Annotated in this window: 98 protein-coding genes (2 of these 98 cut by a window edge); 47 read left to right on the top strand and 51 right to left on the bottom strand. The window is 42.5% G+C overall.

Features of this window, described 5'->3' with window-relative positions:
• The 3 genes from LEP1GSC058_RS04925 to LEP1GSC058_RS04915 all read right to left on the bottom strand — a co-directional run.
• Nucleotides 1-536, bottom strand: partial view of a BTAD domain-containing putative transcriptional regulator gene (locus LEP1GSC058_RS04925; RefSeq protein ID WP_016548412.1) — the beginning only. 1,066 nt of this gene lie to the left of the window's left edge; 536 of the gene's 1,602 nt are visible here — the first part of the coding sequence; the start codon lies at nucleotides 534-536; its stop codon lies off the left edge, out of view.
• A gap of 312 nt (nucleotides 537-848) precedes the next feature.
• Nucleotides 849-4,598, bottom strand: coding sequence for an Ig-like domain-containing protein (locus tag LEP1GSC058_RS04920; RefSeq protein WP_016548437.1), 3,750 nt, complete (start codon nucleotides 4,596-4,598; stop codon nucleotides 849-851).
• Between the two features lie 9 nt (nucleotides 4,599-4,607).
• Complete coding sequence (locus LEP1GSC058_RS04915) at nucleotides 4,608-8,177, bottom strand: hypothetical protein (protein ID WP_016548542.1); 3,570 nt, start codon at nucleotides 8,175-8,177, stop codon at nucleotides 4,608-4,610.
• 580 nt (nucleotides 8,178-8,757) lie between these two features.
• Here LEP1GSC058_RS04915 and LEP1GSC058_RS04905 point away from each other — a divergent pair.
• The 5 genes from LEP1GSC058_RS04905 (at nucleotide 8,758) to LEP1GSC058_RS04885 (ending at nucleotide 14,398) form a co-directional block, all read left to right on the top strand.
• Nucleotides 8,758-9,912: a helix-turn-helix domain-containing protein gene (locus LEP1GSC058_RS04905; protein WP_016548365.1), complete on the top strand. Its 1,155-nt coding sequence runs from the start codon at nucleotides 8,758-8,760 to the stop codon at nucleotides 9,910-9,912.
• A 98-nt stretch (nucleotides 9,913-10,010) separates the two neighbouring features.
• The gene (locus LEP1GSC058_RS04900; protein ID WP_016548504.1) at nucleotides 10,011-11,081 is read left to right on the top strand and encodes a fatty acid desaturase; all 1,071 of its coding nucleotides are present in this window, start codon (nucleotides 10,011-10,013) and stop codon (nucleotides 11,079-11,081) included.
• 102 nt (nucleotides 11,082-11,183) lie between these two features.
• On the top strand, nucleotides 11,184-12,050 hold the full coding sequence (locus tag LEP1GSC058_RS04895) for a DMT family transporter (RefSeq protein WP_016548445.1): 867 nt from the start codon (nucleotides 11,184-11,186) through the stop codon (nucleotides 12,048-12,050).
• 4 nt (nucleotides 12,051-12,054) lie between these two features.
• The gene (locus LEP1GSC058_RS04890; protein ID WP_016548695.1) at nucleotides 12,055-13,773 is read left to right on the top strand and encodes a hypothetical protein; all 1,719 of its coding nucleotides are present in this window, start codon (nucleotides 12,055-12,057) and stop codon (nucleotides 13,771-13,773) included.
• A 43-nt stretch (nucleotides 13,774-13,816) separates the two neighbouring features.
• Complete coding sequence (locus LEP1GSC058_RS04885; RefSeq protein ID WP_016548367.1) at nucleotides 13,817-14,398, top strand: MORN repeat-containing protein; 582 nt, start codon at nucleotides 13,817-13,819, stop codon at nucleotides 14,396-14,398.
• A 52-nt stretch (nucleotides 14,399-14,450) separates the two neighbouring features.
• Here LEP1GSC058_RS04885 and lsa20 read toward each other — a convergent pair whose 3' ends face one another.
• Nucleotides 14,451-15,029 carry an LIC11469 family lipoprotein adhesin Lsa20 gene (gene lsa20 / locus LEP1GSC058_RS04880; protein WP_016548518.1) on the bottom strand — a complete coding sequence of 193 codons (579 nt, stop codon included), beginning with the start codon at nucleotides 15,027-15,029 and terminating at the stop codon, nucleotides 14,451-14,453.
• A gap of 9 nt (nucleotides 15,030-15,038) precedes the next feature.
• Nucleotides 15,039-16,511 (bottom strand): discoidin domain-containing protein, encoded by a 1,473-nt coding sequence (locus LEP1GSC058_RS04875; protein ID WP_016548682.1) that lies wholly within the window; start codon nucleotides 16,509-16,511, stop codon nucleotides 15,039-15,041.
• 198 nt (nucleotides 16,512-16,709) lie between these two features.
• Here LEP1GSC058_RS04875 and LEP1GSC058_RS04870 point away from each other — a divergent pair, with 198 nt between their 5' ends.
• The 4 genes from LEP1GSC058_RS04870 (at nucleotide 16,710) to LEP1GSC058_RS04855 (ending at nucleotide 19,667) form a co-directional block, all read left to right on the top strand.
• Complete coding sequence (locus tag LEP1GSC058_RS04870; protein WP_016548420.1) at nucleotides 16,710-17,141, top strand: Rrf2 family transcriptional regulator; 432 nt, start codon at nucleotides 16,710-16,712, stop codon at nucleotides 17,139-17,141.
• A gap of 286 nt (nucleotides 17,142-17,427) precedes the next feature.
• A complete protein-coding gene (locus tag LEP1GSC058_RS04865; RefSeq protein WP_016548316.1) occupies nucleotides 17,428-18,066 on the top strand; it encodes an NAD(P)-dependent oxidoreductase in 639 nt (212 codons plus the stop codon).
• Between the two features lie 124 nt (nucleotides 18,067-18,190).
• Nucleotides 18,191-18,577, top strand: a complete 387-nt coding sequence (gene crcB / locus LEP1GSC058_RS04860) for a fluoride efflux transporter CrcB (RefSeq protein WP_016548582.1) — start codon at nucleotides 18,191-18,193, stop codon at nucleotides 18,575-18,577.
• Between the two features lie 91 nt (nucleotides 18,578-18,668).
• Nucleotides 18,669-19,667 (top strand): alpha/beta hydrolase, encoded by a 999-nt coding sequence (locus LEP1GSC058_RS04855; protein WP_016548449.1) that lies wholly within the window; start codon nucleotides 18,669-18,671, stop codon nucleotides 19,665-19,667.
• Nucleotides 19,668-19,714: 47 nt separating this feature from the next.
• Here the strand turns inward: LEP1GSC058_RS04855 and LEP1GSC058_RS04850 are convergent, their stop codons facing one another.
• Entirely contained in the window at nucleotides 19,715-20,599 is an 885-nt protein-coding gene (locus LEP1GSC058_RS04850) for a LysR family transcriptional regulator (protein ID WP_016548510.1), read from the bottom strand.
• Between the two features lie 106 nt (nucleotides 20,600-20,705).
• On the opposite strand from LEP1GSC058_RS04850, the gene leuC reads away from it, so the two are divergent.
• The 3 genes from leuC to LEP1GSC058_RS04835 all read left to right on the top strand — a co-directional run bounded on the left by leuC (nucleotide 20,706) and on the right by LEP1GSC058_RS04835 (nucleotide 23,846).
• Nucleotides 20,706-22,118 carry a 3-isopropylmalate dehydratase large subunit gene (gene leuC, locus LEP1GSC058_RS04845; protein ID WP_016548414.1) on the top strand — a complete coding sequence of 471 codons (1,413 nt, stop codon included), beginning with the start codon at nucleotides 20,706-20,708 and terminating at the stop codon, nucleotides 22,116-22,118.
• A complete protein-coding gene (leuD, locus tag LEP1GSC058_RS04840; protein ID WP_016548350.1) occupies nucleotides 22,115-22,735 on the top strand; it encodes a 3-isopropylmalate dehydratase small subunit in 621 nt (206 codons plus the stop codon). Before leuC ends, leuD begins: the two co-directional genes overlap by 4 nt.
• Before the next feature lie 187 nt (nucleotides 22,736-22,922).
• Nucleotides 22,923-23,846, top strand: a complete 924-nt coding sequence (locus tag LEP1GSC058_RS04835; protein ID WP_016548686.1) for a lysophospholipid acyltransferase family protein — start codon at nucleotides 22,923-22,925, stop codon at nucleotides 23,844-23,846.
• Nucleotides 23,847-23,853: 7 nt separating this feature from the next.
• Here LEP1GSC058_RS04835 and LEP1GSC058_RS04830 read toward each other — a convergent pair whose 3' ends face one another.
• Nucleotides 23,854-24,120 carry a hypothetical protein gene (locus LEP1GSC058_RS04830; RefSeq protein ID WP_039948029.1) on the bottom strand — a complete coding sequence of 89 codons (267 nt, stop codon included), beginning with the start codon at nucleotides 24,118-24,120 and terminating at the stop codon, nucleotides 23,854-23,856.
• A 266-nt stretch (nucleotides 24,121-24,386) separates the two neighbouring features.
• Here LEP1GSC058_RS04830 and LEP1GSC058_RS04825 point away from each other — a divergent pair, with 266 nt between their 5' ends.
• From LEP1GSC058_RS04825 to LEP1GSC058_RS04810, 4 genes are all read left to right on the top strand, one after another.
• Nucleotides 24,387-24,647 carry a helix-turn-helix transcriptional regulator gene (locus tag LEP1GSC058_RS04825; protein WP_016548352.1) on the top strand — a complete coding sequence of 87 codons (261 nt, stop codon included), beginning with the start codon at nucleotides 24,387-24,389 and terminating at the stop codon, nucleotides 24,645-24,647.
• Between the two features lie 191 nt (nucleotides 24,648-24,838).
• Nucleotides 24,839-27,091, top strand: a complete 2,253-nt coding sequence (locus LEP1GSC058_RS04820; RefSeq protein ID WP_232224619.1) for a hybrid sensor histidine kinase/response regulator — start codon at nucleotides 24,839-24,841, stop codon at nucleotides 27,089-27,091.
• Between the two features lie 122 nt (nucleotides 27,092-27,213).
• The gene (locus LEP1GSC058_RS04815; RefSeq protein ID WP_016548438.1) at nucleotides 27,214-27,615 is read left to right on the top strand and encodes a hypothetical protein; all 402 of its coding nucleotides are present in this window, start codon (nucleotides 27,214-27,216) and stop codon (nucleotides 27,613-27,615) included.
• Nucleotides 27,616-27,706: 91 nt separating this feature from the next.
• Nucleotides 27,707-28,015, top strand: coding sequence for a hypothetical protein (locus LEP1GSC058_RS04810; RefSeq protein WP_016548373.1), 309 nt, complete (start codon nucleotides 27,707-27,709; stop codon nucleotides 28,013-28,015).
• 85 nt (nucleotides 28,016-28,100) lie between these two features.
• Here LEP1GSC058_RS04810 and LEP1GSC058_RS04805 read toward each other — a convergent pair whose 3' ends face one another.
• The 4 genes from LEP1GSC058_RS04805 to LEP1GSC058_RS04790 are packed head-to-tail and all read right to left on the bottom strand — an operon-like array spanning nucleotide 28,101 to nucleotide 31,791.
• Nucleotides 28,101-28,952, bottom strand: coding sequence for a hypothetical protein (locus LEP1GSC058_RS04805; RefSeq protein WP_016548464.1), 852 nt, complete (start codon nucleotides 28,950-28,952; stop codon nucleotides 28,101-28,103).
• 46 nt (nucleotides 28,953-28,998) lie between these two features.
• Nucleotides 28,999-29,700 carry an ABC transporter ATP-binding protein gene (locus LEP1GSC058_RS04800; RefSeq protein ID WP_016548480.1) on the bottom strand — a complete coding sequence of 234 codons (702 nt, stop codon included), beginning with the start codon at nucleotides 29,698-29,700 and terminating at the stop codon, nucleotides 28,999-29,001.
• A gap of 8 nt (nucleotides 29,701-29,708) precedes the next feature.
• Nucleotides 29,709-30,968, bottom strand: a complete 1,260-nt coding sequence (locus tag LEP1GSC058_RS04795; RefSeq protein ID WP_016548563.1) for an ABC transporter permease — start codon at nucleotides 30,966-30,968, stop codon at nucleotides 29,709-29,711.
• Between the two features lie 7 nt (nucleotides 30,969-30,975).
• Nucleotides 30,976-31,791 carry an efflux RND transporter periplasmic adaptor subunit gene (locus tag LEP1GSC058_RS04790; protein ID WP_016548488.1) on the bottom strand — a complete coding sequence of 272 codons (816 nt, stop codon included), beginning with the start codon at nucleotides 31,789-31,791 and terminating at the stop codon, nucleotides 30,976-30,978.
• Nucleotides 31,792-32,283: 492 nt separating this feature from the next.
• Between LEP1GSC058_RS04790 and LEP1GSC058_RS04785 the strand changes: the two genes are divergently transcribed.
• The 4 genes from LEP1GSC058_RS04785 to LEP1GSC058_RS19780 all read left to right on the top strand — a co-directional run bounded on the left by LEP1GSC058_RS04785 (nucleotide 32,284) and on the right by LEP1GSC058_RS19780 (nucleotide 35,948).
• Nucleotides 32,284-33,663: a PAS domain S-box protein gene (locus tag LEP1GSC058_RS04785; protein WP_016548600.1), complete on the top strand. Its 1,380-nt coding sequence runs from the start codon at nucleotides 32,284-32,286 to the stop codon at nucleotides 33,661-33,663.
• A gap of 20 nt (nucleotides 33,664-33,683) precedes the next feature.
• A complete protein-coding gene (locus tag LEP1GSC058_RS04780) occupies nucleotides 33,684-34,415 on the top strand; it encodes a LytR/AlgR family response regulator transcription factor (RefSeq protein ID WP_016548651.1) in 732 nt (243 codons plus the stop codon).
• Between the two features lie 121 nt (nucleotides 34,416-34,536).
• Nucleotides 34,537-35,244, top strand: a complete 708-nt coding sequence (locus tag LEP1GSC058_RS04775; protein ID WP_016548338.1) for a Crp/Fnr family transcriptional regulator — start codon at nucleotides 34,537-34,539, stop codon at nucleotides 35,242-35,244.
• The gene (locus LEP1GSC058_RS19780) at nucleotides 35,241-35,948 is read left to right on the top strand and encodes a dienelactone hydrolase family protein (RefSeq protein ID WP_232224618.1); all 708 of its coding nucleotides are present in this window, start codon (nucleotides 35,241-35,243) and stop codon (nucleotides 35,946-35,948) included. Before LEP1GSC058_RS04775 ends, LEP1GSC058_RS19780 begins: the two co-directional genes overlap by 4 nt.
• A gap of 49 nt (nucleotides 35,949-35,997) precedes the next feature.
• On the opposite strand, the gene LEP1GSC058_RS04765 is transcribed toward LEP1GSC058_RS19780, so the two are convergent.
• Complete coding sequence (locus LEP1GSC058_RS04765) at nucleotides 35,998-37,125, bottom strand: helix-turn-helix domain-containing protein (RefSeq protein WP_016548554.1); 1,128 nt, start codon at nucleotides 37,123-37,125, stop codon at nucleotides 35,998-36,000.
• A gap of 208 nt (nucleotides 37,126-37,333) precedes the next feature.
• On the opposite strand from LEP1GSC058_RS04765, the gene LEP1GSC058_RS04760 reads away from it, so the two are divergent.
• Nucleotides 37,334-38,296 carry an NAD-dependent epimerase/dehydratase family protein gene (locus LEP1GSC058_RS04760; protein WP_039948081.1) on the top strand — a complete coding sequence of 321 codons (963 nt, stop codon included), beginning with the start codon at nucleotides 37,334-37,336 and terminating at the stop codon, nucleotides 38,294-38,296.
• Between the two features lie 36 nt (nucleotides 38,297-38,332).
• On the opposite strand, the gene LEP1GSC058_RS04755 is transcribed toward LEP1GSC058_RS04760, so the two are convergent.
• The gene (locus LEP1GSC058_RS04755) at nucleotides 38,333-39,271 is read right to left on the bottom strand and encodes an MBL fold metallo-hydrolase (protein WP_016548506.1); all 939 of its coding nucleotides are present in this window, start codon (nucleotides 39,269-39,271) and stop codon (nucleotides 38,333-38,335) included.
• Between the two features lie 504 nt (nucleotides 39,272-39,775).
• Between LEP1GSC058_RS04755 and LEP1GSC058_RS04750 the strand changes: the two genes are divergently transcribed.
• Nucleotides 39,776-41,617 (top strand): PP2C family protein-serine/threonine phosphatase, encoded by a 1,842-nt coding sequence (locus LEP1GSC058_RS04750; RefSeq protein ID WP_016548400.1) that lies wholly within the window; start codon nucleotides 39,776-39,778, stop codon nucleotides 41,615-41,617.
• Nucleotides 41,598-43,061: a PilZ domain-containing protein gene (locus LEP1GSC058_RS04745; protein ID WP_016548389.1), complete on the top strand. Its 1,464-nt coding sequence runs from the start codon at nucleotides 41,598-41,600 to the stop codon at nucleotides 43,059-43,061. The genes LEP1GSC058_RS04750 and LEP1GSC058_RS04745 overlap by 20 nt, the downstream gene beginning before the upstream one ends.
• A 72-nt stretch (nucleotides 43,062-43,133) precedes the next feature.
• On the opposite strand, the gene LEP1GSC058_RS04740 is transcribed toward LEP1GSC058_RS04745, so the two are convergent.
• Both LEP1GSC058_RS04740 and LEP1GSC058_RS04735 read right to left on the bottom strand, forming a co-directional pair.
• Nucleotides 43,134-43,685, bottom strand: a complete 552-nt coding sequence (locus LEP1GSC058_RS04740) for a YbhB/YbcL family Raf kinase inhibitor-like protein (RefSeq protein WP_016548709.1) — start codon at nucleotides 43,683-43,685, stop codon at nucleotides 43,134-43,136.
• A gap of 91 nt (nucleotides 43,686-43,776) precedes the next feature.
• On the bottom strand, nucleotides 43,777-44,613 hold the full coding sequence (locus tag LEP1GSC058_RS04735; RefSeq protein WP_016548536.1) for a helix-turn-helix transcriptional regulator: 837 nt from the start codon (nucleotides 44,611-44,613) through the stop codon (nucleotides 43,777-43,779).
• A gap of 383 nt (nucleotides 44,614-44,996) precedes the next feature.
• Here LEP1GSC058_RS04735 and LEP1GSC058_RS04730 point away from each other — a divergent pair, with 383 nt between their 5' ends.
• Nucleotides 44,997-45,803, top strand: a complete 807-nt coding sequence (locus LEP1GSC058_RS04730) for an enoyl-CoA hydratase-related protein (RefSeq protein WP_016548630.1) — start codon at nucleotides 44,997-44,999, stop codon at nucleotides 45,801-45,803.
• A 99-nt stretch (nucleotides 45,804-45,902) separates the two neighbouring features.
• The gene (locus LEP1GSC058_RS04725) at nucleotides 45,903-46,559 is read left to right on the top strand and encodes a DUF2461 domain-containing protein (RefSeq protein WP_016548692.1); all 657 of its coding nucleotides are present in this window, start codon (nucleotides 45,903-45,905) and stop codon (nucleotides 46,557-46,559) included.
• A gap of 164 nt (nucleotides 46,560-46,723) precedes the next feature.
• Here the strand turns inward: LEP1GSC058_RS04725 and LEP1GSC058_RS04720 are convergent, their stop codons facing one another.
• Nucleotides 46,724-47,101 (bottom strand): eRF1 domain 2, encoded by a 378-nt coding sequence (locus LEP1GSC058_RS04720; RefSeq protein ID WP_016548314.1) that lies wholly within the window; start codon nucleotides 47,099-47,101, stop codon nucleotides 46,724-46,726.
• 284 nt (nucleotides 47,102-47,385) lie between these two features.
• Here LEP1GSC058_RS04720 and LEP1GSC058_RS04715 point away from each other — a divergent pair, with 284 nt between their 5' ends.
• Entirely contained in the window at nucleotides 47,386-48,741 is a 1,356-nt protein-coding gene (locus tag LEP1GSC058_RS04715; protein ID WP_016548391.1) for a glycosyltransferase, read from the top strand.
• Nucleotides 48,738-49,964: a glycoside hydrolase family 57 protein gene (locus tag LEP1GSC058_RS04710; RefSeq protein ID WP_016548574.1), complete on the top strand. Its 1,227-nt coding sequence runs from the start codon at nucleotides 48,738-48,740 to the stop codon at nucleotides 49,962-49,964. Before LEP1GSC058_RS04715 ends, LEP1GSC058_RS04710 begins: the two co-directional genes overlap by 4 nt.
• A 46-nt stretch (nucleotides 49,965-50,010) precedes the next feature.
• On the opposite strand, the gene LEP1GSC058_RS04705 is transcribed toward LEP1GSC058_RS04710, so the two are convergent.
• From LEP1GSC058_RS04705 to amt, 3 genes are all read right to left on the bottom strand, one after another.
• On the bottom strand, nucleotides 50,011-50,445 hold the full coding sequence (locus LEP1GSC058_RS04705; protein ID WP_016548317.1) for an adenylate/guanylate cyclase domain-containing protein: 435 nt from the start codon (nucleotides 50,443-50,445) through the stop codon (nucleotides 50,011-50,013).
• A 133-nt stretch (nucleotides 50,446-50,578) separates the two neighbouring features.
• Nucleotides 50,579-50,926 carry a carboxymuconolactone decarboxylase family protein gene (locus LEP1GSC058_RS04700; RefSeq protein WP_198014379.1) on the bottom strand — a complete coding sequence of 116 codons (348 nt, stop codon included), beginning with the start codon at nucleotides 50,924-50,926 and terminating at the stop codon, nucleotides 50,579-50,581.
• A 229-nt stretch (nucleotides 50,927-51,155) separates the two neighbouring features.
• On the bottom strand, nucleotides 51,156-53,288 hold the full coding sequence (gene amt / locus LEP1GSC058_RS04695) for an ammonium transporter (RefSeq protein WP_016548634.1): 2,133 nt from the start codon (nucleotides 53,286-53,288) through the stop codon (nucleotides 51,156-51,158).
• Nucleotides 53,289-53,754: 466 nt separating this feature from the next.
• On the opposite strand from amt, the gene lsa26 reads away from it, so the two are divergent.
• The 3 genes from lsa26 (at nucleotide 53,755) to LEP1GSC058_RS04675 (ending at nucleotide 56,020) form a co-directional block, all read left to right on the top strand.
• Nucleotides 53,755-54,552: a surface adhesion protein Lsa26 gene (gene lsa26, locus LEP1GSC058_RS04685; protein ID WP_016548455.1), complete on the top strand. Its 798-nt coding sequence runs from the start codon at nucleotides 53,755-53,757 to the stop codon at nucleotides 54,550-54,552.
• Between the two features lie 195 nt (nucleotides 54,553-54,747).
• Nucleotides 54,748-55,107: a hypothetical protein gene (locus LEP1GSC058_RS04680; protein WP_232224617.1), complete on the top strand. Its 360-nt coding sequence runs from the start codon at nucleotides 54,748-54,750 to the stop codon at nucleotides 55,105-55,107.
• 250 nt (nucleotides 55,108-55,357) lie between these two features.
• On the top strand, nucleotides 55,358-56,020 hold the full coding sequence (locus tag LEP1GSC058_RS04675) for a hypothetical protein (protein WP_016548540.1): 663 nt from the start codon (nucleotides 55,358-55,360) through the stop codon (nucleotides 56,018-56,020).
• A gap of 834 nt (nucleotides 56,021-56,854) precedes the next feature.
• On the opposite strand, the gene LEP1GSC058_RS04670 is transcribed toward LEP1GSC058_RS04675, so the two are convergent.
• The 8 genes from LEP1GSC058_RS04670 to LEP1GSC058_RS04635 all read right to left on the bottom strand — a co-directional run bounded on the left by LEP1GSC058_RS04670 (nucleotide 56,855) and on the right by LEP1GSC058_RS04635 (nucleotide 66,345).
• Entirely contained in the window at nucleotides 56,855-57,229 is a 375-nt protein-coding gene (locus tag LEP1GSC058_RS04670; RefSeq protein WP_016548583.1) for a response regulator, read from the bottom strand.
• A 12-nt stretch (nucleotides 57,230-57,241) separates the two neighbouring features.
• Complete coding sequence (locus LEP1GSC058_RS04665) at nucleotides 57,242-58,087, bottom strand: CheR family methyltransferase (protein WP_016548636.1); 846 nt, start codon at nucleotides 58,085-58,087, stop codon at nucleotides 57,242-57,244.
• A 5-nt stretch (nucleotides 58,088-58,092) separates the two neighbouring features.
• Nucleotides 58,093-59,178 carry a chemotaxis-specific protein-glutamate methyltransferase CheB gene (gene cheB, locus LEP1GSC058_RS04660; RefSeq protein ID WP_016548668.1) on the bottom strand — a complete coding sequence of 362 codons (1,086 nt, stop codon included), beginning with the start codon at nucleotides 59,176-59,178 and terminating at the stop codon, nucleotides 58,093-58,095.
• 27 nt (nucleotides 59,179-59,205) lie between these two features.
• Nucleotides 59,206-60,801: a methyl-accepting chemotaxis protein gene (locus LEP1GSC058_RS04655; RefSeq protein ID WP_016548402.1), complete on the bottom strand. Its 1,596-nt coding sequence runs from the start codon at nucleotides 60,799-60,801 to the stop codon at nucleotides 59,206-59,208.
• Between the two features lie 10 nt (nucleotides 60,802-60,811).
• Nucleotides 60,812-61,255 carry a chemotaxis protein CheW gene (locus tag LEP1GSC058_RS04650; RefSeq protein ID WP_016548427.1) on the bottom strand — a complete coding sequence of 148 codons (444 nt, stop codon included), beginning with the start codon at nucleotides 61,253-61,255 and terminating at the stop codon, nucleotides 60,812-60,814.
• Nucleotides 61,248-63,758 carry a chemotaxis protein CheW gene (locus LEP1GSC058_RS04645; protein ID WP_039948027.1) on the bottom strand — a complete coding sequence of 837 codons (2,511 nt, stop codon included), beginning with the start codon at nucleotides 63,756-63,758 and terminating at the stop codon, nucleotides 61,248-61,250. Before LEP1GSC058_RS04645 ends, LEP1GSC058_RS04650 begins: the two co-directional genes overlap by 8 nt.
• A 296-nt stretch (nucleotides 63,759-64,054) precedes the next feature.
• Nucleotides 64,055-65,284, bottom strand: a complete 1,230-nt coding sequence (locus LEP1GSC058_RS04640; protein WP_232224614.1) for a sensor histidine kinase — start codon at nucleotides 65,282-65,284, stop codon at nucleotides 64,055-64,057.
• Between the two features lie 815 nt (nucleotides 65,285-66,099).
• Nucleotides 66,100-66,345: a hypothetical protein gene (locus LEP1GSC058_RS04635; RefSeq protein WP_016548530.1), complete on the bottom strand. Its 246-nt coding sequence runs from the start codon at nucleotides 66,343-66,345 to the stop codon at nucleotides 66,100-66,102.
• A gap of 348 nt (nucleotides 66,346-66,693) precedes the next feature.
• Here LEP1GSC058_RS04635 and LEP1GSC058_RS04630 point away from each other — a divergent pair, with 348 nt between their 5' ends.
• A complete protein-coding gene (locus LEP1GSC058_RS04630) occupies nucleotides 66,694-69,861 on the top strand; it encodes a SpoIIE family protein phosphatase (protein WP_016548300.1) in 3,168 nt (1,055 codons plus the stop codon).
• 43 nt (nucleotides 69,862-69,904) lie between these two features.
• Here LEP1GSC058_RS04630 and LEP1GSC058_RS04625 read toward each other — a convergent pair whose 3' ends face one another.
• The 6 genes from LEP1GSC058_RS04625 to LEP1GSC058_RS04600 form a co-directional block, all read right to left on the bottom strand.
• Nucleotides 69,905-70,753: a sterol desaturase family protein gene (locus tag LEP1GSC058_RS04625; RefSeq protein WP_016548411.1), complete on the bottom strand. Its 849-nt coding sequence runs from the start codon at nucleotides 70,751-70,753 to the stop codon at nucleotides 69,905-69,907.
• A gap of 109 nt (nucleotides 70,754-70,862) precedes the next feature.
• The gene (locus tag LEP1GSC058_RS04620) at nucleotides 70,863-71,966 is read right to left on the bottom strand and encodes a helix-turn-helix domain-containing protein (protein ID WP_016548719.1); all 1,104 of its coding nucleotides are present in this window, start codon (nucleotides 71,964-71,966) and stop codon (nucleotides 70,863-70,865) included.
• Nucleotides 71,967-72,413: 447 nt separating this feature from the next.
• Nucleotides 72,414-72,821 carry a response regulator gene (locus LEP1GSC058_RS04615; RefSeq protein ID WP_016548707.1) on the bottom strand — a complete coding sequence of 136 codons (408 nt, stop codon included), beginning with the start codon at nucleotides 72,819-72,821 and terminating at the stop codon, nucleotides 72,414-72,416.
• Between the two features lie 14 nt (nucleotides 72,822-72,835).
• Nucleotides 72,836-76,348 carry a PAS domain-containing protein gene (locus LEP1GSC058_RS04610; RefSeq protein ID WP_016548379.1) on the bottom strand — a complete coding sequence of 1,171 codons (3,513 nt, stop codon included), beginning with the start codon at nucleotides 76,346-76,348 and terminating at the stop codon, nucleotides 72,836-72,838.
• Between the two features lie 353 nt (nucleotides 76,349-76,701).
• Nucleotides 76,702-77,727, bottom strand: a complete 1,026-nt coding sequence (locus tag LEP1GSC058_RS04605; RefSeq protein ID WP_016548612.1) for a DUF3089 domain-containing protein — start codon at nucleotides 77,725-77,727, stop codon at nucleotides 76,702-76,704.
• A gap of 120 nt (nucleotides 77,728-77,847) precedes the next feature.
• Complete coding sequence (locus LEP1GSC058_RS04600; RefSeq protein ID WP_039948026.1) at nucleotides 77,848-78,228, bottom strand: hypothetical protein; 381 nt, start codon at nucleotides 78,226-78,228, stop codon at nucleotides 77,848-77,850.
• 266 nt (nucleotides 78,229-78,494) lie between these two features.
• Here LEP1GSC058_RS04600 and LEP1GSC058_RS04595 point away from each other — a divergent pair, with 266 nt between their 5' ends.
• Nucleotides 78,495-78,854 carry a hypothetical protein gene (locus LEP1GSC058_RS04595; protein WP_232224613.1) on the top strand — a complete coding sequence of 120 codons (360 nt, stop codon included), beginning with the start codon at nucleotides 78,495-78,497 and terminating at the stop codon, nucleotides 78,852-78,854.
• A gap of 4 nt (nucleotides 78,855-78,858) precedes the next feature.
• Here the strand turns inward: LEP1GSC058_RS04595 and LEP1GSC058_RS04590 are convergent, their stop codons facing one another.
• The 4 genes from LEP1GSC058_RS04590 to LEP1GSC058_RS04575 all read right to left on the bottom strand — a co-directional run bounded on the left by LEP1GSC058_RS04590 (nucleotide 78,859) and on the right by LEP1GSC058_RS04575 (nucleotide 84,622).
• A complete protein-coding gene (locus tag LEP1GSC058_RS04590) occupies nucleotides 78,859-79,785 on the bottom strand; it encodes an LIC10906 family membrane protein (protein ID WP_016548564.1) in 927 nt (308 codons plus the stop codon).
• On the bottom strand, nucleotides 79,749-80,450 hold the full coding sequence (locus LEP1GSC058_RS04585) for an LBL_2463 family protein (RefSeq protein ID WP_016548529.1): 702 nt from the start codon (nucleotides 80,448-80,450) through the stop codon (nucleotides 79,749-79,751). Before LEP1GSC058_RS04585 ends, LEP1GSC058_RS04590 begins: the two co-directional genes overlap by 37 nt.
• 434 nt (nucleotides 80,451-80,884) lie before the next feature.
• Nucleotides 80,885-81,550, bottom strand: a complete 666-nt coding sequence (locus LEP1GSC058_RS04580; RefSeq protein ID WP_016548669.1) for a response regulator transcription factor — start codon at nucleotides 81,548-81,550, stop codon at nucleotides 80,885-80,887.
• Between the two features lie 15 nt (nucleotides 81,551-81,565).
• Nucleotides 81,566-84,622 (bottom strand): ATP-binding response regulator, encoded by a 3,057-nt coding sequence (locus LEP1GSC058_RS04575; RefSeq protein WP_016548382.1) that lies wholly within the window; start codon nucleotides 84,620-84,622, stop codon nucleotides 81,566-81,568.
• A gap of 583 nt (nucleotides 84,623-85,205) precedes the next feature.
• Here LEP1GSC058_RS04575 and LEP1GSC058_RS04565 point away from each other — a divergent pair.
• Nucleotides 85,206-87,209, top strand: coding sequence for a hybrid sensor histidine kinase/response regulator (locus LEP1GSC058_RS04565; RefSeq protein WP_016548688.1), 2,004 nt, complete (start codon nucleotides 85,206-85,208; stop codon nucleotides 87,207-87,209).
• A 57-nt stretch (nucleotides 87,210-87,266) separates the two neighbouring features.
• Here LEP1GSC058_RS04565 and LEP1GSC058_RS04560 read toward each other — a convergent pair whose 3' ends face one another.
• Nucleotides 87,267-87,857 (bottom strand): Crp/Fnr family transcriptional regulator, encoded by a 591-nt coding sequence (locus tag LEP1GSC058_RS04560; protein WP_016548585.1) that lies wholly within the window; start codon nucleotides 87,855-87,857, stop codon nucleotides 87,267-87,269.
• Between the two features lie 155 nt (nucleotides 87,858-88,012).
• Complete coding sequence (locus tag LEP1GSC058_RS04555) at nucleotides 88,013-90,022, bottom strand: methyl-accepting chemotaxis protein (protein ID WP_016548550.1); 2,010 nt, start codon at nucleotides 90,020-90,022, stop codon at nucleotides 88,013-88,015.
• A 187-nt stretch (nucleotides 90,023-90,209) separates the two neighbouring features.
• Between LEP1GSC058_RS04555 and LEP1GSC058_RS04550 the strand changes: the two genes are divergently transcribed.
• From LEP1GSC058_RS04550 to LEP1GSC058_RS04515, 8 genes are all read left to right on the top strand, one after another.
• Nucleotides 90,210-90,575, top strand: coding sequence for an ArsR/SmtB family transcription factor (locus tag LEP1GSC058_RS04550; protein WP_232224612.1), 366 nt, complete (start codon nucleotides 90,210-90,212; stop codon nucleotides 90,573-90,575).
• Entirely contained in the window at nucleotides 90,572-91,012 is a 441-nt protein-coding gene (locus LEP1GSC058_RS04545; protein WP_016548579.1) for an SRPBCC family protein, read from the top strand. The genes LEP1GSC058_RS04550 and LEP1GSC058_RS04545 overlap by 4 nt, the downstream gene beginning before the upstream one ends.
• Nucleotides 91,013-91,462: 450 nt before the next feature.
• Nucleotides 91,463-92,194 (top strand): ABC transporter ATP-binding protein, encoded by a 732-nt coding sequence (locus LEP1GSC058_RS04540; protein WP_016548482.1) that lies wholly within the window; start codon nucleotides 91,463-91,465, stop codon nucleotides 92,192-92,194.
• A complete protein-coding gene (locus LEP1GSC058_RS04535) occupies nucleotides 92,188-94,530 on the top strand; it encodes an ABC transporter permease (RefSeq protein WP_039948024.1) in 2,343 nt (780 codons plus the stop codon). Before LEP1GSC058_RS04540 ends, LEP1GSC058_RS04535 begins: the two co-directional genes overlap by 7 nt.
• A 3-nt stretch (nucleotides 94,531-94,533) precedes the next feature.
• Nucleotides 94,534-95,406 (top strand): efflux RND transporter periplasmic adaptor subunit, encoded by an 873-nt coding sequence (locus tag LEP1GSC058_RS04530; RefSeq protein ID WP_016548724.1) that lies wholly within the window; start codon nucleotides 94,534-94,536, stop codon nucleotides 95,404-95,406.
• Between the two features lie 353 nt (nucleotides 95,407-95,759).
• Nucleotides 95,760-96,350 (top strand): TetR/AcrR family transcriptional regulator, encoded by a 591-nt coding sequence (locus tag LEP1GSC058_RS04525; RefSeq protein ID WP_016548725.1) that lies wholly within the window; start codon nucleotides 95,760-95,762, stop codon nucleotides 96,348-96,350.
• 29 nt (nucleotides 96,351-96,379) lie between these two features.
• Entirely contained in the window at nucleotides 96,380-96,637 is a 258-nt protein-coding gene (locus LEP1GSC058_RS04520; protein ID WP_016548605.1) for a zinc ribbon domain-containing protein, read from the top strand.
• A 19-nt stretch (nucleotides 96,638-96,656) separates the two neighbouring features.
• Nucleotides 96,657-97,154, top strand: coding sequence for a DUF3237 domain-containing protein (locus LEP1GSC058_RS04515; protein WP_016548532.1), 498 nt, complete (start codon nucleotides 96,657-96,659; stop codon nucleotides 97,152-97,154).
• A 184-nt stretch (nucleotides 97,155-97,338) separates the two neighbouring features.
• Here LEP1GSC058_RS04515 and LEP1GSC058_RS04510 read toward each other — a convergent pair whose 3' ends face one another.
• From LEP1GSC058_RS04510 to LEP1GSC058_RS20270, 3 genes are all read right to left on the bottom strand, one after another.
• Nucleotides 97,339-97,554 (bottom strand): (4Fe-4S)-binding protein, encoded by a 216-nt coding sequence (locus LEP1GSC058_RS04510; RefSeq protein ID WP_016548418.1) that lies wholly within the window; start codon nucleotides 97,552-97,554, stop codon nucleotides 97,339-97,341.
• 12 nt (nucleotides 97,555-97,566) lie between these two features.
• Nucleotides 97,567-97,959, bottom strand: a complete 393-nt coding sequence (locus tag LEP1GSC058_RS04505) for an OsmC family protein (RefSeq protein ID WP_016548430.1) — start codon at nucleotides 97,957-97,959, stop codon at nucleotides 97,567-97,569.
• A gap of 256 nt (nucleotides 97,960-98,215) precedes the next feature.
• Complete coding sequence (locus tag LEP1GSC058_RS20270) at nucleotides 98,216-98,422, bottom strand: hypothetical protein (RefSeq protein WP_039948023.1); 207 nt, start codon at nucleotides 98,420-98,422, stop codon at nucleotides 98,216-98,218.
• A gap of 294 nt (nucleotides 98,423-98,716) precedes the next feature.
• On the opposite strand from LEP1GSC058_RS20270, the gene LEP1GSC058_RS04495 reads away from it, so the two are divergent.
• On the top strand, nucleotides 98,717-99,616 hold the full coding sequence (locus tag LEP1GSC058_RS04495; RefSeq protein WP_016548560.1) for a bifunctional helix-turn-helix transcriptional regulator/GNAT family N-acetyltransferase: 900 nt from the start codon (nucleotides 98,717-98,719) through the stop codon (nucleotides 99,614-99,616).
• A gap of 29 nt (nucleotides 99,617-99,645) precedes the next feature.
• Here LEP1GSC058_RS04495 and LEP1GSC058_RS04490 read toward each other — a convergent pair whose 3' ends face one another.
• Entirely contained in the window at nucleotides 99,646-101,619 is a 1,974-nt protein-coding gene (locus tag LEP1GSC058_RS04490; RefSeq protein ID WP_016548375.1) for a hypothetical protein, read from the bottom strand.
• 215 nt (nucleotides 101,620-101,834) lie between these two features.
• Here LEP1GSC058_RS04490 and LEP1GSC058_RS04485 point away from each other — a divergent pair, with 215 nt between their 5' ends.
• The 4 genes from LEP1GSC058_RS04485 (at nucleotide 101,835) to LEP1GSC058_RS04470 (ending at nucleotide 104,781) form a co-directional block, all read left to right on the top strand.
• Nucleotides 101,835-102,404, top strand: coding sequence for a Crp/Fnr family transcriptional regulator (locus LEP1GSC058_RS04485; protein ID WP_016548577.1), 570 nt, complete (start codon nucleotides 101,835-101,837; stop codon nucleotides 102,402-102,404).
• Between the two features lie 188 nt (nucleotides 102,405-102,592).
• Nucleotides 102,593-103,270 (top strand): hypothetical protein, encoded by a 678-nt coding sequence (locus LEP1GSC058_RS04480; protein WP_016548632.1) that lies wholly within the window; start codon nucleotides 102,593-102,595, stop codon nucleotides 103,268-103,270.
• Between the two features lies 1 nt (nucleotide 103,271).
• Nucleotides 103,272-103,805, top strand: a complete 534-nt coding sequence (locus LEP1GSC058_RS04475) for a hypothetical protein (RefSeq protein WP_016548326.1) — start codon at nucleotides 103,272-103,274, stop codon at nucleotides 103,803-103,805.
• On the top strand, nucleotides 103,780-104,781 hold the full coding sequence (locus LEP1GSC058_RS04470) for an alpha/beta hydrolase family esterase (protein ID WP_016548393.1): 1,002 nt from the start codon (nucleotides 103,780-103,782) through the stop codon (nucleotides 104,779-104,781). Before LEP1GSC058_RS04475 ends, LEP1GSC058_RS04470 begins: the two co-directional genes overlap by 26 nt.
• Nucleotides 104,782-104,862: 81 nt before the next feature.
• Here LEP1GSC058_RS04470 and LEP1GSC058_RS04465 read toward each other — a convergent pair whose 3' ends face one another.
• Complete coding sequence (locus LEP1GSC058_RS04465) at nucleotides 104,863-106,044, bottom strand: alpha/beta fold hydrolase (protein ID WP_016548685.1); 1,182 nt, start codon at nucleotides 106,042-106,044, stop codon at nucleotides 104,863-104,865.
• Between the two features lie 274 nt (nucleotides 106,045-106,318).
• Here LEP1GSC058_RS04465 and LEP1GSC058_RS04455 point away from each other — a divergent pair, with 274 nt between their 5' ends.
• Entirely contained in the window at nucleotides 106,319-107,101 is a 783-nt protein-coding gene (locus LEP1GSC058_RS04455; protein ID WP_016548368.1) for an enoyl-CoA hydratase/isomerase family protein, read from the top strand.
• Between the two features lie 102 nt (nucleotides 107,102-107,203).
• On the opposite strand, the gene LEP1GSC058_RS04450 is transcribed toward LEP1GSC058_RS04455, so the two are convergent.
• The 7 genes from LEP1GSC058_RS04450 to LEP1GSC058_RS04420 form a co-directional block, all read right to left on the bottom strand.
• The gene (locus tag LEP1GSC058_RS04450; protein ID WP_039948022.1) at nucleotides 107,204-107,932 is read right to left on the bottom strand and encodes a FecR family protein; all 729 of its coding nucleotides are present in this window, start codon (nucleotides 107,930-107,932) and stop codon (nucleotides 107,204-107,206) included.
• 281 nt (nucleotides 107,933-108,213) lie between these two features.
• The gene (locus tag LEP1GSC058_RS04445) at nucleotides 108,214-109,119 is read right to left on the bottom strand and encodes an ATP cone domain-containing protein (RefSeq protein ID WP_016548462.1); all 906 of its coding nucleotides are present in this window, start codon (nucleotides 109,117-109,119) and stop codon (nucleotides 108,214-108,216) included.
• 84 nt (nucleotides 109,120-109,203) lie between these two features.
• Nucleotides 109,204-109,659, bottom strand: coding sequence for a hypothetical protein (locus tag LEP1GSC058_RS04440; RefSeq protein ID WP_039948021.1), 456 nt, complete (start codon nucleotides 109,657-109,659; stop codon nucleotides 109,204-109,206).
• A 45-nt stretch (nucleotides 109,660-109,704) separates the two neighbouring features.
• Nucleotides 109,705-110,709: an alpha/beta fold hydrolase gene (locus LEP1GSC058_RS04435; RefSeq protein WP_016548319.1), complete on the bottom strand. Its 1,005-nt coding sequence runs from the start codon at nucleotides 110,707-110,709 to the stop codon at nucleotides 109,705-109,707.
• Between the two features lie 227 nt (nucleotides 110,710-110,936).
• Nucleotides 110,937-111,473, bottom strand: a complete 537-nt coding sequence (locus LEP1GSC058_RS19875; protein ID WP_084680370.1) for a hypothetical protein — start codon at nucleotides 111,471-111,473, stop codon at nucleotides 110,937-110,939.
• A 253-nt stretch (nucleotides 111,474-111,726) separates the two neighbouring features.
• The gene (locus tag LEP1GSC058_RS04425) at nucleotides 111,727-112,875 is read right to left on the bottom strand and encodes a serine hydrolase domain-containing protein (protein WP_016548500.1); all 1,149 of its coding nucleotides are present in this window, start codon (nucleotides 112,873-112,875) and stop codon (nucleotides 111,727-111,729) included.
• 107 nt (nucleotides 112,876-112,982) lie between these two features.
• A protein-coding gene (locus LEP1GSC058_RS04420) for a copper-transporting P-type ATPase (RefSeq protein WP_016548698.1) crosses the window boundary here: on the bottom strand, nucleotides 112,983-115,343 show its 3' portion. Its footprint extends 3 nt past the window's final position; 2,361 of the gene's 2,364 nt are visible here — the last part of the coding sequence; the start codon falls outside the window, past its right edge; it ends in the stop codon at nucleotides 112,983-112,985.

The following is a 115,343-nucleotide window of genomic DNA, read 5'->3' as shown; positions in this document are numbered from 1 at the left end:
AATAATAGGAACGGATTTCGAAAATGATTTCTCAGGAATTGATTCATAACTTTGAACAAAGTCCAAAAGATCATCAACATTCCCGATAAATACAGATACTGAACAATGATCGGTTGCTTCGTTTCGTAGATTATGATACCCAAATATGGAAAACTTCTGGGGTGGGAAAGTTCGATCGTATACGCGTTCGGATCCGTAACCAAAATTCCCGAGAGAAGAAGATTCAGGAAAATATAGAGATAAGTAAAATCCCGACTGAATATTCTACGATAGCTGTTTACAAAAAGTACGAGGAAGGTTCCGAAAAAGGGAACTGCCGTGTTTTCCAACCGCTCCCAAAACAAAGCCCTCTCGATGCTTTCGGCATTAATTGTCTGGATAAAGAAGAATAAATAAGTTCCGTACGAAATCTGCAAAAAAGCAAAATGAAGCAAATATACCTGCTTTCGGTTCCGAAAGAAAAGAACCAAATTATGGACAGTTCGGTAAACTAGTACCGTAACCACCAGATAGCAGGAGAGTTGATAGTACGTCATGATCGACTTTCCTTTCCTATCTCGTAAGGATTACTGCAACCCATTTCTTAGAATGCGACAAATTTTGTGAATAAATGCTCACAATCTTAAAATTCGCACGAACCTACTTGGATACACCGGGACTCCCCCGGGCAATTTCTGAGCACGTTCGAAAGTTTGCAGGCAACGAGAATAGAGGAAGATAGAATTCTAATCCAGCACAAAGAATACGAAAATATTCTTCCGAGAAAAAAACCGGAATCATTTTCCTCCGGTTTTTCCACTCGGGGAACAAGGCCTAGACCTGTTGGAATCGAGCCTTATCGAATCTTTTTACGGACAAACGATCAACGATCCGGGATCGGTGACTGCTTGCCCTACAAAACGCATACCTCCTAAAAGATACGGGTCGCTCGTTTGCGGCGTACTCAAGGTAAAGAATTGCACTTTATCGCTCGTTGCACTAATTGCACAGGCGGTAGAAAGATTCAAGGGCGAAGAAGTCGCCGCAGGATTCCTAAGTTTCGGGAATGTGATCGTGGATGGCATCGGTATCTCTTTCATGATGCTGTTTACCATCGGAACGATCAAAGTCGTAACCAAGGGGGAAATTACCGCCTTCACGCCTTCCGGATCCAATCCAAAAGGATTATTTGTGGAGCCTTCCAACACTTCTACTGCGTAATCCAAATTATTCGCAGGATCCAAAATTACCTGTAACGCGTTTAGATTCGCTAAATTCGGATTCCCGGTCGGGTTCGAGAAGGTTTTAAAACGAAAATCAGCATCGGCCGCAAAACTAATTCGAACCGTTCCCAAGGTTTGTTGAGACCCGGCTGGACGAGTATCGGCAGAGCAATCGGCGAGATCGTCGCTTGATAATCCCGCGCAGGAACTCGGTTTTATTGCGATAATCTGTAATTGCATTTCTGTAAAATAGAGACGCATTTTCGGCACTCCTCCGGAAGTCATCGGCTTAAATTTTACGTTCGGCGCAAGTATGGGAGACATGACCATATTAATATCGTCGTAAGATTTTACCGGCGGCGCTAACTGGTTGGAAGAATTCAAACCTTGTAATGTAGTTCTTCCGGGAACCAATATCGTTACCAAAGGCGACGCCTTCAAGAAAGAGGTGGTCAGCGCAAACAAAGGATCCGATCCGGCAAATGAATTCATTCCGTTAATGAACTGCTGATTGAGTACTATATCGAGTCCCCTTCTTTTCCACAGATGGAAAGCCGCCTGTGAAATCGTATCAGTGTGCATCGAAATTAAAAACCCTGGATTGCTGGCGGACTGGGTAAATTGATAACCCGACGGAGGCGGACTGGCGGCGTTCCAAGTCCTCGTGGATACCATCCCGGATTTTCCGGACTGACTGCGAAGTCCTCCAGCCGGACTGTAACCGCTTGTAAACGCAAAATCAAGCGAAGTGACTAGACCTTTGTTCGTTCCGTCGTGTTTTATAATCGCATCCGTATTTAATTTAAACCTCACGTTTAAGGGAAAATTACCCAGCGGTGCAGGTAAATAGTCGGGAAGGGTAATCGTTACCCCAGTATCTCGTAAGTCGGCAACAACCGAATTGAGAACATTCGGCGCAATCCTAGTTACGATGTCTTTTAACATATATTGAGTTATAATTTGCTTCACGAGAGGTACGGTAGTTCCCGCCATATCTTGAATGGATTGACTTCCCACAATGGCGGCGATAACCGTTCCGAATTGCTCGCTACCGCCTAAATACGTCATAGGAGATGTCCACATAAAGTCGGACGTATCCTCACCCGGATACAAACCGGACATCGATAAATGATTCGGGTTGGACCAAGGCAGAACGAAGAAATTATTAAGATTCGATACGATATCTGCCGGACTTGGGTTATCCGGGAAGTATGAATCGTTAACGGTAAACGGGGTACGAACGTTCATCGTAATCAATCCGTCAGTTCCGACACTAAGAGTATTTCTCGCTCTCGCCGTAGCCAATCTTGGTTTGGAAAGTTGAACGTTTTGCCAATCGTAACCGGACCCGTTAAGCACACCCTCGACAGCAGGATCCCAATTCAATTTTGCGGTTGTGGTAAAAATCAATTGAGCTCCCGGTCCCATAAAGGTTCCGAACCAGTCCTCAAAGCGGGATACCACCAGCAAATCGACCTCGACGTATCTGGATTTTAGATCGAGTCCCAATCCTGGAGCGACGGCACCGGCGCCAGGATTTACTTTTAAGTCGGCAACAACGTTACCTAGTTGAGTTCCGACACCGGCGCTACATCCGTAAGTGGCATTATTGGAACCGCAACGAACCGCTTGAGGCAGACGCATGTCTGTGACATATACGTCCATGTTCACTGCTGCGCTACCGTTTGCGATACCTTGGTTGGTAATATTTAAAGTCGCACTGTACTTGGAAAAGGGCCCCGGTGAAACAGCGCTAACGTCCCCGAAGGTTTTAAAACAAGATACCCAACTGACGGCATTATCGATATCCACCGTATCATCGCACATCGTCGAGATTTTACCCTTAGGTCTTCCGAAAGGAGAAAAAGCGGTCGCAGTATAGCCGTCATACTGCTTTACGTCGGTAGGATAATGACAGTAACTCCATGCAGGTTCGTTCCAATGGGTGATCGCCTGGCATTTAGCGGTGTTACCCGATTGGCAGGCATTATAATCGCTCCAATTCCAACTGCTATTGGGGTGGAACGGAGGACCATAGTCGTTAGGTCCTCCGTTATCCGAAGGACCGCAGGAAGCTGGTCGAACCCAACAATATCCTTTACCTTCTGCTCCCGGCTTGGATCCAAAAACGGATATATAGGAATAATTTTGGAAAGCGGAAAGATTCGCATTTCCGGACATGAGTCCGTCCGGCTTCATACACGCCTCTCCGATGGTCCATTGTCCGTTCTCGTAAAATTTACGCTTTGGATAATTCGGTAATCCTAAGAGAAAGTCCTGGAAGGTTCTCGGAACGCCCGTCGAATCCAAAACCTTGAACGCACCCGTGGTGAATTTTTGAATCGCTTTCCCTAGAAACGGAAGCATCTGAGCCTCGTCCATAATACCGTCAGCAACGTAGGAAAGAAGATTATCAGGATTTTCTAATCTTCCATAGTTAAAGCTGAAATATTTTCGAAACGTTTTTCCGTTTGTTGCCTTGATTTCATAGTAATAAGTGTTTCCACCCACTGTCGGAGGAATCTGAGAAGTATCGAGAGTCAACGCAATCGGAGAACTCATTGAACAGGGGGGAGAATTACAGATAGTTTGAGAATTCGGGGAACCGACTTTATTAAGCGTAATACCCTGAATATAATTATTTGCCACAACCGGATTTTGAAAGGTGGACGCCAATTGCAGTGCGGCGGATTGATCGAACGTAATATCGTTATTACCGTTCAAAGTATACTGGCTTCCTTGGGTGATCTTATTCGTTAAGCTATAATCTACTGCCGTTCTAAATTGCACCGTATAATCTTGGAGAGCTGTTCCTGAGATCGTTAATGCCGCAGACGTAATCGTTAGCGTATAATTCTCAGCCGGTTTAAATTCGCGATATGACTTGAATCGGAGTTTTTGGCTGCTCATCCAGTAAAATTGTCCGCCAGGATTCGGTCCTAAAAGCGGTCCGCTCGATCCCGCAATGGAGAAATTAGCCTGAGTGATCGTCTTATTCATCGGGTGAGAGAAACGGATCTCCAATTCCTTATAACGATCCACACTATCCAACGAATTGATAAATAGAACCGCTTGAGGACTCGTTGCCCCGAAATCGACGGGCAGCTGTGCGACGCTATTATCTACGCTATTATAAGGCTGCAAATTCGGATCGGAGCCTGAACCCTTTCCGAAAGAAAAGAAACCGATATCAAAAATATCCGAAAAATCCAGACTACTCCCGTTCTTGGGTTTACAGAAGCCGAACGAGGCAGCAATTACGAGCGCGCAAATAAAACGGACGAAAAATCGATCGGCGCTTTCTCTTAAATTAAATATCTTCGTATTCTTCATTTTCTTTATCGATCCTTGTTCGATTCTTGCGGGAGTATTACGTTTGTTTCGATTCGTATTCATGTTTATGCCTCATCGAGTGAAGATCGTGGTAAACCGGTTCCAATAAGTATCAGAACTTTCGTCCTGATTGAATCTGTCGTAGAAGGTAAAACCGCCGGGCATTTCCTTACGACCGCCGGCGGCCATATCCGCGAAAATTCCCGTTAAAACTCCCATCGTATATAATAAGGAGCTAGGGTCCTGTTGCGGCGTCTGAACCATATCGGATACGATCAGACGTTTCGTATCCGTAAAGATTGCCTTTAGCGGAAATGGAGTGCTCATATCCGCTTCAAGGTAGGAATAAAATTCTCCCGTCCTGACAAGACCCATCATGACTCCAACGATGCTCCGTCCGTTAGGCGAAGCGATATCGATTAGATCGGGAGTGTCTCCGCTTAATAAATTCGATATTAGGTAATCCTGATTTCCGTCCGAATTGCGAAATAGAGAACCTATAAGATTTAAGATACCTTGGATCTCCGCAGTACTTGGAACGTTATCGATGACCATATCGAGAGAGAAGTCGAGAGTCGGAATCAAACTGTAGACGGATCCGGCGGAGAAATAATCCCGGAGACGAACTGCCCAGGCCCCCACTTTATCCCAATCCGGATCATATACGTTAGATGATCTTGTTCCCGGATATGCCGCCAACATATCGCGAACCGATTCGAGATAAGTTTGTAAATTGTACTGGATTGCGGTGGGAGATTCGTTCGTAAGCTTTACTTCTCCTAAGAGATTCGCTAAGGATTGAAACGTGAGAGCGGCGCCCGAAGCCCGTTCCGGTCTTCCCATCTCGGCCATCATTTGCACAAACGTAGACAAAAGTTCCGTGCGAGACATTAAATTCAATAACCCGTCTTGGTAACGTCTGTCATTCTCCGAAAGGATAGAAATGGGAGATCGAATCGGCTTTTGAGTAACCGGATCTAGATACCGAAATAAATATTCATCGGGACCAGCCGAATTACTTCGTACGCTCGAATCGGAGTTTACGATTTTTACGACATCAATCTGTCTTCCCCCGGAACCGGGTTCCGTATCCGTAATTCTTCCCAGAAGCGGGCGAGTCAAACTTCCGCTAAGACCGGTCAGAATTTGAAACGGATTTTTACCGTTAACCGAATCCGCCTGGTCGTCCAAGGTTTGCGCGAGAGCCACGATCAAAGGGAGCAGACGGTTTCGTTGACCCCAAGCGGCATCGACCGACGTTCCTAGAGTGGGATCGGCAGGCGACGAAGCCAATACCCGGCTAGAAGTCAGGAAGGAAAGTCTTTCCATAACGGAGAAATTTGCGGCGATGACTTGCGGGATTACTCCGTAAGAGGAGGTGGGAGGATAAAAAATACTATAAACGCTCGTATCGCCTAAGCTATTAAACGTCAACGAACTGGAACCGGTCGTGCCGTAATCCCAAGCTTCCAGATAGAACATACTGTCTCCCGGTAGATCGGAAAAATTCGTCTGAAGGACAGGAATGCCTGGTTGCCTAAAATTAGGTTGGGTAGACGATGCGCAACCGGGTTTTAAAAACGTCTGCTTTACTCTCCAAATACCGTTAATTTTATCCGTGCAGTTAGTTCCGTCCTGCAAGATCGGAGTCGCACCCATTAGACCGTTTAATCCGTTCGCAATAAGAGTAACATAGGCTGCCATTTTATAGGGAACACCCGCACCTAAGGAGGCGCGAAGTGGAATTACCGCGACCATCCGTTTTTCATGCAGAAGCCATTGGAAATTCTTATAGAGAGCTTCTTCGTCGGAACTGACTGCCCTTTCAGCTTGATCGTCTTTTGCAATTTCCCAAATCGGGATGCTCCACCCTTTCGCGCCGGAAGCGTTAGTTCCGGAGGAAACGGGAGTGAAGGAATTATTGGCGTAATTAGCGGTCGTTTCCATTCCCCCCGGCCCTACCCAACGGCAAAGACTTGTACTATTGCAAGCGCCGCTCGCAGTGTTAGAGACTTTGATTCTATATTCGGACGTGTTCCAACTAGACTTGTAAATCAGGTCGTTTCCGTTCGAATCTTTATACATCTTTCCGTCGATCGTATAAATTGCGCCGGACGCATCAGTTCTATTCCGGTTATAGTAGGGACCTCCTCCCGAGAGAAGTACGTTCCTAATCAATTTCATAATGAAAGGAATCGTTTTCGTATAAACAGTGTCGTTAGCAGACGGAAGTATGCTTGCGTCCGGCGCTTCAAGCAGAGTTAACGTTGGCGTATTAATGGAAATCGTAAACGGTGTCGGAGAATTTGCATCCCCGTTCCTAAAAACGGCACCGTCTACGGAACTCTGATTCATAAAGGATTTAATCCCAATGCTACCTTTCATAGTCGATCCAAGGGAATATATGCTATCTCCAACGGTCAGAACACCGCCGGTCATCGGCCCTCCGTTTGCCGATCCGTTCGGTTCCAAACGCATCATCGAAGTATCCGCGGGATTCTCCCAACGAAAGCCGAACTTATCCGAAAGCGTCAAAATGAACATGAGGGATTCGAGCGCGCTAACCGGACTGCTATTCGTATCGTTAACCCTATCTCTTCCGAGAGCATCCATACGAATCAGTTCGTGAAGGGAAAAATCCACTCCTGATATGTTTCTCGAAAAATCAAAATTAGCGACGTTCTGCGCCAATTTCAATGAGAGAATAACGTTCGGGTCCGCGGTATAATTACCGCCGAAAGACAGCATAGGTTTCAAATAGCGAAAGGCTTCGGTTAAAAGCACGGAGAATTCCGAAGGATAGGTACTATCCGTATAATCCGTCAAAGTCGGATCCGAGTAGACCGAACCTCCCAACGTATAAAACTTTTCCAGGTTGATAATTAATTCCTTTAATACGGTGTCGGAAGATTTAAAATCGCTAAAGCCCGCTCTTTGGTTAAACGAATCGCCGATGGAAGAAATAATCTGAATCAATTTTTGCTTCATTACTTTATCCGCAATAAGAGAAGGGTCCACCATTCCTTGTAGCAGACCTTGCACCGCAGCCTTAGCGTTTGCATTCTGATTCAGCGCCTTGTCTAATACGTCTTCGAGTTCTACAAATAGGATTTTAATTTCAGGATCTCTCAAAACAGCCGCAAGTTCTTGGAATTTTCCATGCATCGTATCCTTGGAATAGGTGGCATACATATATGCCAAAGCCGCTTGGCTTATCGGCGATAAATTTCGCAATACCGGCTTTTGATAGGCTCTCAGCTTTTCTAGCCAAGGCTGCAGAGTATCGAAAGCCTGGTTGGGAGCATTATCGATTCGATCCAAAAGATCATGGACTTTTAATAGCGATTGCCTCACATGAGCGTTCGGATTAAGAAGCATATCGCTAGAAGAGCGCAAAAACCCGACGATATCTTCCCGATAGGGAATGGTCATCGAACTTTCAAGACGATCATTAAAAGGTACGGGCTGGAGACTTTGGAATCCCGCTTTCAAAGAAGGATAATTATCGAGAAGATTAAAAAGCCTAAGCCCGCCCCCCTGAATATTATCGTAAAAACTTGCGGGCGCTATCGCATCGTTCTTCGGTTTACAACACAAGAACAGTAAGAGGATAAAGCCGATCAAAAGACGCTTCTTAATCATTTTCGCTATTCCCATCCGCTTTCAACGAAATCGAACACAGCATAACGAACGCTACATAGAGCCGTCTTATATCACCCTTATATTTTAACCCGATGTTCAAAAAAAATTTAATTTCGGCAAAAAAAGATCGGGGCGCAAAATTGAGTCCCTTTATATATCAATTGTTATTTATAGTAAATCCCCGGCACTAAAAGGTCTCAAAAGATCATTTGAGACTTTTTTAGAACGATCCGTTTTTATTAATTACTAACGCGAGCTAACTGATCCAGAACTGAAGAGATTGAATTTTATATATAACGATCGATATATATAAAAGAAGGTGAGAGCACCGAAATGGACTCACCTAAGGCTAAAGTTTTCTCCGAAGCTGGGTAGGAACTCCTACAATCTTATAAAAACTAAAAGAATTGTTAATGAGATCAATTTTGTGAAATAAGGCAAATCCACCGCTTCGCTCCGGCCCCCGCCCAATAAGGGTGGGGATTCTAACCGCCCTGATCGTCTGAGCGAAATTTTTCCCTTTAGGCGATGGAAATGGAATTCCTTGACAGTACGATAAAGGAGTCGGATCTTCCTCGGCATGCCAAACTCGACCTATTTATTAGGAAGTCAATCTGAAAGCGGTCCTTGGTTGGCAATTCTATGGTGGATAGTTCACTTCGGCATTTCCCTTGGATTTCTTATGAGTCTAGGACAGATCGTTATTGAACGAAAGACCGCCCTCAATAGACTCCTGGCTTTACTTTTTGCCTCCATTGGGATCTTCCAAGCCTGCTCGGCATCCATTCTTTCCGGTTTTTATCAAACCCTGCCGTTCCTATCTCTCGCCTACTTACCGACCCTGGGTTCCATTGGCCCTATTCTTTATGGAATTCACCAAGTGAGCGTGGAAAGAGAAACCGAATCGTTCGGATTCCTTGGTCTGAGTAAAATTCACCTATTTCTGCCAATTTCCCTTTGGGCCATCTATCTATTCGGCATTTTTATTTCCGAAGAGCAGATCAAGGCAGCGATCGCCAATTTCGTCTCCGGACCCGGAATCCATATCAGCGAGATAATTCTGTTCGTTCCCCTCACCTTGCTTTTAGGTTATGTGACGGCAATTTTGGCGAAGAGCTCGGATCTTTTTCGCCCGGAAATTTTGCGGCAAGAATGGACGACCCGTATCCTTCTTTTTTTAGTTTTAGCGACTCTCTGCAATTTGATTTTAGGCGCGGTCTATCTACTTACTCGTAATCCATTATATCTGTTGGCAAACGCTGCAATGATGAGTTGCAGCCTATGCCTTGCCTATCTGATCGGCCATAAACGCCCCGAATTTTTTCGAGCTTTGCAGGAAGTAGCGCTGGCGACACGACAGAAATATGCCCGTTCCCTATTGCAGGGTTTAGACCGAACAGCCCTCAAAGAGAACCTTCTGCAAGTTATGGAGAAAGAACGACTCTATCGAGATGAGGAGCTAAGCTTGGCAGATTTAGCCGATGAGCTGGCTCTCTCGACCCATCAAGTTTCCGAACTAATCAACCAGGAGCTCGGAAAAAACTTCGCAGCGTTCGTAAACGATTTTAGGATCCGGGAAGCTTGTGAACTTTTGCGGAAGGATCCGGATCGATCGGTTTTAGATATAGCGTTCGAAGTCGGATTTCGGACCAAATCATCTTTCCATAGGGCATTTCAGAAGCATACCGGTAAGACCCCTTCGGAATACAGGGGCTTAGCGAGTAGTAATTTATAGTTTAGGACAAAACATCGAGTGGCATTCGATCTATTAAGACGACGGTAGAAGAGAAATCGGTTAAATTGAATCCAACCGAAAAGATGGAGAGGACACCGATGACTGCAATCGCACAAAGAGTGGTTCCAACCAAACCGAGCCTAAGACTTTCCGATAAGGAAAAAAGTAAAAGGATCATGAAATGGATCCGCTTCCGAGACAAACAACTACGTAGAAAATTCCCGTTTTTAAAGAAGCAAGACCGACTGGGAATGGGAATTACGATCGGATCCGCCGTCGGGATGCTGCTATTTGCCGGATTATATATTGTCGGATTGATTCCGGCTTGGACCTGCATTCTCGCAAACGGAATTCTAGCGTCTTTATTGCACGAGATCGAACATGACTTGATCCATAACCTTTATTATAAGGATAATCTTAAGAAACAAAACTTTATGTTTTGGATCGTTTGGATCTTTAGAGGAAATACCGTCAGCCCATGGTATCGACGAATGATCCATACCCTCCATCATAAAGTTTCCGGTCACAAAGAAGACATCGAAGAGCGACTGATTGGAAACGGAATGAGCTTCGGCCTAAAACGTTTTTTGACGATGATCGACGGAAACCTTTCCTTCCTTTTCCAGGCTCATAAGCTTAGGAAAGAAGCCCCCAAATTCAAGAGGAGAGAAATCACTAGATCCAGTTGGCCGTATCTCGTGATCTTTTATCATCTATGGTATAATTTCCTATTCCTGAATGCGTTTTATATCATTAACGATTACTTGGGAAAACCCATAAACGAACCCGCTTGGCTTGACGGAATCCGTACGTTTCTAAATACTTCGGCAGTGATATATCTATTGCCCAATTGGATCCGCCAAACGAGCATTCAGATCGTCTCGTCCAATATGCATTATTACGGAGATGTAAAGGGATTGTACGACCAAACTCAGGTTCTGAACTCCTGGTTCCTTTTTCCGTTACATCTCTTCTGCTTTAATTTCGGTAGTACCCACGGAATTCATCACTTCGTGGTCAACCAACCTTTCTATCTTCGGCAGGCGGTAGCGCCTTTTGTTCATCCGGCGATGAAGCGATATGGAATAAGATTTAACGATTTCGGGAGCATTTTCCGAGCCAATCGCATAGGAAAGCAAACCGGCTCGACTATCGCTCAAATTGCATAGTTAAGCTCATAAAGAGAATTATTACATCCGCTTTAAAAAGGAAATCTTCGCAAGGGATTTCCTTTTCTTTTCCTACCGCCTTCCCAAACTAGACGAACTTCCATGGAAGAAAATCGTCTCCGGACCTATTTAGAGTTCCAAATCTCCCAATTGATTATTAGCGGGAACGTCCTCTTCTCTCATATCCTTCCCTACTCGCCCTCCGTAATCACTTGGGGAAGAACTTTGTTCTCTAGCCTTCTCCTCGGATCTCTCCTTTATTTAAGAAAGAGACCGGTCCTTTTTTCGTCCAAACGAGATAACCTGATCTCCTTTGGATTAGGAGTTCTTCTTGCCGTTCACTGGGTCACGTTTTTTTCGTCCGCGCAAATTTCCAACGTAGCGATAGCGGTCCTTACCTTATTCACTCATCCGATTTGGACTGTCCTACTCGAACCTTTCTATTTCAAGGTAAAATTAAAAGCGTCCGATATCGCCATGGCAGGCCTCGTATTTGTCGGGATGTGGTTTTTAGTACCGGAATTTACTTTTGGGAACGAATATTTTGTCGGAGTGGAAATCGGGCTCGTTTCTGCACTTACACTAGCATTACGAAATTTACTGACGAAAAAATATCTGTCCGGACACGGCTCCTCGCAGGTGATGTTTCATCAGAGCGTGACCTCTTGCGTGATACTTTCCCCGGTTCTTCTTTTCGAAACCACCTTCAAAACCGGACAGGATTGGGCTTTGGTATTTTTATTAGGAACCTTTTTCACGGCGATCGGCCATACGATGTACATTAAGGCCGTATTCAAAATGAAAGTAAAAACCGCAGGTTTACTTGCCACGATACAACCCGTTTACTCCGCTATTCTTGCTTGGCTGATCCTGGGAGAATTTCCGAGACAGGCGGAATTCGTCGGAGGAACTTTGATCTTAGTCGCCGCCTTTGTGGAATCCTTCAGATACAATCGCAGATCCGAATAAATCGATGTCCCGAAAATTCTTAACAATCGTCGATACCTCCGCTCCCTTTTTCTTAGAGCATGCAAAAGGAACGGTCAATTGGTCCAAGGCCCCGCTATCTTCTTTAGAAAAACAAAAATCCTCCTTCCCTTCCAAAAAGAAACATAAACGCGTCCGCGAGTCATTCCGCACTTATACTAAGAGAGTATCCAAACTCGGATTCAACTCCGTTACGATAGACGAACTTTGTTACCTGATACCTCATTCTTTTTACTCCCAAGAATTAAACCTGAAAATCTCTTCCTATAGAAAGAAATATAAGAAATTGTTCAAGATCGCCTCCGAAGAGGGTTTGAAAATATTTCTCACGACGGACTTCTTCACTTCCAATAGAAATCTCGAAGAGAAAACGAAGGGAGATCTGGATCGTTCGACGGATATCTTTATGACCGGTCTGGAATCTTTCTTTCGTGATTTTCCGGAGGTGGACGGAATCGTCCTTCGTATCGGAGAATCGGACGGAGTGGATGTTAGGGGCGATTTTCGAAGTAAATTATTATTAAGAACTCCCGCTCAGGCTAATAGGTTCTTAAACCAAATTTTACCCATCTTCGAAAAATATAATAAAAAATTAATATTTAGAACTTGGACATTAGGAGCGTATGAAATCGGAGATCTGATTTGGAATCCGGAGACATATAGAGACGTTTTCCGAAATATCCGGAGCAAGTCGCTGATCATCTCGATGAAATACGGGGAAGGTGATTTTTTCCGGTATCTTCCCTTAAATCCGCTGTTTCTCGAGGATGATCGTCCTAAACTTATAGAATTGCAGGCTCGAAGGGAATACGAGGGATTCGGAGAATTTCCGTCCTTTATCGGATGGCTCTATGATCGTTACCGAAGCCAGCTCCGGAATGCCAAAAATATGGTAGGCCTCAGCGTTTGGACTCAAACGGGAGGTTGGTCCTCTTTTCGAAACTTTACATTCCTAAAGCATTCTTCTTATTGGAACGAATTGAATACGTTCGTCGCATTAAAACTTTTCACTAAGGACTGGTCCGTTGAAAAATGCGTTCGTAGATTTTTCGGAAACTCCAATTCTAACGAATTTCTTCACTTTCTAAAACTCAGCGACCGAGTTATAGAGGACCTTCTGTACGATCCGGAATTTGCACGAAACGCGTATTACCTTCATCGAGTCAGAATCCCTCCTCTATTGCATGTGACTTGGGATAGAGTCACCGTTTCCGATCCATTCAGATTTCTTTATTCAGCTCTTTCAAAAAATGGAATATATTCCATACGACAAGGAGAAGCGGCCATTCGCCTACTAGAAGAAATGCGGCAAATCGCCGAGAAACTCGAACTTCCTTACGAATTTGAATTTCAACGAGATACATTTTATCTGCTCCTGCTATGCCGCCGCCTACTCTACATAACCGATCAGAACCGAAGCGGGCCTATCTTCGAAGAGGCAATAGAGCAAGCAAAGACATATTCCAACCGATATGCCAACGCCTATCAATTTCATATACTTCCACAAAGGAAAAAGATCGGTTTCTTTTCCCGTACGTTACTCAAACTTTTCGTCCGCCGCCGAAGTTCTTATCGGATCCTGGACAAATTACTGTTTCATCCCGCACTCCGATTCGTTTATTATTTGATTTATTTGAGAATCAAGAGGCGATTGCCCAGTTTTTTAAACCAGCAAGCGATGCCAGTAAGAGAACTTCTGCGTTGATTTCCGGTTGACGAAACTCGAAATACGTCGCAAAATTTCGAGTATGATCGTTTTTCCACTCCGGCCCGTTTCGATATTATTCTACGCGTTATGCTTGATTGTTTGGATCAATTGCTCAAGCGCCCCGAATACGAAAGAATCACCCTCTAATCCGGAAGCCGCAGGAAATTCCTCATCGGACGCTCCGAAATCCGATTCTCGTTCAGTGAATCTTTCGGACGAAACTACGGAAGATGGTCGTTGCGAACAGGGGGACTGCGAAAATGGTTCGGGAGTTTACGTGTATTCGACGGGAGATAAATACGTAGGAAATTTTAAGAACGGAGCACGAGAAGGAAACGGTAAATTTGAATATAAAAACGGAGACCAATTTAACGGAAATTTTTCCGGCGATCAAAAACAAGGACCCGGAACATATACTTTCGGCAATGGAACGATCGTGGAAGGGAATTTTTCCGACGGCATCCTGAAAGGAAAAGCCACTGTCTCCTTTCCGGACGGAGGAGTCTTAGAAGCGGATTTTATCGATGGAAACAATTCAGCCTTAGGAAAGTTTACACGGGCCGACGGGTCTCAGGCGGATTGCGCATTTCAATCCAAAGCGCTCTACTGCCAAAGCAATTAATTAATCTTTCGAATAACGGTTCTTAATAAGCGAAGAAAAGGGAAAAGCTTGATTAGTCTTCCGAAATTGATCGAGATCTTGAGGATTCCCATTCCTTAGCCTGGGAAGGATCCACTTTGACCAAGGTGTGAGTGATTGAAAATTCCTCACTCGCCCAATTCGGCATCGTTCTCAGCTCTACGATTCTATACCAAACGTTTCCCGATTCCACCTTAAACAGGTGATTAACGCATAGACATTTGAATTTGAATCCAAAACCGAATTCGGGCGGCGTAACCGAATGAGGAGCGGCAAAGAAAAATAAATCATCTTTGCTATCATTCTTATAAACCAACGCAAATCGTCGAATTTCTCCCGGCGAAAGAAGTAGTGTCGAGGCTTTGATAGGAATCGAGATCGGAGCCTGTTCCAAAGAAGCGACAGACTTAGTATCCCAGAGTTGAACCGGCCTTTGGGCTGCCAATTCGTACAATTCCATTTTGCCCGGTACTCCTTTCAGAATCCATTCGATCCTGACCGGTACTGCACCTTTCTTACCCTTTAGATTAAGAGAAAACTCTTCTCGGTTCTCCTTTTTTCCGCAATTAACGAAAATAGAAAAGACTATGAACGCCAAACAAAATCGATTCACAAAAAAATATTATTCCTGAATCATTTCAAGGGATTTAAAATGAAATACCTTATCCGGGTTTTCGTTTTGAACATAAATCTTATCCCCGACTTTACGAATTCGAATAGTCTCTTGGAATATTTTCTCGGAATTGTTCGGATCGGATTCTCCCATATTGCAATCCCTTCCGCACCCGTTACAGTCGCCCCCGAAATATTCCTCCTCGCTCGTCTTCTGCCGAACGAGTCCGAAAATTCTAAGCTTTAAACCGTCGGGTTTAGCTTCTTTCACTTCGTAATTTCCTAACGCAAAGAAACTTCGATTCGTAGTGCTTCCTCCTCCTTCGTCCGCCGTATTTCCTTCCAAAAACATGCTTCCGTCCGAGCGGAGCCGAAGAGTCCAATTGGACGATACAAGATACTTATCCGAAACCTGCTCTTCCTGAGGTGGTTGATCGGCGGAAGCTTCGGGAGGCGCAGGAGGAGTTCCTTCCATCGACGAGGAATTGATCGGAATCTCTCCGGAGTATTCTCCGCCCACATAACTCCAATTTAAAACATTATTAATATTAGCGGCAGCAAACTGAAGAGCGTTCTCTTTCGCGATTTTCCTAACTTGTTCGATCGGGTTCGGTAAAATCCAGTCATCGCCGTCGGAAAAGCGGAGTTCACTGATGATGAGCCCCTTATAACCTTTTCCGTCATAAATCGAATCAACCGTTAAACGAAGCTTTTTTCCCTCGAAGGGCTTCGACAGTGAAATCGTTTGAGGACCTAGTACGTCCTGAACTTCGATCTTAGCGCTGTAACCATCGTCTCCGGTCAATGTCGCCGTTTTCAACCGGCCATTCGTCTGGCAGTGGCGTTCAGAGCGCTGATAGCCGTTCCAAATTTTAAGCGCCTTTATTTTCTGCTTTTCTTTGAAATCGAAATCCAGCGTAACACCTTTGCCTCGCTTATCGGATGCCCAAGCATACTCGTAACGGGAATCGAATAAATTCATTACGTCGTAGGAAAGAAAAGGCTTTGCGGTTTCGGAAGCTTTTACGGATGCCTCGATAACTTTCGGAGATTTCCAACCTAATTTGGACCCTTTTTCATCGTAGAAAACGACCTTATCCACGCAGATATCCGTATTTTTATGAAAATTGAATGTAACGGAACGCGCACTGCGAGGAGCGGAAAATTGCACGGTCGCCGTGGACCCTCCTCCGGTCAAATCCTGGCTATATTCATCAAAATTAACGTATGCCGTGATCGAGTCCGCAAACGAACCGTTGCAGGATTCGATTTCGATCTTAGAAAGTAAAAACGACTCGTCGGGATAAACGTGAAGTTTCACGAAATTGGCGCCTTTCTCAGGTCTCCATTTTTTCCCTTCCAGAATGTCGAATGGCAAACCGCTCTCCATAGAGGTGGCAGTTATCATGGAAACCGGAAGTTTTTTCCCGCAAGCGGATAATGTAAGAACGAATGACGCAATTAAGAAAAGCTTAGAACGCATGTTCAGAATTCTCCTGGCACAATGATACAACGAGTAGAAATAATATTTTTCCTATCTTATCTTTGCAAATCCAAAATGAAAGTTTTCCCGGTAAAAAGAGATAATGCGAACTGCGTCTATTCGGCTCCCTTTTTATGCTAAAATTCTCCTTGCTTTCTGAGTGTTTTAAGCCAGGCTTTCTATTAGGCAATCGGTTCTATGTCCATTCCAAGCAGATATTCCATCGCAATCCATGTCTTATCACTGATAGAGTTGGAGAATTCGGGAGAACTCACTTCTCAATTAATGGCGAGCAGCATCGGAACGAATCCGGTCGTCGTGCGCGGAATCCTAGGAAAACTAAAAAAGGCAGGCTTGGTTGTTACACGTCAGGGCGTTCCCGGCGCGAGCTTAGCTAAGACTCCCGCGGAAATCCGTCTTTTGGAAGTGTATAAGGCGGTCGAATCGACTGAAGAATTATTTTCCATCCATGCCCACGCTAATCCAAAATGCCCTGTAGGAAAAAAAATTCAAGGAGCTCTGGTCGGGATTTTCCAAGAAGCCCAGAAAGCTTTAGAAGATAAATTGAATGACTTTTCCTTAGCGGACGTTCTCCTCAATATAGAAGATGAAAGTAAAAAACGAGCCTGAGATTCCGCTCGCCCGAACTTCAATTCGACTTAAAATCTAAATCAGTCTGCTCCTCTAAATTTTGTGCAGGAAGACAGAATCTCCTAAACTAAATACCTCCGTTAATATCGCTCGATGATAGATCCTTATGTCGATTTATCCGGATAACGGATTCATACGGGAAAAAAACTGATTTTATAAAATCGATTTGCGGATCCCCTCTCCTAAATCCTGTGAAATTACTTGTAATAAATAATATTACAAGTAATTGTGGCTAAAAGGTTCTAATTTCTTTCGGAGGGAACGAATGAAAATAATCGTGTACGGCGCCACAGGGATGATCGGCCAAAGAATAGTTGGCGAAGCGCTTTCCAGAGGTCATGAAGTGATCGCAGTTTCTCGAAATCCTTCGGCTCTAAAATTGGAGCATCCGAAACTATCAAAGCAGTCGGGTAATATTCTGGATTCTAAATCAGTGGAAACCTTCGCCAAGTATGCCGACGTCATTATCAGCGCTATCGGACCGGACAAAGGCGGAAATCCATCAACGTTAAGCGAAGCGGCCCAATCCATCTTAGAGGGAACATCAAACTCCGGTAATAAGCTATTTTACTTTGTCGGGGGAGCGGGAAGTCTGGAAATCGCTCCTAATTTACAATTAGTCGATACTCCGACGTTCCCGGAAGCGTATAAATCGGCGGCGCTGGCCCACAGAGAAGCTCTACGTGTTTTCCAAAATTCCTCCTCCAATCATTGGACGTACCTAAGTCCTGCGGCTATGATAGCCCCGGGCGAACGAACAGGAAAATATCGATTGGGGGGAGATCAGCTAGTACTGGATGCAGAAGGGAATAGTAAAATCTCAGCAGAAGATTATGCGTTAGCTCTTTTGGACGAGATAGAATCTCCTAAGCATACCGGAAAGAGATTTACTCTAGCCTATTGACATTCTCGTCCCCGCTATCCTATATCCGCATTGAATGCGTCCGTTCAAATGTGGATGTAGGATCATGCATTTTATCTGACAAAAAGTTCTTTTCGGATTTGTCCTCGTCTGTAGTTTCCTTAAAATGTTCCTATCATACTTTCTAGTTGCGATTGGCGGCGCAGTCGGAAGCGTTTTACGTTATACAATTCAGATAAGTGCGATAAGGCACGGAGCCGCGACGTTTCCAACCGGAACATTCATCGTAAACATTATAGGCAGCGTTTTAATCGGATTGATATATGCAATCTCCGAACGGGGAAATTTCGTTTCTCCCGAAGCGCGAATATTATTGGCATCGGGATTTTGCGGCGGATTCACCACTTTCTCGACGTTTAGCCACGAATCTTTAGCGCTATTGCGGGCAAATCAAATCCCTTTATTTTTCCTGTATTCTTTCGGAAGTTTTACCCTTTGCATTCTCGCTGCCGCCTTCGGTACTTGGCTAGGTTCGCTTACTCGACATTTCTGAATCATAATTGGCAAATAGTCCGATGCAAAACGCTTGCCTTAGCGAGGTATAGAGATAAATTTCGTGCACCATATTTCTCCAGGAAGAAACTTTGAAACGTTCGATTAAATTTTCCTTGGCCTCCGTTTTCATAATCGTGGCCGCATATACCGGTATTTATTACGCGACTCTTCCCTCTTACCAGTATAAAGAGCATGCTCTACCCGCCGATTTCGATACCTACTATCGAACCAAATTGGCAGAAACCAAAACCAAGGGCGGTCGTGTCGGCAACGAGGAAAAACTAGTTCGCTTCTCCCAAGGGAAAACGCCAGTGGCAATTCTATATGTCCATGGATTCGGAGCTTCTCGCGCGGAAGGAGAGGAATCGATGGACAAAATAGCGGCAAAGCTCAAGGCCAATATTTACTATCTTCGCTTGCCGGGCCACGGGACGAACAACGAAGACCATAGAGATACTGATTTTAGCGACTATCTGACAACTGCCGAAGAGAGTCTGCTGATGATGGATAAGCTGGGTGATAAGATCGTATTGGTCGGAACCAGCATGGGGGGATTGATATCGACCTACCTAGCGTCCAAGTACCCCGATAAAATTCACGCGCTGATCTTATTATCCCCATTCTTCGATTTTAAGACGCCGATCGCCAAATTGTTTTATTTCCCCGGCGGCACTTCTCTGGCGGAAATGATCAACGGAAAAATCAGAAAGTCTCCTCCTAGAGTCGAAGGGGACGGAATCGGCGAGAAATATTACGAGTATTGGTACAAAGATCAATACTTATCGTCAGTACAACATATTTCAAACGCCAAAAAATTCATTGCGTCGAACGAGACATTCGCGAACATCCATAGTCCTTCTCTATTAATATATTATTATAAAGATGCGGATCATCAGGATAAAGTGGCTAGCGTATCAGCAATGCTGGAAGCATTTTCTAAATTCGGAGGAGATCACCCAAACCCACTGAACTCTAAAGTCGCTATTGAAAGAGGACATCATGTTCTCACTTCCAAGCACGTCTCGACAGATAAGGAAACGATCGAATTATCGATATTGGCCTTTTTATCCAAGACCGGCATCAAATGATACGGACCTTTTTTCGAATGAGTGACCGAGTTCATTGCTCGTTATGATCATTCGGTCGTAAAACCGGATGCAGCGGCCGCGATCTCTTCCATCAGTAAGGCAAGACCCGGCCGAATGAATTTACGATGGCAGAGAAAAAATTTTCTCTCTGCCGCTAATTCCGGTAAATCGATCTTTCGCAAGCGATCGTTAAGAGAATATTCCGATAGAAATCCGATTCCCAATCCGGCCTCCAGGGATTTTATTACCGATTCCACGCTCCGAAGTTCCATGGAAATACGCGGCCTAAAACTCTTACCTAAGGTTTTAATTTTCTTCTCGACTGCCCTTCTCACTGCCGATGCCGGATGAAAAAAAACGAACGAAGTTTCGTTTAGATCGCTTAGTCGAATTTTTTTTCTTTTGAAAATCTCGTGTTCTTTAGAGGCCACCGGGATGATTCGATCCGAAAGAAATTCCCGTTCCACCAAACCGTGTTCCGCGACAGGTCCGGTAAGAATACCTAAATCCACTTCCCCTCTAAGTAGGGCTTCTTTCGTTTCCTGCGCGTCTCCCTCTCTGACCGATAAGACGAGTCCCGGATGATCCATCATAATTTTTTTAAGTATTTTCGGCAAAATCCAAGCCGACACCGTACCTCCCGCCGAGATCGAAAATGTTCCCGATAATTCCTTGCCGGGTTCTTTCATTCCGTCCTTAAGTTCTTCCCATAGAGCATTCATTCTATCGGCGTAGCCTAGAAAAATCTCCCCTTCGTGCGTAAGGCTAATCTCTCTCGAACCTCGTTCCATAAGGGGTTTTCCGATCTCCCTCTCAAGCAGAGCGATTTGCCTAGATAAGGCGGGTTGGGTTAAGCCAAGCCCTTCTGCCGCCCGTTGAAAGGTCCCGATTTTGACGATTTCCAAGAAATAACGAATCTGCCTAAATTCCATAAAAACCTCACTCGCACATATATAACTTTTACTTATACTGTCAATAAATCATATTTATTTGCATTATATTATGAATATCGATACTATTCGAACGTGGGAGGAAAAAATGAACCCCAGAACCCTATATGATAAAATTTGGGAACACCACCTGATTGTTTCCGGACAAGGAAATGAAGCCTTACTTTTTGTGGACAGACATTTGCTGCACGAAGTGACATCCGCACAAGCGTTCGAAGCGTTGCGCAACAAGAGAAGAAACGTGAAATATCCGAAGTTAACCCTTGCGGTGATCGACCATAATATTTCCACTAAAGACAGAAGTAATAAGAATGCTGCCGGCTCGGTTTCGAGAATTCAAATGGATACGATCGAACGAAACTGCCGAGAGTTCGGAATCGAACTGTACGGCTGGGAGAATCCGGACCAAGGCATCGTTCATGTTCTTGCTCCGGAGCTCGGCTTCACATTACCCGGAACCTTAGTCGTTTGCGGAGATTCTCATACGGCGACTCACGGAGCATTCGGAGCGCTGGCTTTCGGTATCGGAACCAGCGAGGTGGAGCATGTCTTAGCCACACAAACTTTGAGGCAAAGTAAGGCAAAATCAATGTTGGTAAAACTGAACGGTAAACTTAGAAGAGGCATAACTTCGAAGGATATCGCGCTAACCTTGATCGGCACAGTAGGAACGAACGGCGGACAAGGTTATGTTATAGAATATTCCGGAGAAGTCATAAAAGACCTTTCTATGGATGCGAGAATGACTCTTTGCAATATGAGCATCGAAGCCGGGGCCCGCGCTGGCTTAATCGCTCCGGATGAAATAACATTCGAATATCTGAATGGAAAGGATTTTTCCCCCAGAGGTGCTGCGTTCATTCAGGCGTTGGAATATTGGAAAACCCTCTATTCCGATTCGGAGGAGGCCTTCGACAAAATCGTCGAGATGGATGTTTCCCAAGTTGAGCCGCAAGTCACTTGGGGAACGAATCCGTCTCAAACGGTCTCCATCTCGGACATAGTACCGAATCCGAATTCCTTTGCGGAAACGAATCTAAAGGAGACTGCCGAGAAAGCGATTCAGTATATGGGTTTAACTCCCGAAACGAAAATCGACGAAATCCGGATCGATAAAGTTTTTATCGGATCTTGTACCAATTCCAGAATCGAAGACCTTAGGGCCGCAGCGACTTTGGCAAAAGGGAGAACCGTGCATCCTAACGTGAAGGCGATCGTAGTTCCCGGTTCCGGTCGAGTCAAGCGTCAAGCCGAGTTCGAAGGTCTGGATCAAATTTTCTTAGCGGCTGGTTTTGAATGGAGGGAACCCGGTTGCTCCCTTTGCTTGGCGATGAACGACGACGTATTGGAATCGGGAGAACGATGTGCTTCCACATCGAATCGAAACTTCGAAGGAAGGCAAGGCCGAGGGGGACGCACACATCTTGTCAGTCCGATGATGGCAGTCGGTGCGGCTGTGACCGGAAAATTTACGGACATTCGGGAGTGGAAAGAAATATGAAAACATGGACAAAACATACGGGAATAATCGCGCCTCTTTATAGGGCAGATATCGATACGGACCAGATTCTGCCGAAGCAATTTATGAAGAAAATCGAACGAACAGGCTTCGGACGACACCTTTTCCATGATTGGAGATATTTGGATTCGAATGGAGAGATTCAGAACCGCGAATTCATATTAAATAAACCTGATTATGTCAAGGCGAGTATTCTACTCACCGGATCGAATTTCGGATGCGGCTCCAGTAGAGAACATGCGCCTTGGGCATTGTCCGATTTCGGAATTCGAGTGATTGTCGCGTCTTCGTTCGCGGATATTTTCTCCATTAATTGTCCGAAAAACGGGATCGCATTAGTGAGACTATCCGAGCGGGAGATTGCACTGTTACAAAAATGGGTGGAATCTGTTCCGAAAGCAAACGCGACGATCGACCTTCACGAACGAAAAATCGGATTCGGCGATACTGAGATTGCATTTTCTTTGGATGAAAATTCGGTGCAGAGGATTCGAAACGGGTGGGACGATGTTGACTTAACTTTAAAAGACTCCGAGCGTCTTTCAGAGTTTGCGGATCGGTATTTTCGGGAACGTTCCTATTTAACGCCTTTCCGTTAAAAATCTTTTCCTCCTACAGGAATGTATCAATGAGGAGCAAAATCTAACAAAGTTCGGTTTCTCTCCTCATTTTTTTATTGTTTTTTCTCACAAGAAGATCGGGGAATTAATGCTGGCACAGAAATCCTCGAAAATTATACTATCCGTCGCTACTTCCTTTGCTGTTAGTTGCCGGAGCGAACCAGGAATGAAACCAACCCTCTCTCTCGAACCAAGAATTAAAAAACCTACGATAACCATTCCCGATGAAGCGGTTCGCAGCGGGGTTTTTCATTTAGATAGGGATACTCTGGGTTCTCCTATCCGACTACAAGAAGGGGTAACGATTCGATATGAAACGCCTCTCGATCGTAAGAGATCTCTTTTAGACCGGGTTTTATTTCGCAGTGATCTCGCTTTTCTGATCGGATATTTCAGCGAGATTTTTGCCAGCCGGAAGCAATGTTTAAAAAACGAATATACCGACGAAGTTTGGCTGGAATCCTCCGGTAGAATCCTGGACGTAATCGAAGGATGCGAAGGAAAATTTAAAATCGAGGGCCTGGAACACGTTATCTCTCCTCAAGGTCCGGTCGTGTTTGCCGGGAATCATATGAGTGTCTTGGAGACGTTCGTCTTTCCTTACTTCTTAGTGGCCCATCGACCCATAACCTACGTTGTTAAGGAAAGTCTTGTGAACGGAAAAGTTTTCGGTCCGATCATGCGATCTCGAAATCCGATAGCTGTCGGACGTACGAATCCGCGTGAGGATCTTGTGAAAGTGTTGGAGCAAGGAACTGCTATCCTCAAGGGGGGAACTTCTATCGTCGTATTCCCGCAGAGTACTCGAACGAGGACCTTCGATCCGAGCGAATTCAATTCGATCGCGGTAAAACTTGCGTCAAGAGCCGGAGTACCAGTCGTCCCCTTTGCCGTAAAAACGGACTTTTGGCAAAACGGAAAATTGTTAAAGGATATCGGTAGCCTGGTCAGGAATCGAATGATTCACATGAAGTTCGGCCCTCCCCTTTCCGTAGCCACCGATGCTAGAAAAAATCAGGAAATTCTACTACAATTCGTTCTTACGAATCTCAAAGAATGGGGCGTTGAAATCAAAAACTCCATTCAATAAAAGCGGGTTAGTACCCGCCCCCACCTCCGCCGCCTGAACCGGATCCGCCGCTACAGGCTCCCAGAACTACGAGGTATTGCGTATTACAGTTTGCTGCGTAGGCGGCTCCACCGTTTGCATTTAAGCATGCTAAATACAATGCGGATGCTTCCTTACAATTATTATCCTTATTATGATTGTTTTTTCCCGTTCCGTACAAGTTGTTCGTATTGTTATTGCACGATATAAACAATAAGAACAACAGCACTATCGCAATTCGAATATACCAATTCATTTTATTGTACCAACTCCAGATTCAGGTTCCAGACGAAAAAGAGTGATTTTTTTTCGAAGAGTTCCTTCGCTAAAAAGGATATGAGTAATATTCCTAAATCAACGTTTTTCTGATACAAATCCTCTGACTAGGAACGAACGATAAACGGGCCGGAACAAATCGGTTTACATAAGCGAAGAATTCATATCCGAATGTAGCCGATCTGTAATACGTTTTCGACCGAAACAAGTTAAATAATACTAACAATGACAGGACGGAAAACTAGTATGGAAACTGAAGAATTGCTCGAATGGGAAGAAAATAATCCGACTAGATTGAATCGTAACTCGGCAAACTGGAAGCCGGGAATCGTTGTTCGGTTTTTACGAAAAATACACGGATATTCACGCAAAGATCTGGCGGAGAAATTAGGGGGAGTCGAAATCGAATACGTGACTTCCATCGAAAAAGGAAAATTGACGATCGGGAAGAATCTCGCTCGAAAGCTAGCGGAAATATTCGAAATACCGGTGGAAATATTCGTTTAGAATCATCTTTCTCGAAAGATCAATTTTCCATGTAGACCGATAGATCCGATGCTATTTCGTCGCTTCCGCGATTCATCCCCCGGAACTTAAGCGCGATCTAATCACTCGATTCTCCGCCGGATCCGGACTTTCATCAATAATTTTCACGATCTCTATTGCCTTGGGTCGCCGTCTATGTTACTGTATTCGCGATGAATCGGCTAAGCGTGAGAATAATACTAGGGCTTTTCTTTTTACTAGTTATTTCTTTATTTTTACTGCATAACTTAGGCCATTCATTCCAAAACGGAATTTCATCTCCGATACTTCTGGTATGTTTCGCCAGTATTTTCCTTGTTCTTGGGTTTTTATCGGCAACTATCATTTCCTCTTACGTAGATAGAGAGAAGCTGGCATTTTCCAGTCGCGCCGAATTAAGGAAAGCAGTGCAAGAAAGAGAAAGAGCTGAAGCGTTACTGCAAATTTTATTTGACGAACTCCCTCGATCGACTCCGTTACATTCATTATTAAATAAATTACTTGCGACGATCGAAAAATTCTCTCCCGAAATGCAGACTTCAATCATGCTACTGAACAAAGAAAGGGATCGCATTGAAACAGGCATTTCACCTAGTCTTCCGAAGCCGTACATAAAATCTCTAGAAGGAATTAAAATCGGTCCTAGGGCCGGCTCCTGCGGAACTTCCGCTTTTAAGGGAAAATTAGTCGTCGTTACGGACATTCATACGGATCCATTATGGAAAGATTATAAATATTTAACTATGAATTACGGGCTGAGAGCTTGCTGGTCTCAGCCGATTTATTCTCCGGAAGGCGATGTCCTCGGCACTTTCGCCATCTACTATAAGAAAGTTCACAAGCCTAAAGATCGCGATTTACGACTGATCTTCTTTGCTGCTTACCTCGTGCGTTTAGCCATCCAGTATCAAAAATTTGAGGAAGGGAGGAGTAAGAGCGAGAGTAAATATCGGGATTTGGTCGAAAATGCGTCGGACGGGATTTTTGTCGCCAATACGGACGGGAAGTTATTGGAAATTAATCCGAGTGGAAGCAAAATGCTCGGGTATAGCAGAGAAGAATTACTAACTCTTAATATAAAGGATTTGATCCAACCGGAAGATCTCGCTGCCACTCCTTTACGAGGCTTCAATCTTCAAGATCGCAAATCCATGATATTGGAACGCAAATTAATCAGAAAGGATAAGAAACCAATATCCGTTGAAATAAGTGCGCGTTACTTGGATTCCGGACATTTACAAGGAATCGTTAGGGATATTTCAGAACGAACTGCGGCGGAGCGCACCCTTCGACAAGCTCAGAAAATGGAAAGCATCGGTTTGTTAGCGGGCGGAATCGCCCATGATTTCAACAATCTGCTAACGATGATTCTCGGAACTGCGGACGTCATTCGTCAGATTTGTAAATCGGACCCTGCTCTTAAGAAACATGCCAATCGAATTATAGAGGCGTCCGAACGCGGGAAGGCGATTACGAGACAACTTCTATTATTCGCGAGCCCAGGTTCGACCGAAATGAAGCCGATTTCAATCGCGCCTTTACTAAAGGAAGTTACGGATATGATGCGGTTTTCCCTTCCTAAAAATATTCATCTGGAAACCGATTTTCATTCTCTAAACGGAATTATTTTAGGCGACTCCGGACATTTGCATCAAGCCGTTCTCAACCTAATACTGAATGCCAAGGATGCGATGCCCGGCGGAGGAAATGTTTACGTCCGAGGCGGAATCATTAGCGGAAGAATACTTCGATCTAGATTTCCGGGAGCGAATGCGGACAATTATATCGAAATCGACATTACGGATACCGGTATCGGTATGAAGGCTGAAAATAAGGAAAGAATCTTCGAACCCTTTTTTACTACGAAAGGGAACAGTGGAACAGGACTCGGATTATCGATCGTAAGAGGAATCATAACGGAACACTCGGGATTTATCGAAGTCGAATCGGAGCTGGAAAAAGGGACGAAATTTTCCCTTTTTTTCCCCGCGATTCGAACGGCCGTCGATGCGATTCGAAAAGAAGAGGATAATTCAAAAAAGATAAATCTTAATATTCTAATAGTCGACGACGAGGAATTGGTTCTGGAAGTCCTTCAGGAAATATTGACGCTTGCCGGTTCGAATGTCTGGACCAGAAAGACCGGAGAAGGAGCTCTTGCTTTTTATAAAGAAGCCCCGGAAAAATTCGACGTAATCATAACGGACCTAGGAATGCCGGGAATGGGTGGAGAAACTTTAATCGACCTACTCCTCCAATTTAATCCGAAAGTGAATATAATTATCACTTCCGGAAATCTCGAAAAAGAAAAAAAAGAAATTTTACGAATGAAAGGAATTAAAGCATTCTTAGACAAACCATATAAAGCTTCGGAAGTCTACTCTGCCCTGCTGGAAATTCTGAAAAGCGATTCGCTTTCGGGATAGAACCATATAGTAAGTCCGTTGCGTAATAGTAAGTTTAACCTTTAAAACAAATCCTAAAAACGTAAAATGATGGACCAAATCTCATTTGTCGATTCAAATACGTCGGAAAAGAGGAATATCGAATGTCTCCACCAGAAAAGATCCTTGTAGTCTCCGGAATTTTAAATTTAGCATATGGCAGTCTGTTTGGATTTCCGTACGCAGTCGCACGTAAAACGAAAGAATTTCCTTCCCGCTATTTACAGGCTGCGCATATCGGCCCGTTAATGCAGGCAGCGATCCTATTGGGACTCGCAGCGTCTTTCCAGCATATCGGTTTGTCCACTGTTCTGGCCTTTTGGGGAGCCGGACTACTCGCTGCTTCCTCCTTATTCCTAGCTTTAAAAGATACGGCAAACTGGTTACAAGGAATAAAGGACGAATTCCGCGAGAATCCGATGATCGGAAAGGCGTTAGGCGCTATCGGAGTAATGGCAAATTTAGGAGGAGTCGGAATCGTTCTCTTCGGATTATTATCTCTATAATATATTTCCGAACATCCGAAAACTTTCTTTCATTTCGGAAAGAAAGTCACGAATGTTTAGGTCTCACTAGGCAGAGTCGGGAGGAAATCCTATGAAACTCTCCTTAATTACGACTTTAATTCGACTGAGCGGTATCGGATTAATGTTACTTTTCCTGAGCGGATGCGCCACCTTTCCGAACCAGTACGACGAAGCATACGGCCAAAGCACGAATAATTGCAATGGAAACGTTGCATATTCTTGCAATCGATCCTACTATCCGTATCGTTATGGGAATTATTATGGGAATCAAAACTTGCATTCTTATAATCAAGGATCTCGCGGCTCAGGCCATAACCCTTTCTTCGTTCCGGGAGCGAGATACCATAACCTAGGTCGCCCTTCTCACTGGAGATTATAATAATCTCCAGTAAACAACTCAGTTCGGATAGTGGATGAAATTAAATGATCGACTATCCGAACTCCGATAAAATGGAAATATCTGATTAACGAATTTCCTTCGCTAACTCTTTCCAACATTCGTCCAATGCTCGCCTAACGGAAAATAAATCTGAACTAGGTTTTGAAATGTTTTCTCTTATTGGAATCCCTTTTTCCAATAAACTTTCTACGAAAGAAGTTTTTCCGGACGGAAAATACCAATCCAATATAAACCAATCGCTCGGATATTTAGTTAAAAATCGTTTTTGACACCGAAAGGATTCGATACCCGGACCTTTCTCTTTATCATACACGGACATACTAACTCGAATCGACGCATCGAGTCTCCTATGTCCTTCTTTCGAATCCGGCTCTATTCCGGCTCTAGTAAAAACCGGCGGATCATTTTGAAGGAAGATTAATATTTGAAGTTCACCTTCCTTGGAATCCTCCGTAGAGAATTCGAGAGATAAACCGTTGGATTTTGCCGATTTAGTCGCTATCTCCGCAGCTTTATCCAAATAAATTTTTCCTAAATTAGCCGTGAGTAATGTTTCTGGCGGCTGAGGAATCGGAGCGATTTTAAGGCTTCCGCCGTCCAAAAGATTAATTTTCTTATCCAAAGCTTGCAACTCGGGCTTCTGCATGTAAATCAACTTTAACTGCCGATCCAAGAGGGAATCATCCAAAGATTCCTCGAAGCTTGGAATTCCTTCGACACCGTACAGAGTGACTTTCCATTTCGACTTCTTTTCTCGAGGCGATTTAAAATATTCTTTCGCCGTTTTACCTATGACAGCGGCGAATTTTTTCGTCGGAGAATCGAATTCCTTCGCTCCGCTCCGAATCGAGCCTTGGCAAGTTAAAAGCGAAAATACTCCGATCCCGATAAGAATAATCATGATTTCCTTTTTCATTCTCTCTTCTCTCCTTTTCTTTAACCGGGCCCCATCGAATTCGCGGTCACACCGGCACTTGATTTTGCAATTTATCCGATTCCACTTTTCCATCCACTAAGTGGATCTGTCGATTCGCGAGCGCGGCATAATCCGGATCATGGGTTACGTATAAAATGGTGGTTTTATTTTCTTTATTAATTCTTCTAAAAATTTCCATCGCCTTATCGCCGTTAACCGTATCCAAATTTCCCGTCGGCTCGTCGGCAAAGAGAAAACTCGGATTCATTATTAATGATCTGGCAATCGCGGTTCTCTGCTGTTCCCCGCCGGACATTTGAGAGGGAAATTTATCTCTACAGGACTCCAATTCGAACTCTCGAAACAACTCCCGCGCATATTCCTTCTTTTTTCCGTGTTGATTCGTTTTTCTAGCCGGCATCAAAACGTTCTCGATAGCGGTCAATTCAGGCAAAAGATAGTGAAACTGAAATACGAAGCCGATATGCTGGTTTCTAAAACGATGGGATTCTACGCTTCCCATTCCAAAAAGGTCGATCCCATCCAAAAAGACCTTCCCACCGCTCGGTTGATCCAATCCACTCAGCATGTACAACAAAGTCGATTTACCCGAACCCGATCTCCCCGTAAGAGAAACAAATTCTCCTTTTTTCAGATCGAAATTGATATTACTCACGACCTCGATGGGCGGTTCTCCGAAGCTTTTACTTAAATCCGTACAAAATATCGAAATATCGTTATTATTCATGATCTTCCTTATGTGCTACCGCGAATAATTTCCACAGGCGAAAGTTTAGAGGCTGACCTTGCAGGAATAAATGCAGCTACTGCCGCGGAGATTTGTGCAATCGAGAATGCTTTGATATAGATCAGCGGATTCCAGGAAATTCGCATAACGCTAGACATCATCGCACCTTTCGAACTAGAAGAGCCTCCGATAGGATATCCGTCCAAATAGTAACAGGCAGTCGCACCCACGAGCAGCCCGCTGATCGCACCTAAAAATCCGAGAAGCAATCCTTGGATCACGAATAACACGATGGTATCCTTTTCGTCGAATCCGATAGATCGTAAGATCGCAATTTCCCTTTTTTTCTGATTTACCACCATGTTTAGAATATTATATATTCCGAATGCAACTACGAGCATGATCGTAAATGTGGTGGTATTTCGGACTATATTTTGAGTATTGAATACGGCCAGGATATTTTCATAGGCCTGATCCCAGCTTTGTACCTTATCTCTGGTAAAGAAAGACCATTCCGTGGCTACATCCGCAGCCTGAGATAAGTCTTTAAGTCGGATAGCGATCTCCGAAACGACGCCGTTTGCCTGAGTAATCCGTTGGACGGTCCTCAGAGACGCATAAACGGCAGTATCGTCGATCATCTTATTCCCGACGCGAATCACTCCGCCGACCTTTACATGGACCACATTTCCTTGCGCGGTTACGACTTGAACTGTATCGCCAAGACTAGCGCCGAGCTTTTCCAACAAGCCGGAACCGACGAAGATCATATCTCCTCCTCGATCTAAGTCCCTAAAATTACCTTGTTCAACATAATTGCCGATCGTGGTCACTCTCATCTGCCGAACGGGATCGACGCCCTGAAGTTTTCCCGGAAGAGTTTGTTTGCCGAATTTAAAGATCAACTGTTGATTCAACTGAGGCGCGTATGCTTCTACACGATCATCCTCGTCCAATTTCAAGAACCAACCGTTTGCGTTCGTCAATTGGTTCGAATCGGTTTTACCGGAAGGAGGCTTAATCCAACGAACCGCAACCGACTCGGGAAAAAAAACTCCTTGAAAGGTCTCGACTTTGAGCACATCGTCTCGAGGAGAAATTCGAATTTGTGCGTCATTATTCACCAATTGATCGGTGATATACTCTTGAAACCCGATCATGATTCCTGAAAACGAACAGTACGCCGCCGTTCCCAATAAGATACCAAGAAAGGTCAAAAACGTCTGCTGCGGTCGGCTCAATAATTGTCGGATAGCTAAGAACAGCATGTCTCTATCACCTCCCTTCTTGAATGTATACGATATCCGTCGGAAGGATTGAATTTTCCAATACTTCGCACCACTCTCCGTCTACGGCCCCGACCTTCGCAGGTATCCAGAACGTTTTACCGTCTCGCTTTATCTGAATCCTGCCTTTTTCGATGGAGGTAATCGGAATTAGTAGCACGTTCGATTTTCGATCTACTTCTACGGCTACGTCTGCCGTCATTTCCGGAAGAACTCCCTGAGGCATGGAATCCACTTCAATCCTTACGAAAAATTGCCCGTCGGAAGGATATACCTTCGTTACCTTACCGTGTAATTTCATCCCGCGCAGAGTTTCAAAACTCAATTCGGCAGGCTGACCCACTCGAAGACGAAGCATAGAATCTTGGTCCAGGGACAATAGAACGTAAATCTTCTTCAAATCCATCATCGTTAAGACGGAAATCCCCGGCATGACAACCTCCGCTTCTTGATAGGACAAAGTTGTCACCGTTCCGTCGAACGGAGCCCGGAATAATGCACCGGAATCCGAAACCATTAATTCGGTTCCCGCTTTTAAAATATCGCCTTCTTTAATGAATAGTTTTTTGATCTCGGACGCTATACCGAATTTCATATGATAGATTCGATCGGATTTAACCGTTCCCAATGCGTAAACGAGCTCCACAATCGGGCCGGTCCGAGGAGATATCGATCTTCTGCCGAAACCGATCTTCGCGATGAGAAAAACACCGAGAAAAAAAAGACCCAATCCGAATATGGCAATCGCAATCTTTCCCTTTCGGGACGAGTAAAGAAATCGGAAAAAAACTATTAACTTATTCATTCGCAACCTTTAAGAGAAATTCCCCTTTAAAATTTTATTAAAAAGCGCATAAGTTCTGAAAATCACTTCAACAATTCATAATTAGATAGGAACGACCATCTACAATTTTTTATTTCTAAAATATTCCATTAGGGAATTTTTATTCGATTAACAACCAAGGCTCGGCGTCTCAGGCTTTTCCCCGGCATACTGAATAGAAATTCAAAAAATAGGTCAAACGCAAAGTAAAATTAATAAATATCCGGTTGACAATTGTCTATTTACGGATAAATATAAATGCCAAGGTTTGTTCAGCGGTTCTTCAGCCGTAATTTTTTATGAAGAGAAAGGATAAAATAGAATATTACAAAACAGACTTTTTTCAATCCGCAGCTAAAGAACTCGGCAACAATTAAACCCATCTAAAAAAATTCAAAAATCGCTTAGAATCATGCGATCGGGACCGTTGTGTATAGTCAAGTTGCACGAAAGATCTAAATTTGGGTAAAAATTATGAGCGAAGCGAATTTCTATAATCGAATATTCGAAAATGGATCCGGAATTCTTAGCGTATTGGAAAATATCCCGGTCTTGATCATGGCAATCGACGAACACTCCAGAATCGCTTTCTGGAACCGGGAATTGGAGAAAGTCACCGGATATTCGTTTCAGGAAGCCACCGAGGACGCTGAGCATTTTTTTGCCCTTTTATTACCCGATAAAGAATACCGCAAATCGGTTACTGAGATTTTATTAAAATCCGAGAATCATTTTGAAAACTGGGAAATAAAGTTAAGAACGAAAGGAAACGAAACGAAAACCGTCTCCTGGTCGAGAGTTCCCGCACAATCTTCTCATCTGAAGCAAAACAATTGGATCATCGGGATCGACGTCACCCAGAGGGTGGATGTTGAACAAAATCTCCAAAAATCCGTAAAGATCCTTTCTGATTTTCAAACCGCTCTTAACGCAGTATCGATCGTCGCCATCACTGACAAACGAGGAACGATCATTTATTCGAACGATAATTTTTGCAAAATCAGCGGATACTCAAAGGACGAACTTTTGGGGCAGAATCACAGAATTATCAACTCCGGCTATCATGATACGGAATTTTTCCGAAACCTTTGGCAAACCATCTCCAGAGGAAAAATTTGGCGTGGAGAAATACGCAACAAAGCTAAGGACGGGCGCTTTTATTGGGTGGATACTACGATTTCCCCTATCTTCGACGAAAAAGGAAAACCGTTTCAATATTTAGTAATACGTAACGAAATCACCGAAAGAAAAGAGGCGGAAGAGAAAGCGCGCCTGGCCGAACATAGCCTCAAGACATTCCAAGATCGTATGAGTCCTCATTTTCTCTTTAATACTCTCAGTATCATACATTCTTATTTGGAAACGAATTCAGCTCTGGCCGATTCCGCGATCTTAATGTTGGCGGAAAACTATCGCTTTCTCATCGACAATGCGAGTAAGCAATTGGTCCCGTTCGACATAGAATGGCAATTTATGGAAAATTACATTAATCTATTGAAATTGCGCTTTCAAGATTTTATGGACGTGGAAATTTCCAAAGAAGGTGATTTCCGAAAAAGCGTTCTGCCTCCTTTGATTCTACAACCTTTAGTGGAAAATTCTTATATCCATGGAATTCGAGACAGAGACGGAAGAGGAAAAATCTGGGTTAATGCGCTGATTGTCGGAGATAGAACGACGATAACGATTCGGGATAACGGTGAAGGAGTTAAATCCACCGTAAATCATTCCAGAACCCTTGGCAATATATCGGAAAGATTGAAATACTATCTTTCCGGATCCGAACTGAAAATCGAGAATCATCCGGAAGGTGGAGCCGTAGTTACAGTGACTTTTGATAAGCCGAAAAGCTAATTATTTCAAAACAGGATACGATGGAAACTAACGCTAAAGAATTAAAAATTTTGATCGTGGAAGACGAGGCCCCCACTCGTGATTTACTTGTCAGTTACTGTCTCAGTCGTTCCGAATTAAAGCTATCGGGGATCGCTAAGGACGGGGCGGAAGCGTTAGAAAGTTTGCAATCCACCGATTTTGATCTCGTTTTCTTAGACATTAATTTACCGAAACTTTCCGGCTTGGAAGTTCTGGAAAAACTGGAAAAAACTCCCTATATTATATTTATAACTTCTCTCAGAGATAAGGCGATAGAAGCATTCGAATTCGGCGCCCTTGACTATTTGCTCAAGCCGTTTTCGAGAGACCGCTTCAATAAAGCGGTGGATAGAGCCTTGGAATACATTAGCCGGGAAGGAAAGCAGGAAAACAGCTCTTTTAACGAACACGGGTTGTTTATTCTGGAAAAAGAAAATTATTTCTTAATCCCTTATAAGGATATAGCTTATATTTCCTCCAGAGATAATTTCAGCGTAATTCATACCGACGAGAAGGAATATGTAACTTACAAGTCTCTAAAAAATTTAGAGACCAAACTGCCTCCCAGCAAGTTTCTACGGATATTCAAACAATATATCATCCACCTGGAATATCTCGTAAGGCTCCAAAGCGACAATTCCGGAAATTACACCGTTTTTCTGAAAGACGAGGACGAAACCCAGCTTCCGGTCGGGCGAAAATATATCTCCAAAATTAAGGAGCTTTTGTAGGCGTTTCCCCCTGTAATTCCGCCGAAAACCCGTCCGTTCCGACGAATGGCACCCACCCCATTGACTATCTCTCAAATCCGAAGTAAATACCTTTTGTAAGCATTAAATCGAGGTATTTAATATGGCATCGGCACTGGCATACCAAGTAACGGAAGATAGAATTCCGCTCTCGACCAACTGGTCAACGTTTCCGGCTTGTTCGAAGGATTTGTACGAATCTCTTTTGCATCCGCGATTCGGAAAACGTACCTTCAAGTTTCCTAAAAAAAGTATCCTTTTTAACGAGGGTAAGCCGACTACCGGATTATACCTGATCCTTCAAGGTACCGTAAGGACTTTTAAGGATTCGCCCAATGGTCAAAGACAACAAACTCTCAAAATCTATTCTCCTGAAAGCTGGGTAGGACTTAGAGACGCGATCTCGGAGGACTACTATAACAAAACCGCCGAATGTCTGGAAGATACCGTTGCCGTATATATCGATAAGGAAGAAATGAAAAAAGCCTTTAACCAAGACTTTTCCTTCCAGACTGAAATCACGAAGTATATCGCAACCGAATGTCGCGCTGCGGAAAATCGAATCTATTCAATGGGAACCAGACAGGTCCATTCCAAACTCGCCGAGTTCCTGCTATCCCTGAAAGAAAAATACGGCTCGGAAATTAACGTAAAATTCAGCCGGGAAGTGATGGCAACTATGATCGGATCCAAAACCGAAACTCTAGTAAGGGCATTAACCGATCTAAAGGGAAAAGGTTGGATAGAAATCGATAAGAATATGATCTCCATTAGGAACGAAGAAGCTCTATTAAAGTTAATGGAGACTTGAAACTAGTTATTCCGATGGATCGTTTGTCCATAATGGTACCTAAACAAAAAAACGACTCGGCGAGCCTGTCAATTCCTGTCCATCTTGTGACCTTGGATGCAAATCTCGACATTCCCGACGGAGCGACGAAACTAACCCTGCTCGTTGAAGGCGCGGCAGAAAAGTTAGGAACCCGCTCCGGAATGCATTTTAATAGACTTCGAGATAAATTGCGTTCGGAGAATATCGCGACATTAGCCCTGGACAGTCTCTTGACTCGCGAAGAAAGATCGATCACCTTAAACGAGGTCGATACGAATCTTTTGAAAGATCGATTATTGACGGTGGTGAATTGGATTCGCGGGTACGATAAGACAAAAAACTTAAAACTGTTTTGTTGCGTTTCCTATGATGCGGCGACGTACGTTTTGAAAGCAGTGATCGAAAATCGACTGAAACTCGAGGGAATCATTTCCATTTCCGGAGATCTGAACGGATTCGCCGAAAAAAATAAAGTGGCGGAACTCGACATACCGATGCTTTTAATCTTTGGAGGGTTCGACTTTTCGCGGATCGAAAAAAATAAACAGCTCTTTATAGAACCCAAAAAACAAAAACGAGAGATGGAGATAGTTCAATTATCTTCCGGTCTTTTTACGGAAGAAAAGAAATGGGACCAAGCTATGGACAAAATCGCAATCTGGTTGAATACCGTCCGTTCATAGAATAATTCCCTTCTTTATTCAAATCCCTATAAATAACGTTCTCATTGTCTTATCCCTTCAAACGAGATTCCCTATATTCTACCGGCGACATCCCGGTGAAATTTTTAAACGCGGAATGAAAGGATGATTTGGAATTAAACCCGACCGATAACGCGATCGTTAATACGGATCGACCCTTTTGTTCGAGTAACTGTTCACAAGCCTCTTTGATCCTATATTCATTCACGAATTGATTAAAGTTCTTCTTATATTCCGAGTTGATGAATTCGGATAATTGTTCCGGAGTAATTTTCGGTCCTTCGAAAGAAACGAGAGATGCCAGCATGCTTAATGTCAAATCCTCCGTAGTATAGACTCTCTCCGTCTCCATACAAGTCCGTAACCGAAAACCGACTGCGCTTCTATCCAAGCCTGTCAGCCTGGATTTTCTGGTTCCGATCAGGGACTTTGAAAATTCTATGCCCAAAGGAAATCGTTGGGCATAGAAATAGATTCCGCAAATGCTTAGGGTAACGATCATAGCGCCGTATCCATGAAGATCGCTTTTTAAGCGACCCAGCCATTGGGCGTACATGCTAAGTCCTGCGCCCGCTCCCCCTGCGATCGATAGAAGTATGATGCTCGCCCGCTGTCTAGGCCAATCCGCGTCCTTTCCGGTTGCGGAACTTGCATGTACGACAAGCAGACCGGAAACCAAAATCGATAGAAATCTCGGTCCGTACGAAAATAATCGGAGAAGCAAAGGTGGAGTAAAATTTTCATTCGGATCCGCCCAAACTGCGAGTGCCAATTCTTTCCAGGACAGCTTTTCCTCGTTTGCCCAGTAACCTAAATAATACAGCTCCAGCAAAAGGGAGGCCACTGCCAAAAGTAACGAAATGAATCCCCATTTTTTAGATTCGAAATCCGGCTCGGATAATTTCCGTCCGAAGGCGTAAAACAGAGGAACGAATGCATATGCCGCGGGAAGATTCAGTAGAGAATAAGGAGCGAGAACTTCAGGCGGAGAATCCAAGAGATTCAGAGCGGTTTGCCCCTGCCAAATTCCCAATAAGAAAAGCATTCCGGCCAGCAACCAATAGATAGACGTTTTTCCGCTCTTAAAGATTTGCCCCAGCGCAAGTAACCAAGCAAGGCTTGCACCGAATAGAACGGAAAATCCTAGAATTCTATTCATAGTAGAATAGAATTACGCAATCCATTCTCCTAGCAATTACTATACGAGCATAAATTTCCATCTTTGGCGGTCCGAAATCTTGATTCAGGACGACAGCTTCCGAAAAATCCGGCATGATCATTTGAACAAGCGCCGAAACGATTTAAATCCTCCACCGGAGAGAGTAAAAATTGGAAAATTCAGCCTAGATGAATATTATGGAGAGAATATGAGATTATTTATTACCGGAGCATCCGGCTTTGTAGGAGGAGCGATCGCAAAACGACTAAAAGAGAATCATTCCATCTTAGCGCTTTCTCGGTCTGCAGAAACCGATACAATCCTAAAGAAGTCCGGACTAGAAGTCTTTCGGGGAAAGCTAGGAGCGATTCCTCCCGAAGCATTGCGAGAAATCGATGTAGTTATTCATTGCGCGGCCTTCGTAGGGCCTTGGGGAAATCGAAATGATTTTTGGGAAGCGAATGTGGATGGAACAAGTCAGCTCTTAGAGGCGGCAAAAACCGCAGGAGTAAAACGCTTCATCCATATGGGGACCGAGGCAGCATTGTTCCACGGCCAAGACATGATTAAGATCGATGAAACCTATCCCTATCCGAATCAAACTCCCTACCTTTACAGCGAAACTAAAGCCGAAGCCGAGAGACGTGTATTAGCCGCCAACTCCGATAATTTTAAAACGATCTCGCTACGACCTAGATTGGTTTGGGGTCCGGGTGATACTTCCGTTTTACCCGTATTAAAGAAAATGGTTTCCGAAGGAAAATTTCTTTGGATTAACGGAGGAAAAGCCCGAACTTCCACCACCTATATTCAAAATTTAGTATATGCGACCGAACTCGCTCTCACTCAAGGAGTCGGAGGACAATCTTACTTCGTTACCGACGATGAAGATCAAACTTTCCGTTCGTTCTTAACATTCATGATGAAAACCCAAGGTATAGATTTGCCTACAGGATCCGTCCCGGCCTTCTTAGCCAGGAGCCTTGCGTTCATCATCGAGGGGATTTGGAATCTATTCCGGATTCAAAGCGAACCTCCCCTCATGCGATTCGCGACCGATATTATGGCGAAGGAATGCACGATTAAGATCGATAAAGCGAAACGCGAATTAGGCTATGTCCCGAAAATTTCAGTCGCACAAGGCCTAATCGCAATGAAAGAATTCGGATAAAATTCTAAGCAGAAATGATCGGATCCAAATATCCGATCATTTCTGACGGTCAGAACCGACCGCTAAAGACTGATGACCCGGATGCACTTTAATTCCGGGAAACTTGGCGACGATCTCCTTAAGAAAGTCCAAGCTCTCTCGGTTCAGATCTTGGTTTTCAGAATAATCTCCGGGAGTTACCGAATGCTCCCATCCCCAGCGGGTATGGCAGGTATCGCCAGTGAGCAATTGAAGTCCGGAGGTGCTCTTTACCAAAAACGCCAGACTTCCGACCGTATGACCCGGGACCTGTAGAATATAGAAAGATTGGTCTCCGAAGAAATCCAAAACCCTTGCCGAATTTCCGTCTCCTTCGGTAAAGGTAAGTTCCTCTAGCGCAGGCGCCGGACCTAAAACCTTATCCGTTGTCCCTTGCACAAACAGATTCAAAAAATTACGTTTTGAGGTCTCTCTCTTGCCTGTATAAATAGGAGTTCCTGCCGGGAAATCGAGAGCTCCGAGAATATGGTCTAAATGAAGATGAGTCAACAGAATCCCCTTAACTGGTTTAGATTCCTTTTTTAGCCATTCATCGGCGGTAAGATGTATCTTTAAATCGTTCGCATTCATAGCCGACGCAACAAGCGAGGATATAGGCCATTCTTTAGGATCTTTACGGAACACATCCGCGATTCCAGTGTCGACGATATAGCGACCGAACTTAGGATGGTCTATCACGTAAAAATAAATTTGAATCGGCTCCTTACCGGACTCGAGCTTCGCTTCCTTAGCTTTCGGATCCTTTAAATTAATTAAACCGGATCTTTCCGCCTTCCAATCCGCAGCTAAAACTTTTTGAAAAACGATCGGTCCTTTTTCCTCAGCATTACCGGTCTGGAGGGTGCCGGGTTTTCCTCTCGTTACCTGTAAAGCAGTATGGGAAGTAACGGAACAGGATAAAAATATCGCTACGCATAACAAAGATAAGAATTTCATACGAACAGATTCGACTTAGAGCACAGGAAAGCAAGGGATTTTCACGAACCATTTCCCGGGTAGTAGATCTTTGTAAACGTAAATCAAAGAAGAACGTAGAAACGAAAGATCGCTTTTATTGCGGATCCCTTTTTTAATTCACCCTTCTTGGGCGGCGCACTAATTCCATAAATTACAAATTCGCGTCGAACTCCCTTAAATTAGCTGTCATGAAATTTTCTTATTGATTCAGTTTCGAACGAACTGATGATCGTTGTGCGGCGCTCCTTCATCCATCATTCTTAATTTTTTGAATCGTTGTTTCGCCACCTAATCAATACAAACGTTTTAAATAAAAACATTGTTTTCGATTTATTAATTATTTATTGACGATCGTATATCCCTGATTAGAATAGCGGAAATTTTGAAACACTTCTTCAGGAGCGCTTTCAAAACGTTAGTCTTGTTATCAACAATAAAAGACAAATCCGATTCATAGCTCACTTTCTCTGAAGGATTGAACCGATGCTCTCACAGGAACAAAGTTTCCAGAAATTCGTTTGGACTCTGGAGAAGAAATGGATTCAGATCGTTTGCGTACTGGGTTTTACACTCGTTCCTATTTTCGGCGGTTTGGATTATTTCATCATCCCTAGAGAATACCTGGATCAAAACTTAACCTACTTTCTAACTCTAAGAGCCGCCGCAAGCGTCATCGTCTTCATACAATTTATTATTCTGAAATATTCCAACCCGAATCCCTGGAATGCGATTCACGCGTACGTGTTCACTTTCGTCGTTGGCGGAATCATCTCTCTTATGACGACTCGGCTTGGAGGCTTTGAATCTTCCTACTATGCCGGATTAAACCTAGTTTTGATCGCCGTAAACCTGTTCCTACCTTGGAACGCGTTGAAAGGAAGCTTAAACAGCCTAATCATAGTCGTTCAATACGTGATATTAAATCTAATTTTTGATAAGGAATACCAGGTCATTTCGATCATTAATAATCTTTATTTCATGTTAGGAACGATCATCATTTCGGTCACGATCGCTCACTTCAAATTCACATTAACCAAATCCGAATTCGAAAAGATGGATTTAATCAGTAATCTAAAATCCCAGCAGGACGGTGATTATTTTTTAACTTCGTTAGTTTTACAACCGCTGAGCTTAAACTTAGCCAAAAGCGAATCGGTTCATATAGAATTTTACACCAGCCAAAAGAAGAAATTCGTCTTTAAAACATGGAAACAAGAGATTGGCGGAGATATCTGCGTTTCCAACGTTATTACTTTAAAAGGAAGATCCTACGTCGTCTTTGTGAATGCCGATGCGATGGGAAAATCCCTGCAAGGAGCTGGCGGTGCGATCGTTTTCGGCGCCGTTTTCCATGCAATGGTGCAAAGAACCAAAATGATGGAAGTCCTGCAGAATCAATATCCGGAAAGATGGCTTAAGAACGCCGTCATCGAACTTCAGAAGACTTTCGAAAGCTTCGACGGGGCGATGATGATTTCGATGGTCATCGGCCTTGCGGATGAAGAGTTAGGGTTGGTTTATTATATCAACGCCGAACATCCCTTTCCGGTTTTATACAGAGACGGAAAAGCCGTCTTCTTGGATTCACAGATCTATTTCAGAAAAGTCGGAATGTTGGAACTGAAGAGCAAACTCTTCGTCAGCCTATTCCAAATGGAACCCGGTGATTCGATTATCCTAGGTTCGGACGGTCGAGAAGATTTGATGGTATTTGATCCTGGAATTAATTCCAAGACAATGGTGGAAGACGAAAATTTCTTTTTAGATAAGGTCGAAAAGGGAAAAGGAGAACTGGAAGGAATCGTTGCGGAATTGCAGAACTCCGGAGACATTATCGACGATCTATCGCTTTTAAAAATAACGTACCAGCCGCAACATTCTCGAGTCGAAATCGGTAGTCGAAACGGGAACGATCAATCATCCGAGAATTCTTCATCCATTAATAATTCTGAGAAAACTCTGGATTCTCTAAAGTACATCGTGTCTTCCAATTTAAAAGACGGAGATATCTCCAAGGCGATCCAAGCAGCGAAAGAAATCGTCAGGATCTCGCCTATTGAATCCAATTATCTCTACTTTCTTGCAAAAAATCTAAATAAGACGAAAAATTACAAAGACTCCATCGAATATGGAGAACGATTTCGGTACCGAAACCCGAGCCATGTCAACAACTTGATAGTATTATCCGATTCTTATAGAAGAACCGGAGATATGAAACGATCCGAACTTTTATTAAGAGACGTCTTTTCTCACGAACCCGAGAACACGATCGCATTGAATCTTTTAGGAAGGCTAAAAACTCATAATGGAAAAAACGTCGTCTAACCAAATAGAAGAAACGATTGAAAAGCAACTTCCTAAAGAAGAGGTCTTTACACCCGCTTATCGTTGTCAGTATAAAATACATTCCTTAAACGGAAGCGAATGTACGATCGAATCGTTTCTGAAAGACATATCCAAGCACGGTACTCGAATCTATAACCCCGAGTCTTTGCCCGGAGAAGAAAGAGTCGGATCGACGCTTGAGATGAGTATCTATACCGATGTTTTGCAGTATAGCCGAAAACTAAGCGGAGTGATTCGGTGGGAGAAACATACGGATACTGGATGGGAGTACGGTGTCCAATTCGACGAGCCGATTCATCTTGAATTATTTCGTTCCGTTCACGACTCCCTTTTGGGAATTAAAAATAAAGTGGAATCGAACGAACCGAAAACTCCGCATAACGGATCGCTTTCCATCGTATTTCAGGCGAAGGAAAAAATCCAGTCGATCATGCCGCTTCTTACCCAAATGGAATCCAGCCTAAACGAATACGAGTATGCGGTCGGATATAACTTAAAAGAAGAGATCTATAAGGCCACTTACACTTTATTAAGCCCGATTTACGAATTCCTAAAGATCAAATCGAACGAATTGTATCACGAGCTTTCTCCTAGCGAGATCCAATATAATTTCCAGTACATTCGCCAAGAACTAAAGGACTTTTTATTTTTGGATCCTTTCGTCAAACGAGCCACGCTGAAACCTCTCGGTTACGCCGGAGACTTCGAGATGATGGATGCAATCTATAGAAATACGAGCGAGGGGACGAACTTATTAGGTAAAAGCCTACATAAATGTACCTTAAGTCTAAAATCGGCGCAGGCGGTCTTTCATAGACAAAACTTCTTTTATAGAACGATCCTGGATCGGTTGAAGAAAACCGACGGAAGAATTTTCGTGTTATCGGTGGCCTGCGGCCCCGCCCGCGAAGTGGTAACGCTGGTTCGTAATGCGGATCAGTCCCTACTCGACAAACTTAGTATCTATCTGCTCGATCAGGATCCGAGAGCGATCACCGAAGCAAAACACGGGATAAGAATTGCACTACTGAGAAGTAAGAAACAATTGGACTTTCATTGTTTAAATGTGGAAATCGCGCGATTCGCCGCAAACCCGAGAAAATACGTTTCTAATTCGGAAGTGGATTTGATTTATTCGGCTGGATTATTCGATTATATTAAAACTAGAACCGCTCAAAAGATTTGTTCTCATCTATACTCCCTCCTGAATCCGACCGGAGAAATTTTCTTGGGGAACTTTTCCGCCGACTCGGATGAAATCGGAATCATGGAAGTGATGGATTGGAGTTTGATCTATAGAACGGATGAAGAGCTACTTAGTTTTGCTGATACGATCTCAGGTCCAAAAACCCTCGGCGTCATCGACGATGCTCTCCCGCAAAAATTCTTTTACCTAACGAAGAGTTCTCCGAGCGAGAATTAAGATAACTTGACATTCGTATGAATCGCATCGGAAGCCTCAGGAGAGGCGACCAATGCGAATTTGAGAATCGGCTTATTTTCTTCCGAACTTAGCGGTTAGTTTACCGTCTGCTAACTTCATCGAGTTGATATAGAATCCGACAAGAGCTCCAGAAGCGTCTTGATCTAGCGGAATCTTATCTTTCAAAGCGATCACTCTGAAAATGTATCGATGAGGTTTTTCTCCGGCAGGAGGACAAGGACCGCCGTATCCGGGTTTTCCGAAATCGGTACGACTTTGGATCGCGCCTTTTGGAAGAGTTCCTTTCTCATTTCCTGCCTTGGAATCAAGACTTGTAATATCGGCAGGAATATTGAAGATCACCCAATGCCACCAACCGCTTCCGGTCGGAGCATCCGGATCGTAAACGGTTATAGCAAAGAATTTGGTGTCTTTAGGCGCCCCGGTCCAATGAAGATCCGGCGACACGTTATCTCCCGAACAACCGAATCCATTAAAAACTTGAGCGTTTGTTATGACTCCTCCTTCTTTAATGGAACTACTGCTTACTTTCAAATCGGAAGCAAATGCGGAACTCGCGGAAAGTGCAAAAAGTAATGCAGCCACCTTAATATTGAATCGCATGATAAAAACCTCCCAGTTCTTAACGCAATCCATAGACTAAAGTTAACTGGAAACTATGCATTCCAATTTTCCTCTAAAACCGCAAGAGAAGTCAAACTCGATCAAAGATTGTGCCGATCCGCTCATCCTGTATCTTATTTCTCCGGAAATCTGCCGGAGAATGACCGAACCTGTTCCTAAATCGAACTGCAAATCGGGATGCAGATTCATATCCGACTTCCTTGGCGATATCGCCGATTGATAAATCCGTCGATTGCAATAACGACAAAGCGTGAGACATCCGTACGTCTATTAACAATTCGGAAAAAGATACGCTCTCCAGAGCCAGCTTCCTACGCAAAGTCGCCTCGCTGATCTCCATCTGACTCGCAATATTGGCGGCCGACCAATCGTTTGCCGGAGCGGAATTAAGCACCGATCTCACTTTGTAGGCTAGCTTGACCTGCGAAGAAATATGAAATCGTTTTCCATATTCGCCTAACCATAGTAAGACTTCACTCACCCTATGAGCGGCGATACTTGAAGGAATACTTCGACTAGTCGTTATGGACTCGGTCGCGAGTTCGAACGCTTCTAAAAATCCCGATTTTAGAGACGTCATCGTAAACGCGATTTCAATCGGCTTGAGGGAATTTTGCGTTTCGCCGAATTGTTTGATTATATTCGGATGAAATGCGAGCCAAGAAGCCTCGAAATCTCCGGCTGCCGGAGCGTTGACCACATCAAAAGATTGTCCTCCCGCAATCGCAACGGCTTCACCTTCCCTTACTATGGATTCAAAGCCGTCTCGACGTAATGTCTTTATTCCTTTCTTAATGTAGACGAGGGTCGGCAACTCCGTTACGACCCTCGAAAGGTATAATTCGAATTTCTGCCTGACGGATGCAGTGATACCGACACCCTCGCGCGAAGTAATCGTTCGCTTCATTCGCACCTCCGAAAAGTATTCGCTAGTAAAATTTGGATCCGATTTTTATCGCTTTTAGAATGGAAATCGAGAAATCGATAAGTGTAAGACACAAAAACTTTGTAGCATAGAATCTCGGACATGCATCGAAATTTTTAATTCATCTTTGATAAAATTCGAGCGTGCTGAATGAACGTTCGGGATCGAATAAGAATATAAAATCAAATGAGTCATAAATTGACCCGTGTCTATATGAAAATCGAACAAAACGACGTTCGCTGAGAAATCCGGAAAATTATTTACATGTTTCCGATTCTTTTCTTCTTTTCCAAACCGTCGGTAAATGTATCGTTAGGCGCGAATCAAAAGCTTATATCCCAAAACTTTGCGACGGAGAGTTTCCCATGAGTCAGGCCTCAGTTCTTACACAAGTTCTGCCCGTAAAAAATGGTAACATTTTCGAAATTATCATCAACCGGCCGGAAGTACATAATTGTGTGAATGGAGAAACCGCCGAGCTTCTCCTCTCTGCCTGGAAACGATTCCGAGACGATACAGACTTGACGGTGGCAATCCTGCGAGGGAACGGCGAGAAATCGTTTTGTGCCGGCGCCGATCTGAACGCGTTGGAAACTCTTATGGATATCAACGGTACGAACGATGAAATTCGCCATTGGATAAAAAATTCAACCGGCCCGATGGGAGGATCTAGAGTAGTCCAACGAAAACCGGTCATAACGGTTTCACAAGGTTATACTTATGCGGGTGGGCTCGAATTATTTTGCCATGGACATATTCGAATTGCGGAAAAGCAGGCGATGTTTTCCGTTGCCTGCCGACGTTGGGGAGTTCCACTCGCGGACGGTGGAACCGTTTATCTCCCTTGGTTAATCGGCCCCGGATCCGCTTTGCCTTTAATTATCACCGGCCAACGAATTCGGGCCGAAAGAGCCCAGGCTATCGGGCTGGTTTGGGAGATTGTTCCCAAGGGGAAAGGAATCGAAAGAGCCAGGCGATACGCGGAACAAATTTGCTCCGTCCCTAGAGATGCATTGATGGCCGATCTATCCTCCGCGATAGACGGATATGGACGACCGTTAGAAGAAGCTTTGGAAATAGAGGCAAGAGGTATTTATCCCGTAGTAACGAGTGATTCATTTCGGGACGGCGTTTCAAACTTTCAAAAGGGAGAACGGTTTTGGTTTAGATAAACGACCGAAAAACGATTTCGCAATTAAGAAAATTGCGATCCGAACGAATCATGAGGATTATGGAAGAAGTATTCTGTTTAGGAAAAGAAGAAAACCGAAATGCACAAACAAATATTGGATTTCTTGAAGAATCTATCCAAAAATAACAATAGGGATTGGTTCAAGAAAAACGAGATAACTTATCGCTCCGCGTTAAACGAATTTTATGACTTTGTAGACGAGTTGATTCTTGGAATACAAACTTTCGATCCAAGCATACGAAATCGAACCGCGAAGGAATGCGTATTTCGAATTTACAAGGACGTTCGATTTTCGAAGGACAAATCGCCTTATAAAACCAACTTCGGAGCCTGGATCAGTCCTGCAGGCAAAAAGGAGGTTTCGGCGGGTTACTATATTCATATCGCTCCGGGTGAATCGATGGTCGCCGGAGGTCTATATCTCCCGCCTCCTCCTGCCTTACTTTCCGTTCGAAATGCCATCGCAACGGATTCAGAAAAACTCCGCAGCATAATCGGCGCGAGGAGTTTTAAAAATCAGTTTAAGGAACTCGAAGGGGAACGATTAAATACCGCCCCGAAAGGATTTTCGAAAGATCACCCCGATATCGATTTACTCCGCTTGAAAAGCTTCATCGCAACCCGCAAATTCAGCGATAAAGAAGTGTTAGAGAATCGTTTCATAAATCTTTGCCTAAAGTCCTTTGAACAATTGCTCCCTCTGAATCGGTATCTGAACGGCGCTCTCAAATATTAACGGATATTGTGAAACGACAAGACAAGGATTCTTTCACATCTTAAGAATCCTGATCGTCGATTCAACCCCGAACTCAAGGAACAGCCTCCCTAAATGGGAAGGCTCGCTAACATTCGACGAGATCGAATACGAATAATCAGGCCAATGGCTGTAAAAATGACACCCTAAATCTTCAGATGATGCTCGTGAAAATATTCCTTGGCGGATTTAATAATCTCCGGCGCCGATGGATGGTCCATCGTAACAACTCCGATTACCTTCTCGGCCAATTCCGGTTTATGCGATTCCAAATACGATTTGAAATGGTTTTTTGCCATACCGGGTCCTGCAATGAGCAGATCGCCAACTGCGCCTAGCTTTTGGGAAACTTCATGGAAGAAATGTTTTATTTCCTCGTTATGGATCTGATCAATTCTATCCAAATGGTTATCATGATGTTTCGGCTTAATTCTATCCAAGTCGGTATTCATTTCAAACGTATCTTTCGTAAAAACAAACCCTTTTGCCTGTTCCGAATCTATCCAAAGAATTGAATGTTGCATATTTCTCCTCAAACGGTTCTTCCATTATAGCTTAAATAACGCTTATTATAAAATAATTAATATCTGTTCTATCGATGCTTTTTGTCAACGATCCGTAGTAGATGCTTTAATCGGAAGGAATTCATTCAGCTAAAACCTGAATCGAAAAAGCAACGCGATATTTTCACCCGGTATATTACTCGATTTCCTTATATTTAGGCAGATCGCCACCCCGCTAGTTGCTTAATTCCAAAAATATAGTATTACTTATCATTGTTAAATGACATGGAGCCCGAGTAGTAGCCGTGAACAATATCGATCAAAAAAATACTCCTCCTAAAAACATATTCATGCTGGGTTGGGAATACCCGCCCCATATCGCAGGAGGGCTCGGCGTTGCCTGCAAAGGGATCGTAAATTCCTTATCTAAACTAGGGCATACGATCTTCTTGCTAGTCCCGAAACTCCATGGGGACGAAGAGCAAATCGACGGGGTCAATCTACTAGACATAAATTCGGGCTGGCAACTTTTGGGCCAAGAAGACCAAAACGAATTAATTCAAAGTCACTCATTCAATGCTCAAGAAAGCAGCGATAGATTGAATTTCTCTCCGTACAGCACCTTTACTGGCGGAAACGATTATACTTATCGTTCTTCGGAAACCTTAGTAGGGAGTGAAGAAAAGATAGGAATAAAAGAGAACCGCACGACCGCGATTGCTCCGATTCATATATCCGGCGGCTACGGTCCGGTCATATTTCACGACATTCATAAGTATGCGGACTTTGCAGCCAAAGTTGCTGGCGTATTGCAACCGGATTTGATTCATGCTCACGATTGGATGACGTTTCCGGCCGCTAAAAAAATTCGAAACGCGCTTCCGGCGGAAATCATTTTACATTTTCATGCTACTGAATATGACAGATCCGGCGAAAATCAAAACGATTATATAAAGTCCATAGAGAAAGACGCCTGCGAGTTCTCAGATAAAATCATCACGGTAAGCGATTATACTAAGAATTTATTACAAGAAAGATACCTAGCGAATCCCGATAAAATCTTCGTCGCACATAACGGCGTATCCGAAAACGAAGAGTCGGAAAACTTCGAGTGTCAGGAAACGAGTATCGACGATCCGATCGTATTGTTCTTAGGGCGAATCACATACCAGAAAGGACCGGATTACTTTATTCAAGCCGCCGCAAAAATCATTCGCGAAGTTCCGAACGTTCGGTTCGTTATGGCGGGCACCGGTGACCTTCATCACAGAATGATCGAGTTGTCCGCAGATTTGGGAATCGGAAAGCATTTTCACTATACCGGTTATCTGAATAAGGAAAGCGCGCATCGACTTTATGAGATAAGCGATCTTTATATTATGCCCTCGGTTTCGGAACCGTTCGGCTTAACGGCATTGGAAGCCATGTCGCATAATCTTCCTGTTATTCTATCAAATCAATCCGGAGTAAGTGAAGTCGTTAATCAATGCCTGAAAGTTAACTTTTGGGACACCGAAGAACTCGCCGCAAAAACGATAGCCTTACTCAAAAATAGAATGTTAAGAGATCTAATGGGGCAAGAAGCCAAGAAAGACGCCTCAAAACTTACCTGGCATAATAATGCAAAAAAAATCGAAGAAGTGTATAGGAGAAAAGTATGATATCAGTTTGCTTTTATTTCGAGGTCCATCAACCGTTTCGCCTAAAGCCGTACGGATTCTTCCAAATAGGAAAGGATGATACTTATTTTGATGACGAAAAGAATTCGGCGATCTTAAGAAAAGTTGCCGAAAAGTGCTATTTGCCCACCACTCAATTGCTTCTGGATTTGATTCGGGAACACAAGGACGAATTCAACATTACGTTTTCGATTTCCGGAACCGCTATCGAGCAGTTTAAGAAATGGTGCCCTGTAGTCCTGGACCAGTTCAAACGCTTGGCCGATACCGGTAACGTTGAATTTCTTGCGGAGACGTATTACCACTCGTTATCTAGTCTTTTCTCGGAAAGAGAATTTTACAGACAGGTTCAAAAGCACCGCAAGACGATTAAACGGGAACTTGGAGTTTTGCCTGAAGCTTTCCGCAATACGGAACTTATATATTCCAATCATATTGGAAGTTTAGTAAGAAATATGGGTTATTCGGTAATGCTAATGGAAGGCGTAGATAGACTCTTGGATTGGAGAAGCCCTAATTTTCTCTATAAGGCTAAATACGAACCCGGTTTGAATTTGATGTTAAAAAATTACCGTTTAAGCGACGATATAGCGTTTCGGTTTTCTGAAAGAAGTTGGAGCGCTTATCCGTTGAAAGCGGATAAATTCTCGAATTGGGTTCATTCAGTCGCCGGAAACGGAGAATGCATTAACCTGTTCATGGACTTTGAAACATTCGGAGAGCATCAATGGGCGGATTCCGGAATCTTCGAATTTCTAAAGCAGCTTCCGTCTGAGATAAAAAAACATCCCGATTTTAAATTCAATACGGTTTCAAGAGCTGCGGAGAATTATTATCCGACCGGGGACATCGATACTCATGAGCCCGTTTCCTGGGCCGATATGGAGAGAGATACTTCCGCCTGGTTAGGCAACTCAATGCAACGCCAAGCTTTGGAAGCCGTATATGAGCTGGAGGATAAGGTCTATAGTTTCGGGGACGAAGAGTTGCTGGATACGTATGGGAAATTACAAACCTCGGATCATTTTTATTATATGTGCACTAAGTATTTTAACGACGGCGATGTGCATAAATATTTTAGTCCGTATTCTTCTCCGTATGACGCATATATCTATTATATGAACGTTTTACAGGATTTCCGTCAAAAGCTGAAAAGAAAAGCAGCCGTTGCTTCGGAAAAACCGAAAGTTTTACAGGAAGCTTGACTTCGGTGGAATGAAATTTCAGCCCCTCAAGTATGCGAGGTCTTCATCAACTGACGACTTCGTATACTTGACTAGATTTGGATTTACCCTTAACGGTCACCTTGCCGAGTTTATTAAACGAATATTTCTTTTTGTTCCGGAGTTTCTTATAAGTCTCTTCGCTTAACAAAAGAGTCGCTTGAAGCTCCTTAGTCAAACCTTCGATGCGTGATGCAAGATTGACGGCGTCGGAAATAACCGTACCGTCCATTCGCTCCTCCTCGCCTATCGTGCCCAACATAAGCGTTCCCGTATGCAAACCGATTCCGATTCGAATTGGCTGGTATTTTCGCTCTTTCCTAGAAAGGTTTAGATTTTCCAGTTCATTTAACATTTCCATGGCGGCCTGCAACGCATCGTCCGGGCCGTTCGGAAACAAAGCCATGATCAAAGATTTTCTATAGATAACGAACATTCCGAAATTGGAATTGAGGGATGACATTCTTCGCTTAGCAATACCACGTTTCACTTCCTCTCAAATCGCAGATTTAAATGACGTTTAGAAAGCGAACATAGTTACCCGAAAAACAGGAAAATCCTAAAATTCCCTCTAGCACGTTCGTTCCGGCTAAAAGTCATGGGCTTTCTGTTTTGGTCTTATACGAATCGATGACTCTCGCGGAATATATAAGTGCAGCTCCCGCGTTGACCGCAATTGCAACTCCTAAAGCTTCGGTTATTTCTTCTTGACTTGCTCCATGCTTAATTGCGGCGTCGGTATGAGCTGCGATACAGCCGTCGCATTGCCTGGTAATTGCGACTGCTAAAGCTATCAGCTCGCGAGTTTTACCGTCTAAGAAAGCTGTCTTTGAACCTGCTTCACTAAGCGCCCTATAGCCTCGGAGAATTTCGGGACTAATTCTTCCGATCTCAGCAATAGTCGTTTGCACTTGTTTTTGATATTCGTTCCAATCGAGCATCATTACCGGTTACCTCTCTTTGAACGGACCTTATTTTCAGGAAGGCAAATTCGAAATAAAAATAATCCACCCATTTATCCAGACTGTCAATATTCTTTTCGCCAAGGGAAGAGATAAATTATGGATAGATAAAATAAAACTATATGAAAGTCAACAATTCAGAAGATAATAATATTCTATAAATATAATGTTTCGGTATTTCAGAATATTATTTCTACGAAATTCCTTTTTTTTAAATCTTATTTCTTTGAATTCCGATCACAGAAATATCGTCTTGTTTAGGCAGACCGTCCAAAAAAGAATCCTGTTCTTTTAGGATAAAATCTATTCCTTGCTGAACGGGCATCGAACTGGAAAAACGAATCAAATTTTCGACCCGTTCTTCGCCAAATTCCTCCTTCTCGGAATTCCATTGCTCGACCAGTCCGTCGGTAAAGAGAACCAATCTTGCGTCATCCGATAAAGTTAATTCGCCAAACGCATACCCGCTCTTAGCCACTGCCCCGATAATTCTACCGGTTTTTTCCAGCTTCTCTATTTTGCCGGACGTAATTAAATATTGCGGAATATGACCGGCGGAGGCGTAGCGGATTGTATTTGATTTGGTGTCGATGTCCAGAACTATACAGGTCAAGAATTGGTTTAAGTTCCTGAACGAATATAAAAACTCGTTATTCAAATGATATAATATTTCTCCAACACTATAAACTCCTCGCTTTAACGATTCATAAATTGCTTTAATTCCCATGGTAATCAAGGCCGCCTGGACTCCATGTCCGGTTGCGTCGGCTAAAAATATTCGGGTTAAACCCGGTCTTAATTCTACGATATCGAAAAAATCCCCTCCTACTTCGGCCAAAGGTCTGTATCGGACGATAATTTCCAGTTCGCCGATAGTTCTGTCTTTTTGAGAAATAATTCCTGCTTGTATTTTCCTAGCGGTCGTTAAATCGCTTTGGATAATGCTCAAATTCTGCTCGAGTTCCCTCGCCAGAAGCTCCTTTTCCTTAATATTATTCCGAATCTTTTCCAAGACTAGATTATATCTTTCCGCAATCTGGCCGACTTCCGTAAACGGCTCGATCGATAAATCCTTGCTAAGATCACCTGTTCTCTTTTGATATTCCATTTCCAGAAATAGATCCAACAACTCCGTGGTTGCTCGATGTTCCGTAAAATTCAAACCCTGTAGTTCGTTTTCTTCGGAAACTCTTAATCGATAAAATCGATTGACTGTACTCAAAATTACGAAACTTAAACCGAAAGCCAGAATACCGCAAGCCACGATTCCGAGCAATTGAACTTGAATCTGATCCAAGCGATTCAATCCGGTCCCAAGTATTTCAAGATTTCCGAATATTCCAACTGCAAGCGTTCCCCAGATACCGGCGGCTAAATGAACCGGAATCGCACCGACAGCGTCGTCCAGTCGCACTTTATCCAATAACACTCTAGTTTCAAACATTAAGATTCCTGCCACGAAGCCGATAAAAACCGATTCGAACGCCGTCACTGCATGGCAAGAGGCGGTAATTGCCACAAGCCCCGCTAATGCTCCATTTAAAGGTAAAGTAGCTTCCGCGTATCCTAACCTCACCCAACCGAAAATTAGAGAAGCCGCCATCCCGCTGGACGCCGCCAACATCGTATTGGCCAAAATTCCCGGGATCTGAGCCGAAAATGAAAGAGTACTTCCACCGTTAAAACCGATCCAACCGAACCATAAGATGAGTGTGCCGAGCATCGCGAGAGGAAGATTATGACCGGTGATACTCCGAACCGTCCCGTCGGCAGCGTATCGCCCCACTCGATTACCCAATAATTTCATTGCGACTAGGCCGACCCAACCCCCAACGCTATGAACTACCGTAGAGCCGGCAAAGTCCACGAAACCGAGTTTCCCTAGCCATCCGGTCATCTCTTCCCAATTTCCTAACGTTCTTCCCCAAGCCCAATGCCCGAATATCGGATAGATCAGAGAGGAGATAACGGTCGCCACAATAATGTATGCGCCGAACTTCATTCGTTCCGCAACGGCGCCGGACACGATGGTCGCAGCAGTTCCACAGAACATCAGTTGGAATAGAAAGAATACCGGTATATCGGGTTGGGAAAACGAGAAGGTAGGAAAGTAAGTGTTAGCGCCGATTAGACCTTCCGAGCTTGCCCCGAACATAAAGCCGAAGCCGATGGAATAATAAACGAGAGTTGCAATTCCAAAATCCGTAATATTCTTTATGGCTACATTGATTGAATTTTTCGTTCTCGTTAATCCGGATTCAAGGCAAAGAAAACCGGCCTGCATAAAGAAAACGAGACTGGCAGATATGATAATCCATAGAAAATCGAAATTCGTCTTCAACATTCGGGACTTTTATTCATTCTGGAAATGGAATGGCAAGAATCATTTCAAAGTTTTCAATTTTTCAGATAGGCCATAAGCGAGCTCGATATCAACGCTCAACACATTACAAAAGCATAACTATTTTGGCGGAACTACCTACATCAAATTCGCGATGAACGACGCTGTTTCCGGTAAAATATTCCGGATAGAATTCTGCCGATACCTACAGCTTAATTACTACAAAATGAACAACCTGCACGCTTTAGAATCAATCTTGATTCACGTTTTTTTGGGTAAAAAGCCCCGGTCATTTCCGCCAATTTTCAACTCTTTAAAACCGAAAAGCAGACTAAAAAGGTCTAAATCTCCGTGCCGATTAAAGCCGGAAATTTATAGAATCGCTATCGATGGGTAGTTTTGGAGAGAATAACCGAACGGGTGCTTGTTTAATTAACGAAGAGCGTTACGTCAAATTGGTAGGCCAAGTATGAATATAAGACAGATCCTTTATTTTCCGATATCTTCGATACTCTACTTCTATCTTTCGACTCCTGTCTCCGCGTTTGGAACGTTTTCGGAAGGTTGGATGGTCGCCAAGTTAATTCAATTCGAAAGCAGAGGAATAATCTATGAGTCGTACGAAGGCATTCTAGAAATAACTTACTTCGATCCTTTAGAGAATTGCGAGGCCGCGAAGGACGAATGCTTCACTCCGGTTAAAAAGAAAGCGGCCTTTAGCGTCCGACCTGAAAACGCAAATCTAGTAAATTTCCTTAGCAAGAATCTAAACCAAACCATATTAGTTCAATATAGAATTCACCGAATCAAAGCTATTGCATTATCCACCGATCGAGAAATCGTCGATGCTCAATTCCAGGAGAATAACCTACCCAAGATTTCCAAAGTTAGGGATCCGAAAGAGCGCCTTACGGTTTGGATTCACGCTAACGAAGATGCAACTTCGGACAAGTTCGTAGATAGAAAAACGGGTGGAAAAAGAAATTTCTCAGTATCAGGAAGAATATTGAGCCTCGAATATAAAGGGACACTGGTCGGAACCTATGAAGGACTCTATCTCGACGAATCGAGAGGTAAAGTACACCCATTTTCAGTCACGTCTGAGGAAATGGCAAGTTACGCGTGGCGCGCGCTCAAATATAACGGAAAATATTACTTAGGCATCTCGGTTGCATACGTAAGCGGGTTACGGGAATCCGACTATGATCTTTTCGAAATCAACTTCAAAGGCCCGGCAGGCGCATTAGAAGGCGCACAACCTAAATGATCGTCAATTTATCGACTGTCCGATATGCATAAAGACTTCGGAGAAATCAAATAACGGTTCGTAAGAGTTTTGTTTTTGTTTTGATACCTGATTGAAATTCTTAAATAAAAGCGAAGTAAGTTTTCGTCTTGACGTTTATTTTTAGAAATGGTCTTTCGAGACGAGGTTAAGCGAATGTCTCTTTTGCGGAGCAGAATGAATCAAAGTGTTAAATTTGGACGAATTACCGTCCTTTTAGTAATACTTTATTCCGTATCGATGGACACGATCATCGATACGATCGACATTTGTAACGGAAATTGGACAGGCATTTCGCAAACCGTTCTGCGAGCCAAACCCGGTAGGCATAATCTCAAAGATCATGATGGTCTTTTTTCCGGATCATATTTCGAAGCACAGACGCCTTTCGATCTTCAAAATAAATTCATCCCGAAATCCGGATTCGAACTTATACTAGTTAATCGCATTTCCGTTTTTTTAGATCAACTTCAAGTTTCCAATTCTTCACAGTTATTAATCCAATTACTTATATCTCTACCTCCTCCTACCGCGTAATTCGACGGAGGAAAATTATCCGTCCCGGCCAAGGAAAGCTTCCGCTAGTCCTTTCTTTAAATTTTTGATAAGACCAGGACCCCGCGAATGAGTTTCGTTTCAAAGAGTGTTATCGAAAAGAGATATTTCGAATCTTTCTAGTCGAAACAAAATACGATCCCGCACTCGAAAATTCAGTCTCGCCAATGAAAAACGGACAAAAGTCCGGAAGGCGGAAAACAAAAGGTAGTAGACTATTCTTTATAATATTATGATAAAATATATCGCTATTTTTATACAATTCGTCAATCTACTGTCTTCGTGCTCCGGCGATAATTTCGCCGAGGAAACCGGCCCGGCAAAATTTCGTGAGAAAACCGTAGCCGATTATTTCTTTCGCCTGCCCAGGGATCTTCTCGGCTTCGGACTAAAGACCGATGAGCAGCGTATCGCCGCATTACTTAGTAGCAAGAGTCCGTACGACACCAAGGGAATCGAAAAATATTCGCTAATAGAATCTTCGGCAAACTATCTCCAGTTGCGCGCAGGTTTACTGGAAGGGACTTCTGATATTATTTTGGCATCTTGGAAGAATACCGAACATTCGGATATTATCGGAATCATACGTACATATTCGGACACCGATTCTTCTAATACCGTATCACTCAAATTTTACACTAACGAGGGTAATAAGTGGAAAGAGATTACTGAGCAAATTTTCCCGGGAATAAGAACGGAATATTTTGAACCGATTAACGTAAAATCATTCCCTAAAGAATCTACCCCCGCACATATACATTGCTCCATAATTCGGAACTATAATGACATTGCTTGTCGCTTTTCATTAGTCGGAGAGAATCCGGAAGATTATTATAAACGACCATCGATCGTTTATCACTGGGAAAAGAACCGCTTCGTCCTATTAAAAGAATAGAAATCGGAAATTCTCGAATCCGGCAGCAATACGGATTCATATTCTAAATATTCTCTACCGCATCTATCTTAAGAGAGTAATTAAGATATTGCATATCTCTGAACAGAAATATCTCCTCAACACGACAGACAGAATCATTTAAAATAAATTTCCGAATCCGTGAAATTTCCCTTTCAACTCATAACTCTAAATAGATAAAATAAACCTGAATTCCCTACTTAGTTTCCAAACAATGGGTTTTCCAGAATAACAATCCCGTCTGATCCGAGTCAATTGCCGCTTTACACTCTTGCGCAGAATTGTAGCTCCCTAGCTGCACGCTCCCGCGAACCGAATAAAGCCACAAAATCCAAAGGCTAGCTAACAGAATAAATTTGTTCATCGTTTAAATTCCCCCAAAATTTTCAATCCGCTTACTTATCCGCTGGTCGACTTAAACTTAAATTGGTTATCACAGTCTTCACTAACGTAATTTTTATATTTTCTTTATATTATAATTGACGAATAAATAATTCGGATTATATAGATATTTTTATTGATAAATGTCCATAAATTCCCGAAGCGGATAGTTAGGATTTCGGGTAAAGAGCGAGAATTGCATTCTTCGCAAGAGATATCGGATTTTAGTATAGCGACTCGAAGAAAAGAGGGCAAATTAAAGTAAAGTATGTTTAATCCCCCCGAATCTTAGGCTTATAAATTGCAGACTATACGCCTTGAAATTTCGGTCTTTTTTCCTAGCTACCAAGGCAGACTTCAGAATATGGAATCGAACGTTTCTCTTATCGGTAGTGGGTGCCGAAATGCGAATTCAATTTCAGTTACTATTAACTATTAGGCGATATTGGATTGGAGAACTTGTTTAATAATATCCAAAAATTGAATTGGACGAAACGGTTTTACGATCCAGCCGTTCGCTCCGGCTGCCGCGCCATTCTGCTTCATGCTTTCCTCCGACTCGGTAGTGAGGGTAAGAATGGGGACTTTTGTGTCGATTTTTCTGAGTTCTCGTATGAACGTAATTCCGTCCATCACAGGCATATTGATATCGGTGATCACCAAATCGAATGGACCTTCTCCGAACTTTTCGATCCCTTCCTTACCGTCCGAAGCCAAAAGAACGTCATATCCGCCCATTCCTAAAGTTTGCTGCACTAAACTTCGCATGGTCGCGGAATCATCTACTGCGAGAATTCTAACTGTACCCATATTATATCTCCTTTAGAATAATGTTACACTTGTTGAATTAATTTCATAGTAACGACAAAGCCCGAACTCGCGAACGATAAAATTATTCGAGAAGCCTGAAATCGATTCGGCAGACCCGACTATTAGAAAACTATCATGATTCATCGATTTATAAATTTTTGCAAACAAATTTGCTCGTTCCTTTGAATCGAAATAATAAGAAACATTTCTGCAAAGAACAAGATCGAAACCGGAAGGGAAATTCGGAGAAATCAAATTGTGTTGTTCGAATTCCACGATTGATTTAATTTCATCCTTTATTTTAAATTGTCCGTCTTCCGCTTTCTCGAAATATCGGTCCGTATGATATTCCTCCAATCCGCGACCGATTTCAAAAGGAGAATAGCAGCCCGTTCTCGCTTTTACGATTGTTTCCTTCGCGATATCGGTGGCGAGAATTCGAACATTATCAAATAAATGAGGCAATCTTTCTTTTATTGCTATAGCGATCGAATACGGTTCCTGCCCGGTGGAACAAGCCGCACACCATATCCGAATTTTCTGATCTTTCAAATCTTTAGAACGTTCTTCTATGCGTTCGACTATTTCGGGAAGTATCCGTTGCGTGATCGCATCGAACATACTTGTATCGCGAAAGAATTTTGTTTCATGGGTAGTGATCCTCTCGATGACCTGATCCCTGAATTCTTCCTCTTGGTGGTTTTCGAATTTCTTTGAAAAATCGAGAAAGGAACTAATTTGATGATCGGTCATCATATCTGATAATCGAGTTTCGAGAAGATACAACTTCTCCTCGCTGAGATAGATTCCCGTCGCTCTCTGTAGGACGTTTACAAAGTGTATCATCTCCTCCTTCATAAAATCTACACTCTTCCCATCGAATCGGATATTTTATCTGCAATACCTTGAATATCCAATACTTCGTCTACTAATCCGTCCTTAGTCGGTCTATTAGGCATTCCGAATACGACACAACTTTCCTGGTTTTGAGCCAACAATAAACTTCCGGACTTCTTCATTTCCTTCATTCCGATATATCCGTCCTCGCCCATCCCGGTCATAATGATGCCGATCGATTCCTTCGGAAAATTCTCCGCAATCGAGTTGAATAATATATTAACCGATGGCTTACAAAGCTCTTCTAACGGACCGTCGAACACGTTTGCTTTAGGTCCCTTTTGACTTTTAAGAATCTGAAGTTGTTTGCCTCCGGGAGCGATATAAACGGATCCGCTTTCGAGGATCTCTCCGTCTTCCGCTTCTTTAACCTTTAAGTTGGTGACTTGGGAAATATTTTCCGCTAGATAGCTCGTGAAAAGAGGAGGCATATGCTGGGCAACGACGATACATCCTTGCAACTCGCTTGAAACTCTGGAAAACAAATCTCGCAAAGCTTGAGGCCCGCCTGTCGATATGCCGATGACGCAAATTGCATATTTCCGTCTGGAAACGCTTTTTGGAATACTACGAATGGAATCAATTTTCGTAATATTCTTCGCTTTACCGTAATTCTGCGCATAAATGGCCTTAATCTTAGCCGTTAATTGTTCCAATGCCTCGCCGATCCGTTCGGCAGATTCGGAAACACCGTCCGGTTTAGATACGAAATCTAAGGCTCCCATCTCCATGGCCTTAATTGTGACTTTAGCCCCCTCCATCGTGAGAGAACTAAGCATGATCACGTTCGTAGCCGGATAGTTTGCCTTAATTTCACGTAAAGTCTCGATGCCGTTCATCTCCGGCATTTCGACATCCAAGACCACGAAATCCGGTTTAAGATGCGCGATTTTAGGTAAAGCATATTTACCGTCTATCGCCGCTCCGAGGAATTCGATCTCAGGGTCTTGGGAAAACGCCGCCCTGAGTAAATTTCTATAAACGAGAGAATCATCTACGGCCAAAACCGAAATTTTCTTCTTGTCTCTCGTCGCTTCCATAGGGAACCCCATCGTCATTCCTCTTTCTTTAATCCTGCATTAAATCTTAAACTGGTTTACCAACGAGGTAAGGCCTGCCGCTAATTCCTGCAACGATTGAGAAAGTTTAGATACGCGACCTGAGTCTTTAGCGCCATCTACGGAAGCCGTCGATATGCCGTTGATATTCTTAGTTACGTCGTTAGAAGTTAAAGCCGTCTGGCTGACATTTGCCGCAATTTCTTTTGTAGTGATCGATTGTTCTTCTACTGCCGAGGCGATGCTACCGCTGATCTGATTTACTTCGGCTATCACGTTCGTGATGCGTCCAATAAACTCGATCACTCTTTCAGTGCTTCTTTGGATGGCTGAAATTTTACTCTTGATCTCCTCGGAAGATTCTGCTGATTGCCGCGCTAGCTCTTTCACTTCGGACGCGACCACTGCAAAACCTTTTCCCGCGTCTCCGGCTCCCGCAGCTTCGATAGCCGCATTCAATGCGAGAAGTTTGGTTTGCGATGCGATATTCGAAATACTTTCGATGACATTACCGATCTCTCTTGCATTTTCACCCAGTTCTTTTACGACTTCACCAGTTTCAAGGGCCGTTGAATTGGCTTCTCTAGCGATCTTAGCCGAGTCCGCAGCTTTCTTCGCTACCTCGCCGACTGATACCGACATTTCCTCGATCGAACTTGAAACCATGCTCAAATTTTGATTCATCTGCGTTGCAGCAGCCGCGATCGTTTGCGATTGCTGAGACATTTGCTCCGTTCCGGAAGAAAGATTTAAGCTGGCGCCTGATAGATCGCTGGAAGATTGGAGTAGGATATCTCCATTTTCCTTTAATCTAGCGATCAATCCCGCAGTATTGATCAACATACTTAAAATGGCTTTATCCAATTCCCCGATCTCATCATTTCGGTTATGCACGACGTTAACGGACAGGTCTCCAGTTGCGATCCTATTTGCGACTTGGGTCGACTCTTTTAAGGGTTTCAGAATATACCCTATATTATAGAATCCCCATACTATCTGAGTTACTCCAAACAGAGCTGCTCCTGCATACGCGACCAAATGGTTTAAACCGAAATAAATCGCCCCAGAAAGAAAGGAAAGTCCAAGTACGTTCGCAAAGATATAAGCGGATAACTTAAAGCGAATGGAAAGCCATCTCGAGTTAGTGGAATCCAATTTCGTTTTTCCGGATAATATATCCTTATAAAGTTTAGCGGCCGACTCGACTTGCAATCGACTCGGTTTTCTGCGAACGGAAATATATCCGACAGTATTGCCGTTTTCGATTCTAGGAGCCACATTCGCGTCGACCCAATAGTGATCGCCGCTCTTACTTCTGTTTTTTACGATGCCTCTCCAAGGTTTACCGGCCTGTATCGTGTCCCAAAAATCTTTGAAGATACTTCGAGGAATGTCCGGGTGGCGGACTACATTATGCGGCTTGCCAACCAATTCATCTTCGGTAAGGCCCGCGATTTCCAAGAATTCCCTATTTGCGTAGATGACCTTTCCTTTTAAATCGGTCATTGAAACTAATGTAGTTCCATCGCGCATCGCGACTTCTTGATCGGTCACTGAAACGGACATTTGTTTCCGTTCATTCTCTACTTGGTTCTTTTGCGAAACAAAATTAAACATGCTTTTCCCCTTACGCGTCCTCTAAATGTAATAATTCTTCATGATTTAAGACGATTAATGTTTCGCCTTTAAATACCGCCACATTCCGAATATATCGGCCTTCCTTCTCATCCAGATGCGAGGGGCAAGGTTCGAAATTCTTCTCCGAAACTTCGATGATGTCCGAAACTTCGTCCGCTAATATGGCAAAAGCCTGCTTCTTCCCTTTCAATCTTATTATGGAATACTTATCCTTATCCGGATTGGATTGTTTTCCGAAAAGATTCTGCAGATTCAAGATCGTTACTACGTCGCCCCTTAAATTCACAATGCCTTCTATGTAAGTAGGAGCGCAAGGGATCTTTAATATTTTCTTATTGTGATCTACTTCCTTGCATTCTTCCAAAGGGATTCCATATATTTCTTTTCCAAGAAAGAAAGATAGAAATTGTTTATGATTGTCAGCTTCATCCATTTAATCCGCCTCCTTTAGATATATCAACTAACGTTATATTCTTACTTACCTTACTAAGAACAGTCTTACCATCTATTATGATTACGATTTGGTCGGAGAGGACACCGCTGCCCAAAACGCCCGTGGATGAATCTTCGCTCTTTGTAAACGACGGAATTTCCTCGACTACGTTTACGATTTCTTCCACTAATAATCCTTTTTTACCGTCTTCAAAATGCATAAGAATAACGGTACTTTGAGAATGAACTTGCTCGCTCGCAAGGTTAAAATAATTCTCCAATCGGCAAAGCTCCAAAACTTCGCCTCTATACTGGATCACTTCACGTTTCATGATATACTCGATTTGCTTAATATCGATCATCTCAATCCTCTGAACCTCGTTCGAGTTTATACCGAATAATTGACCTCTCACTGTAAACAGCAGATATTGATCCTGCACTATCACTTCCTTAATGGAAAGTGATTTTGTTTCTTCCAAAATATTCGCCTGAAGGCTCAGATACTTGGCAATTCCCGATATATCAAGAATAAGACTAACACTTCCATCTCCCAAAATCGCGGCGCCGGTATATAAATTAAGGCGGGCTAAGTCTTTAGTTAAGGGTTTTACGACGATTTCTTCCGAATTTTCTATCTCTTCCACTAACAATCCGAAATGATGTTTTTCAGTGTGAACAACGACTAAATATCTGCTTTCCGTAATATAATCGTCGGGAAGTTGCAGGATTTTGCTTGTGCTTAGTATAGGAAGTAAATGGCCTCTTAACTGGTAGACTTCCTTATTTTCTATCGAAGAAACTAATTTTCGATCCAACAATATCAATTCGCTAATATTAGCCTGTGGAATAGCCAGATGCATTCCTGATGTCGCGACCATTTGGCAATTTATTATTGATAATGTCTGAGGAAGTGTTGCGCTAATGATGGTTCCCTTTCCTGAAACTGAAGATATAGAAACCGATCCGCCGGCCTTCTGAAAATTCATTTTGACAACGTCCATCCCGACGCCGCGACCGGATGTTGAGGATACGGACTGGGAAGTGCTAAATCCAGGAATAAACACCAGCTCCGAAAGCTCTTCCGTCGACTTTCTTTCCGCCTCCTCCGGGCCAAGTATTCCGCGTTCGATCGCCTTTTCTCTAATTCTTTCGAAATTTAGACCTCGCCCATCGTCACTCACCTTTAGAATGACATTACCGCCTCGTAAACTAGCGGAAAAAAATATATTCCCCTTCGCAGGTTTTCCGGCATTCGTACGTTCTTTCGCTGTCTCGATACCGTGATCGATTGCGTTTCGAATCATATGTGTGATCGGATCCGAAATAGTATCGATGATATTCTTATCCAACTCGACTTCACCGCCTTCTAAGTGGAGCTCGACTTCCTTACCGGTAATTTTCTCTAAGTCTCTAACTAATCGCGGGATTTTTTTATAAAACGATTCTAATTTTTGCAGACGAGTTCGCATAATGCTTTCTTGCGACAATGTAATCAGCTGGCTTAGATTTCGCACGATTGACAATAACGAATGATCTTGATAGGATTCGACTTTTTGTAATAACTGGTTTCTAACAATGATCGTCTCGCCCGCTAAATTTATCATATGATCGAGTGCCTGCAGCGGAATTCTTAAATATGATTCCGCCTGAACGTTTGATGTATCGACTTTCGCCATTACAGTGGACTCGTCCTTTGAATTCGACGCGGCATGAAACCGATTCTCTGCCTTTCCGTTACCTCGGTTCTCCACGACTGCAATGAATGCATTCTCCGGTATATTCGTGTTCCTTGATATATCCTCTTTAGTTAAGTTGGACAAAACGATTATATATCGTTTATGTGAACCGTTCTGTGATGCTCCGTTTTGCGACGAGTCCAATTGACCACTAAGTAAGACTTCACCCACGACCGAAACCGATGCTAAGACCGGATCTATTCCGGCGTGTTCGTCGGTTTCTTTGGACTGGTATTTTAAAAAGTACAGAGATTTATTCTCGGATTTGGCCTTGTCCGCAAATTTTTTAGGAATAGATATTTTAGCTTTTTCTTTCGGAACAATTTTCTCTTCATTTTTGGGTTCCGATTTCGCAGGATAGAGGCCGAAGCTTGCTTTTTCGCCGGATTCAATTTTCGTTAAAAATGAATTAATTCGAACCAGAAGATCTTCTACATTCCATTCCTTATTTTTTTCAACTTGGGACAGCATTTGTCGAATCTCGTCCAAGCAATTGAGAATTAGAGCGATTTCCTCGTCCGATGGTCGTGTCTCGGTTTTCCGTCGATGATTTAGTAAGCTCTCCAAAGAGTGTGAAATTTTCGATACTGCCGGAAGATCGAATATCGCTGAATTTCCTTTAATAGTATGGATCACACGAAATAGTGTATTTACCTGTTCCGGTTTGTAATCCTTTTCAATGTCGAGCACGGCCTGTTCCGCTAAATCGAGCAGATCCGCGGATTCCGCTTGGAAATCCTTCAGCAAACTCACATAATCAACTTCCATCTATCCCTCTTCTACGGCGAGCCCACAGCCGTTTTCAACGATCCAGCAAAAAGCTTAATATATTAATAATAAACTGATATTATTTATATATTATTACATAAATATTGTATAAAAAATCAACTTTCCACGACATCCTCGATTTCCATATTCGAATTTAAACGCGACCCTCGATTTCTATTTCAGACCGAATTCGATCTATAAGGTATCTCTCCGGCAAAATACAAATCGCGAGAACTTTATGCCGGGTATTACTCATTTGGAAAAATAAATCCACAGATACTCTACTATTTAATAAATTAACAAATCGAGAATTGTATCTCGGCCGCCACTCGGCGAGAACAAGATTCACCCGTATAATCGTTAAGCTCGTATATCGATACTTTGCAATCCGATTGTCTGGCAAGATTTTGGGTCAAATTCAGCCCGATACCGAAACCGAAATCAAGGGCATGGAATCGTTCGTCGTAAATATGATTCAAACGGAAAAAAGGCTCGAAGACTTTGAAATAGTATTCTTCGGGTATACCTGAAATTCCGCTCTCGCCGATCGAAATATCGTTCATTACGATAAGCGAAATATAACTCCGATTGGAATATAATAGAATATGAATTTTAGAATTTTCCGGGGAAAATTTCATGGCGTTTACCATCAACTCCCTAAATGCAAACTTTACGAAATCCGGATGCGAATAGACAAACTGATCGATAGCTTTGTTTTCGAAGAATATCTGGTGATTTTTAATTTTGGCAAACTCTTCGAATTCGGTTACGCTGGACCGGATCAAGGATAAAACTGTCTCAAAATGGGTGCGTTCTTTATATATAGCGAGATCGAACAAAGATCTGAATTTTTCGAGTTTATCTGTCCAATCGCGAAGTATGTCCTTATTCTCGAATATGGAATCCAGCAAATCCGTAGGTACGGAATATCGTCCATTCTCCCGGACGAGAAATGATTCAACTAGATCCAATCTGGTAATTAAGGAACCGATGCCTAATCCTTGAGAAATGCTATGGGTTAGATTATCTAGAATATTTTTGCCTATCGTGAGACTTTCAGAACTTCTTCTATTCTCTTTCCATTGAAGCCAAGCAACTTCGGATAACAAATTCTCCTCGTTGATTGCCTTCTTATGAAATTCAGTAAGCCTAGTTTCCTTCTCGCAAAGCACGGAGGAAACACATTCGACTATTCGAGAGATATCTTCCCCCTTCTCCAATACGCTATGAATCCACGGTAATGAGGATACATTCGGATCGACCGCTTCCGAGTGGGTATTTATAATAAAAACGCTCCCCGGAGACAATTTTCTTAGGGATCTTAAGAATTTAATGCAATCGATATCCGAAAAGGAAGGATCAACGATGATCGCCGGCGGCTCGGTCAACATGCAATTTTTCAGAGCGTCTGCGACGGAGGAAGCGCAGATAATACCGTATCCCCCTTTCTCAAAATGCGCGGTTAGATCTTCAGCATAGGCAACATCAGAGTCTATATACAGGATATTCTTTATTGGATCGGACAAAATATTCCTCCCGGTAAAATCCTCAATTAAATCCGTACTCATAAACTTCGACATTAAGCTGTCCCGATATTCTCTCGAACAATCTAAGCTCGGAGGAAAATATTTCTTTCCTTTCAGTAGAAAGACGGTTTTTAACGAATCGATCAACAGAGAGCAATAAAAATATTTACTTATTACAAATTATTAATGATACTGATTAGAATGTTACATGAAATAAACCGAACGTATTTCGAGATTATGTTCTAACTGTAGCGACGACTCAATTATGTGAATAATAAACTGTCTTTTTCCGTCGTAGCATATCTAATTCAAACATATCTGCGTCATTTTAGAAACAATTGGAACAATTTTAGGAAAGAAATAATTGCGCCGATCCCGTTAAGTGATAAAGAATAAGATTCATTTCGCTTATCTAAATAATAAAACTTATTACTCAAAATCACATAACTCACAATTAGCAAAAATGAATTCGTTCCAATCGTATTCTTTCCCGCTGTCTTGACGTAAAAATATTCTTTTATACATAAGTGATAAGTGTAGTATACTGAAGCTAACCCGACTGACTCCTTATAGTTCAGTCGGAAGAGATTTCTTAGAGTTTTTTTAGCGAATATATTACTGGAGGGTGGATTCTATTCAGACGACCATTCATTCAATGAAAGCGTCCGCGTCATTCATTAGGTGACTTTTTACGCATAAATGACATTGGAAATAAAAAACCCCTAAAAGAGAGGGGTTCTAAAGTTCTTATCCGATTTAATTCTATAAATCGGCAGGTGGTATTCTTTTCTCGTTCAGAAAGGTAAATATACCTCTTAATTTTCATTCAAAAGAAGAAGAGCCGCCTCTCTGGAACAATCGTACGCTTCGATTTCTAGAACAAAATCGTCGCCGGAGTTAAGATTTGTAAGAATTTCAAAACCGTTGCCTCTCAAGTCGCCGGACACCACTTGATTCAATCGCATATACTCAACGTTCGCAATCCCATACGTATATCCGGAATCTGTCATAATAATCACTTTGCTATCTTTTCCGTTAATTCCGGCAATGGTCCCCTTCATTATACCTACTCCCTGCTTGAACATAAAAAGGTTCTTAGCATAAAATAGACGGTAGAATCTAACGAATTAAAATGAAACTTTTATTCGTTTAACATTATTTTTCTTAACTTATTTTGCATCGCAAAATGTAAGATCAAACCTATATACGATAACTTGATGACATTATCGCCCGAAATAACCGGAGGATACAAAACCGATCCAATTCGAAAGGCTCGGTTTAAAATTCCAGTTCATAAAGGCAAGCTTCCCGCAGAATATATCGATGGGTTGTTCGAAAAAGAAAGGAGCAATAACTATTTTCCTTGACGTTCACTTGTTTTTTGCGATCGTTCGGAGTCCCGCACTCATATGGATCCGATTTATTTCAATTTCTACTCTTTCGGTTCCCTATTAGCGGCATTATTCTCGGCTTACGCTGCTGTTTTCTTCCTCGGAATAAAAGATAGAAGTAAAGCGGCGCTTAATATAGGCATTGCTACTTTAATCACTATTTTCTATCATTCCGCTTACGCTGTCGGTTTCTCATCGTATGATGAATGGACAATCTTCCATCGATGGTTCATGATTCCGATTCCTCTAATCAGCTTAATTCATTTATTTCTATTTTTCTTTTATTTTCCGGAGCCCAAAAAGGAGAAAGTCGGCCTAATCCTTTTTGCGATACTATACCTGGGAATCTTAATAGTAGCAGGATTCTATGTTACGATATCCTTAAAGGCTACGAGAACATTCGTATTCGGAAGTCATCATTGGGATTTTCAAACACCTATGTTTTATAAAATATTTTCGCTTATCGTTTTGATTTATATCGTTTGCTTAATCGCCGCAGGGGTTTGGAGAGCGATCGTCGAGAAAGGGAAACATCGACGGGCGGTCATTTATATCCTATTATCGTATTGTTTTCTGAGCATCTTCTCGGGAGTTATGAACGCTTTAAGCAGAGATGGAACGGTTTCGAGGGCGGCATACCAGCAATGCGCGGACATAACCCTTGTCGCCGGCTATTTCATCATGATCGTCCTATATATCAATATTACGAAAGAACGAACTACCATACTGAGTCGGATTGTGGGCGTAGCAATGGCGACCTTTCTGCTCGTATTTCAATTAGTCGGCTATGCGATTCTCAACGGCTACGAGTCGTCCTTCGATACGATTCAAACGAAAACCACTCGCTTAGTCGTTTTAAACGGAGAAAGACCCGATGATCTTCGCTATCTAGTCTCATTCGATCCGGAATCCTCGAAACTGGAAACGGAATTCGGAAATAAGGATAAAAGAACGGGAATAAACGATAAAGACGAGCTGCGATTGTTCTACTATAAAAATAAGTTGATTCGCTTGGGAAGCCTAAAAGCCGATCAACGCCGGGAACGTTCGTCCGCAATTATCGAACAGGACCCGAAGCATCTCTTTGCGTATAGAGCCGGGTTAATGGAATTTCTGGAGTCAAAAGGATCGGAAATCGTTTCGGACGAGGTAGTTCATACTTTCTTCATTCAGTTGGAAAGTAAGATGAAAGTTATTCGAAGCAAATTTTACAATTCGCCTAAAAAGAACGATAAATCCTTAGCTTCCAAACTTTTCGTTTCGAAAGAGCCCGGCATATCGGCGACACTGGATTCTTTTTCGAAAATATTCTTGTCCGAGGTGGAAAAAGGAAAAACCGACGAGGAAATGAACGGTATATTCTTGTCTACGATGATTCCGATTCGAGAGGAAGGCGAACGGATTTATAGAGGAATTAGAACATTTCGTCCGGGCGATGAAAAACCGGCATATTACGTTTCATACATATATACTCACCCCAAGACGGGGATAATTTACGAAGCAGGATTCGATTACAAATCATTGAGACAATATCTTCATCAGCCTGCTTTAATATTGGTCGTTTCTCTCCTATCAATCGTCTTCGTAACGGCAGCCGGGTTCAGACTATTCTTCAAAGGTGCTTTATTAACTCCGTTAGATAATATCGTGATTGGATTAAGAGAAGTCAATTCCGGAAACCTAGATTACCGATTGGTCCCTCACGTTGAAGACGAGATCGGCTTTATTGCGCGTTCTTTCAATAGAATGACCCTCTCGATTAAGGCTGCTAGAGCTAGGCTGGAGCAATATGCGGAGGAACTGGAAGGAAAAGTAAAGGAAAGAACAAGAGAGTTGGAACACACGCTCGACGAAATCAAGGAACTAAAGCAGCAGCAAGACGGCGATTATTTCCTAACCTCCTTGTTAATCCGCCCACTCGGCGAAAACAAAGCCACTCAAGAAAAAGTGAAAGTGGATTTTTTTCTGGAGCAGAAAAAGAAATTCTCATTCAGAAACTATGAAGAAGAGATCGGTGGAGATATGAATATCGCGAATCATATCGAACTCAAAAACAGATCTTTCACGGTTTTTCTGAACGCGGACGCTATGGGAAAATCCATGCAAGGCGCCGGTGGAGCATTAGTTCTTGGCGCCGTATTCGAATCCATTATCGAACGAACACGCTTGATCGGATCGATACGCTTACAATCCCCGGAATACTGGCTAAAGAGCGCCTTTACGGAACTTCATAAAGTTTTCGAAAGTTTTGACGGATCGATGTTGGTTTCATTAGTGATGGGACTCGTAGACGATCAAAGCGGAATCTTATATTATATAAATGCGGAGCACCCCTGGACAGTCTTATATCGCGACGGAATTGCGTCCTTTATCGAAAACGAACTTCTATTTCGCAAATTGGGAACGACCGGTTTGGAAGGAAGAGTTTTCATAAAAACCTTTCAATTGGAACCTGGAGATGTAATCATAGCCGGCTCCGACGGACGAGACGATATACTTTTATCCACCGACGAAACGGGAGCAAGAATCCTAAATGACGACGAACAACTTTTTCTGCGATTAGTGGAGGAAGGCGGCGGAGATCTCAAACGCATCTATGAACGAATCTTAAGTCGCGGACCGCTCACGGACGATCTTTCGATGATCAGACTTTCATTCTCCGAAACAAACGAGCAAGTTAGCGCGGAGGAAACTAAGGAAAAGGAAAAGATAAAAAAACTTCTAATCAAAGTCAGGAATATGACTAAGAGCGACGAGATGGGGGAAGCGATCTCGTTCTTGGAAGAAGCCGACACCTTGAATAATAGAGTTCCGGAAGTAAAAAAGAATTTCATTCAACTATATTTGAAAGTTAAAAACTACCGGGAAGCCGCGCGATATGCCGAAGATTACTTGGATTTAAAACCCATAGACAGCGAAATATTATACATAGCATCGTTTGCCGCAAGGAAAGCCGGCCTACTAAGAAAAGCGTTGAATTTCGGAGAACGTTTAAGATTAAGGGAACCGAACCATTTAAAGAATCTAATAAACCTCGCACAAATATATATCGCTTTTAAGAAATTCGACCAGGCGGCCTCGACCGTCCGATTTGCTCTTGAACTTTCACCGGAAAATCCTACGATATTAAAGATCAAAGATCTATTGGATCGATTAGTCGAAAAACAAGAAAAAGAAAACCTTTAAATGTGCTTCGAGCGCGATCTGAGAGACATTCCAGGATGATGATTCAGCCGATTGCTTGATCGATGAGTTCCTCTTTTACGACTTCGGGAGAATTCTTTTCATCATCGCGAGCATTAACCACTTGTTCAAAATAGGTTTCATAATAAGGAAAATTCGTTCCCATAATTCTATCCCAAACGTTAAAATATAAACTATAATTTCCGTGAAACTTCTGATGATGAAGGTTATGATGCGTTGAAGTATTAATCCATTTTAAAATCGGGTGACTTGTCCATCCTCCGGGAAAGAACTCATAACCCAGATGCCACCAAATATTCATGACCATTGCATATATGGTGTGCGCGAGAAAGAATCCGAAATGTATAGGCACAAAACATACGAATGGAACTACATAAAACGCTTCAAGAAACGCTTCTAACCAATGGAAATTATAAGCCGCTAAAGGAGAGGGGTTGACGGATTGATGATGAACGGAATGAACTATCGGGTAAACCTTCCGATGGTGCATCAAACGATGAAACCAATAGAACCATGTCTCGTGCCAAACAGTGATCAGAATGAAACTAAAGATGGCGTAAATCCAACCTCCGTGCTCGGAAAGATTGAAGTAAATTTTCCGATTTAAATAACCCAATCCAGATAAAACGTAAACCGAGAATGCGATCCCGCTGAACATGAATAGCGTTACTGCCGACTGCTTAATTTCGGATATGATCTTTTCACTCTTTGGGAACTGTTTCTGAATTCTAAACCTTTGAAATGTTCCTCTCTTCCAAACCCAAAAAATGAAAAAAGCCAATCCGGCAATCGGATAGTAGCGAAGAAAATTCATCGTAAGTTGGAAAATTCCGAACGATTTCGCACATTCCCAACTAAATTCGCATGTCGGCATCTCTTTACCTCTCGGAATGAATAAGCTAAAGATACTCGACCTTGCTGGTCTGTTCGACCGCTCCGATCGGAATGGCGACAAAAAGATGTCCGGTCCGATCGAATCGGACCTATTTTTCGAATCTTTTTAGGATCCGTTTTCTATATTCCGAAGGCGTTAAGCCGGTTTCCTTTCGAAAGACATCATTAAACGTAGATTTAGAACGAAACCCGGAAGAATAAGCGATGGCCAGGAGCGTATCCGTCGGACTCGATCGAATTTTCTCCTGAGCTTCTCGGACCCTATATTCGTTTAATATTTGAAAGAAACTCTTCTTTTCCTCGCTGTTCAAATACTCGGAAAGCTGATGCGTGCTCAACCCTAACCGACCCGCTAGAGTCGATAGGGTTAATTCCTCTTCTCTGTAGATTCTTTCGTTTTCAAAAAGATCCTTCAATCTGGATTTAATTTCAGTAAGGTCGAACTTTCCCAACTGAGATGCCTTAGCTCGCTTCTCCTCCTCAACGACTTTACGGACCTCTAGAAAAAATTCGGGGTAACGCTGTCTATAAACGTAAATAAATAAAAGAAAGAGGCCAAGCCAAGCCCCTATCGTACCTAAGGGGTCCTTCCCGCCAAAAAGGACCGAGTAAGATCCTATAAACGTACTCAAGATCGCGAAGCTACTGAGAAATAAGATCGTAGCCAAATTAATATCTTTCCGAACGACCGAAAAACGAACCGTTCTGAATAGTCGTATAAGAACCGAGACCAAAAAATAGAGAAAGACGGACATAGTAAATAATATAGGGATCTTTATATGCCAATCAGTCCCTGAGACGGCGATTTTCTCTAAAAGACGAATTTTACTTTCGCGATCCTGAAAGTAAAAAGGTGTAAGCCAGATCGCTATTCCCAGCGCCGGCAAAACCTTAAGCATAAATTTGCCCGGTCTTTCGGCGGGATTACCCCAAGCCAGTAGCAAATATCTTTCCAACAACGCACCCAACAGGGCCGAGCACGGGAGGTGAGTGAGAAATAAATAAGGGAAAAATAAAATATTTCGCGAAGACACGAGATAAGCATGAAACAGAAAATAGGAAAGGGATAAAAAAATCCCGAATAAGACGATCCTGCGACTGCCTCTTGAAAACGAGAATATTTCTCCGATAGCAAAAAGTAAGGAAAGTAAAGCCGAAAAAAGTAAAAAGAATGATAAAAACGAATTAGCCAATGTCTTGAGAATTGATTCTATACAAAATTTTAAATATTACGGTTTTATGTTTCTCTTAGCCGAAACTTCAAAAACCTTTCCCGGAACTTTTCAAAACACCGCTTCAATTTTCCTGAGGGTTTCTTGATATTACGACTCTCTATCTCTCTTCTGCAATCAAATTATACCGAAAAACTTCGAATCCTGCATTCGAATTACGATTAGAAACGGAATATTCCTACATCTAAGCCAGTATAAAAACCGTTCATAATTCGTTCCATTTTCGATACTTGCCCGAATTTAGGCCGCAATCCGGCGCAGTCTTTCATTTCGAAAGAGATCGGATATGCAAAATTCTCGTTGATCAATCCGGAAAAGCATAGCTCAGAATAAAAAACAAATCGAAAGATAATAGGACGGTTAGACCGGAAGGTATTCCTATTCGCTATTTGGTTTTACAAAAACGAATTAATTTTCGTTACAGCAAATTCTTACTGCTTCCATCAATTTAGCTGCATCCCAAGGTTTGGAAAATACCGCGTACGTACCCGCCTCGCGCTTCACTCGTTCGGCAGCCGACTCATCTACATGCCCGGTAATTAATATGGAGCGAATATTCGGATACTTTGCGTGAATCAAAATTAAGAACTCATCCCCCTTAAGTCCGGGCATAAGCCAGTCCGAAAGAATAAGAATCACATTTACCCCTGCCTCCACAAGTTCGTCTACGACTTCCAAACCTTCGTTTCCGTTCATTGCGATTTCGTACTGGAATTTGTCTCCGAATTGCTTTTTCAATTCTTGTTTTAAAGTGATAAGAATTATAGGCTCGTCATCGACGCATAATATTGCATTTCGTTCAAAGACATTTTTCACGATAGAGCCTCTTTCTAGGAATTAGCAGATTTTAGCCAAACGCTAAATTTCGTTCGCCCTGGTTCGCTTTCAAATTCGATCTTTCCACCCATCTTTTCGATGATCTTTTTGCAGATATCCAAACCCAAGCCGACACCCTCGCCGTGCTTTTTTGTCGTGAAGAAAGGTTCAAAAATTCTATCTTGAATTTCTTTTGGAATTCCGGCGCCGGAATCGATAAATGACGTTACAATCCAAAGCTCTCGTTTTTCGATTATGATTTCCATTTTGCCTCTGTAGTCCATTGAATGCAAACCATTATTCAATAAATTTATCCAGACTTGGTTTAGTTTATCAGCATTGCCTATGCATTTTTCATCAGTATCGTAATTTCGTACGATTTCGACTCCGTACTTAATTTTGCTATGATACAGAGTCAGAATCGTTTCGATCTCCGATCTAACGTCTACAATTGAAATTTCGTCTTCCTGAACTTCCCCACCGGGATTCAAATAATTCTTTAAAGCTTCCACTACATGAGAAGCCTTTCCTGTCGCGATGGAGATCACGTTACTTAGCCTGACGATCGTAGATAGAGAAGTGACAGCTTGCAAAATCTTTGATGCGTTTTCACTCTTTAACAGCCAAGGGAGATCTTCTTTGACTCTATACAACCCTGTTTCTATCACGGCATTCGCAATACTTTCATAATCTTCGATTCCCGATTCCCGTAATGAACGAAATACTTCCTTTCTTAAAGATCGATTCGGAAATTCTTCCGAGTGAGAAGCTTCATTTAGGCCGACATCTAAAATGATCTTAAATCTTTTTAAATCGTCCTCGTTCAAATTCGAAAGTAGATTAGGTATGCTCCTTATTTCGTCCTGAATAATATCAAGTATGGCCCGATTGGAAGAAACGATCGCACCGAGCGGAGTATTCAATTCGTGGGTCATACTGGCCGCCAACTGTCCTAGGGTGGCTAATTTCTCGGACAGAAGCAGTTGTCCTTGCGCATCCTTCAGCTCATTCATAGTTCTTTCAAGATTCTGAACCGCATCTATTAGATTTTCGTTCGATTTTTTTAATTCATCCGTTCGAATCTCGATTCGTTTCTCTAGATTCGCGTTCAAATCCAAAATCGTAGCTTCCGCTTGCTTACTTTTAGTTATATCGTATGATATCCCGAATATTTCTTTAGGAGATCCGTCCGAATTCCTTCTATATATTAATTCTCTCGAAGTCAGCCATCTCCAATTCCCGTCCTTATGACGAATTCTGTATTGATGTTCGATTAAATCCTTATCTCCAACTGCCCCATATTTCGGAACGATACGATCTATATAGGCTTGATAGTCTTCCGGGTGAATCAGCATTGGGAGGAGTTTACTTCCCATTTCCTGAATTTCTTCGACGGAATACCCCAATACGACCTGAATCCCGTTGTTGGAGTAAACGTTCCTCATTTCAATTATATCATAAATATATAATATATCCGGCGTTATATCCAAAATTGATTCGATAAATTGGTTTCTTTCCAACAGTTTATCTTCAATGATTTTTCTTTCGGTTATATCGACCATCACACCCCGAAGCCATTTCGGTTTTGCATCCCCGGCAATCACTCGAACCAAATCACGAAGCCAAACGGTTCTGCCATCTTTAGCGATAAATCTATATTCGAATTCGTGGGACTCTAAACGTGCAGTGCATTCAACGCAGTAATTTACCGCACGTTCTCTATCATCGGGATGAATATGATCCGCCCAAAAACCAGGCTCCTTCCAATCCTCCACCGAATATCCGAGCAACCGTTCCGCCTGCTGGCTTACGAAAGTGAAGTTGAAAGTGATGGCATCCGCCTCCCAGACAATTCCGGGAGTCGTAGCTACTAAGTCCCGGGATCGCCCTTCGCTAGCCTTAGTCCGATGAAAGAATTCTTGAAGCTGTTCCGACATATGGTTAAACGAACTGGAAAGAACTCCTAATTCTTCCAAGCGACTCGAGGGTACTCGTTGAGTCAAATCCCCTTCCGCCATTGCCTGCGTGGCTTGAGAAATCCTGCTAATCGGAGCAGTCACAGTACTTGATAAGAAAGCTGCAATCAGCAGAGAAAGAGCTAGCGCGACGGCAAAGACCATCGCTGATTGACTGTTTCCCGTTCGAACTCCTTCCAAATAATAAGCCTCCGGCATAGCCGTAATAACGATCCAATTCATAGTATTGGAGTTGTCCTGATACGGAGTGGCTTGCATCAACCAATTCTCGCTCGACAAAGGTTTTGCGGTTACTATGGGAAAGGAGGATTGGATGGAGACATCGAGTTTTTCCAAATTTCCGAAGGTTTCCGTCAGTTTTAGGACCGCGTTTTGTATTACCGGATCTTCGACCGACTCTCCGACTGCAAGCTCGGACAAAAAGGATTTCGTTTGCTTTGAACTCGAGATTAATTTCCCTCTACGATCTACGATGAAGGCCCGGCCTACCTTCGCTATATTCGTATTTTTAAGTAGTTCGCCGACACCGCGCCGCCTCTCGAATTCGCTCAAGTTCTGTGTCATAGCCAGAAAATCATCTAATTGTAAATTAATATTTTCGGATATTTCCTGATGTAGACGCGCGGCAAGTTTATTAGCGGTTTCTTCGGAACTTCGCAAAGTTAAGTATGCAGTCGTTCCCACCATAATGAGAACCAAAACGATAAAGGGAGTCACGAGAAACATTCGGATCGGAAGTCCCTGATCCTTAAAAAAGTCGCTCGGTTTTAAAACAGAGCTTCCGCTTTCCCAAATCCAATCTTTCGCACCCAGGATCTTTTCTTTGATATGACCGGGAATTTCGGCCCAAAAAAGGGAATATCTTTTCGCTAGGGGAAAAGCCCCAAGCATCGCGAACGGCGCGATTATCCAAGTTATAAGCGTAGTAAAAAACAACGCCGGAAAGATATTTCGATAGGAAATCTCGGAGGTGAATTTATCTGAACAGAGATACCCCCAAAGCTGCGGCTCGATACTCATAAAGATTAAAACGAAAAGGAAATACCAACTCCATGTCTTAAGTTTTTTAAAATCAGGATCCTTACCGATTAATTGATAAGCGACCCAAAAGCATGCTGGGTTAATAAAGTAACCGACCAACCAATCCAACAAAAAATCGGGCGGCACTCCTTCCATCAGATCGGAAAGTCCGTAAGCGAACGGAACCGCAATTAGCGCAGGATATCCGAAAAGGGAAATACATAGAAAAACGGAAAGATCTTTTAGAGATTCGAACGTTTGTGCCCCCGGTACTAAAACAATCAAGGAACCGAGAGGCCCCGTTATGAGGATCAAAACGAAGGTTATTGCTATGCTTAACAGCGACTGGGAATCCCAAGTTTGTCGCTCTCGACCGAATCCCCATCTGCCTCCAGGCCGAAACGTAAAACCGCCATAGGCGGAAAGCATTAGAGCGAATCCGATTAAATAGCCGAAGCGACCCCAAACCTCGAGTAATGGGAGGGGTAAAAGCGCAAAAATTCCCTCAAACCATCTCAGAATAGGATTCATTCTTAGCCTCCACTCCCTCAATAGATGCGAAAATATTTCGATTCATGCCAAGCCGGAATTATTAAGTTCGGAACCGATCCTTATTATCCAATACTAAAAAGAAATACCAGAATAAATCCATCGCCAAAAAACGAGAAATTTAATTCCGCATCAAAAAATCAAACTTATTAGAGCCCGGAAGAAAGTTAGTGAAATTCTTCGTTTAATAAATTCGTATAAATTCGAAACACTCACGGCGACTTTTTTCTGAAAAACTACGGCTGAATCCAAGACCTTACACATTAAAGACTAACGTATCGGCCATTGGACGACTGTTGCGAGATTATTAAACGATATTACGGATTTAACTTTTTTTATTTTGAATCGATTTTATTCCGTATTCCGAATTTTACTGCCCGTTCCATCGCATTTCGCCTGATATTGAAATAGAAAAGTGCGTAATCTGCAACGTGATAGTTATCGCTCCAATACTGTCTATAACCGCTCCGATTCGGTTCCGTCACTCTTAGAACACCCGCTTCACAAACAGCTCCGCAGATTTCCGGATCAATCCGGTCAAATGATAGCGGAATTCCTCCGAAATTTTCACTTGCCGATCTGAAATCCTCCTTTAAATCCCAACTTAAAGGATTCACGCAAATATAAGGTCCCGACGAATCGTTTGGGAGAACCGGTACTTTGGCGTTTCTGGAAAAAGATCTCCAAGAAACAAAGCATCTTGTTTGGGATTTTTCTCCGCAAGCGGGAATCCCATTCGTATCCGCAAGCGAAACCGCACCCCCGATTAAATACGCAACTATAAGTTTTTCCGAAAGCGGCTTATGAGCGAACCTTTCCCTCAAGAGCCGAACTGCATGCCTCGTTCCTTGGCTGTGAGATGCGATTATGATGGGCCGTCCCCGATTCCATAATCTTAGATAAGTATCGAATGCTTTCAAGACATCGGAATAAGCCAGATCAAGAGCTTTGCTTCCGTCCGTCGCGTCTAAAAACGAATATATAGTAGCTTGTCTATATCGGGGCGCAAAAATTCGACCGACCTCGTTAAATACGCTCGCTTGTCTCCGAATCGATTCCATATCGGTTCTCTCATTTACGTTTTCATCGTCCATCGACGCATTCCAAGTCCGGCCGAAGTAGGTGGTTGGATGAATAAAAAAGACGTCGACTCCTAAGGAATCTAATTTTAGAATATTATAGGAAGATAATGGAGTGCTAAAAACTCGACTCTCTTTTCCGGGAATCGCCGCCCAAGATTTTGTGTTCTCGTAATTCGGAATATCCGTGGGAATAGTTTCTTGAAAAGATAAAGAAGGGCGAATTAACCAAAGACAAGATGGAATGGATAGGATTACTATCAGCGAAAATAATTTCTTCATAGGCTCGTCGCGACACCGGATTAGATATAAGGATAAATTAAACCTTAATCACGGCTCGCTTTGCGTATAGAAGAATTCTCTCAAAATGATTGCGAAAATGGATTCGCTCTGAAACGGTTCCTACTCCTCCGTATTTCTTTCTTCGATCGCCTTTATTTCTTTATAAAAGGACAAAGAATTTAATGCCAAAGTAAGCTCGGATTTACGATTCGCTAATTCCCATCTCAATGCTCGAATTTCCGACTTTAGCGCAGTCGTTTCGCCGATCATTTCGAGCATTTGCGAGCGCAACCAGTTTATTTGTTTTTTCTGAATCTTGGTCTTCGCGAGTAGCCGCCAAACGAAAATAACATTCTTCATGGACCTCGGAATTTTGAGAGAGTCCGCCGTAGACAAGGTCCTCTCCTTTAAGGCGAGAGAGCGGCGAAGTCCCTTTACCGGAAACGATTCGCCAAGCAAGCCCTCAAAATAAGTAATGCTGAACCAATTCGAAGTTTTCATGAATTTAATATATAAAGGCTACCCTAACAAGGATAAGGCTAGAAGGTCTCTCTGCATCCGTTCAATGAACCGCTTGACCAATGCCTTAAATTATTAAATATGAGTCATGGCAAAGACGCTTTATTTATGCACCTTCTACTTATATTCGTCGCTGAAGCGTTTCTTTCACGGAAACTATATGCCACATTGTGGCATTTTTCAATAATAAAAATCTATTGAGTAGATAAAAAATCTTGAAAACACCCGCGGAACGATTTCAGCACATATTGGACAATTTTCGGGGAACTCAAGAGGAGTTCGGAAATACGATACAAAAATCTAGACAATTGATCGGAGCCTATGCCACTGGGAAGCGAGTGATACCGGAAGCGACTGCGTTAGTAATCGAGTTAGTCCACGGATACAATAAGGAATGGTTACTGAAAGGCATCGGCCCGGAAAAAACCCAACTAACCAACCCGATCAACGCTCTAAACAGGAAAGATTCGGATAGAAGATTAATTCAGAAAATAAATGCTCGTGATGGCATCGTTGAAATAATCGAAGACTTATTGCGGCTTTCGGCGAAAGAAACCGAAACGATTCATAGAGCGATTAAGAGTATCATTCGTAAGGGAAAGAATTAGGCCGTTATTTCAAGTGCTTACCGAATATCTTAACCAAGATATCGACCCTTTCCCTGTAAGGTAGATCCATAGCCTCGCCTAACCGATAATCGTGCGCGATCAAATTCATGGTCAAACGCCTCTTCCTCGCTAAATCTTGAACTTCATAATCCATAGGATCCGTCAGACGATAAAAGAATCCATAAATCGGCTTGGTCATCCTTACAAAATGCGGAAGATCGGGCTCATACATCGAGAAAGTTCTAAGCTTAAAGGCGTTGCAATTTACGATCGCTACCGTCCAAATAAAAATACCTAAAATAGATCCTATCGCAGCCTGCCCTCCGGAAAAAATTCCATAATGAGTCGGCTTGATCCAAATATACCAACCAACGGAAACGATCGGAGGCAAAAGTCCTAATAGCAATAAAACCGAACTCGCTCTCGTTTTCCCCCTGAAGCGGATCGCATTCCTTCCAAAATTAAAAATTGCGATCAGGAAAAGCACTAAAGAGTGCAGAAGAATTCCGGAATAGACGAGCGTCCTCGAAAATCGAAGGTGTTCTCCCGGACCGGAAGCCAGTGTTAAGACGTTTAATCGGAGGCTTTCTTCCAAAAAGAAACCGACAAGGATTAGGTGAGGAACCAACCATTTCCAGTTCGGACGATACGATTTCGCATTGTACGATATCGAAATTAAATAAATAAGAAATGGAGCGGGTATACTCGCAGCCAGGCCCAGATTTAATAAGGCATTTAACCAAGAATAAGGAACGATTTCCCTAAGTATAAATGAGGAAAACCAAAGCCCCATAAATACCGTCATTACGCCAAACAGAATCTGTACGGCTTTCCGCGGCTTAGGAACGAGTATCAACGCTCCTAAGACTACGAAAAAAAGAGCCGCACAAAGATTCAATGCGACGACATGATTCGATGCAACAATTGACATGCTTGCGCCTTATTTAAAGTAAGAAATGCGGCGATTTCAAGCAAACTTTTTTTGGGAATTTCGATTGTTTTAAAAAGTACCAGTTCTCCGTTGCAACGGAATTCAGGAAAATAAATAGGCCCCGGATAATCCGAGCTATGAACGGCGCCGGCAGCTAAATAAACACGTTCTATTCCTCGGCGAAACGGACTGTACATACCGAAGACCCGGGAGTAATTTCGTTTAATACAATAATCAGCAACGCATCCGAAATTAACGAAAGCTGCATATGTCCCTCGCGGAGTTCTTAAAAAAGCGACGGAGTTCCAATCGGCTACGTTTCGATCCAAGACGGCATATCGTCTAGGCAAATCTCCGAAAATCACTCCGATTTCTAAAGGAATTAAATTATTCGGTTTTTTTTCTACGACCCGCATTACGGACAAAATTTCTTCTCCCTTAGTCATAATAAACCAAATCGACCAAGGATCCAGATCGAAGGCTCTCCATTCCGAATCTTCATTGCCTACATCCGCATTCGCTTTTCTAACAAACTCCTTTACACGGTGGATAAGAGGACTTTGTGAAAAGCCCGCAACCTTCCAACATTCGAATGATTCATTCTGCCAATAAACGGATACGCCTGCCGGCGAGGTTTCTTGTTCTGTTTCTTCTACTGCAAACATATTCTCTCCGCGAGACGGAACGCCTCGTATGCAGGACGATTATGTCATGTCGATGGACATTCACAAAGAATAAGTTTCTATTGTAATTAAAAGGAAGAGAAGGATAAGAATTAACGATAATGTCTGTGACGGATTTCGACAAAAAGTCCATCAAACTTTATCGAAATGAGCAACCGAATTCATTATTCAAATCTAAAAATAAACCCTTTGGTATATTAAAGAACGAAGGACTCTTATTTTTCAATCAACTTCGAGTCCATTAGCAAAAACGAAAGAACTTTCTTTTGGAAATTTTTAGGATGAAGAATTTCTAATTCAAAGTCTGAACAGCGTTAGAACCGAATTCACGCATGATCAATATCGGTAAGCATCGCTATTTTAACTATGAAATTATTACTTGTGAATTAAATACGGGTTGAAACGCTTTTTCTCGTTTAAAAGCCCGATTCATTTCTAAGTAAACCGATGTCTCCGGCCCTTCTGACTAGTTCCGCTCGATTATGTACGTTCATCTTTTTATATATATTCTTAACATGATGCTGAATCGTATACTTACTGACTCCAAGAAATTCCGCTACTCTGTTAATCGTTTTCCCCTTAACCATCTCGTCCAGGATCTGCTTTTCCTTCTTGGTAAGTTTTACTTCGCTCGAACTTTCATTCCTTTTGAAATTATTTAAAACTCGAAATGCGATCGTCGGCGTGATAATGGCCCCGCCGCGCAGAACGGTATCGATGACTTCCGCGATATCTTTCAACTCGGATTTAAGGATATATCCGATCGCACCATAACTTAGGGATTTAAAAATAAGCTCGTCCGAATTCATATTGCTTAACATGATCTTACTAGTTTCGGGTTCTCTTTCCGAAAGTTTCGCCGCCAATTCGACTCCGTTCATTCCCGGGAGCATAATATCTAGAAATATTATATCTAATCCCCTCCCTTTCTTATCCTGTAAAAAAGCTTCGGCGGACTCCCAGTGAGAAAGCATACCCACTTGCGGCAATACTTCCAATACCTTTATAATTTGCTCGCGATAACCGGAATCGTTTTCGACGATCCCGATATTCACGACTCTTGTTTCCACATTCTCGTCCATTTGATCTACTCAACCTTAAAATTCCGAAATTTTTCCGAGGGGCACTTGTAAAGTAATTTGGTAACCGCTATCCGAGAGAGCCATTTCCATTCTGCCTTCCAGCTTAGCCGACCTCTGGATTAGATTCTCGGTTCCGCGTCCGGTTCCATGCTCCCTTAAATGATACAACGATTTCGATCTCATATCCATAACGATTTCATGATTTTTCGACGTAAAACTCCATTCGGAAATTCCGATACCGTATTTTAGATCGTTATTCGCTATCTCATTAACGATTCCGTAAAGTTCCATCAAGTTGTTCTCATTCGGTTTTGTGGAAAAATTTTTGATCAAATCTTCATCGCAGCGAAAGTCAAGATCTCTCCCCGCATCCGAATATCTTCTCAACAATATGAGGTTTATACCGGAAAAGAAATTTTCCGATACCAATCCTAAATCCTCTATTTTAAGCATCTGCTCCCGAAGCATCTGAATGGATTGATTTACGTTGCCGTTGATTTTTTGAATCAGGGCGGGATCGGGAACTTGCGACTTCAACAACTCTTCGGAAAGGAACTTCAAATCAATCAGTTTTCCGCCAAGATGATCGTGAAGATCGATATTAATTTTCTGTCTAACAGTATTAATCGCGATTCTTTTTTCGTTTTCCTTGCGTATTAAATTCTTCTGGCCGTTTGCAAGCTCAAGAAGGTTATTTACCCTCCGAATCAGTTGCTCAAAGTTGAACGGTTTAAGCAAATAATCGTTTGCTCCTGCGTTTAGCGCATTTACCAAATCCTTATCTTGATTTTTAGCCGTAAGCATCAAAATAGGCAACTCGAGCGCGGTATAATTATTTCTAATCTCTTTAGCGGTTTCTAATCCGGAAAATTTAGGCATCATCACGTCTAGAATGATTACGTTAAACGAATTATCGTTTGCAAGAATATCAAGAGCTTCCAACCCGCTTCGTACCGCTAAGCAATCCATTTTACATAAGGCAAGATAGTTGCCGATGACTTCCAAGTTTACCGGCTCGTCATCAACCGCTAGAATTCTCACCGGTTCATGCCGGATATCGTCGTTCGCTTTTAAAAAATAGGAATCCGGAGTAAAATTCGTTTCCACGGAACCGATATCGCTTTTTATATAATGTTTCACGACAGTTTTAGAATCGGACGGCTCGACGGAAGGCTCACTGACGGGCATCGTAAAATAAAACCGAGCGCCCCTTCCATCTTCGGATTCGATTCCGATTTCTCCGCCATGGAGATTGACTAGCGCTTTGCTGATTGCGAGCCCAAGTCCGGCCCCCCCTACATTCCGCGCATCACCTCCATCGGCCTGTTCGAAAAAATCGAATATCTTTTCTTGATCCTCTTTCTTTACGCCGATTCCGGTATCTTGCACGCTGACTTCGGCGAAATGAGAGTCAATCAATCGGGCTTCGATCGTGACATCTCCGTTCTCCGTAAACTTTATCGCGTTACCTATCAAATTTTGCAGAATCTGCTGCAATCTATTTTCATCGGCTTTTAGTTGGGGAAAATCCTCAGGAACGGCATTTATTAATCTGAGTTTCGACTCGTCCACATTTACTCGATTTAGACCCAACGTAAATTCCACCGATTGATGGAGGTCAACTGGTATGCGTCTCAGCACGAGATCCTTATGCTTTAATTTCGAAAAATCTAAAATATCATTCACTAACGCCGATAATCGCTCTCCGCTAGCGATTATCATGGTCATCTGTCTATCCAAAAAGCGAGATAGAGGCCCTGCAGCTCCTCTCTTTACTGAATCCGCTATCCCGATAATGCCTTGCAGCGGAGTACGCAATTCGTGCGACGTGTTCGCTAAAAATTCGTCTTTCAACTTATCCAAAGAAACCAATCGTCGGTTTGATTCTCGCAGTTCATCGGTAAGCTTCTCCGATAGATTGTATGCATAAGAGAATCGTCGAGACACCATGAACGCTTGAGCGATAAAGAAGAAAGAAATGCCGTAGGAGACGAAGTACGTCGTATTGATTATCATATTAGCGTAAAGAAGATCGTTGATGAGAATCGTGAATAAACCGAGAAAGAGCGCTAAACCGATCCAAGCACCAGGGCGATCTTTCTTAACAGCCTTACCGAGTGCATAGAGAAAATATAGTCCTCCGGATACCAAAAGCAAGCTGAACAGAGAAAGTGTTCTGGAATAAGTCGCCAGTTCAGTAAATAACGCAATGACGCTTAACGTTATAAAACCGACCACTAAGGTAGTCGTTGCAGGCTTCCGAACTTCGTCTGGGAACATAGAACGAAGAAAAAGCGTGAAAAAAATACCCTCTAAATAACCGGAAAGAAGTTCCAGGCGGTAGGAAAGATTAAAGTCAAGTTCCGGAAAAACGGAAAATGCGAATCTTTCGCCCGTTAAAACCATCCTAACCATAGCGCAGAGACATAGGAGTCCGAAATACAAATTGAATCGATCTCTCCTAAGGAATGCAAAAAGACTCAACTGATAGAATCCCATTACGGAAAGACCGCCGCTCATGAATAAATCGAACCAGATACTCCTTTGTCTGAGAAACGATAATTCGGAATGCTTTCCTATAAAAACGCGGCCCCAAAGTCCTCCTTTCGAATGCGAAAAATTGGAAACTTCCACTATTATTTCATTATCTTTCTCTAATGTAAATGGTTCGCTTACGGCAGGACGGTAAAGCGGTTTCGCAGTATTAGCCGTCTTACCGACATTGCCGTTCGATAGCAAAAGCTTACCGTTCACAAACAGTCGATACGCCGTGGCCGCCTCCAACATTTTAATCGAGATGTCCGGGATTCGTTTATCCGTCAGGATTCTCATACGGTAGGAGGCGAATCCGAATCCCGGAAATTTTCCGGATTCGTAATTATTCCAGGCATCGGGGACAGGTTCGTACCGAGGTTGCAATTCTTGAAATTTACCTGCTTGAAGTCCGTTGCTAGGAGGGGGCTTTGTTTCCGAATAGAATTCTTGCCAATAAAATTCCCAGACCCCGTCCATTCCGAGCATTCCCTGGGTATCAAAGTTCCAGCCGGGCCTCAAATCGAGAATTCCGTCCATAACTTTCGGCTTATTTTCAGAGTGCAATAATTGCGTACAATCAATCTGGAAAATGCAAAATTGAACGATAATAAAATGGAGAAGAACAGTTCGTGGGATATACTGCAAATCGCTTTGTGGTGATTTCAATTTCATTCAAACGAACTCTTTGATAGAACTGATTCCTTTCTATTTCGAAATCAAGAAAGAATTTTATTAGTTTATCGAGCGGATTATTCCCGCTCGAATGCGGAGTGGATGCGAAACTACTCGTTTGGGGGATAGGTTTCATTTTGCCCCAAAACCGTAATAGCTCCCCATTTTAGGCCGCAAATTTAGGATCGAAAGAAAGACACGAAGAAAATACGCCCTTTCTCCGAATTTAACTTTGATAAAAAGATTCAATCTCTCTCGGTTAAACGACTTCAATTTATATAAAGTTTCTTCTCTCGTAGCGCAGTTCCAACTCTATTTCGATGAATGCTTTGGTTCGATATTTTATTAACAAATGTTAACGATCTTATTTCCTCGCCGGATTGTCGTATTATATGAAAGGATAATTTCAATCTTTCGACTTTGATCGAGTAGGAATTAAGGTGCACCGATGCAAGAATGTGAAGAGCAAACTTCAAACGGTAAAGATTGCGATCCTCCTTGTCTAGAGATACCGCACCCTCTCTTTTCTACCGAAGAAGCGGAATCTTCTGATAGAGAGCTTATTAAGAACGAACTCAGATTTCATGCGGCAATGCATCACTCTCCGAACGGTTTTGCGATCCTTTCTCCTAACGGAAGATGGATCAGCGTCAACCCCGCATTGTGTAAAATAGTCGGATATTCGGAAGAAGAGCTCCAGGAAACCGATTATCAATCCATCACACACCCTCAGGATTTGGAAGGGGATTATAATCACATTCAGGCATTATTAAATGGTAAATTAGACTCCTATCGTCGAGAAAAGCGATACCGCCATAAGGAAGGTCACTATCTCTGGGTTCAACTGGACGTGTCGTTAGTCCGCAAAAAAAACGGAGTTCCGAACTATTTTGTTTCTCAGATACAAGAAATTTCGGAACGTAAACAAGCGGAAAAAGCGCTTCGGGAAAGCGAAGAAAGATTTCGCCAATTGGCGGAAACTATCGACGAGATCTTCTGGATGAAAGACGCCGAAACGAATCGCCTATTATATGTGAGTCCGGCCTACGAAAGAATCTGGGGGCGTTCGATCGAGAGCCTTTTTCAAAATCCTGATTCATGGTTAGACACTGTTCACTCCGACGATTTACATCTGGCATTTCCGAATCTAAAAAACCAAAACGATCAGGGAGGTATCAATGAAAAATTCCGAATCATACGATCTGACGGTTCTGAACGTTGGATACGGGCTCATTCGTTTAAGGTAATCGGGTCCGACGGAAAGGTAGATCGGATAGTGGGGGTTGCGCGCGACGTAACTAAACAGCATGAACTTGAAAAACAATTGGCCCATTCTCAGAGAATGGAATCGATAGGATCGCTTGCGGGAGGAGTCGCCCACGACTTCAACAATATACTTACGGTTATACTGGGATTTTCTTCCATACTGGAGCAAAATAAAGAGAATCCTCAAAAAATTATGCAGTCCGTTCAGGTAATTCGAAAGACCGCCGAACGAGGAGCCTCATTAGTAAAACAACTGCTGACTTTAGCGAGAAAATCCGAGTCGTTCTTTCAATCAATTTCATTAAACGAAGTAGTCCAGGAAGCATTAAACATCGCTAAATCCACTTTTCCGAAATCGATAATAATCAATACCGATTTTCAATCGGATTCGATACGAATCAATGCCGATTATACGCAAATTCATCAAATTTTCGTTAACTTAGTTCTGAATGCCAAGGACGCTATGCAGAATGGCGGAAAACTGACGATTTCGATGAAAGAAGTTGATAGAAATTCCTTTTCATCGACGGACCCGAGAGTATCGCAAAGGAGATTCGCATTGCTGGAAATCAGCGACACTGGAATAGGTATGAATGAGGAAACGAAGCGAAGAATTTTCGACCCTTTTTTCACGACAAAAGCCTTAGGAAAAGGAACAGGACTCGGCCTAGCCCTAGTCGAAGGAATAGTTGAAAATCATAACGGGTTTATAACTGTTGAGAGCGTATTGGGACAAGGAACTAAGTTCAGTATTTACCTACCTGTCGAAAGTCAAAAACCCGAATCTCGCACCGTACATGAACCGATCGAGAATGCACAACTTGGAAAAGGCGAATGGATTCTGCTTATCGAAGACGAGGAGATGATTCTGGAACCCCTGACAAACTACCTTTCACACTTCGGATACAATCTTCTTTCGGCTAAGGATGGAGAAGAAGCATTGTCGGTCTTTTCCGCAAATCGCGATAAGATACAAGTCGTTTTATGCGATTTGAATCTTCCTAAGATAAACGGGATCGAAGTTCTGAAAAAAATCGGATCCTTTGACTCTTCCAAAACCCTAATTTTGGCAAGCGGCTATATTGATCCGCAGTTAAGACCGGAAATCGAAAAAATCGGCCTTAAATATACGATTCAAAAACCGTATAAGTTCGAAGAGATTTTAAGAGTATTAAAAGAGATCTAACTTTTCAACGATCTTTCTGATACATTATATATCCGGTTTAAACGAATATAAATCCTATTAAAGCTTGTACTCTTTCCAAACGCGGTTTCTAATTCTACTTAGGGAAACGGGAGTGATGCCTAAATAAGACGCAATATAATGTTGAGGAACTCGAGCGAGAATGTCAGGTTTCTGTTTAACCAAATTCAAATATCGCTGCTCGGGACTATCTCTAATTCTCGAGAGGAAAAGCACCATATATGCATCGAAGCGTTCCATGGCAAATTCAAGTAAATATTCGACGACTCCTTCGTTTTCCCGATAGATCCGCTCGGCATCTTGTCCGGTTATGAAATATAATTCGGTGGGTTCCAAGCTCTCTAGGATAAACGCGCTGGTAATTCCCTTGCCCCGATAGCTATAAAGAGAAGCGACAGGAGTATTTTCGAAGATAAATGCGATAGTAATATCTTTTCCTTCGTCGTCAAACCATACGCGGAGGCAACCTTTCTTAACGATATATATCGTTTTCGTAATTTCTCCTTTCTGAATCAAAACGGTTTTAGCAGGAATCCTCTTCTCTCGAAGCATGGGCTCGTATTTCGACCAATTTTTTTCCAATCCAGGGATGCTTCTCTTAATCTCCTCGATTAAGGGTAAATCGATCATGGCAAACCTTCCTGATTTTCGATATATTATTCATTTATCCGTCAAAAATCAAGATTTGTTCGCACTCTTCGAAAACGAACTATCCTTATATTTCGACTCATACCAGGAAGATATCCATCGTTTTCCAAGATTTTAAGGATATTAAGAGAATACGTTTAATTATAAATCTTAAATTGATCCGTGATTTTTTTCAACGTTTCCGCATTTGAAGAAAGACTCATGGATGTCGCAGAAACTTCCTCCGAACTGGAAGCGGTGACTAAAGCCTCCTCATTCCAGCGAAATATGACTTCGGTAATCTCGCGCACCGCCCTTTTCTGTTCCTGAATCGAAAGTTTTACCGCCTCGGCCTCGGCCCCGATTTTATCCGATTGTCGATCTACCTCCACATTCAGCGATTCTTGTGCGGAAGTAATATCATAAAGATGTTGCATATCATCTGCCATCGCATCTACATCGGTGATTATATTGTGAATCGTATTCACTGATGACCTCACGCCGCTAACCCCGTTCGTTAATTCGGATTTATTTTTTCCTAACATTACCGAGATGGATTTTATCGAAGAGGCCGTTTTTTCGGAAAGTTTCGAAATTTCGTCGGCAACTACGGCAAATCCTTTTCCAGCGCCACCGGCCCTAGCCGCTTCGATGGCAGCATTTAAAGACAATAGTTGAGTTTGATCGGAGATTTCGTTGATTATACTGATGATTTCCGACATTTGTTCGGACGATTTAAGAATATTACTTAAAGAGAAATCCATCAACGACAAGGACTCTTCTCCTTTTTTTGCCTCGGTAGAAATCGCGTTAGCTCTTTGTAAAGAATTCTGAATTTCCAAACCGATTTTCCTGACACCTTTGGATAAGTCCTTTATTTTGGAATGAAAATTATGGATATTCTCGAATTGGTTTTTTACTTTGTCAGCGATATTTTCCATTCCGGCGCTCATCTCTTCCGTCGTCGCGGACATCTGCTCGGAGGAGGCGGCCGTAGACTGCGCAACAGTAGCAAAAGATTGAGAAGAAGCGCTCAATTGATTCGCGGATGTTGCCAAATCGATCGCAATATGCTGAACATTCTTCAATGAACCGGACATCGTTTTTATGAATGAATTCATATCCAGACTCATATTTCCGATCTCATCCTTATAATGCGCGTCAATTTGTTCAGTCAGATCTCCATCGGACATTTTTTTCAGAACTCTACTTACGGAATCCAAAGGACTTAATCTCTTGTTTAGCAGACGATAAAGAAATATTCCGGAGGCCGAGGCGATCATCACTGAAACCGACAAGATGCCCAGAATGAGTTCGTTTAACGAATCCGAGATTTCCCCGAACGGCTGAATTGCGATTACGTTCAATTTCCATTGATCCAAGTGTTTGACCGTGGCGAAACGATCCTGACCGTTGAAGTAAAATTGCATTATTTCGCCGTCTTTCAAAGACGCTAGTTTTTCTCCGAATCCCACCTTTGAAATATCCAATTTCAAAATTAAGTCCTTAACTTTATGCGCGATGACCCGGCCTTCTTGCTCAACAATGGAAACGTAACCTTCCTTTCCTAATTGAGCGTTTGCAACAAGCTGTTCCGAAATGCTTCCTAACGAAAGTGCAATACAAAGGACGCCGATAAGAACCCCGTTCCGGCGAACTGGAGTCGATAATACCACAACGGTATCTCCGGTAATGGGGGACTTTTTAGCTCGACTTATCGAAATTTTTTGATTTTGTACCGAATTGAAAAAATTCCGAAGGTCTTCCCTTTGTTCCGGTATTTTACCGTATCCTAAAGTCTTTCCATCCAGCGCGTCCGCGACTACAACAGAATCGGCTCCTGAACCGTATATAAATATGTTCTCATATACTTTATAACGACCGAAAATTTCCTTAAAATAAGGATTCGCGAACGGCTTACCGCTCTGAATCGACTGAATAATACGTTCGTCTTGCGCGAGCGTCTCCGCCATGTTCGCGTGGGATCTTAGAAAATTATCAAAGTCGGCTGCGACAATCTTCACTACCGTCCTCATTTGGTCCTGATAATGTTCCTTAATTTTCTTGCTGCCTAAATAATAAGCGGTTCCGCCGATTAAGGAAGTCAGTACGGCGATTATCCCGATACTCCAACCGATTAAAATGAATTTGAGACCAGTCTTTACCATACTCGACCCTCGAATTGGACCTTCGACTTAAGACGGATGACGACTTAGTCCGAACGATCACTCTTATACTTGAGACTTCTCATGGCTTCGAATTCGTTATTAACATATGTAAATAAATTTCGAAAGCGAATCGCACGGCCCGTAAAGACGAAGCTTCAAAGCATTCGAAACTTAACTTTTCATGAAGATGAAAAATGTTGACGAAAGAGGAAGAACCCATATATGTAACCAAACGGCTACATATATGCGACGGGACGTATTTCAAGCAATTGCCGACCCTACAAGACGGGAGATCATTCGTCTTCTCTCCGGAAAGCGGTTAACTTTAAACGGGATTGCCGCTAACTTCGAAATTAGTAGGCCTTCCATTTCAAAGCATATTAAAATCCTGCAGGAATGCGGACTTATATCGATCAAGCAAAACGGCCGCGAGCGGTATTGTGAAGGCAAGTTAAAGAAACTGAAAGAAGTTTTCGACTGGGTCGAGTTTTACCGTGGATTTTGGGACAAAAAGCTACTTTCTTTAAAAGATTATTTGGAGAACGAAGAGTGAATAAGGAATCCGTAATCAAAGAAATAACGGTAAAGGCGTCGGCTTCTCGAGCATGGAAAGCGATAACTAATAACGAGGAAATGAAAAAATGGTATTTCGATCTGCCGGAATTTAAGCCGGAAATTGGATTTGAATTTCAGTTCACTGCCGGGGCCGATACGAAGAAGTACGTTCATTTGTGCAAGGTTACCGAGGTCGTCGAAGGTCGTAAGATCACTTATAGCTGGCGTTACGAGGGCCACCCGGGAGAATCCTACGTGACCTTTGAGCTATTCCCTGAAGGTGAATCGACTCGGATTCGTTTGACACATTCCGGTTTAGAAACATTCCCGGCGGATAATCCGGATTTTAAACGGGATAATTTTGTTGCTGGATGGACTCAGATAATCGGGCTGCAGTTACGGGAATTCTTAGACTTGGCCGTTGGCAAAGGATAATATAGAGATAGCCTTTGGCCCAATCGTCGCAGATTGACTGATCCAGGCATTTAAGTAGCGTGGCATAAGCCGGAGTTCCGTTTATTAATGCATCTAGGATTTTGAAGTCGAAGTTACTTTCCTTTTTAATTTGCCATTCGGATATTCATCCAGTCAAAAATGATCGGGATTAATCGACGGTTATAGGACGAGAAAAAATCGGAATCATTAAAAGCGTCAAAAAAGCCGCATACGTAAAAAAAGAACCGTTTGCCTCTTCGCAAGTGCGCTCTTCGCCCAAATATGGTAGCCGCTCCCCTCGTGTGACTTTAGCTCAAGCAAGAATTAATATAGAATCGCATTCGACCTTCCGATTCCCGAAGTAAATTCTTTCCGAGGCTATCATTTATCAGCATTTGTTTTCGAATAAATAACTTTTCTCTTTCAAGCTTTACCGAAGAATCGTTCAAAATGAAGAAGCTCCCGACAAAATCCGCGGAAGACGTCGTATTCAGAACCGAGGGTTTGGAAAAAATTTATGATATGGGAGAAATTAAAGTTCAAGCTCTCACTGATATAAATTTAAAATTCTTAAAATCGGAGTTCGTTGTCCTTTTGGGACCGAGTGGAAGCGGTAAATCTAGTCTGCTGAATATCCTTGGCGGATTGGACAGTCCGACTTCCGGAGAAGCGTATTTTAATAACCGACCGTTGCGTACCGATAGAGACGAAGATCTCACCGAATTCCGAAGAAAGTATGTAGGATTCGTATTTCAATTTTATAATCTTATTCCCAGCTTAACTGCCGAAGAGAATGTTCAGTTAGTCATCGATATTTCTTCCAATCCCATGACGGCAATGGAGGCGTTAGAGCTGGTCGGCCTTACCGATCGAAAAGACCATTTCCCCGCTCAGCTTTCCGGAGGAGAACAACAGAGAGTCGCGATCGCTCGAGCAATCGTAAAAAAACCCGAAATTCTACTCTGCGACGAGCCGACGGGAGCGCTGGATTTTACGACGGGAAAAATCGTTTTGGATGCCATATCCAAGATCAATCGAGAATTAGGAACGACGACGATTATTATTACTCATAATATTGGAATTGCGGCCATCGCAGACCGCGTCGTGGAGATGAGGGACGGAAGAATCGTTTCGGACAAATTAAATAAAAGGAAGCTTTCCACAGCTAGCCTGCATTGGTGAAAACGTTAGATAAGAAAGTATTTCGGGAATTTTTAGGTTTAAAATCGCAAGCAATTACGATCACACTCGTTGTCGCATCCGGCATTGCCGTATTTCTGGCCTCTCTCAGCTCGTATGATTCTCTGCTAAATGCTCGCGATCGTTTTTACGCAGACTATTCGTTTGCGCAAGGATTCGCATCGTTTAACAAAGCTCCGAATTCCGTTCTTTCAGAAATTTCGAAAGTTCCCGGCATTTCCAGCGTGGAAGCTAGAATCGTAAAAGATGTCGTCTTAGACTTCGAAACGGAATCGGTTCCGAGCGGGGGAAGAGTTATCAGTTTAACGGAAGGACTCAGTACGTTAGCTCTCACTCATGGAACGCTCCCTAGGAACAAAGACGAAGTCGTCATCAGCGATGCTTTCGCGACGGCAAATCTTTTAAAGCTAAATTCTAAAATAGTGGCCATCTTAGAAGGACAAAGAAAAATCCTAGTCGTCACCGGAATCGCCCTTTCGCCTGAATTCGTCTACGTATTTCGTCCTTCCAATTTTCTCCCGGATGATAAGCATTACGGAATCCTGTGGATGCAAAGAGAAAATGCGGAAGATATCTTTAATATGCACGGAGCCGTTAACGATATCGTCTTCAACTTCACTCCGGACTCGGATAAGAATTTCGTATTAAACGAAGTAGATCGACTGCTCGAGCCTTACGGAGGATTAGGTTCTTACGATAGGGACAAACTTCCATCGCACTCGTTTCTGCGGGATAAGTTTAAGCAGTTAAAAACCACCGCTTTCTCCCTACCCTTGATTTTCCTGGGAGTCGCTGCGTTCCTGCTTCATATCGTTTCCACAAGAATCATTTCTAAACAACGAGAACAGATTGCCACCCTAAAGGCGATCGGGTACGATAATCTTACGATCGGTTTGCATTATCTAAAAATCATATCCATAATCAGTTTGTTAGGTTCACTCGTAGGAATCGTTACCGGAATTTTCTTAGGAACAAAAATGGTGGCCCTTTACGGAGAATTCTTTAAATTTCCTAGATTGCAATTTTTGCTAAATCCCAGTTTGATCTTTCAAGGAATTCTGATCGGTTTCGCCGCCGGGGGCTTAGGTTCGGTAATGTCAGTACGAAATGCGATTACTCTGCAACCTGCGCAAGCGATGAGGCCACCGATTCCGGAAACGTTTTCCAGGAACTTTTTAGAAAAGTATTTGATAAATTTCCAAGCCATATATCGCATTGTGCTTCGAAATTTGACAAGAAGACCCGGTAGAACGTTTCTATCTATTCTAGGCGTGTCCTGTTCCGTGATGATTATGATCCTTGGTTTATTTACCGGTGATACGATGGATTATATTTTAAAGATTCAATTCGAATATTTGCAAAGAGACTCGGTCACTTTGAATTTTTTAAACGCAGTTTCGTCTCATTCTATGATGGAATTATCGGGCAAAGACGGAGTCTTGCTCGCGGAGGGTTTTAGAGCCGTTCCCATCAGAATTAAATTCGAAAACTTGAATAAGGAGCTCCTTCTTATGGGGCTTCCCGAAAAATCAGAATTAAGAAAATTAATGAACGAGAATGGAACATTCGTTTCCCCTCCCGGGAACGGCGTTCTTCTAAACGCCGGCGTCGCTAAAAAATTAGGAATCAACAAGGGAGATCGTCTGCAGCTCGAGATTTTAGAAGGTCAACGCGGGACAACCGAAGTGGAAGTGTCAGGACTAATAGACGAAATACTAGGCCAAGGCGCTTATATGGAAAAAACCGCCGTAAATCGTTTACTCCACGAAGGCGATCAGATAAACATGTTAGCTCTTCGAACGGATTCCGCCAAAGAAGAAGATTTATTAAACGAACTAAAAAGCTATCCGAAAATCTCCGGGGTGTCCACCAGAGAAAGATCATTAAAAATATTTTATGAAACCATATCTAAAAGCGTCGTAGCGACATCCGTCATTATAATTCTTTTCGCCTGCGTAATTTCAGTCGGAGTCGTTTATAATACCGCGTTAATCGTCCTATCCGAGAGGGCTTTCGAATTAGGCAGTCTTCGAATCTTAGGATTTACCAAAGAGGAAGTATTCATGATCCTATCGGGAGAACTCGCGATTGAAATTCTTCTTTCAATACCGCTGGGTTGCCTATTCGGATACGGCTTCGGCTATACCTTGCTTAATACCATTCAGACTGAGGGATTTAAAATTCCACTATATATTTCCCGTGGAACGTACGTCATCGCGATCTTAACGGTGCTTATGACGTCCTCGATCAGCTTTTGGATTCTCTATTCGAAAGTGAAATCGATGGACTTAATTTCCGTCTTAAAAATTAGAGAATAATTCATGAATATAACTGAAACAGCCTTATCAATCTATCATAATAAAAAAATCAGGATCGCTCTTGGAGTTATTTTACTGCTCGTTATAGTATGGTCTTTTTTGAGACCGAAGGCGATCGTTTCGGAGAAAGCTTCAGTTATCCGGGGCAACTACGAACAAATCGTGGAAGAAGAAGGAACGACTCGAGTAAAGGAAAAATTCAGTCTCTATTCTCCCGTAACTGGAATTCTTCAAAGAGTCGATAAACATGTAGGCGATACCGTCGCAAAAGGGGAAACTGTCGCGATCGTTAAATGGGATTACGACAGAAAAGTTCAATCGCCGATTTCGGGAACGATTTTAGCCATCCAAAGGGAAAGCGAAGGCCCCATCACAATGGGCGCTCCTATTTTAGATATCGGTAATACGAAGAATTTAGAAATTTCATGCGAACTTTTAACGCAAGACAGTGTGCATGTGCATCCCGGAGATCCGGTCCAAATAAACGGATGGGGAGGAGATTCGATTCCGGGAAAGGTAAGACTAATCGAGCCTTCGGCATTCACTAAGATTTCTTCATTAGGCGTAGAAGAACAAAGAGTCCGAACAATTATAGACTTCACTGCCCCTCCGGAAATGGGGGATTCGTTTCAAATCAAAGCTAAAATTATTTCTTTCCGAAAGGAAAACGTACTGATCCTTCCTAGCGCAGCTCTCTTTAGAGACGGCGAAGATTGGACTGTCTTTCAAGTCTTTAAAGGAAAGGCTAAAAAAGTGCATGTCAAAATAGCCGCACGGAGCGGAAAATCGTCCCTTTTACTGAGCGGTTTAAAGGAAGGAGATGAAGTTATTCTATATCCGAATGAAGAGATTCGTGAAGGAGTGACTGTCGAGTGAAGACTGAGGCCAAAATTTTGCGTAAAGAACCGACCGGTTTAGCTGGAGATGTTAATCTCGGGATCACCCGCGACAGCAAGCTCCGCGAGGACATCCGTTTTTCATCCTCCAATAAGTAGTCCATCCCAAAATCTCACTTATAGAGAACGGAAACCGCTCAGTCATCCTTCCTTTTTCTAAGCAAGAAATTTCAAAATGCCGAATTGGCAGCCAAAGCTTTACACATTTATGTGGCTCGCATCTCTCTCTCCCATAAATGACGACCTTTCCGACCCTTTGCACATTCAATTTCTGATCGGCGAGAAATTTATTAGTTGACTGAGTAAATACTCAGTGAGTAAATACTCATCGAAATGATTCCTCTGAGCCGACACGAACAAAAGGAAAAAACCAGGCATAACCTGATCGAAACCTCCCGGAAGCTATTCGCTAAGGAAGGGATTTCGGCCACTACTACGGCAAACATCGCGAAGACACTGCGGATTTCGCACGGTACCGTTTTTCTTCATTTTCCGGTCCGCGAAGATTTAATCTTCGCGGTAATCGACGATTTTGGCCGCGCGCTTTCGGGAGAACTCAAAGCCAACTTAGAGAAAGAATTTGGAATCAAAGGAATACTAACGGCGCATATCAAAGTGTTAACCGAATTCGAAGACTTTTATTACCGCTTACTCACCGAAATGCACTCTTTACCGGAAATGGTAAAGGGAACGATTTTTATGTTAAATGCGGCTGTTTCAAATAAATTGTATATTGCGGCTGAGCCGCTTATGCGATGCGGAGAGATTAAAAAAATGGAGCGGCCGCTCTTATTCAATACCTGGATGTCGCTACTTCATTATTATATCGTAAATCGGGAGCATCTAGGTAGGAAGCCCCCCATCCTAAAAGAGAAAGGCAGCTATCTACTCAAACATTTTCTAGAATTAATTTATATAAAGTAGACTCGTTTACGCGAGTACGGAGAAAAACGATGAGTGAGAAATGTAAATCATGTGCATCCTGCGGGATGCCTCTTGAAAATAAGGAAGACTTTGCCTTAGGGGATCCGTCACAGATCTATTGCAGATACTGTACGGATCAAACCGGCAAACTTCTTCCCTTCCGAGTAATTCTTGCAATGAATGCAAAGCAATTCGAGGAAACGCAAGGAATCACGGAGGAAGCTTCAATCAGAATGGCTAGAGATATTCTCAAGAACCAACCGGCCTGGAAGGGATTGGGCGTTTAGAAGGCGAAGGAGTAATGGTATGCAGGAAGAACAAATTTTAGAATCTGCTCGAGATACGAACATTGAAACGGATTATCTCATGTCGATGCATGTGCCCGGAGCCGGCGCTCCACACTTAATCGATTCAAGTCTCCGAATTCATAGATCGAGCTCGGACGGTCGGGTTCACGGCCCGAAAATTTCCGGGACAATCGTTCAGCCAACGGCTGATTGGCTACGTATTTGTCCGGACGGAACGATGCGTGTCGACGCTCGGGTAACCATAGTAACGAACGATGAGGCCGCTATATTCGTGTCTTATAATGGAATCATCCGAATATCACGGGGAAATTTTGAACGAATGTCGCAGGGAGAAACGTTAACCCCCAAGGATATGTATTTCGTTATCGCGCCGACGTTCCAAACGGCTCATGAAAATTACCTCTGGCTAAATCAGATACAAGCCGTCGGAAAAGTTTCGGCCATTAAAGGAGGCAAAGGAGGATACGTTGCATACGATCTATATGCGATACGATGAATGCGAAAGTTTGCGAATCGGCTTCCGAACGTCTCGCAAGGAATGGATTCTTCGAAGCCGAAAGCTGTTCTCTCCATAGCGAACAAATTCACACGAAACGTTTGATTTCTACAGAATCGAATAAACGAATCAACTATCATCGAAAAGAAATTGAATCGCTTCGATAATACCGATTCAAAAAGTTTCAGGTATGTTCAATGCTAAGCGCTCCGGACGGACATTTCTGCACTTGTGCGACGATATCCGTGGAAAGAGTTCCCTCGAGTGTAATCCAGGGGGATTTCCTTGGATCAAAGACGTCCGGCAACCCGCGAAAACAAATTCCTGAATGAACGCAAATCCCGGGTTTCCAGACCACGGTAATTTCCCCGTTATTATATTTTTTTGTAATGTCTTTCATCAAGATTTTCCCTCAAGCAAGTTTTGTATCAATCTGAATCGGAGATGTTAGCACCTTATGTATTGGACAAGCGTTTGCCGCATGTAATAGCCTTTCCCGCTCTTTTTCGCTCAAATTACCTTGCACAGTAACGATACGTTCAATTTCAGTATGATCCTTCCCTTTAGTCAGGTTCAGTTCGACTGAAACATTCTGAAGATCCATTTTCTTTATCTCTGCATACATTCGTAAGGTGATACTCGTACAGGCACCTAAGGCAAGAAGCAGATATTCGTGTGGAGAAGGACCCAGCCCCTGGCCTCCGTTTTCTTTGGATTCATCCGCGATCAACTCATGTAGGTAAGTCTTAAGAATCGTTTTATAATTTTCCGGAGTGCTAGTTATCTTTACTTCGACATCGCTCATAAAAACAACGATGTTGATAGAAAGAACCGCAAAAGCAAATCATTTTTGCAGCATAAAACGAATCGAATCCGAAACGAAGAATTCTTCCCTTTTCTTTGACCAGACCCGAATGACTACTGCAGAAAAAATCTAGTACACTTCCGATAGAGTCTCCGAAAAGAATCCACTTATGGACGAATCAGAAAATTCTGACGCTCTTGCCGGTCCAGATATACGGAGTTCTACATCTATCTATTCAAAAATATTATTTATAATTTTAGAATGCATTGTAAAGATTAAGTATAATATCATTTTCAAAGTAGGATTCGTCTAAACCGGGCGAACCGCCTGCTGTTTGGCTAACCAATCCAGGAGCTCGCGAATCCTTCCGATGGCGAGGCGATAACTCGGATCCGCAGCCCCATAATAAAATGAAGCCTATCTCCGTTTGTGCCGATCCTAATTCCGCAAAGAAAGACAACATTGTCCATATGTCGATAGATCCTATTATAACAATGAAGTGACTGGCAGATTTTTCAGGGTGAACCGGCGGTTTTTTAGAAACAGGGCACCTTATTTACTTTTGCCGAACTGTGGAAATTCCAATCGATGTCAGGGAAAATGATCGGCATTAAATATACTCCAACTGACGAATCGACCGTTTTTCAAAGAGAATCATTCGCGTTCTATCCACTTATATCGCGGATTTTATTTTCTTTTTAGTTGCTTTTAGCAACTATATTTGATAGAATAATTTTTCGTTAGTGGTAGCAGTCGTATGGAACAATATATCGATATAATCCGAGATTTTAATCGATATTATACGAACGCTTTAGGGTTACTGAATACTCGCTTTCTCGATAGCAAGTATTCTTTAACTGAAGCGCGCTTAATATTCGAAATCGGTCAGGAAAGCCAATGCACAGCCAGTCAATTAGCCAATTTACTCGATATTGACAAAGGGTATCTAAGCAGAACGCTGAAAAAGTTCGAGCAAAACGGCCTAATCACAAGAACGAAAAATAAATTAGATTCAAGAATTCTAAACTTACATCTAACAAAAAGAGGAAAGCAGGCTTTGTCTCAGTTAAACAAAGCTTCCAGGCGGGAAATCTCTGATATGATTGCATATTGTTCGGATACGGATAGGAGTAATCTTGTGTCCTCGATGGATACGATCAGGAAAATTCTCTCGCAAACCGAAATGGCGGTCTCCATAAGAGAAAAAAATATCGGCGATTTAGGTTATATCATTTATCGACACGCGATTCTCTATGCGAACGAATTCGATTTTAATGAGTCTTTCGAAGAATATGTGATTCAGGGAATATCAGACTACTTAAAAAACCGATCCTCCTTGGATAAAATCTGGATTGCGGAATGCAATCATCAACTCGTAGGCGCCGTCGCTTTGCTACAGGTCGGCAGAGAGAAGGGCCAGATTCGATGGCTTTATACGGAACCTAAGTATAGAAACCTTGGCATCGGAAAGAATCTACTTTCTAAAGCTATTGAATACGGTCAAAATCATTACTCTCAAATATCGCTATGGACGTTGAATCACCTTCACGCCGCACGCAATCTTTATAAGCGATTTCATTTCGTATGTACGGAATCGAAACGGAATGATAATTGGAATACCGGATTGATCGAAGAAAAATGGGAACTGTATTTATGAAAAATCAAATCGCTCGTGCAAGATCCTCTCTATCGCACTATGCTAATCGGAATAAATCGAGCCAGGATCTCTCTCGCTGTCCTATTTAATCTCGGTTTTCCCGAACCTTCGAATAGAATCCAGTAAGCATAATCGATACTAAACATATCCTTTATATTATGCCTTACTTTTATCCATTGCTGATCGATCCTTTTTTTCGCATCAATTGTCAGATTAGGGTTTTTCCGAAAATTCTCCAGATAATCATAATATTCGGAAGTTAGCGTGGACGGAATTGGCTCTTTCCACTTTCTTCCGCGAAACGATCTTTCAGTTTCCCAACGAAATTCACCCATAGCCTTCGTGATCGCCAAAGTAACGTTTTCATTTAAAATCGTCGGGAAAAAAAGCCTACTATTCGTCAAATTTCCGTTCGAAGCATCCTGCCAAAAAACGCCTCTATTACCCGAGAACGGCAAAAGAATACAATCGGCGAAAAATTCCTTACGAATCAAATCCTGCTGATTCGTATTTCCGGCAGAATTCGACCTAACTTCCCTATAAAATAAACCTGGATCGACTTTTAAGACCAAGTCGGCGTTAAATAAAAGTTTCTTCGGAAAAAGAAGATTGGAATTCGTATCTCCGTAAAACTGGTCTTCCGATAAAATTGGATAGGCTTGACTCGGATTTAAGGATATTCCAAGTAAGCCCGCGTGTAAGGTGTTCTCTAATTCCCAATCGAGAAGATGTAATAAGTATTCCTTATCTTGTAAATTCTTAACCTCCGGCTCTTTATTCCAAAGCAAACCGGATTTTTGAACCTGATCGTAGGATTGACCCATTTGGTTTCTGGAAGGAGTCTTCTTTCCGGCAAGGATAAGATTTAACCAGTCGGGTAGAAGGTGGAGAGCGAGCTTAATTTCCGGGGCTACCGGATCTTTGATGGACGATTTTAGCTCGTGAATAGAAACTTCCAGCTCTTGAATTCTTTTTCCGGAAAGAATTGTTTCATCCAAGAAAAAGAAATACAAAAAAAGTATGACCGGCTTCGGGACGTCCGAAATGTCTGATCGGAATTTCAGGAAACAAGCTTTGTATAAACGAATTAATACTTTATAATCTTCCGGATTATGCCGATTCCGAACGTAACCCGGATGATCTTTATATCCTTTCACTAAATTCTTAATTTGCTCGCAAACACTCGGGGGTAAGCTTGAATAGGCTAATATTTGTGAAAGGCTGCCTCTGTATTCTTCGGGAAAAACATCCGGACTTTTCGGACTCAGTGAATCTCCTTTAGGAGTTTCCACCCATTCTTTCGTTTTTTTCTCGTCCAGTTCGGGCAAGCTCTTGATTTGAAGAACTATATTCGAATCCTGCTGGGAAATCAATACTGCATCCGATCGAAACCATTTTTTATCCGCATTCCGAAAATATATTTTAACCTTTTCATATCTTGTCAGAGCAAACGGATGTGTTCCTTGCTTTGTGTAAACCTTTGCCTTAATCTGTTTTCCGATTGAATTCTCATCTATCTCATGAACTTCCAATATCGTCGGAAAACTTTCTTCCGAATCGGACGCTAAAAGGGCCTGAAAATTATTCTTCGGCAAAGGACTTGAAGTCTGAATCAAATGATCCAACGATTGCACAAGTAAAACGTCCTTCCAGGTCGGAAGGTTACTATGATTAGCAAGAAACGGCAGAAATTCCGGAAGAAAATATTTTTGATACCAGGCCGGATCCTCGGCAAGCTGCTTTAATTCCGCAAACGAAATCCGATCTAAAAAATCATGAAAAAGGTTCACTTCCTTATTATTGAATTCGTGCAAATGTAACTTCGCTAAAATTTTCTGCTGGAATGATTTTTCGTTTTGGTTCCTTCGATTAATCGATTTTTGGACGAAGTAGATCGCGGTAATCAGGAAAACCAAGAAAATTAGCCCGTTGATTACCGGAGTCCACGAAAATTCTGGCCATATTAGAATGGGAGAACCGGATTCCTGACTTAGAAGAAACATATAAAAACGATCGATGATTATTCTGAATTCGTCAAGTAGGATTACCCTTGCGATTCCAAACCGACAATTTACGGCGCAAATAAACTTATAACCTGCGATCGATAGACAAGAAAGCACTAATTAAGCTTGAGATTTGCAATTAATTCGATATAGATGATTTCGGAAATACTTTTGCTTTGATTTTGTCGTTAAAAGACCGGCAGGCATCGATTAATATGTTAGAAAAGATAAAATCGGATTTTCCCTTCTTTGCAGATCATTGGGATAAATATGAACATATGTTCAAAGAAAAAAGCATTCCTGCAAAAAAGTTACTCCTGCGTCAAGGAGAAGTGGCGCAATATATTTACTTCCTTGATCAAGGTTGCCTCCGCTCAGGATTTAACGATAACGATAAGGAAATCACGTTTCAATTTTTCTTCGAATGTCAGGCAGTAACCTCAATGGAAAGCATTAGATCCTCTTCGCCGAGTCCTTTTTTCCTGGAAAGCATCGAACCTTCCCGACTAATCGCTTTGCATCGAGACGACGCATGGACGCTATATAGTAAGCACGAAGAATTCAAAGATTATTTAATTGATTTTCTTTTTTCAAGGGTCAATAACTATATAAGATTATTTCTATCTCGAATAAAGGACACGCCGGAAGAAAGATATCTGGATCTAGTAAGAAATTATCCGGAAATTATCAAACGAATACCTCAACATCATATAGCTTCCTATTTAGGAATTACTCCAGTCTCTTTAAGCAGAATACGTAATCGAGTTTGGTCGGAACATCGTTAAGGAGGAGGAAATTCGGCAATTTCCATCGTTTCCAGTAGAATCGACTAGCATACTAACGAGAAGAATTCCCTTATACTTTCGATTCTAACCTTGTCCTATCCGATTTTTTAACATCAGTGGAATTTCGCTTATTATTTACTTGCCTCAGAAATGGAAGCTACACTTTACTTCCGTAGGGGGAAGTATTCTTGAGATCAAAAATACCGCCGGCTAAAACCTATCTCTACGATGTGGAGGGTGTATTTCGCAAGATTCAAAAAATTCTTCTTCCATTCAGATTAGTTCTTTTCCCGCTAATACTGATCAATTGCTCGACATTCTTTATCGGTGATTTGCCGAAATCTCGTCCGGAATTCGCCAAGGGAAGAAAGGACATCTCATATGAATTCATAGGATGGGAAAACAAGGATCGAACCGAGCTTGCGTCGGTGATTTTACGAACATTTCATGGGAGCGGCGCTTTCAGAAATATCTCTTCCTACGTTAATTCCAGAAGTGAAGTCAAAATTCAAATTATATCCGCCGAATCTCCTAGGTTTTCGATTTTGTTGGGCGAACAAAAGCAGCCGGTATCCTGGGCCGTAGATAAAAAACCCGGTCGCTTTTCGTTATTCCTGCTGAACAGGATCCTATCATACCAAACGTATTTAATTTTTCCTATCTTTTACGAGAATCAAGATTACATAATATACAAAATCTGGAAAAATAACGCTAAGATCGGCGAGTTTTCCTACTCATTTAAAACACTCGGCATCCTCGGATGGCTATCGTTCGGTTTAGCCTGGATGGACGACGAGGAAAAAATGGACGCAATCATCGAAAACATTACGCTCAAATTCCTTAAGGACTCGGAGGGTCTTTATTAACGTGAAATTTATTCTCTGTATCGCCTTATTTGCTTCAAACTCTTGCGTCGGCTTTCGATCTAACCCGGAAGTAGAAAAGAATCCGATCGAAGGAACTATGGTTCGAAGCGCGAAGCTGGAGTTTACCGGTTTTACGCATTATGATTCCGAAAAAGAACTTCTATTAAACGAAATGATCGAATCAGGAATCCGATCGGATGATTTGTCGGAAAATACGATCGAAATTATACTGGAAGAAAAACCTCCTATCTATAAATCCGCCGGACTTCACTTCAATAATTTAATATTCAGCGTTCTCACATTAAGCTTAATCCCTTATCACACGAACGCTAACCATCGAATCTCCTACAGGATCTATTCGAACCAATCCCTTATTTCGGAGTCGGAGTACCGACTCGAACTCAGCCAGTATCGAGGTTTATTGATGATATTCCTGAGTCCTTTTTTTTGGCCATCCGTAGCATTCCACGGAAGTATAAGAGAATCTTGGAGAATGGAGAAACTTCAAAATGGTTTGCATTCTAAGAAAGATTAGTAACCTAAAACACCAAGCTGATTCGGGTACAAGAGTTCATCCGAAAAAAAAGATCGTTGCGATGACAGCCATTCTATTTTTCCTTTCGATTTCGAATTGCGTTCGAAAACAAAACGGAATACATTCGAGAGACATTGTTACTTCTCATTCGATACGCATTCAGGAAAGGGAAAGATCGTTTCTTATTTTCAACCCGTTCACACTGAACGATGGAGCTCCCAAAAAACCGCTAGTCATTGCGTTGCATGGCAGACTCGGATCCGGAAAGCAGATCATGTCCGAATCCAAACTAAATTCTATCGCAGTAAGAGAAACGTTTATTGCCGTCTACCCTGACGGTTACAAACGATCTTGGGCGGATGGCAGAGGAAGGACTCCCGCCGATAAGGAGCAAATCGACGATGTTTTATTCATCGAATCTTTATTGAGTTATATGATACAAAACTACAATATAGATCCGACAAAAGTATTTATTTTCGGCCATTCCAACGGTGGATTCATGACACAAAGATTATTGTCCGAAAAAGGATCTCTCTTTAAGGCAGGCGTAAGCGTTTCCTCTCAATTATCTATCTCTGTTTTAAAAAAACATCATCCATCTTTGCCCATTTCGGTGGCGATCATGACCGGTACAGACGATCCGATCGTTCCTTTCTTCGGAGGCTTCGTTTTGGATGGCGGGGAGATCATAGGCGCCGAAGAATCGATAACGCGCTGGGCCGATTGGAATCGATGCTCTCCTGCTCCTCTAATAACCAATCTCGATAATAAAGACGACGAAACATCGTTAGAAATTCGCTCATATGAAAACTGCGCCGGGAAAACTAAAGCCCGCCTTTATAAAATCATCGGAGCCGGTCATCAGTGGCCGGGAAACGAGAGACGGAGCTTGTTCGGAATTAACCTCGGAAAGCCTACCCAGGAAGTGAATGCTTCTGAAGAAATCTGGAAATTCTTCCGGGAAACATATCAATAAATCTTAAACAATTTATCAATTATCATTAAGGACCTCCGATAAGTTTCGAATCGAAATCTTTCATTTCGAACCGGTATTCGATTATTTCGTATACGTATTAAGTTTTACAAGTTTCATCTGCTCGGCAAAATCGGCAATCGCTTCGAAATGCGGCGCATGTGCACAACATTCGAATGAATGGAAAGTTTTCTTAGGCGCCTCAAGTCCGTTTACGTATTTCACAAGAATCTCTTCCGGATTATAATAATCGTATTTTCCGGTAAAAAAATAAACCGGCACTCGAATCGAAGGCGCTTCCTTAAACAGGTTCATCTGAAAAAAATATGGACGAATTCTCGAAGAAGACCTCCATATTCCCGGAAGATAGGTTATCATATCAAAAATCGAATATTCCGGAGAATCCTCCATTAGACCTCGTAGAAATCGATCCTCGTCATAGCGCTGAGTATCGTGAAATAGTCCGACTCCGAACTGATTCAACCAAAACCTTCGGTTTTTTAAATATTCCTCTTGCGTTAAATCTTTTACCTTACCGGATATTTCAGGATTTTTGCTTCCGTTCTCGAGAACAAACTTATAGGAAATCGCAACGCTCTGCTCTCCGTTCACGACAGGTCCGATTCCGATATACGCGAATAAATCCTCAGGATAACGATTCGCGATTATCGCACCCAGATAACCTCCCCACGAGTGTCCCATTAGGTAAATTTTAGGAACATTAAACTTTCGTTTCAGAAATAAGATGACTTCGTGAGTATCCGAGAGATACGTTTCGGGTGTAACATCGGACATGAATAAGGAATAAGACTTACCGGCTCCACGTTGATCCCAATTTACGACTATAAATTGCTTTTCCAGTTCGGTATAAAAATAACGAGCAAATCCGATCGATCCAGCGCCGGGCCCTCCGTGCAGGACCAAAAGAACAGGATTATTGCGACTTTTACCCTGAGAAAACAGCCATTGATCAACGCCTCCGATTCGGACTTTCTCTAGCTCGGAAATTTCGAGGGTACCTGGTTTAGAATCTGACCCGGTATGACGAGTACCCGGTAAACAATCCGATACGATTATTAAAAGTCCGACGAGGCAAATCGAACGAACAATCGCAACGGGATAAAAAGGCAGCCTTGAATTTTTCATTTCATACTTGAACGAAGGATTAAATCCGATAGTCCAGTTAAATAAAGTAACGATGACGGATTTTATTTTCTCCACCGTGCAATATTTACAAAAATAATTTAGGATCGAAGTTATTCGCATAACAGTCTTTGATCTCCGAACGGTTGGAATCGAGCTTCACCTTCAAACCGAGACTTACTTATCTTTAAAGAATTTGTACGTTCCCCGGGCTGCGAAAGCATTGTATATCTGACAGAAAAGACGGCGAGAAAGGTCGTTCGATTCCGATTAACTATAAATTTATTCGGATAAAATTCGTTCATCTCCCGAATAAATTCCAAAATCCAGGATATTTCGGTATCTATCGGAAAATTTTGAGTAGATAACTCCGATCCAGCCGAATAATTTTTGTCCTATGAATTATTTGCGTGAAAAGATCGAACTTAAAAATGGTCGTGCCGAATTTATTAAAATCCAGACGAACGAGCAAAATTCTCTAACTAGATCGAATTTAATCGAACTGGAGAAAATTCTTCAGGAGATCCAGGCCGATGATAGTATTCGCGCCGCAGTCCTGACATCGGATAACGAAAAATTTTTTTCCAACGGCGTGGATGCCGAGAATATCCTTAATACTCCGAAGGAGAGGCTTTCGGAAGAAATGGGACAAATTGTAATTTCCTTCGGCCACTTGCTGCGATTCGACAAACCTCTGATTGCAGAAGTAACCGGCTACGCGATGGGTGGAGGAGCCGTCATGACGTTAGCTTGCGATTTTAGATACATGCTGGAAGGCAAAGGACGAATCGCCTTTACCGAAATACTAGTAGGGTTACCGTTACCGTTAACTTTTATAGAACGACTTCGAGAAACAGTCGACCCTCGTTGTTTAAACGAAATGTGCCTTTTGGGAAAGCTCTATAAAGCGCCGGAAGCAAAAGAAATTAATCTAATCAACGAAATTGCAACTACTCGTATCGACCTGAGAAAAATCGTTATAAAAAAATTGGAAGAGGTTCTAAGTATCGCCCCCAGCGCGTATAGGAGAACTAAACAGGCCATGAACAAAGCCGTTATAAGTCGCTTCGAGGAGAATCTAGAATTTACTAGGAAAAGCCTGGAGGATCCGATAGTCGTTTCCAACTTACTTGAAGCGATGACGGCGCTTAAAGAGAAGAGACGACCTAAATTAATATAGCGGCGAGGTTTCTAAATATCGAATGCATGCGACTCAAAGCCGATGAAAACGGTCTCTGAGTCGCATAGCAAATGCCGAAATTTGAAACCTCCCATTTTCGAGTCAATTCGACGCTAGCTTTTTCTTAACGAGTTCGATCATTTTCTGCACATCTTCGGGACTCATCGTACTCTGATGACCCACCGGTGAGTTTTCTAACTCGCTATGGTTGTGACCATAGGGCATATTTAATTTCTGCAACTCTTCCGGAGTTATATAAATCGTTTTAGCTCCTTTCGTCACGGACAGATAGTCCCCATCATTGATTTTCTTCGAATGACTTTGTTTATTTTCCGATTCTACCTTCCCTTCGCAATGACAAATAAACGTCATATCTTCGTGGATACCGGTATAAAATTTAGTTCCTCTAACACCTGCGGTTACCGTAGGCGTTTGTAAAGTCACGCCTTCTCCCTTCAAAAGCTTATCCGTCGAAATCCAGGAACTTCCCTTCTCCTGAAAGAAAACTTTTTCGCTATCTATATCATTAAAGTTGAATCGGGAATTCGACTGAATTTCCAGCACGGAGGAATTCTCTCCGAAGACGATCATCACGACCGATTTATCCCCGGTAGTCAAGATATCTCCTGCTTTAATTTCCTGGGTGACGACCGGTTTTATAGTCTGTCCTCCTCTCTGTATAGTAACACTTCCGGAAAGAAAATTAATCACACCTTTTGTTCCTCCGATTTTGCTTTTTCCGCAAGCGCTTGCGAGGAACGACATGCATAATAAAATTGTAATAGCTAATATTTTCTTCATATGACTCCAATCTAATCGAAATTTATCCATTTTGTTCGAAGGCAAAAATTAATCTGAACTTATTAAAAAGCAAACTAATAATTTCACTATAGCAATAATCTATTTTCATTCGCTTCTCCTTGCGAAAATCCGACAAAATGACGCATGGCAAAAGGTTAATTCCACCTCATCAAATTTGAAAAGCAATTATTTTGCTTGGCAAACTACCCGTTCGATAAGCGCGGAGAGGCTATCGGTTTAAGGGATTCAGTAGAGCGTCATCCGCAATAACCGCATTTATTATTTCGAGCAACTTTAAATATCCAAACGATTTATCGGCGCCGCCTCTGAAGTTCTCCCCTCCGCACCTTGTTCCTTCCCGATGGAATTCTCTTCGAAGACAGAGCTTCCGCCTCGGCGAGAACCATGGACTCTCTTTGCTTCGAAATTCCGATTTGCTTTAATGCTTCGGGATTGGCGTATAAATTTTTACAAAGGATTATTTTAAGATCGAGTAAGGCGCTTTTTTCACGGCGTGACAAGGTAGAAAGGCAGGTAACAGGATATAAACCCATAGAATCGATCAAAACTTTTAAACTTTCGTGCTCGGGAAAATCCCAGCTTATTAAGTGCATACCCGAACAGAGGCCGAATTTTATCGCATCGGTAGTAAACCGCGTATTAGTAACGATCCAACCTTGATGAAATTTTTCTCTCTGCTCCGGCAATTTTTCCCATTCTTTCTCCAAGTCCAGGAATCTGGCGTAAATATATAATGAAATCTTTACATCGGAAACGATTCCCGGTAAATTATGATATTTGCATTCGATCATGAACTGTCGATTTTCTTTCTTAGCTATGACGTCGATCTCATGGTTTACGCAATAGCCTTTTACCACTTGACCGACGGTCGTCGTATAACCTTGGTGGGAGAGTATTTCCGAAACAAAGCCTTCGAATGGATATCCCGAGGGACCCAGTTCCATAATTCCGTTTTTTAAATGATATCTGGACGCGAAAACGGGGGATTCTTCCTTTAATTTTGCATAAGCCAGTTTATAGATATCCTTAGTCGGCAATTCGTTCGGATTCATTGATCTTACTTCCCGAACAATCCGTTCGATTACACGATTCGGCGCTCCGATTTTGTGCAAAGATGTTCTAAGTTTCTCCTCGGAAAAATCCGAAATCTCTCCGCTCGATTTAACTACGGAATATTTCCTATTTCGTTTTGACATAGTTTAATGAATGGAATTATCTCTTTCTTTTCTCTCAGTTAGAAATTCGACTCATCGACAGTAATCAAAATTCTGAATATACTATCAAAAAAGATCGAAGCCTTTAGTCGCAAGCATGTAAAGGGACCAGAGGAAGATTATTGTCATTAAAATTAATTCGCGCCAAGCTTTACCAGGATTCGCCTGAATCGAGTACGACATTAATTTAAGGGCAGTGAGCGGCGGTTTCGGCGATTTCTCCGGCGGAAGAGGATCTGAGAATCGATGGAAAAAAACTTGAATGATTGTCATACCCACCAAAAGACCCGTGGTGAAACTCAGATATTCCACACCCGAAGCGAATAGCAAGATCATGAAAACAATCATCAGAAGCAATATGACCGTATCGAAGATGCGGATTATTCTTCCGCCGCCCTTTTCATACACGAGCTCTAATCCTTTCATTTTTGCATCCCCTTTCCGGAAGAAGAATTCATAAAATTTAAGTAAGGAGTAGAGTATATAAATCGTAAGCAAGATTTTCAGGATTTTCTGTTCCATTTTTCCATTATACAAAAAAGGTTCTGTTTTTGTTGAGTATTTTGCTTATTTTTTCAGGAAATCTCGAATCTTACGGATGCTCTCATCGGGTTTAAGCGTGATCATATTATGGCCCGTTCCCGGTATCAGGAGATGAGTCGTCGCGGGAGGAAAAAGAGATTCATGATTCTCCCTTTGATAATTGAATCCGATAAAACTGCATTCACTGCTAAGTAGCAGAATTTTACCTTTAAACGATTTTATCCCCTCAGCCAGGTTATAATTGAATTTTTTGGGATCATCCATCAAGGGAAATATCGTTTTGCTGAACGCTAAGTATCCCGCTCTCACAAACGCCCCCTCCGGAAGAGATTCTCCTTCGCATTGATAAGGTTGCCCTTTACCCATTCCCATCATTTTTGTAAGAATGTAATCTTTCATCTCATGGCCGTCTTTTGATTTAACGAAAATAGATTTAGAAAATATTAATGCAATTTCCGCCATCTTGGAAAGACCGAGGTTAGTTTGGACTTGTTTCACTTTCGTCAGAAACTCGACGGCAGTCTTTTGGTTCAACATGCCGGGTTCCATTATTACTGCTTCATCAATTTCATTCGGAAATCTTGATATATAGGCGGTGGCGAGCATTCCCCCCCATGAATGCCCGATCAAAATCGCCTTTTTACCGTTGGAATGGATTCGAATCATGCCACCCAAATCTTCGAGAAACGATTCGATGGCAAAACTCATATGATCGTTTCTTGCCGATCTACCGCTTCCTCTTTGGTCGTAGAAGAGAACATGATATTCGTCGGATAATCGTTTTAATTCCTTCAAATACTGAAAATCGCTTCCGGGACCGCCGTGCAGTACGATAATCAAGGGATTCTTCGGATTACCGTATTTTTCCGTGTAAAAGGGATAACCGTTTATACTTGTCCTCGGTAAATTCGGATCGGTCCCTGTCGTTTCCGGAATGCGAAACAAACCGATCGTGGACAATAATACGAACAGCAGCGCCAGGCAGGATAGTATGACCGAAAATTTCTTTAGGACGGACCATTCTTTCATAGATCACCTTTATCCGATTTTTTTCAGTTTAGTTTCACTTTTCAATTTAATATTATACTGCAAACAATCATTATTTAGAACGGGCCGTCCTACAGAGCTTTAGCTTTTCCGAAAGCCTATAGAAAGCCGTAAGTTTGAATTTCCCGAAAGAAATTTTTTTTTTCATCCTGTTGCCCGGATATTTCGCAAAATAACCTACGAATAAATCGAAAATTCTATCTTTCGATTTATAAGAAAAGTGGAAATGAAAAATCGGCCCGCAAAGCCCCTGAGCATAATGCAAAGGTTGAAAATCTGTAATTCGATGTGGCGGCAGGTTCATTACAGCCGTTACAAGTTGGAGCTCCACAGGGATCATTCTGAATCAGGAGCCTACATGTATTGACGGAAGATCTATCTAGATAATCGTAATCTGCGCACCCTGTTAAGGAATCCGCCTGCCTCTGCTGAGCGGATGTCGGTTTAGATGATTTCGAGGATGAGCTTGATGAGGAACTCGGACCTCCGCAAGGAGTGCTTGCAAACATTAACGTATAGCTCACTGTCCAGTTATATCCGGAGCTAGCAAACTGCGGACATCTTTGTTGGAGTGCGGCGATATCACCAGTCAAAAGTTGCTTCGCGTCCTCTCTTTTGATCTTATCTCCTCTAACCTTATAAAACTCTTCCTGTATATCTTGCCCGATACAGGAGATACAGAGCAGAGCAATTGCACTGAATATGCAGCATAGAATTCGTGAATAATATTTAGTCGTAAAACTCATTTCCCTTACCGCTCTCTCTGGCCGTTGCTCTACAAAATTACTTATTTCCATACTCAACTGCATGGAAACCTTAGACTATGAAGGATCGAATTCTACAAATTCAAGAAATTTTCGAAAGGGATAAAAAATTTCCAGAAAAATACGCGCTAAACCGCAAGACTTTCAGTTGCTAAACTTCTTGAAGAGCAAATTAAGATCGAATAGTTTTTATGCGGTTTTTATTTCGACTAAATTTCATTTCGAGCTGAAATTCTTATTTGAGGAACTCCTTATCGATAGTATTCAACAAGGATCTAGTGTCAAAAATTCCGTTATTTGTAAGCACCACTGTGGCAATCCTAAATTTCGGGTATATACGCATTTCACTGTGAAAACCGGCTCCTCCGCCCTCTTTATAAAAGAAACTCACCTGATCGAGTTTGCCAATATGCCAACCGAGCGTCATTTCAATCGGCTCTCCTTTGTTATTCGTCTGTTGCTTAAAAAGTAGGTGTTTCATTTCGGATCCGATTAGCTTGGAATTTTCCCGCAGAAGGTCCCGTAAAACGGAGACAATCGCGTTAATCGTACAAATTATACCTCCAAACGCCGGACCGTCAACATAGTGGTCGCGAATACGAAGCCAATTTTGCTCATATTCTCCGATAAACTTTTGATCAATTAGAAATTTCTTAAATAGATTTATGAAGGACCACCTTCGTAAATATCCTTTTGAATAAGCCTCCTGCTCGTTAATCGTAAAACCGGCCTCATTCCTCGGAATATGCAGACGGTCGAATATATTTTTACGGATATATTCTTTGAATTCTAACCCCGATACTTTCTCGATAACTCGACCTAATAACCAGTAAGAAATATTCGAATAGCTGTATTTCTGTCCCGGAACAAAATCCAAGCCGGGATTCTTTTCCAATATTTTTCGCAAATTAGAAATTTCATCGAACGAACCCTCTTCCTCTTCGAGATGTACCCATCGCAATGGAAGCGGGTTCGGAATCCCTGAAGTTTGAGAAAGTAAATGGCGAATCCGAAGTCGGTTTCCGTACGGAATATCCGGCAAATATTTAGTTACCGGATCTTCCAATGAGAGCTTATCCTGCTCCGCCAATTGCAGTACGGCGATAGCGGTGATCGTTTTTGACATCGAATATATCATCATAGTAGTTTTATCGCTTATGAGACGTCCGGATGCTATATCGGCCAATCCTCCGTTGAAACGAAAAATCTCCGAATTTGCTTTGACCACAGCATATTGAATGCCGGGGGTATTGTTTTGTGAGATTTGCTCTTCCAAGTAAACTTGTACTTTCGAGCCTCGAGTTTGATGTTGATTTTTCACAAAAATACCGCAACCGGACAGGAATAAAAAAAATAGAATGTATATGATAACTTTATTAAGCATTTTAATCGCAATTTCTCCGATCGAATTAGGTCAACATCGGGAGAATTTTCTGCGAGATCCGGATTTTCAAACCGTTTATTACGCATCTTCGCTCTGAAAATGGCAAATCAAAGTTTGACTCGTTTCAATTGAAGAGCGTTTATCACTACAGAGAGCGAACTGAAGCTCATGGCTGCTCCCGCTATCATTGGAGATAACAAAATTCCGAACGTCGGATAAAGTAAACCGGCAGCGATCGGAATTCCCAAGAAATTATAGACGAACGCGAAGAAAAGATTCGTGTAAATGTTTCGCATAGTAGCCTTGCTTAACTGTATCGCTTTAGCGATCCCTGATAAGTCGCCTTTGACAAGAGTAATTCCGGCGCTTTGAATCGCAATTTCGGTTCCCGAACCCATTGCAATTCCGACATCGGCTTCCGATAAAGCCGGAGCATCGTTAATACCGTCGCCGGCAACCAATAGAACATCCTTACCGTTCTTATTCTCTTTTACAATTTTCTGTTTTCCCTCCGGCGTCAATTCGGCGAACACTTCTGCGATTCCAGTTTGAGCCGCAACTTTAGAAGCGGAAATCTTTGCGTCTCCCGTCAACATTACGATTCGAATTCCAAGCGATTTCAAAATGGAAACGGCCTCGTATGTCGTATTTTTTATCGGATCGGTAATCGCGATAATTCCCGCCCATTCATTCTGCTCTCCGACCCAAATTACCGTCTTTCCCTGCTGTAAGAACTCCTCCTCTTTATTTAAGAGTTCTTCGGAAGGAATAACGGAGGTCCAACCGTTTCTTTTTCCGACGAAGATCGACCTTTCCCCGATTTTTCCCGTTACACCGATTCCGGTTAACGACGAAAATTCCCTAATTGACGTTAACCCGACGCCTCTTTCCAATGCTTTGCGAACGACTGCCCTGGAAATCGGATGTTCACTTTTAGACTCCAACGAATAAGCTATTTCTAATATTCTATCCGAATGTCGTTCTGGAAAAATATCCGTCAAGCTTGGATGTCCTTCCGTTAAAGTGCCTGTTTTATCCGTAAAGAGCACCGAACCCGATTCGGCCTTTTCCAACGATTCCGCATTTCGTATCAGAATTCCGTTTTTTGCCCCGATTCCGACTCCAACCATGACCGAAATCGGAGTGGCAAGACCGAGAGCGCAAGGGCACGCAATGATTAAAACCGAAATCGAATTTAGGATTGCATAAGATAACCTCGGCTCAGGACCATAAATCATCCAAATCAAGAAGGTTAAGAATGCTATGAAAAGAACGAACGGAACGAACCACCCTGCGACTCGATCTGCTACTCCTTGAATCGGAGCGCGACTCCTTTGCGCTTGCTCCACCATATGTACAATCTGAGATAGGGCCGTTTCAGAACCGATCTTCTTTGCCCGAAAGACAAAAGTTCCCGTTTGGTTCGTCGTCGCTCCAAAAACGGTATCACTCTCCTTTTTCTCGACCGGGATCGGCTCTCCCGTAAGCATCGATTCGTCGACATAGCTTTTCCCTTCCTCAAGCACGCCGTCCACGGGAATTTTTTCTCCCGGTTTAACACGTATGGCATCTCCCACCTTGATCTCTTCTATTCGAATTTCTCGCTCCGTTCCGTCGGCTAGAACCAAATTTGCCGTCTTAGGTGATAAGCCCAACAAGCTTTGAATCGCATCTCCCGTTCGCCTTTGAGCGCGGGCTTGTAGATATTCTCCTAATAAAACAAGAGATAAGATCACCGCTGCGGCTTCGAAATAAAGACCGACTTTACCATGCATCCGTGCAGATTCGGGAAATATTTCCGGAAAGAAGATAGCCACTAATGAAAAGTAGTAGGCAGCGCTCACACCGATCGTGATCAAGCTATACATATTCAATTTTCTTGAAATAAAGGATTTCACTCCCTTTTGAATCAGAAAATATCCAGGGCCGAAGTAAACTATCGAGGATAGCGCAAACTGAATCCAATCTCCCGCACCGAATGTAATCTTAGAGACTTCGTGCGGAATAAGCATCTCTGCCATTGCTAATGAAAAGATAGGAAACGAAAGAAAAAAGGATAAAATCATCTTACGAAACAAATTACGAAGAGCAGAACCATCCTCTTCCTCATTAATGCCGCTTTCCGGAACCAATTCCATGCCGCAAATCGGACAGTCGCCCGGCCGGTCTTGACGAATTTGCGGATGCATCGGACAGACATACTCTCGTTTTTTAGAAACCGTAAGAGTATTGGAAGCGGCGGACTTAGTACGAGCTTTTACAAAGCCGGAGGATAAAGCGTCGAACTTTGCGGATTTCTCCCGTTTAATTAAATTCATACCGCAGATTGGACATCTTCCCGGAAAACTTTGAACAATTTGCTCGTGCATAGGACAAACAAATTCGTATTCGGGAGTCTCTTTCAGATTAGAACTTTCCGTCCCAATCTCACTACCCTGAGAAGAGTTACGAATTATTTCAAAATCTTT

It is taken from the genome of Leptospira fainei serovar Hurstbridge str. BUT 6, assembly GCF_000306235.2.
GTDB classification, from domain to species: Bacteria; Spirochaetota; Leptospiria; order Leptospirales; family Leptospiraceae; genus Leptospira_B; species Leptospira_B fainei.
Note: the sequence above shows the minus strand (reverse complement) of the source record. Positions and strands in the feature narration are given on the sequence as shown.

Bases quoted from the DNA above. Each gene is read 5' to 3' on its own strand.
- LEP1GSC058_RS04425 (WP_016548500.1), bottom strand. From the start codon at position 112,875: ATGCTTAATAAAGTTATCATATACATTCTATTTTTTTTATTCCTGTCC.
- LEP1GSC058_RS04445 (WP_016548462.1), bottom strand. From the start codon at position 109,119: ATGTCAAAACGAAATAGGAAATATTCCGTAGTTAAATCGAGCGGAGAG.
- LEP1GSC058_RS04720 (WP_016548314.1), bottom strand. From the start codon at position 47,101: ATGCAACATTCAATTCTTTGGATAGATTCGGAACAGGCAAAAGGGTTT.
- LEP1GSC058_RS04820 (WP_232224619.1), top strand. From the start codon at position 24,839: ATGAATCGGCTAAGCGTGAGAATAATACTAGGGCTTTTCTTTTTACTA.
- LEP1GSC058_RS04600 (WP_039948026.1), bottom strand. From the start codon at position 78,228: ATGAAAACTTCGAATTGGTTCAGCATTACTTATTTTGAGGGCTTGCTT.
- LEP1GSC058_RS04900 (WP_016548504.1), top strand. From the start codon at position 10,011: ATGACTGCAATCGCACAAAGAGTGGTTCCAACCAAACCGAGCCTAAGA.
- LEP1GSC058_RS04450 (WP_039948022.1), bottom strand. From the start codon at position 107,932: ATGGATAAATTTCGATTAGATTGGAGTCATATGAAGAAAATATTAGCT.
- LEP1GSC058_RS04655 (WP_016548402.1), bottom strand. From the start codon at position 60,801: ATGTTTAATTTTGTTTCGCAAAAGAACCAAGTAGAGAATGAACGGAAA.
- LEP1GSC058_RS04805 (WP_016548464.1), bottom strand. From the start codon at position 28,952: ATGAAAAAGGAAATCATGATTATTCTTATCGGGATCGGAGTATTTTCG.
- LEP1GSC058_RS04605 (WP_016548612.1), bottom strand. From the start codon at position 77,727: ATGAAGAAATTATTTTCGCTGATAGTAATCCTATCCATTCCATCTTGT.
- LEP1GSC058_RS04710 (WP_016548574.1), top strand. From the start codon at position 48,738: ATGATATCAGTTTGCTTTTATTTCGAGGTCCATCAACCGTTTCGCCTA.
- LEP1GSC058_RS04760 (WP_039948081.1), top strand. From the start codon at position 37,334: ATGAGATTATTTATTACCGGAGCATCCGGCTTTGTAGGAGGAGCGATC.
- LEP1GSC058_RS04650 (WP_016548427.1), bottom strand. From the start codon at position 61,255: ATGGATGAAGCTGACAATCATAAACAATTTCTATCTTTCTTTCTTGGA.
- leuD (WP_016548350.1), top strand. From the start codon at position 22,115: ATGAAAACATGGACAAAACATACGGGAATAATCGCGCCTCTTTATAGG.
- LEP1GSC058_RS04800 (WP_016548480.1), bottom strand. From the start codon at position 29,700: ATGAATAATAACGATATTTCGATATTTTGTACGGATTTAAGTAAAAGC.
- LEP1GSC058_RS04665 (WP_016548636.1), bottom strand. From the start codon at position 58,087: ATGAAGGAGGAGATGATACACTTTGTAAACGTCCTACAGAGAGCGACG.
- LEP1GSC058_RS04785 (WP_016548600.1), top strand. From the start codon at position 32,284: ATGAGCGAAGCGAATTTCTATAATCGAATATTCGAAAATGGATCCGGA.
- LEP1GSC058_RS04525 (WP_016548725.1), top strand. From the start codon at position 95,760: ATGATTCCTCTGAGCCGACACGAACAAAAGGAAAAAACCAGGCATAAC.
- lsa26 (WP_016548455.1), top strand. From the start codon at position 53,755: ATGAATATAAGACAGATCCTTTATTTTCCGATATCTTCGATACTCTAC.
- LEP1GSC058_RS04875 (WP_016548682.1), bottom strand. From the start codon at position 16,511: ATGCGTTCTAAGCTTTTCTTAATTGCGTCATTCGTTCTTACATTATCC.
- LEP1GSC058_RS04730 (WP_016548630.1), top strand. From the start codon at position 44,997: ATGAGTCAGGCCTCAGTTCTTACACAAGTTCTGCCCGTAAAAAATGGT.
- LEP1GSC058_RS04815 (WP_016548438.1), top strand. From the start codon at position 27,214: ATGTCTCCACCAGAAAAGATCCTTGTAGTCTCCGGAATTTTAAATTTA.
- LEP1GSC058_RS04560 (WP_016548585.1), bottom strand. From the start codon at position 87,857: ATGATCGATTTACCCTTAATCGAGGAGATTAAGAGAAGCATCCCTGGA.
- LEP1GSC058_RS19875 (WP_084680370.1), bottom strand. From the start codon at position 111,473: ATGAGTTTTACGACTAAATATTATTCACGAATTCTATGCTGCATATTC.
- LEP1GSC058_RS04670 (WP_016548583.1), bottom strand. From the start codon at position 57,229: ATGGGTACAGTTAGAATTCTCGCAGTAGATGATTCCGCGACCATGCGA.
- LEP1GSC058_RS04835 (WP_016548686.1), top strand. From the start codon at position 22,923: ATGAAACCAACCCTCTCTCTCGAACCAAGAATTAAAAAACCTACGATA.
- LEP1GSC058_RS04580 (WP_016548669.1), bottom strand. From the start codon at position 81,550: ATGGACGAGAATGTGGAAACAAGAGTCGTGAATATCGGGATCGTCGAA.
- LEP1GSC058_RS04775 (WP_016548338.1), top strand. From the start codon at position 34,537: ATGGCATCGGCACTGGCATACCAAGTAACGGAAGATAGAATTCCGCTC.
- LEP1GSC058_RS04735 (WP_016548536.1), bottom strand. From the start codon at position 44,613: ATGAAGCGAACGATTACTTCGCGCGAGGGTGTCGGTATCACTGCATCC.
- LEP1GSC058_RS04705 (WP_016548317.1), bottom strand. From the start codon at position 50,445: ATGTCATCCCTCAATTCCAATTTCGGAATGTTCGTTATCTATAGAAAA.
- LEP1GSC058_RS04455 (WP_016548368.1), top strand. From the start codon at position 106,319: ATGAATTATTTGCGTGAAAAGATCGAACTTAAAAATGGTCGTGCCGAA.
- LEP1GSC058_RS04520 (WP_016548605.1), top strand. From the start codon at position 96,380: ATGAGTGAGAAATGTAAATCATGTGCATCCTGCGGGATGCCTCTTGAA.
- LEP1GSC058_RS04680 (WP_232224617.1), top strand. From the start codon at position 54,748: ATGAATCAAAGTGTTAAATTTGGACGAATTACCGTCCTTTTAGTAATA.
- cheB (WP_016548668.1), bottom strand. From the start codon at position 59,178: ATGGGGTTCCCTATGGAAGCGACGAGAGACAAGAAGAAAATTTCGGTT.
- LEP1GSC058_RS04755 (WP_016548506.1), bottom strand. From the start codon at position 39,271: ATGAAATTCTTATCTTTGTTATGCGTAGCGATATTTTTATCCTGTTCC.
- LEP1GSC058_RS20270 (WP_039948023.1), bottom strand. From the start codon at position 98,422: ATGTTGTCTTTCTTTGCGGAATTAGGATCGGCACAAACGGAGATAGGC.
- LEP1GSC058_RS04740 (WP_016548709.1), bottom strand. From the start codon at position 43,685: ATGCGATTCAATATTAAGGTGGCTGCATTACTTTTTGCACTTTCCGCG.
- LEP1GSC058_RS04485 (WP_016548577.1), top strand. From the start codon at position 101,835: ATGTTAGAAAAGATAAAATCGGATTTTCCCTTCTTTGCAGATCATTGG.
- LEP1GSC058_RS04565 (WP_016548688.1), top strand. From the start codon at position 85,206: ATGCAAGAATGTGAAGAGCAAACTTCAAACGGTAAAGATTGCGATCCT.
- LEP1GSC058_RS04540 (WP_016548482.1), top strand. From the start codon at position 91,463: ATGAAGAAGCTCCCGACAAAATCCGCGGAAGACGTCGTATTCAGAACC.
- LEP1GSC058_RS04700 (WP_198014379.1), bottom strand. From the start codon at position 50,926: ATGATGCTCGATTGGAACGAATATCAAAAACAAGTGCAAACGACTATT.
- LEP1GSC058_RS04915 (WP_016548542.1), bottom strand. From the start codon at position 8,177: ATGATTAAGAAGCGTCTTTTGATCGGCTTTATCCTCTTACTGTTCTTG.
- LEP1GSC058_RS04510 (WP_016548418.1), bottom strand. From the start codon at position 97,554: ATGAAAGACATTACAAAAAAATATAATAACGGGGAAATTACCGTGGTC.
- LEP1GSC058_RS04905 (WP_016548365.1), top strand. From the start codon at position 8,758: ATGCCAAACTCGACCTATTTATTAGGAAGTCAATCTGAAAGCGGTCCT.
- LEP1GSC058_RS04555 (WP_016548550.1), bottom strand. From the start codon at position 90,022: ATGGTAAAGACTGGTCTCAAATTCATTTTAATCGGTTGGAGTATCGGG.
- LEP1GSC058_RS04490 (WP_016548375.1), bottom strand. From the start codon at position 101,619: ATGTTTCTTCTAAGTCAGGAATCCGGTTCTCCCATTCTAATATGGCCA.
- LEP1GSC058_RS04870 (WP_016548420.1), top strand. From the start codon at position 16,710: ATGTCCATTCCAAGCAGATATTCCATCGCAATCCATGTCTTATCACTG.
- LEP1GSC058_RS04765 (WP_016548554.1), bottom strand. From the start codon at position 37,125: ATGAATAGAATTCTAGGATTTTCCGTTCTATTCGGTGCAAGCCTTGCT.
- LEP1GSC058_RS04590 (WP_016548564.1), bottom strand. From the start codon at position 79,785: ATGTCAATTGTTGCATCGAATCATGTCGTCGCATTGAATCTTTGTGCG.
- LEP1GSC058_RS04920 (WP_016548437.1), bottom strand. From the start codon at position 4,598: ATGAATACGAATCGAAACAAACGTAATACTCCCGCAAGAATCGAACAA.
- amt (WP_016548634.1), bottom strand. From the start codon at position 53,288: ATGTTGAAGACGAATTTCGATTTTCTATGGATTATCATATCTGCCAGT.
- LEP1GSC058_RS04610 (WP_016548379.1), bottom strand. From the start codon at position 76,348: ATGAATCCTATTCTGAGATGGTTTGAGGGAATTTTTGCGCTTTTACCC.
- LEP1GSC058_RS04625 (WP_016548411.1), bottom strand. From the start codon at position 70,753: ATGCCGACATGCGAATTTAGTTGGGAATGTGCGAAATCGTTCGGAATT.
- LEP1GSC058_RS04865 (WP_016548316.1), top strand. From the start codon at position 17,428: ATGAAAATAATCGTGTACGGCGCCACAGGGATGATCGGCCAAAGAATA.
- LEP1GSC058_RS04830 (WP_039948029.1), bottom strand. From the start codon at position 24,120: ATGAATTGGTATATTCGAATTGCGATAGTGCTGTTGTTCTTATTGTTT.
- LEP1GSC058_RS04630 (WP_016548300.1), top strand. From the start codon at position 66,694: ATGGATCCGATTTATTTCAATTTCTACTCTTTCGGTTCCCTATTAGCG.
- LEP1GSC058_RS04435 (WP_016548319.1), bottom strand. From the start codon at position 110,709: ATGAAAGAATGGTCCGTCCTAAAGAAATTTTCGGTCATACTATCCTGC.
- LEP1GSC058_RS04795 (WP_016548563.1), bottom strand. From the start codon at position 30,968: ATGCTGTTCTTAGCTATCCGACAATTATTGAGCCGACCGCAGCAGACG.
- LEP1GSC058_RS04515 (WP_016548532.1), top strand. From the start codon at position 96,657: ATGCAGGAAGAACAAATTTTAGAATCTGCTCGAGATACGAACATTGAA.
- LEP1GSC058_RS04575 (WP_016548382.1), bottom strand. From the start codon at position 84,622: ATGGACGGAATTCTCGATTTGAGGCCCGGCTGGAACTTTGATACCCAG.
- LEP1GSC058_RS04505 (WP_016548430.1), bottom strand. From the start codon at position 97,959: ATGAGCGATGTCGAAGTAAAGATAACTAGCACTCCGGAAAATTATAAA.
- LEP1GSC058_RS04585 (WP_016548529.1), bottom strand. From the start codon at position 80,450: ATGTTTGCAGTAGAAGAAACAGAACAAGAAACCTCGCCGGCAGGCGTA.
- LEP1GSC058_RS04470 (WP_016548393.1), top strand. From the start codon at position 103,780: ATGGTTTGCATTCTAAGAAAGATTAGTAACCTAAAACACCAAGCTGAT.
- LEP1GSC058_RS04850 (WP_016548510.1), bottom strand. From the start codon at position 20,599: ATGGAATTTAGGCAGATTCGTTATTTCTTGGAAATCGTCAAAATCGGG.
- crcB (WP_016548582.1), top strand. From the start codon at position 18,191: ATGTTCCTATCATACTTTCTAGTTGCGATTGGCGGCGCAGTCGGAAGC.
- LEP1GSC058_RS04825 (WP_016548352.1), top strand. From the start codon at position 24,387: ATGGAAACTGAAGAATTGCTCGAATGGGAAGAAAATAATCCGACTAGA.
- LEP1GSC058_RS04790 (WP_016548488.1), bottom strand. From the start codon at position 31,791: ATGAATAAGTTAATAGTTTTTTTCCGATTTCTTTACTCGTCCCGAAAG.
- LEP1GSC058_RS04745 (WP_016548389.1), top strand. From the start codon at position 41,598: ATGGAAAAAACGTCGTCTAACCAAATAGAAGAAACGATTGAAAAGCAA.
- LEP1GSC058_RS04635 (WP_016548530.1), bottom strand. From the start codon at position 66,345: ATGAAGGGGACCATTGCCGGAATTAACGGAAAAGATAGCAAAGTGATT.
- LEP1GSC058_RS04675 (WP_016548540.1), top strand. From the start codon at position 55,358: ATGATAAAATATATCGCTATTTTTATACAATTCGTCAATCTACTGTCT.
- LEP1GSC058_RS04750 (WP_016548400.1), top strand. From the start codon at position 39,776: ATGCTCTCACAGGAACAAAGTTTCCAGAAATTCGTTTGGACTCTGGAG.
- LEP1GSC058_RS04440 (WP_039948021.1), bottom strand. From the start codon at position 109,659: ATGGAACAGAAAATCCTGAAAATCTTGCTTACGATTTATATACTCTAC.
- LEP1GSC058_RS04890 (WP_016548695.1), top strand. From the start codon at position 12,055: ATGTCCCGAAAATTCTTAACAATCGTCGATACCTCCGCTCCCTTTTTC.
- LEP1GSC058_RS04885 (WP_016548367.1), top strand. From the start codon at position 13,817: ATGATCGTTTTTCCACTCCGGCCCGTTTCGATATTATTCTACGCGTTA.
- leuC (WP_016548414.1), top strand. From the start codon at position 20,706: ATGAACCCCAGAACCCTATATGATAAAATTTGGGAACACCACCTGATT.
- LEP1GSC058_RS04495 (WP_016548560.1), top strand. From the start codon at position 98,717: ATGGAACAATATATCGATATAATCCGAGATTTTAATCGATATTATACG.
- LEP1GSC058_RS04530 (WP_016548724.1), top strand. From the start codon at position 94,534: ATGAATATAACTGAAACAGCCTTATCAATCTATCATAATAAAAAAATC.
- LEP1GSC058_RS04465 (WP_016548685.1), bottom strand. From the start codon at position 106,044: ATGCGAATAACTTCGATCCTAAATTATTTTTGTAAATATTGCACGGTG.
- LEP1GSC058_RS04810 (WP_016548373.1), top strand. From the start codon at position 27,707: ATGAAACTCTCCTTAATTACGACTTTAATTCGACTGAGCGGTATCGGA.
- LEP1GSC058_RS04550 (WP_232224612.1), top strand. From the start codon at position 90,210: ATGAAAAATGTTGACGAAAGAGGAAGAACCCATATATGTAACCAAACG.
- LEP1GSC058_RS04645 (WP_039948027.1), bottom strand. From the start codon at position 63,758: ATGGAAGTTGATTATGTGAGTTTGCTGAAGGATTTCCAAGCGGAATCC.
- LEP1GSC058_RS04725 (WP_016548692.1), top strand. From the start codon at position 45,903: ATGCACAAACAAATATTGGATTTCTTGAAGAATCTATCCAAAAATAAC.
- LEP1GSC058_RS04780 (WP_016548651.1), top strand. From the start codon at position 33,684: ATGGAAACTAACGCTAAAGAATTAAAAATTTTGATCGTGGAAGACGAG.
- LEP1GSC058_RS04895 (WP_016548445.1), top strand. From the start codon at position 11,184: ATGGAAGAAAATCGTCTCCGGACCTATTTAGAGTTCCAAATCTCCCAA.